At 69.0% G+C, this 115,343-nt stretch carries 93 protein-coding genes and 9 pseudogenes (1 of these 102 only partly in view); 51 read left to right on the top strand and 51 right to left on the bottom strand.

Annotation, left to right across the window (positions count from 1 at the left end):
• Positions 1 to 319 precede the first annotated feature (319 nt).
• Entirely contained in the window at positions 320 to 2,251 is a 1,932-nt protein-coding gene (locus ACQEVG_RS17725) for a SpoIIE family protein phosphatase (RefSeq protein WP_432984266.1), read from the top strand.
• A 263-nt stretch (positions 2,252 to 2,514) separates the two neighbouring features.
• On the opposite strand, the pseudogene ACQEVG_RS17720 reads toward ACQEVG_RS17725, so the two are convergent.
• Positions 2,515 to 2,716 (bottom strand): annotated as a pseudogene (locus tag ACQEVG_RS17720) (transposase); the annotation flags it as partial.
• A 178-nt stretch (positions 2,717 to 2,894) separates the two neighbouring features.
• Between ACQEVG_RS17720 and ACQEVG_RS17715 the strand changes: the two are divergent.
• Entirely contained in the window at positions 2,895 to 3,197 is a 303-nt protein-coding gene (locus ACQEVG_RS17715) for a hypothetical protein (protein ID WP_432984263.1), read from the top strand.
• A 50-nt stretch (positions 3,198 to 3,247) separates the two neighbouring features.
• Here ACQEVG_RS17715 and ACQEVG_RS17710 read toward each other — a convergent pair whose 3' ends face one another.
• Together ACQEVG_RS17710 and ACQEVG_RS17705 are read right to left on the bottom strand one after the other, a co-directional pair.
• Entirely contained in the window at positions 3,248 to 3,760 is a 513-nt protein-coding gene (locus ACQEVG_RS17710) for a hypothetical protein (protein ID WP_432984260.1), read from the bottom strand.
• Positions 3,761 to 3,932: 172 nt separating this feature from the next.
• Positions 3,933 to 4,679, bottom strand: coding sequence for a hypothetical protein (locus tag ACQEVG_RS17705; protein ID WP_432984257.1), 747 nt, complete (start codon positions 4,677 to 4,679; stop codon positions 3,933 to 3,935).
• A gap of 1,045 nt (positions 4,680 to 5,724) precedes the next feature.
• On the opposite strand from ACQEVG_RS17705, the gene ACQEVG_RS17700 reads away from it, so the two are divergent.
• Positions 5,725 to 6,567, top strand: coding sequence for a hypothetical protein (locus ACQEVG_RS17700; RefSeq protein WP_432984254.1), 843 nt, complete (start codon positions 5,725 to 5,727; stop codon positions 6,565 to 6,567).
• A 135-nt stretch (positions 6,568 to 6,702) separates the two neighbouring features.
• On the opposite strand, the pseudogene ACQEVG_RS17695 reads toward ACQEVG_RS17700, so the two are convergent.
• Positions 6,703 to 7,359: pseudogene (locus tag ACQEVG_RS17695) on the bottom strand (transposase); the annotation flags it as partial.
• Positions 7,360 to 7,428: 69 nt separating this feature from the next.
• Between ACQEVG_RS17695 and ACQEVG_RS17690 the strand changes: the two are divergent.
• The 3 genes and pseudogenes from ACQEVG_RS17690 to ACQEVG_RS17680 form a co-directional block, all read left to right on the top strand.
• Positions 7,429 to 7,719: pseudogene (locus ACQEVG_RS17690) on the top strand (integrase core domain-containing protein); the annotation flags it as partial.
• An 825-nt stretch (positions 7,720 to 8,544) separates the two neighbouring features.
• Entirely contained in the window at positions 8,545 to 8,916 is a 372-nt protein-coding gene (locus ACQEVG_RS17685; protein ID WP_432984251.1) for a peptidase inhibitor family I36 protein, read from the top strand.
• On the top strand, positions 8,913 to 9,869 hold the full coding sequence (locus ACQEVG_RS17680) for a hypothetical protein (protein ID WP_432984248.1): 957 nt from the start codon (positions 8,913 to 8,915) through the stop codon (positions 9,867 to 9,869). The genes ACQEVG_RS17685 and ACQEVG_RS17680 overlap by 4 nt, the downstream gene beginning before the upstream one ends.
• 415 nt (positions 9,870 to 10,284) lie before the next feature.
• Here ACQEVG_RS17680 and ACQEVG_RS17675 read toward each other — a convergent pair whose 3' ends face one another.
• From ACQEVG_RS17675 to ACQEVG_RS17665, 3 genes are all read right to left on the bottom strand, one after another.
• Entirely contained in the window at positions 10,285 to 10,695 is a 411-nt protein-coding gene (locus ACQEVG_RS17675; RefSeq protein ID WP_432984245.1) for a VOC family protein, read from the bottom strand.
• A gap of 10 nt (positions 10,696 to 10,705) precedes the next feature.
• Positions 10,706 to 11,149 carry a helix-turn-helix transcriptional regulator gene (locus tag ACQEVG_RS17670; RefSeq protein ID WP_432984242.1) on the bottom strand — a complete coding sequence of 148 codons (444 nt, stop codon included), beginning with the start codon at positions 11,147 to 11,149 and terminating at the stop codon, positions 10,706 to 10,708.
• A 185-nt stretch (positions 11,150 to 11,334) separates the two neighbouring features.
• Positions 11,335 to 11,481, bottom strand: a complete 147-nt coding sequence (locus tag ACQEVG_RS17665; protein ID WP_432984239.1) for a hypothetical protein — start codon at positions 11,479 to 11,481, stop codon at positions 11,335 to 11,337.
• 238 nt (positions 11,482 to 11,719) lie between these two features.
• On the opposite strand from ACQEVG_RS17665, the gene ACQEVG_RS17660 reads away from it, so the two are divergent.
• The gene (locus ACQEVG_RS17660) at positions 11,720 to 12,208 is read left to right on the top strand and encodes a DUF5959 family protein (protein ID WP_432984236.1); all 489 of its coding nucleotides are present in this window, start codon (positions 11,720 to 11,722) and stop codon (positions 12,206 to 12,208) included.
• On the opposite strand, the pseudogene ACQEVG_RS17655 reads toward ACQEVG_RS17660, so the two are convergent.
• The 5 genes and pseudogenes from ACQEVG_RS17655 to ACQEVG_RS17635 all read right to left on the bottom strand — a co-directional run.
• Positions 12,181 to 12,594: pseudogene (locus ACQEVG_RS17655) on the bottom strand (transposase); the annotation flags it as partial. The gene ACQEVG_RS17660 and the pseudogene ACQEVG_RS17655 sit on opposite strands and share 28 nt — an antisense overlap.
• A 504-nt stretch (positions 12,595 to 13,098) precedes the next feature.
• Entirely contained in the window at positions 13,099 to 13,773 is a 675-nt protein-coding gene (locus tag ACQEVG_RS17650; protein WP_432984233.1) for a DUF6766 family protein, read from the bottom strand.
• Between the two features lie 111 nt (positions 13,774 to 13,884).
• Positions 13,885 to 14,253 carry a hypothetical protein gene (locus tag ACQEVG_RS17645; protein ID WP_432984230.1) on the bottom strand — a complete coding sequence of 123 codons (369 nt, stop codon included), beginning with the start codon at positions 14,251 to 14,253 and terminating at the stop codon, positions 13,885 to 13,887.
• A 498-nt stretch (positions 14,254 to 14,751) separates the two neighbouring features.
• Positions 14,752 to 15,075, bottom strand: coding sequence for a plasmid stabilization protein (locus ACQEVG_RS17640; RefSeq protein WP_432984227.1), 324 nt, complete (start codon positions 15,073 to 15,075; stop codon positions 14,752 to 14,754).
• Between the two features lie 123 nt (positions 15,076 to 15,198).
• Positions 15,199 to 15,357 carry a hypothetical protein gene (locus ACQEVG_RS17635; RefSeq protein WP_432984224.1) on the bottom strand — a complete coding sequence of 53 codons (159 nt, stop codon included), beginning with the start codon at positions 15,355 to 15,357 and terminating at the stop codon, positions 15,199 to 15,201.
• A 257-nt stretch (positions 15,358 to 15,614) separates the two neighbouring features.
• Here ACQEVG_RS17635 and ACQEVG_RS17630 point away from each other — a divergent pair.
• From ACQEVG_RS17630 to ACQEVG_RS17590, 9 genes and pseudogenes are all read left to right on the top strand, one after another.
• Positions 15,615 to 16,101, top strand: a pseudogene (locus ACQEVG_RS17630) (hemerythrin domain-containing protein).
• Positions 16,102 to 16,303: 202 nt separating this feature from the next.
• On the top strand, positions 16,304 to 16,750 hold the full coding sequence (locus tag ACQEVG_RS17625) for a MerR family DNA-binding transcriptional regulator (protein WP_432984221.1): 447 nt from the start codon (positions 16,304 to 16,306) through the stop codon (positions 16,748 to 16,750).
• Positions 16,751 to 17,210: 460 nt separating this feature from the next.
• A complete protein-coding gene (locus ACQEVG_RS17620; RefSeq protein ID WP_432984218.1) occupies positions 17,211 to 17,627 on the top strand; it encodes a hypothetical protein in 417 nt (138 codons plus the stop codon).
• Positions 17,628 to 17,704: 77 nt separating this feature from the next.
• A complete protein-coding gene (locus tag ACQEVG_RS17615) occupies positions 17,705 to 18,592 on the top strand; it encodes a hypothetical protein (RefSeq protein WP_432984215.1) in 888 nt (295 codons plus the stop codon).
• Between the two features lie 382 nt (positions 18,593 to 18,974).
• Positions 18,975 to 19,430, top strand: coding sequence for an N-acetyltransferase family protein (locus ACQEVG_RS17610; protein ID WP_432985450.1), 456 nt, complete (start codon positions 18,975 to 18,977; stop codon positions 19,428 to 19,430).
• A 269-nt stretch (positions 19,431 to 19,699) separates the two neighbouring features.
• Positions 19,700 to 21,004: a sensor histidine kinase gene (locus ACQEVG_RS17605; RefSeq protein WP_432984212.1), complete on the top strand. Its 1,305-nt coding sequence runs from the start codon at positions 19,700 to 19,702 to the stop codon at positions 21,002 to 21,004.
• Between the two features lie 211 nt (positions 21,005 to 21,215).
• Entirely contained in the window at positions 21,216 to 22,127 is a 912-nt protein-coding gene (locus tag ACQEVG_RS17600) for an RNA polymerase sigma-70 factor (RefSeq protein ID WP_432984209.1), read from the top strand.
• A gap of 104 nt (positions 22,128 to 22,231) precedes the next feature.
• The gene (locus ACQEVG_RS17595; RefSeq protein ID WP_432984206.1) at positions 22,232 to 22,978 is read left to right on the top strand and encodes an SDR family oxidoreductase; all 747 of its coding nucleotides are present in this window, start codon (positions 22,232 to 22,234) and stop codon (positions 22,976 to 22,978) included.
• A gap of 440 nt (positions 22,979 to 23,418) precedes the next feature.
• The gene (locus tag ACQEVG_RS17590; RefSeq protein ID WP_432984203.1) at positions 23,419 to 23,556 is read left to right on the top strand and encodes a hypothetical protein; all 138 of its coding nucleotides are present in this window, start codon (positions 23,419 to 23,421) and stop codon (positions 23,554 to 23,556) included.
• A gap of 56 nt (positions 23,557 to 23,612) precedes the next feature.
• On the opposite strand, the gene ACQEVG_RS17585 is transcribed toward ACQEVG_RS17590, so the two are convergent.
• Together ACQEVG_RS17585 and ACQEVG_RS17580 are read right to left on the bottom strand one after the other, a co-directional pair.
• Positions 23,613 to 24,272, bottom strand: coding sequence for a hypothetical protein (locus ACQEVG_RS17585; RefSeq protein WP_432984200.1), 660 nt, complete (start codon positions 24,270 to 24,272; stop codon positions 23,613 to 23,615).
• Positions 24,273 to 24,813: 541 nt separating this feature from the next.
• Entirely contained in the window at positions 24,814 to 25,491 is a 678-nt protein-coding gene (locus tag ACQEVG_RS17580) for a type III effector protein (RefSeq protein ID WP_432984197.1), read from the bottom strand.
• A gap of 156 nt (positions 25,492 to 25,647) precedes the next feature.
• Here ACQEVG_RS17580 and ACQEVG_RS17575 point away from each other — a divergent pair, with 156 nt between their 5' ends.
• Both ACQEVG_RS17575 and ACQEVG_RS17570 read left to right on the top strand, forming a co-directional pair.
• The gene (locus ACQEVG_RS17575) at positions 25,648 to 26,085 is read left to right on the top strand and encodes an Hsp20/alpha crystallin family protein (RefSeq protein ID WP_432984194.1); all 438 of its coding nucleotides are present in this window, start codon (positions 25,648 to 25,650) and stop codon (positions 26,083 to 26,085) included.
• An 83-nt stretch (positions 26,086 to 26,168) separates the two neighbouring features.
• Positions 26,169 to 26,564: a DUF2267 domain-containing protein gene (locus ACQEVG_RS17570; protein WP_432984191.1), complete on the top strand. Its 396-nt coding sequence runs from the start codon at positions 26,169 to 26,171 to the stop codon at positions 26,562 to 26,564.
• 270 nt (positions 26,565 to 26,834) lie between these two features.
• Here ACQEVG_RS17570 and ACQEVG_RS17565 read toward each other — a convergent pair whose 3' ends face one another.
• Together ACQEVG_RS17565 and ACQEVG_RS17560 are read right to left on the bottom strand one after the other, a co-directional pair.
• On the bottom strand, positions 26,835 to 27,836 hold the full coding sequence (locus tag ACQEVG_RS17565) for a glutathione S-transferase family protein (RefSeq protein WP_432985447.1): 1,002 nt from the start codon (positions 27,834 to 27,836) through the stop codon (positions 26,835 to 26,837).
• Positions 27,837 to 28,171: 335 nt separating this feature from the next.
• The gene (locus ACQEVG_RS17560) at positions 28,172 to 28,873 is read right to left on the bottom strand and encodes an oxygenase MpaB family protein (RefSeq protein ID WP_432984188.1); all 702 of its coding nucleotides are present in this window, start codon (positions 28,871 to 28,873) and stop codon (positions 28,172 to 28,174) included.
• Between the two features lie 536 nt (positions 28,874 to 29,409).
• On the opposite strand from ACQEVG_RS17560, the gene ACQEVG_RS17555 reads away from it, so the two are divergent.
• The 4 genes from ACQEVG_RS17555 to ACQEVG_RS17540 all read left to right on the top strand — a co-directional run bounded on the left by ACQEVG_RS17555 (position 29,410) and on the right by ACQEVG_RS17540 (position 33,352).
• Entirely contained in the window at positions 29,410 to 30,108 is a 699-nt protein-coding gene (locus ACQEVG_RS17555) for an NADPH-dependent F420 reductase (RefSeq protein WP_432984185.1), read from the top strand.
• Between the two features lie 55 nt (positions 30,109 to 30,163).
• Positions 30,164 to 31,759 (top strand): DUF3533 domain-containing protein, encoded by a 1,596-nt coding sequence (locus ACQEVG_RS17550; RefSeq protein WP_432984182.1) that lies wholly within the window; start codon positions 30,164 to 30,166, stop codon positions 31,757 to 31,759.
• Positions 31,760 to 31,967: 208 nt separating this feature from the next.
• Positions 31,968 to 32,948: a GNAT family N-acetyltransferase gene (locus tag ACQEVG_RS17545; protein ID WP_432984179.1), complete on the top strand. Its 981-nt coding sequence runs from the start codon at positions 31,968 to 31,970 to the stop codon at positions 32,946 to 32,948.
• A gap of 200 nt (positions 32,949 to 33,148) precedes the next feature.
• Positions 33,149 to 33,352 carry a cold-shock protein gene (locus ACQEVG_RS17540; protein ID WP_432984176.1) on the top strand — a complete coding sequence of 68 codons (204 nt, stop codon included), beginning with the start codon at positions 33,149 to 33,151 and terminating at the stop codon, positions 33,350 to 33,352.
• Positions 33,353 to 33,572: 220 nt separating this feature from the next.
• Here ACQEVG_RS17540 and ACQEVG_RS17535 read toward each other — a convergent pair whose 3' ends face one another.
• From ACQEVG_RS17535 to ACQEVG_RS17505, 7 genes are all read right to left on the bottom strand, one after another.
• The gene (locus tag ACQEVG_RS17535) at positions 33,573 to 34,646 is read right to left on the bottom strand and encodes a DUF3533 domain-containing protein (protein ID WP_432984173.1); all 1,074 of its coding nucleotides are present in this window, start codon (positions 34,644 to 34,646) and stop codon (positions 33,573 to 33,575) included.
• 187 nt (positions 34,647 to 34,833) lie between these two features.
• Entirely contained in the window at positions 34,834 to 35,526 is a 693-nt protein-coding gene (locus ACQEVG_RS17530; protein ID WP_432985443.1) for a TetR/AcrR family transcriptional regulator, read from the bottom strand.
• Between the two features lie 251 nt (positions 35,527 to 35,777).
• Positions 35,778 to 37,061, bottom strand: coding sequence for a phosphatase PAP2 family protein (locus ACQEVG_RS17525; RefSeq protein ID WP_432985440.1), 1,284 nt, complete (start codon positions 37,059 to 37,061; stop codon positions 35,778 to 35,780).
• Between the two features lie 638 nt (positions 37,062 to 37,699).
• Positions 37,700 to 38,098 (bottom strand): nuclear transport factor 2 family protein, encoded by a 399-nt coding sequence (locus tag ACQEVG_RS17520; RefSeq protein WP_432984170.1) that lies wholly within the window; start codon positions 38,096 to 38,098, stop codon positions 37,700 to 37,702.
• Between the two features lie 76 nt (positions 38,099 to 38,174).
• Complete coding sequence (locus ACQEVG_RS17515) at positions 38,175 to 39,275, bottom strand: PP2C family protein-serine/threonine phosphatase (RefSeq protein WP_432984167.1); 1,101 nt, start codon at positions 39,273 to 39,275, stop codon at positions 38,175 to 38,177.
• A gap of 96 nt (positions 39,276 to 39,371) precedes the next feature.
• A complete protein-coding gene (locus ACQEVG_RS17510; protein ID WP_432984164.1) occupies positions 39,372 to 39,521 on the bottom strand; it encodes a hypothetical protein in 150 nt (49 codons plus the stop codon).
• A gap of 188 nt (positions 39,522 to 39,709) precedes the next feature.
• Positions 39,710 to 39,940 (bottom strand): hypothetical protein, encoded by a 231-nt coding sequence (locus ACQEVG_RS17505; protein ID WP_432984161.1) that lies wholly within the window; start codon positions 39,938 to 39,940, stop codon positions 39,710 to 39,712.
• Positions 39,941 to 40,348: 408 nt separating this feature from the next.
• Between ACQEVG_RS17505 and ACQEVG_RS17500 the strand changes: the two genes are divergently transcribed.
• Complete coding sequence (locus ACQEVG_RS17500) at positions 40,349 to 40,774, top strand: hypothetical protein (protein ID WP_432984158.1); 426 nt, start codon at positions 40,349 to 40,351, stop codon at positions 40,772 to 40,774.
• A 279-nt stretch (positions 40,775 to 41,053) separates the two neighbouring features.
• Here the strand turns inward: ACQEVG_RS17500 and ACQEVG_RS17495 are convergent, their stop codons facing one another.
• The 3 genes from ACQEVG_RS17495 to ACQEVG_RS17485 all read right to left on the bottom strand — a co-directional run bounded on the left by ACQEVG_RS17495 (position 41,054) and on the right by ACQEVG_RS17485 (position 46,116).
• Complete coding sequence (locus ACQEVG_RS17495) at positions 41,054 to 44,713, bottom strand: hypothetical protein (protein WP_432984154.1); 3,660 nt, start codon at positions 44,711 to 44,713, stop codon at positions 41,054 to 41,056.
• Positions 44,706 to 45,158 (bottom strand): hypothetical protein, encoded by a 453-nt coding sequence (locus ACQEVG_RS17490; RefSeq protein WP_432984151.1) that lies wholly within the window; start codon positions 45,156 to 45,158, stop codon positions 44,706 to 44,708. Before ACQEVG_RS17490 ends, ACQEVG_RS17495 begins: the two co-directional genes overlap by 8 nt.
• Positions 45,159 to 45,711: 553 nt before the next feature.
• Positions 45,712 to 46,116 (bottom strand): hypothetical protein, encoded by a 405-nt coding sequence (locus tag ACQEVG_RS17485; RefSeq protein ID WP_432984148.1) that lies wholly within the window; start codon positions 46,114 to 46,116, stop codon positions 45,712 to 45,714.
• Between the two features lie 1,509 nt (positions 46,117 to 47,625).
• Between ACQEVG_RS17485 and ACQEVG_RS17480 the strand changes: the two genes are divergently transcribed.
• From ACQEVG_RS17480 to ACQEVG_RS17455, 6 genes are all read left to right on the top strand, one after another.
• Positions 47,626 to 49,401, top strand: coding sequence for a hypothetical protein (locus ACQEVG_RS17480; protein ID WP_432984145.1), 1,776 nt, complete (start codon positions 47,626 to 47,628; stop codon positions 49,399 to 49,401).
• A gap of 90 nt (positions 49,402 to 49,491) precedes the next feature.
• Positions 49,492 to 50,442, top strand: coding sequence for an AAA family ATPase (locus ACQEVG_RS17475; protein ID WP_432984142.1), 951 nt, complete (start codon positions 49,492 to 49,494; stop codon positions 50,440 to 50,442).
• A complete protein-coding gene (locus ACQEVG_RS17470; protein ID WP_432984139.1) occupies positions 50,439 to 51,647 on the top strand; it encodes a DUF58 domain-containing protein in 1,209 nt (402 codons plus the stop codon). Before ACQEVG_RS17475 ends, ACQEVG_RS17470 begins: the two co-directional genes overlap by 4 nt.
• Positions 51,644 to 54,010 carry a transglutaminaseTgpA domain-containing protein gene (locus tag ACQEVG_RS17465; RefSeq protein ID WP_432984136.1) on the top strand — a complete coding sequence of 789 codons (2,367 nt, stop codon included), beginning with the start codon at positions 51,644 to 51,646 and terminating at the stop codon, positions 54,008 to 54,010. The genes ACQEVG_RS17470 and ACQEVG_RS17465 overlap by 4 nt, the downstream gene beginning before the upstream one ends.
• The gene (locus tag ACQEVG_RS17460) at positions 54,007 to 58,560 is read left to right on the top strand and encodes a hypothetical protein (RefSeq protein WP_432984133.1); all 4,554 of its coding nucleotides are present in this window, start codon (positions 54,007 to 54,009) and stop codon (positions 58,558 to 58,560) included. The genes ACQEVG_RS17465 and ACQEVG_RS17460 overlap by 4 nt, the downstream gene beginning before the upstream one ends.
• Before the next feature lie 86 nt (positions 58,561 to 58,646).
• Positions 58,647 to 59,072, top strand: coding sequence for an effector-associated constant component EACC1 (locus ACQEVG_RS17455; protein WP_432984130.1), 426 nt, complete (start codon positions 58,647 to 58,649; stop codon positions 59,070 to 59,072).
• A 69-nt stretch (positions 59,073 to 59,141) separates the two neighbouring features.
• Here ACQEVG_RS17455 and ACQEVG_RS17450 read toward each other — a convergent pair whose 3' ends face one another.
• The gene (locus ACQEVG_RS17450; protein ID WP_432984127.1) at positions 59,142 to 60,008 is read right to left on the bottom strand and encodes a UbiA family prenyltransferase; all 867 of its coding nucleotides are present in this window, start codon (positions 60,006 to 60,008) and stop codon (positions 59,142 to 59,144) included.
• Positions 60,009 to 60,126: 118 nt separating this feature from the next.
• On the opposite strand from ACQEVG_RS17450, the gene ACQEVG_RS17445 reads away from it, so the two are divergent.
• The 4 genes from ACQEVG_RS17445 (at position 60,127) to ACQEVG_RS17430 (ending at position 63,724) form a co-directional block, all read left to right on the top strand.
• Positions 60,127 to 61,182: a type III polyketide synthase gene (locus ACQEVG_RS17445; protein WP_432985437.1), complete on the top strand. Its 1,056-nt coding sequence runs from the start codon at positions 60,127 to 60,129 to the stop codon at positions 61,180 to 61,182.
• A 12-nt stretch (positions 61,183 to 61,194) separates the two neighbouring features.
• On the top strand, positions 61,195 to 61,722 hold the full coding sequence (locus ACQEVG_RS17440) for an isoprenylcysteine carboxyl methyltransferase family protein (RefSeq protein ID WP_432984124.1): 528 nt from the start codon (positions 61,195 to 61,197) through the stop codon (positions 61,720 to 61,722).
• The gene (locus ACQEVG_RS17435) at positions 61,719 to 62,732 is read left to right on the top strand and encodes an NAD(P)/FAD-dependent oxidoreductase (protein ID WP_432984121.1); all 1,014 of its coding nucleotides are present in this window, start codon (positions 61,719 to 61,721) and stop codon (positions 62,730 to 62,732) included. Before ACQEVG_RS17440 ends, ACQEVG_RS17435 begins: the two co-directional genes overlap by 4 nt.
• Before the next feature lie 296 nt (positions 62,733 to 63,028).
• A complete protein-coding gene (locus tag ACQEVG_RS17430; RefSeq protein ID WP_432985434.1) occupies positions 63,029 to 63,724 on the top strand; it encodes a YqjF family protein in 696 nt (231 codons plus the stop codon).
• A 125-nt stretch (positions 63,725 to 63,849) separates the two neighbouring features.
• On the opposite strand, the gene ACQEVG_RS17425 is transcribed toward ACQEVG_RS17430, so the two are convergent.
• The 3 genes from ACQEVG_RS17425 to ACQEVG_RS17415 form a co-directional block, all read right to left on the bottom strand.
• Positions 63,850 to 64,896: an NlpC/P60 family protein gene (locus ACQEVG_RS17425; protein ID WP_432984118.1), complete on the bottom strand. Its 1,047-nt coding sequence runs from the start codon at positions 64,894 to 64,896 to the stop codon at positions 63,850 to 63,852.
• Positions 64,897 to 65,071: 175 nt separating this feature from the next.
• Complete coding sequence (locus tag ACQEVG_RS17420; protein ID WP_432984115.1) at positions 65,072 to 68,014, bottom strand: AfsR/SARP family transcriptional regulator; 2,943 nt, start codon at positions 68,012 to 68,014, stop codon at positions 65,072 to 65,074.
• A gap of 236 nt (positions 68,015 to 68,250) precedes the next feature.
• On the bottom strand, positions 68,251 to 69,114 hold the full coding sequence (locus tag ACQEVG_RS17415) for a hypothetical protein (protein WP_432984112.1): 864 nt from the start codon (positions 69,112 to 69,114) through the stop codon (positions 68,251 to 68,253).
• 441 nt (positions 69,115 to 69,555) lie between these two features.
• On the opposite strand from ACQEVG_RS17415, the pseudogene ACQEVG_RS17410 reads away from it, so the two are divergent.
• The 3 genes and pseudogenes from ACQEVG_RS17410 to ACQEVG_RS17400 form a co-directional block, all read left to right on the top strand.
• Positions 69,556 to 69,780: pseudogene (locus ACQEVG_RS17410) on the top strand (AfsR/SARP family transcriptional regulator); the annotation flags it as partial.
• A gap of 6 nt (positions 69,781 to 69,786) precedes the next feature.
• Positions 69,787 to 70,350: pseudogene (locus tag ACQEVG_RS17405) on the top strand (AfsR/SARP family transcriptional regulator); the annotation flags it as partial.
• A 291-nt stretch (positions 70,351 to 70,641) separates the two neighbouring features.
• On the top strand, positions 70,642 to 72,924 hold the full coding sequence (locus ACQEVG_RS17400; RefSeq protein ID WP_432985431.1) for an ATP-binding protein: 2,283 nt from the start codon (positions 70,642 to 70,644) through the stop codon (positions 72,922 to 72,924).
• 44 nt (positions 72,925 to 72,968) lie between these two features.
• Here ACQEVG_RS17400 and ACQEVG_RS17395 read toward each other — a convergent pair whose 3' ends face one another.
• Both ACQEVG_RS17395 and ACQEVG_RS17390 read right to left on the bottom strand, forming a co-directional pair.
• Positions 72,969 to 73,547 (bottom strand): sigma-70 family RNA polymerase sigma factor, encoded by a 579-nt coding sequence (locus tag ACQEVG_RS17395; protein WP_432984109.1) that lies wholly within the window; start codon positions 73,545 to 73,547, stop codon positions 72,969 to 72,971.
• 339 nt (positions 73,548 to 73,886) lie between these two features.
• On the bottom strand, positions 73,887 to 74,693 hold the full coding sequence (locus ACQEVG_RS17390; protein ID WP_432984106.1) for a lytic transglycosylase domain-containing protein: 807 nt from the start codon (positions 74,691 to 74,693) through the stop codon (positions 73,887 to 73,889).
• A 194-nt stretch (positions 74,694 to 74,887) separates the two neighbouring features.
• Here ACQEVG_RS17390 and ACQEVG_RS17385 point away from each other — a divergent pair, with 194 nt between their 5' ends.
• From ACQEVG_RS17385 to ACQEVG_RS17350, 8 genes are all read left to right on the top strand, one after another.
• Positions 74,888 to 75,616 carry a DUF6668 family protein gene (locus ACQEVG_RS17385; protein ID WP_432984103.1) on the top strand — a complete coding sequence of 243 codons (729 nt, stop codon included), beginning with the start codon at positions 74,888 to 74,890 and terminating at the stop codon, positions 75,614 to 75,616.
• 5 nt (positions 75,617 to 75,621) lie between these two features.
• Positions 75,622 to 75,888: a hypothetical protein gene (locus ACQEVG_RS17380; protein WP_432984100.1), complete on the top strand. Its 267-nt coding sequence runs from the start codon at positions 75,622 to 75,624 to the stop codon at positions 75,886 to 75,888.
• A 208-nt stretch (positions 75,889 to 76,096) separates the two neighbouring features.
• On the top strand, positions 76,097 to 76,372 hold the full coding sequence (locus tag ACQEVG_RS17375) for a hypothetical protein (protein ID WP_432985428.1): 276 nt from the start codon (positions 76,097 to 76,099) through the stop codon (positions 76,370 to 76,372).
• Positions 76,373 to 76,390: 18 nt separating this feature from the next.
• Positions 76,391 to 77,149 carry a hypothetical protein gene (locus ACQEVG_RS17370; RefSeq protein WP_432984097.1) on the top strand — a complete coding sequence of 253 codons (759 nt, stop codon included), beginning with the start codon at positions 76,391 to 76,393 and terminating at the stop codon, positions 77,147 to 77,149.
• Position 77,150: 1 nt separating this feature from the next.
• Complete coding sequence (locus tag ACQEVG_RS17365) at positions 77,151 to 78,359, top strand: hypothetical protein (protein ID WP_432984094.1); 1,209 nt, start codon at positions 77,151 to 77,153, stop codon at positions 78,357 to 78,359.
• A 159-nt stretch (positions 78,360 to 78,518) separates the two neighbouring features.
• A complete protein-coding gene (locus tag ACQEVG_RS17360; protein WP_432984091.1) occupies positions 78,519 to 80,012 on the top strand; it encodes an SCO6880 family protein in 1,494 nt (497 codons plus the stop codon).
• 296 nt (positions 80,013 to 80,308) lie between these two features.
• Positions 80,309 to 81,838 carry an ATP/GTP-binding protein gene (locus ACQEVG_RS17355; RefSeq protein ID WP_432985425.1) on the top strand — a complete coding sequence of 510 codons (1,530 nt, stop codon included), beginning with the start codon at positions 80,309 to 80,311 and terminating at the stop codon, positions 81,836 to 81,838.
• Positions 81,835 to 83,625: a type IV secretory system conjugative DNA transfer family protein gene (locus tag ACQEVG_RS17350; protein ID WP_432984088.1), complete on the top strand. Its 1,791-nt coding sequence runs from the start codon at positions 81,835 to 81,837 to the stop codon at positions 83,623 to 83,625. Before ACQEVG_RS17355 ends, ACQEVG_RS17350 begins: the two co-directional genes overlap by 4 nt.
• 75 nt (positions 83,626 to 83,700) lie before the next feature.
• Here ACQEVG_RS17350 and ACQEVG_RS17345 read toward each other — a convergent pair whose 3' ends face one another.
• Positions 83,701 to 84,279 carry a hypothetical protein gene (locus ACQEVG_RS17345; RefSeq protein ID WP_432984085.1) on the bottom strand — a complete coding sequence of 193 codons (579 nt, stop codon included), beginning with the start codon at positions 84,277 to 84,279 and terminating at the stop codon, positions 83,701 to 83,703.
• 483 nt (positions 84,280 to 84,762) lie between these two features.
• Positions 84,763 to 85,818: an inositol polyphosphate kinase family protein gene (locus tag ACQEVG_RS17340; RefSeq protein ID WP_432984082.1), complete on the bottom strand. Its 1,056-nt coding sequence runs from the start codon at positions 85,816 to 85,818 to the stop codon at positions 84,763 to 84,765.
• 451 nt (positions 85,819 to 86,269) lie between these two features.
• On the opposite strand from ACQEVG_RS17340, the gene ACQEVG_RS17335 reads away from it, so the two are divergent.
• Both ACQEVG_RS17335 and ACQEVG_RS17330 read left to right on the top strand, forming a co-directional pair.
• Entirely contained in the window at positions 86,270 to 86,632 is a 363-nt protein-coding gene (locus tag ACQEVG_RS17335; RefSeq protein WP_432985422.1) for a DUF4913 domain-containing protein, read from the top strand.
• Between the two features lie 68 nt (positions 86,633 to 86,700).
• Positions 86,701 to 87,420 carry an NUDIX domain-containing protein gene (locus ACQEVG_RS17330; protein ID WP_432984079.1) on the top strand — a complete coding sequence of 240 codons (720 nt, stop codon included), beginning with the start codon at positions 86,701 to 86,703 and terminating at the stop codon, positions 87,418 to 87,420.
• A gap of 139 nt (positions 87,421 to 87,559) precedes the next feature.
• Here the strand turns inward: ACQEVG_RS17330 and ACQEVG_RS17325 are convergent, their stop codons facing one another.
• Positions 87,560 to 88,735: a DUF418 domain-containing protein gene (locus tag ACQEVG_RS17325; RefSeq protein WP_432984076.1), complete on the bottom strand. Its 1,176-nt coding sequence runs from the start codon at positions 88,733 to 88,735 to the stop codon at positions 87,560 to 87,562.
• 9 nt (positions 88,736 to 88,744) lie between these two features.
• Complete coding sequence (locus ACQEVG_RS17320) at positions 88,745 to 89,185, bottom strand: hypothetical protein (protein ID WP_432984073.1); 441 nt, start codon at positions 89,183 to 89,185, stop codon at positions 88,745 to 88,747.
• A 346-nt stretch (positions 89,186 to 89,531) separates the two neighbouring features.
• Between ACQEVG_RS17320 and ACQEVG_RS17315 the strand changes: the two genes are divergently transcribed.
• The gene (locus ACQEVG_RS17315; protein ID WP_432984070.1) at positions 89,532 to 90,266 is read left to right on the top strand and encodes a sterol desaturase family protein; all 735 of its coding nucleotides are present in this window, start codon (positions 89,532 to 89,534) and stop codon (positions 90,264 to 90,266) included.
• Positions 90,267 to 90,582: 316 nt separating this feature from the next.
• On the opposite strand, the gene ACQEVG_RS17310 is transcribed toward ACQEVG_RS17315, so the two are convergent.
• The 11 genes and pseudogenes from ACQEVG_RS17310 to ACQEVG_RS17260 form a co-directional block, all read right to left on the bottom strand.
• A complete protein-coding gene (locus tag ACQEVG_RS17310) occupies positions 90,583 to 90,792 on the bottom strand; it encodes a DUF5988 family protein (protein WP_432984067.1) in 210 nt (69 codons plus the stop codon).
• A gap of 95 nt (positions 90,793 to 90,887) precedes the next feature.
• Entirely contained in the window at positions 90,888 to 97,217 is a 6,330-nt protein-coding gene (locus ACQEVG_RS17305) for an SDR family NAD(P)-dependent oxidoreductase (protein WP_432984064.1), read from the bottom strand.
• A gap of 76 nt (positions 97,218 to 97,293) precedes the next feature.
• Positions 97,294 to 98,577, bottom strand: a complete 1,284-nt coding sequence (locus tag ACQEVG_RS17300) for a beta-ketoacyl synthase N-terminal-like domain-containing protein (RefSeq protein ID WP_432984061.1) — start codon at positions 98,575 to 98,577, stop codon at positions 97,294 to 97,296.
• A gap of 684 nt (positions 98,578 to 99,261) precedes the next feature.
• Positions 99,262 to 99,510 (bottom strand): annotated as a pseudogene (locus ACQEVG_RS17295) (DUF6924 domain-containing protein); the annotation flags it as partial.
• A gap of 589 nt (positions 99,511 to 100,099) precedes the next feature.
• Complete coding sequence (locus ACQEVG_RS17290; RefSeq protein ID WP_432984058.1) at positions 100,100 to 101,503, bottom strand: cytochrome P450; 1,404 nt, start codon at positions 101,501 to 101,503, stop codon at positions 100,100 to 100,102.
• Positions 101,500 to 102,099 (bottom strand): GTP-binding protein, encoded by a 600-nt coding sequence (locus ACQEVG_RS17285; RefSeq protein ID WP_432984055.1) that lies wholly within the window; start codon positions 102,097 to 102,099, stop codon positions 101,500 to 101,502. The genes ACQEVG_RS17290 and ACQEVG_RS17285 overlap by 4 nt, the downstream gene beginning before the upstream one ends.
• Positions 102,077 to 102,439, bottom strand: a complete 363-nt coding sequence (locus ACQEVG_RS17280; protein WP_432984052.1) for a DUF742 domain-containing protein — start codon at positions 102,437 to 102,439, stop codon at positions 102,077 to 102,079. The genes ACQEVG_RS17285 and ACQEVG_RS17280 overlap by 23 nt, the downstream gene beginning before the upstream one ends.
• Positions 102,436 to 102,870: a roadblock/LC7 domain-containing protein gene (locus tag ACQEVG_RS17275; protein ID WP_432984049.1), complete on the bottom strand. Its 435-nt coding sequence runs from the start codon at positions 102,868 to 102,870 to the stop codon at positions 102,436 to 102,438. Before ACQEVG_RS17275 ends, ACQEVG_RS17280 begins: the two co-directional genes overlap by 4 nt.
• Positions 102,867 to 104,255 (bottom strand): ATP-binding protein, encoded by a 1,389-nt coding sequence (locus tag ACQEVG_RS17270; RefSeq protein WP_432984046.1) that lies wholly within the window; start codon positions 104,253 to 104,255, stop codon positions 102,867 to 102,869. The genes ACQEVG_RS17275 and ACQEVG_RS17270 overlap by 4 nt, the downstream gene beginning before the upstream one ends.
• Positions 104,256 to 104,741: 486 nt before the next feature.
• Entirely contained in the window at positions 104,742 to 106,256 is a 1,515-nt protein-coding gene (gene glpK / locus ACQEVG_RS17265) for a glycerol kinase GlpK (protein WP_432984043.1), read from the bottom strand.
• A gap of 44 nt (positions 106,257 to 106,300) precedes the next feature.
• Complete coding sequence (locus ACQEVG_RS17260) at positions 106,301 to 107,068, bottom strand: IclR family transcriptional regulator (RefSeq protein WP_432984039.1); 768 nt, start codon at positions 107,066 to 107,068, stop codon at positions 106,301 to 106,303.
• 175 nt (positions 107,069 to 107,243) lie between these two features.
• Here ACQEVG_RS17260 and ACQEVG_RS17255 point away from each other — a divergent pair, with 175 nt between their 5' ends.
• The gene (locus ACQEVG_RS17255; protein ID WP_432984036.1) at positions 107,244 to 107,660 is read left to right on the top strand and encodes an ATP-binding protein; all 417 of its coding nucleotides are present in this window, start codon (positions 107,244 to 107,246) and stop codon (positions 107,658 to 107,660) included.
• Positions 107,661 to 107,745: 85 nt separating this feature from the next.
• A pseudogene (locus tag ACQEVG_RS17250) lies at positions 107,746 to 107,962 on the top strand (DUF664 domain-containing protein); the annotation flags it as partial.
• Between the two features lie 217 nt (positions 107,963 to 108,179).
• Here ACQEVG_RS17250 and ACQEVG_RS17245 read toward each other — a convergent pair.
• Positions 108,180 to 110,021 carry a diguanylate cyclase domain-containing protein gene (locus ACQEVG_RS17245; RefSeq protein ID WP_432984033.1) on the bottom strand — a complete coding sequence of 614 codons (1,842 nt, stop codon included), beginning with the start codon at positions 110,019 to 110,021 and terminating at the stop codon, positions 108,180 to 108,182.
• A 266-nt stretch (positions 110,022 to 110,287) separates the two neighbouring features.
• On the bottom strand, positions 110,288 to 111,238 hold the full coding sequence (locus ACQEVG_RS17240) for a LysR family transcriptional regulator (RefSeq protein WP_432984030.1): 951 nt from the start codon (positions 111,236 to 111,238) through the stop codon (positions 110,288 to 110,290).
• A 138-nt stretch (positions 111,239 to 111,376) separates the two neighbouring features.
• On the opposite strand from ACQEVG_RS17240, the gene ACQEVG_RS17235 reads away from it, so the two are divergent.
• Entirely contained in the window at positions 111,377 to 111,523 is a 147-nt protein-coding gene (locus tag ACQEVG_RS17235) for a hypothetical protein (protein ID WP_432984027.1), read from the top strand.
• Positions 111,524 to 111,627: 104 nt separating this feature from the next.
• On the top strand, positions 111,628 to 112,062 hold the full coding sequence (locus ACQEVG_RS17230; protein WP_432984025.1) for a nuclear transport factor 2 family protein: 435 nt from the start codon (positions 111,628 to 111,630) through the stop codon (positions 112,060 to 112,062).
• A 165-nt stretch (positions 112,063 to 112,227) separates the two neighbouring features.
• On the opposite strand, the gene ACQEVG_RS17225 is transcribed toward ACQEVG_RS17230, so the two are convergent.
• Positions 112,228 to 113,022 (bottom strand): hypothetical protein, encoded by a 795-nt coding sequence (locus tag ACQEVG_RS17225; protein WP_432984023.1) that lies wholly within the window; start codon positions 113,020 to 113,022, stop codon positions 112,228 to 112,230.
• A 140-nt stretch (positions 113,023 to 113,162) separates the two neighbouring features.
• Positions 113,163 to 115,343 carry the 3' portion of a S8 family serine peptidase gene (locus ACQEVG_RS17220; protein ID WP_432985419.1) on the bottom strand. 570 nt of this gene lie beyond the right edge of the window, so the window shows 2,181 of its 2,751 coding nt (coding positions 571–2,751); its start codon lies off the right edge, out of view — the gene reads right to left on this strand; it ends in the stop codon at positions 113,163 to 113,165.

The following is a 115,343-nucleotide window of genomic DNA, read 5'->3' as shown; positions in this document are numbered from 1 at the left end:
CTCCGACGGATCGGCTCGGTCATCACTGCTCACACCCTCGGAAGCAGGGGACATACGCTGGAATGCTGCGTTTTGTCCCTTTTGAAGAGCTTGGCGGGGCTACTTCATGACCGTGTCCGCCGACTGTCACAGGCCTGTCACAGGGGTCCGCAGGCACGCCACAGCGCGATCACAGCAAGAGCCGCATGGCTACGGAGATGACCTGCCACTGAGGGAGGCCCTTCGTGCCGGCGCTGGGTTGGTGCTCGGTGCCTGTGAGGATCATGCTGGTCAGGGGGGCCCGGGGCGTGCAGGTTCCCGAACGGCGAGATGAGCGGCGATGGAGCGACTTCCCACCCCTCCCGGTGAGCGGCCGGACGCGTCGGACGCCACCCCGGGGCCGGCCTGCACCGCGACGGCCACCGTCGATGAGCAGGGCACGGTGACGGGGTGGAGCGAGGGTGCCCGGCGGCTGCTGGGCTATCTGCCTTCGGAGGTGGTGGGGCGGGCCGCTGCCCGGCTGCTCGCCGATGACGCCGATGACGCCGGGGAGGGGGCGTGGCGGGATGCGGGCGGGCGGGAGCGGTTCAGCGGCACCGTGGCGTTGCGGCACCGGGACGGCCGCCGGCTCGAGCAGCACCTGCTCGCGCACCGCCGCACCCCGGGCGGCGGGTGGCTCGTGGTCTCGGCCGTGGCCGGCCAGGCCCGCCCGCCGGAGGGTGAGGCGCTGCAGGAGTGGGCGTTTCGCCAGTCCCCCGACCTCCTGGCCCTCTTCGATGCGGACCTGCGGCTGGTGGGGGCCAGTGCCGGCATGGAGCGTGCGCTGTTGCTCACGCAGGAGCAGATGCGCGGGCTGCGGCTGCCGGAAATCGTGCCGCATCCCGTCAGCGAGGAGGCGGAGACGACGATGCGCCGGGCACTGGAGAGCGGAAAGGTGCAGCACACGGAGGCCCGCCTCCACCCCACCGGTGCCGGCGCGGAGCGCGACCGACCCGCCTCCCTCGTTCCGCTGAAAGACCGCGACGGGCGGGTGCGGGCCGTGTGCCTGACGGCGAACCCCGGGTCCGGGGAGTACCTGGCGGCGCACTCGGGGTCCGGGGAGGATCTCCCTCCCGCTCCCGGCCGGTACCCCCGGGAGCACACCACCACCATGACCCTGCAGCGCAGCCTGCTCCCCCACACGCTGCCCGATCAGGCGGCCCTGGAGATCGCCTCCCGCTACCTGCCCGCCGGCACCCAGGCCGGCGTGGGCGGCGACTGGTTCGACGTCATCCCCCTGTCCGGCGCCCGAGTCGCCCTGGTCGTCGGCGACGTCGTCGGACACGGCATCCGTGCCTCCGCCACCATGGGCCGGCTACGCACCGCGGTACGCACCCTCGCCGACGTCGACCTGCCACCCGACGAACTGCTCACCCACCTCGACGACCTCGTCATCCACCTCTCCGCCGACGAAGCCGGCACCGAAGGCGCCGCCGAAACCGCCGGAGGCATCGGCACCACCTGCCTGTACGCCGTCTACGACCCCGTCTCCCGCCACTGCACCCTCGCCCGCGCCGGCCACCCCCCACCCGCCGTGGTCACCCCCGACGGCACCGTCCACTTCCTCGACGTCCCCGCCGGCCCCCCACTGGGCCTGGGCGGCCTGCCCTTCGAAACCTACGAAACCGAACTCCCCGAAGGCAGCCTCCTCGCCCTCTACACCGACGGACTCCTCCAAGCCCGCGACCACGACATCGACGACGCCCTGGACACCATGTTCGCCACCCTCGCCCGCCCCGCCCCCACCCTGGACACCCTCTGCGACACCATCCTCGCCACCATGCTCACCCACCACCCCGACGACGACATCGCCCTCCTCATCGCCCGCACCCGCGCCCTGCACACCGACAAAGTCGCCACCTGGAACCTCGACAGCAACCCCGCCATCGTCGCCCAGGCCCGCAAAAACGCCACCGACCAACTCACCACCTGGAACCTCGACCACGCCGCCTTCACCACCGAACTCACCGTCAGCGAACTCGTCACCAACGCCATCCGCTACGGCCACCCACCCATCCAACTCCGCCTCATCCACACCAACACCACCCTCATCTGCGAAGTCTTCGACTCCAGCAACACCGCCCCCCACATGCGACGCGCCCGCACCTTCGACGAAGGAGGACGAGGCCTCCTCCTCGTCGCCCAACTCGCCCACCGCTGGGGCACCCGCCACGCCCCCATCGGCAAAACCGTCTGGACCGAACAAACCCTCACCGGACATTCCGGAGACTGACAACCACCCGCACCTCCCCCGCATGCAGAGCCCCTCGCCGACCCGCACCCCAGGCCCCGCCGTGCACGGGCCTCCCCAACACACCGACCGTCACCTCAGCCCGAAGCCTTCCGCACCCCGGAACCTCGCGCCCCGGACCTGCAGTCTGCGCAGCACTACTGGACTCGTTTGTACTGCTCAGGCAGGTTGGTTGTGTTTGTGCGGCGACACTCTGACTTCGTGCTCCATGGGCTGGCTCGGTGCCGAGGTGTTCGACGGCGCAGGCGGATGTCGTCGCGGACCGTGTCGGCGTCCCAGCGGGCGCTTCGCAGCAGACGCTGTATTGGCCCACGACGTGCGTGACCGGCTTGTTCGGCCAGCCGCCGACATGTTCTTACGCTCGACGCCGGTGAGCAGCCCGAGTAGGTACGCACGCGCAGTCGTTCGGGGTTCCACTCGCCCGAACGGTCCCGCGATCCGGGCTATGACCTGGTCGAACATCGCCCGCCAGCGGGCAGGGTCCGCTATGGCCCACGACCACCGCACGATCTTCAGAAGTCCACACCCGATGATCGTGAGGTGGCCGCTGCCGCTCCAGGCAGGATCCCGGGCAGTGCCGAACGCCTCACTTCGGCCCGACGACCCTGATCGACAAGATGAGCACATGGACAGCGAACCTCTGCAGATCCCGCTTGATCAGCTCCGGCACGCCTTCGAGCTGGCACTGCAACACATCGAAGTGTCAGCCGGCAGCACAGTGACGCTCGAACACGCCTACTTCTGGTCTGTTCCGGGCGACGAACTCTACGACGTCCCCAACGAACCGAGGACGATCACAATCGGGCAGCTCTCCGAGTCGTGGCAGCACCTTGATGACCTCCTCGCCGACCCGGACCGGGCCGTGGGCCACCACCTGGTCTGGCTTGCCGATGTCCTCCGCGCGATCGGGCAGGACACCGCCTGGTAGCCCGCTTTACGCTCTGCCCCCCAGCGGCGGCGCATCAGAAGGGAAAGCCGTTATCCCATCAGCGCGGCCCAGTCGCCGGCGAGGTACTGCCGTTTCCAGGTGTCGATCTCGTGCGCCGGCATCTTGTATTTCCTGGCGGCCTCGGCGCTTGTCGTGGGTCCGTGCAGGACGACCATCACGATCCTGACCCGGTCCGCCAGCGTCAGCTTGTCCTTCGGCTTGTCCGGCAGGTCCTCGAACCGGGTACAGCCCTGCGTGCCGGGCTCGCCCGGCTCCCCCCACCGACCCGGGCCGCCACCCCTGCCACTGTCACCGCCCTTACCGCCCTCACCACCCGTGCCGCACTCACCGCCCGTGCCACCGACACCACCCCTACCGCCCGTGCCGGCGCTACCGGCGCTACCGGCGCTACCGGCGCTACCGGCGAGCCCAGCAGCCTCGGCCCGCTGTGCGGGGCCTGCCGCAGCGGTGTGCGGCGCCTGCGCGGCACAGGCGACACCAGCCGCGAAAACCAGCGAGACCGGCGCCAGGACAAAACGACGCTGCCAGAAACTTCCAGACATGAGATTCTCCGTATTCCTCACAAAGAGCGTGACCCCCGCAGACGCTGTACGTCCGGCCGCCGGACTTCAGCAGCCGCAGCCCGGCCAGACGGCCGGTAGGGGTGGGCCGGTACGGCCCGGACGGCATGAGCCGTCCGGGCCGCCGATGTGACCACAGGGTGAAACAGCCGCCTCAGACGGCGTCGCCGCCCGCACCGCCGGTGCCGCCCACGACACCACCGGTGCCGCCCGTGCCACCGGCACCGCCAGTGGTCCCACCAGCACCACCCGTGCCGCCGTTACCGCCCACGACACCACCCGCGCCGCCAGTACCACCAGCACCACCCGTGTCAGCACCCTTGCCGCCCGCGCCACCAGTACCGCCCGCGACACCACCAGCGCCACCGGTACCACCAGCACCACCCGTCTTCTTCGGCTCCTCCTTCTTGTTGTCCTTCGGGTCGACCTTCTTGTCGTCCTTCGGGTCCTTCTTGTTGTTGTCCTTCGGGTCGACCTTCGGGTCGTCCTTCTTGTTGTCCTTCGGGTCCTTCTTCGGGTCGTCCTTCTTCTTCGGGTCGCCCTTCTTGTTCTCGTCCTTCTTGTCGTGCTTCTTGTCGTGCTTGTCGTGCTTGTCGTCCTTCTTGTTGTCGTGCTTGACGACGACGATGACAACCTTCTTCTTGCCGTGCTTGTCCTTCTTGATCACGACCTTGATGACCACCTTCTTCTTGTCGTGCTTCTTGTCGTGCTTGGTGTCGTGCTTGTCCACATGGGTGGCCAGGCTCACCGCCGGCGAGGCCGGCATCGGGGCCGCCATCGCGGAGGAAGCCGGAATGATGGCGGCCCCCGCCACGAAAGTGCCCGAGGCGAAAAACGTCGCCAGACGCAGACCCCGACGCTTGGAACGGGCATCACTGTGGGTGTTAACGGTACGAGACATGACTTACTCCTACTGAAATAGATGGATTCATTGAATTTCCCGGGAAACCGGGATGACGTGTAAAAGGAGGAAAACCCTCGGAAAGGAATTCCCTTTCACCGTGCCGCCTCACTTTTTCTTCCGGTGAGGCCGCACTTCCAGTAGGCCCGAACCACGCCACCCGGTCACGTTCCGACAAGTCGTGGCTTGACACACCCATAAACGTCGCGTAAAAGCACGCGAAAAACACACCAACTGACAGCAGCACAGCCACACTCCCGACCACACAGCAGCCCCAACCCCAGCCGCCCGGACCCCCGCGGACCACGCCACCACAGCCCACCCCACCGCAGCAGGTCCGCCAGGAACCGCCCCTATGACGGCACACCCGCGCCCACCCCAGCCCGGCCTCCAAACGCCGCAGCCACAGCCCCGGTCCTGCCATGCCGCACCAAGCCACCACACACCGCTGCGAACACTGATCCGCAGCCGTCTCCTGAGGACGGTTCAGGCCGGGGTTGGGAAGGTGGTCGCTTGACGGGACCCGACCGGCACACGGGGACGCCGTCGCAGGGGCGACTGGTTGGTGAAGCCATGTCGTCAGCCCGGATGAGACACGTCAAAACTCGTCAGCGGCACCCACGACCGCCCCGCGACGCGGTGGTGCCGATCCGGCACACCACAGCCATGCCGGCCTCAACGAGTCAACGAACCGGCTTTACGCATATCCCCCGCAGCCCCCAAGAGCAAGGCGGGTAGGGGACACCGCTTGTGCCGGCCCGGGGACGGCTTACCAGGCTGCGGGGGCGTCGGTCTCCCACACACCAGCCCCCTTTACGGCGATTACCCGATGTCTTCGGCTGCGTCAAGCCACGACATGTCGGAACGTGACCAGGCCACGCCGCCCGGGCCTACTGGAAACGCGAGCCCACCGGAAAGAACAACGAGCAGCACATCCACGCCACATACCGGAATCCGGGGCCACGTCATCAATCCGCCCACAGACACCGAATTTTTGCTCATCCCCACCCCGTGGGAACGTGCGAAAGTAAGGACACCGATTTCAATGAATGACACCATCTGGACGCGTCGTCTGGCCGTTGCCGCCACCTCCGCCCTCCTGGGCGTCGGCGGTGTCCTGATACCGGCTTCCGCAGCGCTCGCGGCACCGACAGCACGGAACACAACGGAAACGGCAGTAACCACAGACCACAAGGACACCAAGACCCACAAGAACTCCAAGAGCTCCAAGAACCCCAAGCAGTCCAAGGACTCCAAGAGCCACGGCAGCAAGAGCCACAAGCACCCCAAGGGGCACGACAGCGACAAGAACCACAAACACCCCAAGAGGCATGGCCGTCACGACGATCTCTGCCGTCCTGGTGACGGCGGCAACGGAGGCAACGGAGGCAACGGCACCGGTACCGACGGCACCGTCTGCACCGCGCCGGGCGGTGCCGGCACCGGCGGCGCCGGCGGCCGCGGCGGGAACGGGCGCTGCGGCGGCAACAACGGCAAGAACGGCCGCGGCGGCACCGGCAGCGGCGGCAAGAACGGCCCCCCGTGCCCCGACACCCCCACCCCCACCCCACCCAAACCCCACAAGGACGACACCAACAACTCCCCCGCACCCGACGCACCCGCCCCGCCCAAACCCGCGGAGGACGACACCAACAACTCCCCCGCACCCGACGCACCCGCCCCGCCCAAACCCGCGGAGGACGACACCAACAACTCCCCCGCACCCGACGCACCCGCCCCGCCCAAACCCGCGGAGGACGACACCAACAACTCCCCCGCACCCGACGCACCCGCCCCGCCCAAACCCGCGGAGGACGACACCAACAACTCCCCCGCACCCGACGCACCCGCCCCGCCCAAACCCGCGGAGGACGTCATCGTCAAGTGAACGCCCCCGGGAAAACACCCGAGGCAGACCGCCTAACAAGGCCTGCGAAAATCCCCGGTCCGTGCCCCACCGCGCCTGCGGCGGGGCACACCCCTGAATCGTGCGTGCATTCCTTGCAATCATCGCGTGCACTCAGATCGCCTCGTGGCTGATGCGAATGGACTCGTCCTCAGGAAAGTCGATCTTCAGTCGGGCTGAAATCTGCTCCGGGCTCCAGGCGTTCGCCCACCGACGATCGTTGCGATGTGGCTTGTTGCGCCCCTTCCACTCAGGAACCTGTGGCCCGGGAAACACCGTGCCGTCCGGGGCTCGTATCACGCCCAACAAGCGGTCCTGGACGTACTCCCGCAGCCGCTCGTTCCCGGCCAGCTTCGTCTCCTTCGGCCGCTGGGCCACCAGGTCGGCCTTCCACTGCGCGACCGAGGCCCGGTACTCCAGACGACCCCCACGTGTGGCCGCGTTGCGCCGGAGTTCCCGGGAAATCGTCGAGGGTGCCCGACCCAGCTCTTTGGCGATCTCCCGTACCCCGGCGCCCTGCGCGCGCAGCAGAGCGATCTCCTCCCGCTCAGCGAACGAGAGGTAGCGGCCCGAGACAACAAGATCGATCTGCGGCATCCCGCCAGCATGCCGGAACCACCGCGTTCCTACTGCCGGCGCAGCTCCGACGGCAACCGCCGCATCCTCACTGGTCAGGCCCTTGGCGATCTCGCCCCAGAACAGCCGCTCGACCTCGCGCCGAGTCGAGGGCCGCCCCGGCGACTTCATCGGCGATCGGCCCGTCAACTGCATCATCCAACCCGCTGGCCGTCCCACAACACACCCCTCTGATCAGGAGTGTTGCTACGACTGGTTGAGCCCGGTCAGTTCCGGTCGCGGAAGTTCGTCCGGGCGCTCGACCGGCACCGGATCGTCGGCTCGATAGGGAGAGTCGGGGCGGCAGGCGACAACGCGGCCATGGAGTCCTTCTTCAGCCTGCTGCAGAAGAATGTCCTCGACCGTCGGGCGTGGGCCACCCGCGAGGAACTGCGGATCGCGATCGTGACCTGGATCGAGAGGACCTACCACCGGCGCCGCAGACAAGCCTCGCTCGGCCGGCTGACCCCCGTCGAATTCGAAACCGTCATGACCACACCGGCCCTCCAGGTCGCGTGATCGCACCTGTCACCCAAACCTGCACCAGACCCCCACGTGCTGAACGCGGCCTGCTGCACGGCTACTGGCTCATTTCCGGCTACGGTCTTCGCTCCTCCCGCGCCATGGCGTGGCTGCTTACCGCCGTAACCCTGACTGTCCTCCTCCTCATGATCTTCGGCGTGCCCACCCGCGACCCCGATCCCGCCACCCGCGGCACCCTCACCCATGGTGAGATCACCCTCGCCACCAACACCCCCAATCCCACTCTCCACGGCGGCTGGACCCAACGCATGACCTGGACACGCGCCGAGAAAGCCACCCGCATCGCCGTGAACTCCGCGGTCTTCCGCTCCTCCGCCAGAACCTCACTGCTGCCGGCACCTACATCGAGATGGCCTCCCGCCTCCTGGAACCCACCCTCCTCGCCCTGGCTGCCCTCGCCGTACGCGGACGCATCAAACGCTGACCACCCGCCATCACATGGCCGGCGAACTGCGCATCTCATTTTCCACAGCATCCCGCGCCCAAAACGGGCGATCGAGACCCCGGGACCCTAACCGCTTGATCTCCAGAGGTGGCCGAAACACAAGAGGAAGAATGTTACGCCTGTGGCCCGTGAAGTGCGGATTCTCCATAAGCGCAGGTGGCCAGCCGTACCAATCAGAGCACCGTATTACGGAAAAGCGGTGACCCAGCTAGGAAGCGCCAACCTCGCACAGGTTCATTGACGTGCCCATGAAGGTCAGCGATACACTCAGTGAGTTGCATTCACGACGGAGTTAATTGCACTGCCCCGCTTGATCAGGACAGGCAGATCTTCTCCGTCCGACCACTGGGGGACAAATGAAGTTACGCCTCAGGCTTGCCTCATTAACAGGGGCCGTGGCACTCGCCGCTACGACGCTCATGGCTTCCGGAGGACAGGCGAACGCCGCATGGTCCGACTGCCCGGCAGGGGCATTGTGCGCTTACCTGGGCGCCAATGGCTCCGGGGATCCGGGGACGGTGTACTACGACAACACCAATCTCGCGCAGTACAACAAGTTCGCGAATGTGGTGTCGCTCTACAATCATGGCAACAACTGCAACGTCCGTATTTACTACGGGCTGAACTACACGGGCAGCAGCTATGTGCTGAACCGAGGGACTGCCAACGCGGACCTCACAGGATATGTGTGGTACCACCACGTCTACTCCAACGACTGGTGCGTGTGACCCGGATCGGCCCCGAAGGGCGGTGGCTGTGCACCATCATGGCCACCGCCCTACTGAGCGCCGGGTGCGCCTGGGGCGGCGGCTCCACCGCCAGACTGTCGCAGGCACCACCGCTGCCCAGACCGATCAACGGTGTCACACAATTCACCGCCGATGAAGCGGTGGCGTTCCATGAAGCCACGGAGCAGTTGATCGTCGCCTGCATGCGCGAACGGCAGCATACGTACCGGCCGGCTCCGGCCGTCGCGAACAAACGGCTCGCGGCGGCAAACCCGTACGGCCTGTTGACCGAAGAACAGGCTCGGACAGACGGCTACGGAACGGTGGGTCAAGCCTTCGAGACCAGCGGAAACAGACACGGTGCTCCGTCGGATTCCAACCGTGCTGCCCTGGAAAAGCTCACGAAGGATGAGCGCAAAGCATGGGAAGAGGATCTCGCCGGATCTGAAGACCATTACACGAAACTGACCGCGCCAAGTGGGGCAAGTCTGCGGGTGCCGAAGAGTGGATGCGTGCGCCACGCTCACGCGGAATTCTACGGCGAGAAGTGGGACGCGCTGTTCTTCCTGGCCCAAGATCTGGCGAATCAGGTCCTGACGAAGACGGAGGCGAGCGGGACCGTCCGGGCCGCCGTGCGGAAATGGTCGCAGTGCATGGGCGCGCACGGTTACGCGGGGCTTTCCTCGCTCCAGGACCCGCGCCGTCGGATCGACGAGGGCCTCAAAGCGGCGGGCGACGACAAGACCAGATGGAAATCTCTCGGCCGCGAGGACATCAGCCTTGCCCGGCACGACTACCAATGTGAGCGGGAGAGCATGATGCACGAAGCGGTGAACCGCGCCCAGCGCGTCGCCGAACGTCAGATTCTCACGCCGCGCTGGGCCGCTGCGGTCGCAGAACTGCGGGAGTTGAAGCAGCGGGCGAAGCGGAAAATATCGCCAAGCGGCGCCTGACCGGCGCCCCGGAATACCTGACGGAGTGCCGGTCAGGCCCGGACCTCGATCGCCCGTTTCGGTTACGGAATGCTGTGGAGGGTGAGAGCTGTCCCGGCGCAGGTGTGGGTGTGCGTCGTCCGCTGCCGGTGTTGGCCCATCCGGCGAGGCGGAGAGTGCTGCGGACGAGGTCGCCCTGCTGCTCGTGGTGCTCGGCACCGCTGTAAGCCATGACGTGCACCTGCGGGTGGGGCGCCAGGCTCACGAGCTCACTAGTTCCTGCGCCGGGCCAGCAGCAGGACGCACGCGCCGAGCGCCACGAGCAGCGGCCGGTAGGCGGAGCGGACGAGGCGCCGGGAACCAAGGGCCCCTCGAGAAGATGCACCTGAGATCGATCTCGTCTCAGCTGTCAGTCGGCCCCCGGTTGCCGGACGGCTCAGCGCACCTCCTGGATGCGGATCAGGTTGCCCGCGGGATCGCGGAAGGCGCAGTCGCGAACGCCGTACGGCTGCTCGGTCGGCTCCTGGACGACGTCGGCGTCGCTGGCCTGCAGCCGCTCGAAGGTGCCGTTGAGATCCTTGGTGGCCAGCAGGATCCAGCCGTAGGTGCCCTTGGCCATCATCTCGGCGATGGTGCGGCGCTCGTCGTCGGTGATGCCGGGATCGGCGGCCGGCGGCGCCAGGAGGATGGACGTGCCGGGCTGGTCGGCGGGGCCGACCGTGATCCAGCGCATCTTTCCGTTTCCGACGTCGTTGCGGACCTCGAAGCCGAGGGTGTCGCGATAGAAGGCCAGGGAGGCATCCGGGTCGTCGTGCGGGAGGAAGCTCGCGTGAATGGTGATGTCCATGGCCATCACGCTAGCTGCGGCTCGAGGCCGGCGCTTCTCGATTCCTGATCGGTCGGGTCACCTGTTTCGCCACGCACGACGGCATCCCCGCCGTCGCGCGCTCCGCGTGGCGCCGATAGACGCTGGGCGGCACACCGACCAGTTCGGTGAAGCGAGTGCTGAAGGTACCCAGCGACGAGCAGCCGACCGCGAAACAGACCTCGGTGACGCTGAGGTCGCCACGAAGCAGCAGCGCCATCGCGCGCTCGATGCGCCGCGTCATCAGATAGGCGTACGGCGACTCGCCGTACGCGAGCCGGAACTGGCGGCTGAGGTGCCCGGCCGACATGTTCACGCCGCGGGCGAGCGCCTCGACGTCCAGCGGCTGCGCGTACTCCCGGTCGATCCGGTCGCGGACGCGGCGCAGCCGCACGAGGTCGCTCAGGTGCTGCGCTGCGGCGGGTCTGCTGGTCACCTACGCGATCGTGCCACGTCGCCCCGGAGTTGCCCAGCGCCGCCGGCGTCCCACCTCACTCCGCCTCGGTACGGCTGCCACGCTTGATCAGCCACTGCTGCCCGGCGATGGCGCGCGTCCGGGCGGCGGGCGGCACGGGCGTGCCGGCCGGAGCCGGGAACCGGCCCGGTACCGGAGGGTTTCCATCACGACCACCTGGACCGGCGCGGGGCCCAGGTCACGGCGGGCGAGGAGGCGGTCACCATCGCGTATGCCGGTTCCATGCCCGCCCCGCGCACGAGCACCGCGACCGGCTTGCGCGCCAGCAGTGCCGAGAGGACGATGCCGCCCATGCCAGAACACTGCCGGTGCTCCGCAGAGCAGCGCGACCCTGGTGGCTCCAGGAACCCGACGCGGGCGGGCGCGCGGGCGCGGTGGTCATCGGGCTCCTCCAGTGAAGGCTCGTTCGGCCTCCGACTCGGCCTGGTAGCCGGAGGCCTGCAGTGTGAACAGCCGGGTGTACTCCCCACCGGATGCCATCAGGGCGGCGTGGTCGCCCCCTGCTCGACTAAGAACCGCTAACAAAAATGGATGGCGGAGGCACCCCTGCCGGGCGAGGATCTCGCGGTACTCGCCGATGAAGGGATCGCTATGGGAGACATCGTTCCGAGGGAGCTCATCTCCCTTGCCGATGACGAGGGAAACAGCGTTACGGTCAACGTTCTGGGACGGAGCTCCGGGTGGGCCGCCGGCCTCGATGCCGAGATCGTCGTCAGGACGCCCTTCGTATCCGGCAGCTGTTACCTGGCGCTGTACATTGCGAAGTTGGAGAGCTGGTCCGACGCGCTGAACAGGCTCGACGCCGGCGAGGATGTCGCCTGGATGGAGATGAGCAGGGGTGCGTCCATTTTTATCCAGCTCGTCGGTGAGCGCGACTGCCCGGAGGTGGTCGTAGAGGACGAGTCGGGATCAATGGTCACCGTGCGCGTGCCGATCGCCTTGCCAGACGACTGGATCGCTGACCACCGACAGCGCCTGCACCAGGTGATGAATCACTGGGTTCCGATACTGTCAGCGTAGGGAGGCAAGCGTCGCCAGCAGATGGCCGCGCATCCGAGGGCAAGGAAGGCTTCGTGGCTGTCGTCGCGGATCTCCCAGCGGATCCGCAGTCGACGGAACCAATGCAAGTGGGCGAACGTGCGCTCCACAAACCAGCGTTGGGCGCCGCGCCCGGAGCCGCGCTCGGTGCCCCGGCGAGCGATCAGCGGCTTCGCACCGAGGCCCCAGACGAGGCGCCGGTACTTTCGTTGGTTGTAGCCGTGGTCGCCCAACACCATGTCCGGGCGGCGCCGGGGGCGGCCGCGCTTGCCCCGCACGGCTTGGAGCAATGGGATCAGCTAGGTGACGTCGTTGCGGTTGCCGCCGGTCAGAGTGGCGGCGAGCGGGATGCCGGTGGCGTCGGTGACACCGAGCCGGGCGCCGCCTGCCCCCAGACCGGCCTCATCCCGCCGGTCGGGCCCAAGTCCAACGAAGCCCGAGTTCAAGGTCGGAGACGCGCACACCTTTGAACTCCCATACCTATTCGAGCTCAACGCCTACGAATCGCTCACCCCGGGGCAGCAGGGCCTCTCCAAAGAGATGATCCGCATCTGGACGGACTTCGCCCGCACGCGCAAGGCGGACTGGAAGCCCACCACTGGCGGCACCGAACGCGCAGTCCCTCGCCTCCGGGCCGGGCGGCATCCACCCGGTGGGCTTCGCCAAGGACCACCGATTCGACTTCTGGAAATCCCTGCACTGACCGCGGCGGCCGGGCGTCCTGTCCTCCGCCATGCCGGCCGTCGACCGCGGCGCCGCCACCGTGCATCGCCCGACCGGAACCTGGCCCGGCTGACCCCGGACCCATCAGCCGACTTGGACAGTGAACACGGGGGCTCCGGCAACAGAACGAGCTTGCGCAGCATCCCGCCTCAGCCTTCGATGCCGGTGGAGCTGTGAGCGGCGCCGACCGGTTTGGATTCGGGTGAGCCACGCTGGCGGAGATAGACGGACAAAATCGCCATGGACGCAACGGCGAGGAGTTCCGACTGCCAGTTCTGGAGGGACCGGCTCCAGAAATCGGCCGAGATCCAATACTCGCCCCAGCCGATCGGCGCCTGGAGCTGCCGGAGGCGCTGCTCGTCGTAGGCAGCGACCCCGGCGATCGACTGCGCCAGCCAGGACAGGAAGAACAGGGTCGCCATGACCAGGCCGAGCGAGCGCGAGAACACCGTCTGGCGCCAGTCCTGGGTGCGTGCCCAGCGCGGTGAGTCGGGGCCGGCGTGGTCGCCCATACGCTGGTCCTTCTCTGACTCCACGCCTGCCTTGTGCATTTCCTTCGACTCGGGCGAGCCGCGTTGCAGCAGGTAGACGGTGCCGAAGATGTACAGGAAGAACTGGAGGTACTCCGACTGCCAGTTCTCCGTGACGTCCACGGCGAAGTCCGACGACATGAGGTAGTCGCCGAATCCGATCGGGGCGAGCCCCTCGACGGCCAGCTGCTGGTTGAATTCGGAGTGGCCTGCGAGAGCCTGACCGAACAGCACCAGCAGGAAGGCGATGCCGAATACCAGGGTCAGCGAATTGTCACGTACGAACCTGCGCATGTCGTGCCGCCCTCCCCGCGCTCATCGGTGCAGAAGTCCCAGCGTGATGAAGTAGGCCAGGCCACCGAGCACCGTGACCAGGCAGAGCGTGAACATGACCCGCACCGCGGCTCATCCTCCCTTGATCTGGCATTGATACGGCTTGCCTGCCTCGGGCACACAGCCGGCGGCGACAACCCGCCAGCCACCCGGAAAGAGTGACAGGAACAGCGTGTCGCCATGCAGCTTGACCATCGCCTGTTGCCCATAGACCGCCGTGTCCCGGACCGCACCTCCAACAGGAAGCTGCTCCTCTTCGAGCGCCGCGGCGCACTTCATATGCCCGGAGTCCTCGAGTTCGCTGCGTGTCTGCGGCGCGAGGAGAGCGCACGCAGCAATAAGGCTCCCGCCGTGGACGGTGCGTTCGAATTCCTCGGCACGCGCGGAGGCGTCCGCCGCGCGAGTCCCCGCGCCACCGCACCCGCTCACCGTGATCAGCACGACCAGCAGCGGCAGGGCCCTATGGAGTGTTCGCGCGTACATAGCTTCCGTCCGGCGTATCAGGTGTTCGGAAGGCTATTGCGCCCTGCAAGGCCGTGGAGCTGGGGACAGTGAACCAATAGTGGCCGATCGCGATGAAGTGAACGTCGCCATGCACGTCAGAGGCGTTCTCGCTTCCCATGGGTCCACAGGAGGACGTCTCCGTCGTGGTGCGACGCTCCCACTCAGCTTCCCCGCTATGGGTACTGCTCGCCCGCGCGGTTGGTCCAATAGTGGCGGCGCGTCGGCCATGCCGTGAAGGGAACGCAGCGTGCGCGTCCTGCAGCCCTGAGCAGGGCGCTCAGCTCGGTTTCTGCACCAGGGCAGAGATCCATCCCCTGGTTCTTGCCCAGGCCAGCAATACCGCACCCGCCGATCATTCTGGCGCTGACTCGTCGGCCACCCCCGCGGACCGCCCGGACCCGTCGCGGCTGGACCGCTTCCCTCAGGCGGGCTTGATCAACGGCCGAGCGACTTCTTGAGTTCGGTCTTGTTCATGGAGGAACGGCCGTGAATGTTGCGGCGCTGCGCCTCCGCATACAGCTGATCGTACGTAGGCCCCTCCGATCCGGTGTGCGAACGCTGACCGCCCCGCTTCGACGACGACTTGTCCTGCGTCGAGGACTTGCTCGCGGTCCGCGACTCACCGGAACGGGCGCGCTCCTTGTTGACGGTGCGGGCAGCGATCTCCTTCGCCCGCTTACCGCTCTCCCCGCGCCGCTCGGCGCTCTCCTTGATGTGCTCGTACTGACGTTCCCGCTTCGGACGCGAACCGCGAGGCATAGCGACTCCCTGATTTGTCTTGTCCCCCTGGTTCCGATACATGCCGCTCAACCCTGCGGTCCGACTGGCATCACCGCAATCGGAGCTTCTCGCCCCAGGCCATGAGGTGGCCGTAGCAACGCTTCAGTCCTCGCCCCGAACGATGTTCCAGTCCGGGTCGCTCCTTCCCGGACCCATATCCTCTGTGCTCCTTCCGCCCTCCACCGCGGCGCGGCAGGTACGGATGCCCTGCTCGATGGGTATCTCTTGGCTGGACGGTTCGTCGTCGGTCAGCGTATTCACGGCTGACATCTCCTCAGGCACTTGCGCCGTCAGGCTGTCGGGTCACGTCCTCGTGGTGGCCGCGATTTCCTCACCTGACGTCTTGTATGGACTGCGAGTACCCGCAGCGAAGCAGCTCACTCGTCGCGTCACGGGGTGTGCGGGGGCAGCTTCCGCCGGCTTTCGACTCGGACGTAAACCTCGTGTTTGCGGGATCACACTTTCCCGATGGTCCAGAATTTCGGCTGTCGTCACCTGTGCGAAAGGGAGTGACTCCAATGGCGCCCAAGGACGTGGTCGAGCTGATTCTCAAGGATCACCGGACAATGGAGGAGCTGTTCCGTCGCATGCGCAGCGTGGACGCGGATCGTGCTACGGCCGTGAAGGAATTGGCCCGGCTGCTCATCGCTCACGGCGAAGCCGAAGAGACCGAGGTCTATCCGGCCTTGAAGCGTTACCAGAAGATCGATAGCGACGAGGTGGCACGGTGCGGAGGAGCACGCCGAGGGCAACAGGGCGTTGCTCAGACTGCTGGAGGTGGACGAGATCGGCGACGAGAAGTGGGACGAGAGGCTGGAGCAGCTCGTCGAGGCGGTCACTCACCATCTCGAAGAGGAAGAACGCACTCTCCTCAACGAAGCGCGCCGGAACGTGGCGGAGGAGCGCCGTGCCGAGCTCGGCAGCGCCTTCGAGCGGGCACGAGCCGACCAGATCGCGGCCGACTGCGGCAACATCGAGAACGTACGGCGCATCGTGGCGCGATGAACCACGGATGCGGCAGAAAGCACGCTCGTGCGGCTGGCGGGTGCCCGAGCAACGGTGGCCGAGGTACTGGCTGAGGGACTACGCGGCTGGACAGACCAGTACCGCTGTGAGCTGCCGGGGCGAGGTATCCGGTTGTCCCCTCGCCTGTTCAGCCGGTGATTCGGACGCTAAGAGCTCCCGCGCACTGGAGGTTCCAGCGGTTGTGAGTCGGATCACGTGGACCATTGGGGATCTGGCGGCCCACACCGGACTGCCGGTGAAGACGATCCGGTACTACGCCGACATCGGGCTGCTGCCCGCGGCCCAGCGCAGCGCCGGCGGCCACCGCCGCTATGCGCCAGAGGCGCTGAAACGGCTGCAATTGGTGCTGCGGCTGCCCGCGCTGGACACCCCGATTGCCACCCTCACGCAGCTGGCCGCCGGGGAACGCACCCTGAGTGAACTCCTGACCGGCGAGCTCGACCCGGTACCGAGCCGACTGGGCCGGACTCCGCTGGCGCCAGGCCACCCTGCGGGCCCTGGGCAGCTGCTCAGGTCCGGAGCGGCTGCGCCGCCTGGAGGTGGGGGCAGGCGGTCACCCAGTCCCGGCAACATGGCCACACCAGAGTTTGTCGAGCGGCCTGTTGAAGGAGTCGGGCCTCGAGACTGATCACCTATGCGCGCTTTCACGCCAGCCCGGCCACGCTGCCCAGTCGGCGCCACATGCCTGGTGGCACAGGAGTACTTCCACCGTGGCGGCTCATCTATCCCGCCTTGCCCCGCGTCCTGTTCATCCTCACGGGGGCCGGGCCGCGGTGGCTCGGCCAGCGGATAGACCTGGCCGTACGCCACCGGGCACGTCTCCGAAGCGGTAGAACACGGCGAGTTTCTCGTCACCCACCACAGTCCCGCGCCGATCGCGGCGATAGGTGGTTCCTCCCAACAGTCCCACGAGCATTGCGAATACCGCTGGAACACCGCCGTTCGCCTCCTGACCCTGGACTTTAGATCCTGTTCGAAGGTCGTAGTACGGGCGTGGTCCGGTCTGCGAGGGTCTGCGGCGAAGCAGATGAAGCGGCTACGGGCACGGCCGACAGCGCCCGCCCTCAGCCCGAACTGAAGGGGGATCCATGAAGAGAAGCATCGTCGCCGGCACGCTCGCGCTGGTCTCCGTCGCGACCTGCGTGGCGCTCGCTCCTACGGCGTCCGCCGCCCCGCAGGCCTGTGTGACGCAGGGGCTGACCACCGGCGGCTACGAGGGCGTTGGCGACCCCATTCGCTACAAGTCGCCCACCAGTACCTGCAATGACCTCAACCTCACCTACACCTACAACACGAACTCCCGCAATTACGACTACTACGCGGGCCGCCTCCGGCGCTCCAACGGCACCTGGTTCACGTGCTCGAAGGGATACGTTCTCGCCTACGACGGATACCACAGCGTCAACGACGCCGCCTACACGCTGTGCACCGACGTCAACGACAACACCCCCTTCACGGTGGCCAGCTACCTCGACGGCAGCGACAACGTCCAGGTCACCCACTGACCCGGCCCTGCGTCTCGTCGGGGGTGCCGCCGTGCACCGGCGGCACCCCCGGCCATCGGAGGAGAGGAGTGATCCGGATGATCCGCCCGGCAATCTGGCGCAAGCTCGTGACGCGTACCGCAACCGCGGCGGCTGCCGCCCTGCTCGCCGTCGCCTGCTCGACCGACCTGGGCCCGTCGAGCAACCCTTCGAGCGGCACGTCGTCCCCGCCCGTGCCCCCCGCCCGCCTCACCTACGCCCTGCCGGACGACCCGGTCCGCATGCTCTTCCCCGCGACCGGCGCCGAAACCCGCTGGACCCAGGGGCTGAGCGTCTTCGGGCAGCAGGTGGCGCGCACCGTCGAGGCCGCCTGTGCGCGCAACGGTGGGATCGGTCTGCCCGAGCAGACCCCACTCGCCTTCATCCCCTTCTCCGAGATTCCCGACCTGGACTTCCTCGCCCAGCACGGTTTCGGCCAAAGCGCCGAAGTTCCCTCGCCCGCGGCGAGCCCCGCCCCGCCCCGTTCCGGCAGTCCCACCGCGACACGCCCCTGCCGCGCCCAAGGAGCGGCGGCCGCCCGCACGGTGCGCGACGCCTACGCCCCGCTCCAGAACCGATGGTTCCGCGAACTCGCCTCTCTGCGCCGCGATCCGGCCACGGTCCGGGCCTCTCGCACCCTGCCCGACTGCCTCGCCGGGCACGGCTTCAACGTCCGTGACGAGGACGGCTTCTTCGGACTTGTCGACTCCCGCCTGCTCACCGCCGCTCCCGCCGACTTCCCGTACGTGGACCGCGAGCTCGGCCACGCCTACGCCGCCTGCATGCGCCCGGTCGAGGCCGTCCGTGAACCAGCGCGCCTGCGACTGCGCACACGCTTCCTCGCCGCCCACGCCGACCAGGCCCATGAACTGCGAAAGACCCTCATCCCCTCGCTCCGCCGCGCCGAGCAACGACACAGCCTGCGCCTCTGCTTCCCCGCGCCCTGACTTCGCCCCCGCGGCGGGCACGGCGTGCCCGCGCGGGCGCTGTACGCGACCCCGTCGACGACGGGCACCGCCAGGCGGACCTGACCCGCTCCGCAGGGCGGAGAGGAAGGCGGGCGTCCGGTCAGCCCGCGTCCGCCTGGCGGGCCACGTGACGCCCGTGACGGCTGCACACCGCTGTTGTCGCCTAGAACGCCTACCACGGGGCCACAAGTGCTTACGACGTAGTGCGCGATAGGGCTGTTGCGCGCCCGGCCCGTAAACGATCTTGCTGCATGTGTGGTACTCCGGGGCCCTTGAGATACTTCCGGCCATGGATACGCGCGCGAGGGCGGACGGGATACGGCCGGGCCGGGCGGCGCCGGGGGTCGGGGCGGGCCGGCCCATGGAATGGTCACTGCGTGCCGCAGAGCCGGCGGACGTCGAGGCGATCGCGGAGCTGCGGGCGACGGTGATGCGCCCGGACCTGGAGCGGTTGGGACGGTTCGACGAGCATCGGGTCCGGCAGCGGGTGCGGGAATCCTTCTCCTCGCAGCACACGTCGATCATCGTGGCCGATGGCGCCTTCGCGGGCTGCGTCACTGTGCGCCCGGCCGAGGACGGGCGGTGGCTGGAGCATTTCTATCTCGCTCCGGGCATGCAGGGCCGGGGGCTCGGATCGGCTGTCCTGCGAACACTGCTGGAGCGGATCGATGCCGACGGCGTGCTCGTCCGCCTGAATGTTCTGCAGGGCAGCGCCGCCCGGCGGCTGTACGAGCGCCACGGGTTCACCGTGGAGGCTCAGGACCCGGTCGACGTCTATATGGTGCGACGGCCCGGTGCGGGCGCCCTCGGAACGTGAGGAGGATTGCGGGTGTTCGTGGCGATCAGCCCGAGCCACTGGCGGGCGCCAACTCGCCCGAATTCACGCAGAAGCGAGCCACATCCGCCGTCAGAAACCTGATGCTCGCTGCAGAGCGCGGCGTACACAGCCCCCGCTTGAGCAGATGTGGCTCGGGTCCAGTGCTGCGGTGGCCCGGGCGGGTCGCGGCAGAGGCCCTACGGATGACAGGTCGGCAGGCGAACGTGTCGGTGAGCAGGAATGGTTCCTGGTGACCGGACGATGGGCGAATGTTCGCTGGTGAAGAGGTGCGCCGGGTGCTGAATGGGAACGCGGCCGCTGAACCCGCTGTGCTGTTTGGTGCCGGAGTGCTGGTGGCCGGACTGCTGATGGTGTTGGTGTATGTGCTGGCCACCACTCGGGCTCGGGCGCGTCGTCAGGTCGAGCGGGCCACAGCGGAGCTGCGCGCCGCCGAGGCCGCCTCCCGTCGGCACGCTGAGCTGCTGGACGCGGTCATGGACAGCATCTGCGACGGGGTGACGGTCGCCGATGAGAACGGCGAGTTCCTGGTGCACAATCCCAGCGCCAAGCGGATCCTTGGCATCGGGGAGGCTCATGGCGGACCGGACAGCTGGCAGGGCCACTACGGTGTCTTCCTTCCCGACGGCAGCACCCCGTTTCCCACCGAACGGCTGCCGCTGGTGCGTGCCCTGGCCGGTGAGTCCACCGACGAGGTGCAGATGGTGATCCGCAACCCGGGCCGGCCCGACGGGGTCCACATCGCCGTCTCCACACGGCCGCTGGCGAACAGCGCCGACCGCCCCGGGGCCGTTGCCGTGTTCCGCGACATCACCGCACAGCGAGCGCGCGAGGCAGAACTCAAAGCGTTTGCCGGGGTGGTCGCCCACGATCTCAAATCCCCCCTGACCGCCATCATCGGCTACGCCGAAGTCCTCCAGGACGAACTGACCAACCGCCTGAACACCCAAGAGGGCAGCAACGCACAGTGGGTCCTGGACCACCTGAGTACCACCAGCGTTCGGATGCGGCAGCTCATCCATGATCTCCTCAACGACGCCACCGCCCAGAGCCGCCCCCTGCACTTCACAGATCTTGACCTGACCGCCCTTGTGAAGGCCACGGCGACGGCCCGGACCGAACAGCACCGCGCCAGCACCGACGGGCCGACGCCCTGCATCACGGTGGACACGCTGCCTGCCGTGCACGCCGACCCGGCCCTGGTCCACCAGCTCGTCGACAACTTGATCGGCAACGCCGTGAAATACACCCACCCCGGCGTAGCGGCTCGCATCGACATCAGCGGCGAGACCGTCGACTCCGGCCAGGCCAGAATCGAGATCGCAGACCAGGGCATCGGCATCCCGGCCGGACAACGCGAGGAGATCTTCACCAGTTTTCACCGCGCGCACACCGGCGACGGATACGCGGGCCCGGGACTGGGCCTGTCGATTTGCCGCCACATCATCGAACGCCACGGCGGCATCATCGCCGCCACCGACAACCCCGGCGGCGGGGCCCGCTTCTCCTTCACCCTCCCCCTCGCCCCCCAGCCCTCGGGCCGCACCAACGAGTGATCACCACATAAGTGCCCAATCAAAGCCGGCAAAATCTGACCCTACAGCTCGGCCGCCAAGGTCCAGGACCGAGTTAAAGCGGGAGGCCATCTGCGGCCTGCCCCAGGCTCGAAGGACAGCGGGCGGCAGCGCCGCTCGGCGGCGGTCGATGTTCCCACCCGGGGCAACTGCCTGCCGCTGGAGGCCTCCGCGCCTCTGGCAGGCTGGGCGCATGATGTCAGGGAACGCCGAGGAGTTCACAGCCCACCGCCCCAGGATGTTCGGTCTGGCCTACAGGCTGCTCGGCTCCGCGGAGGAGGCGGAGGACGCGGTGCAGGACGCGTATCTGCGCTGGAGCAGCGCCGACCGTGCGGCGATCGAGCACCCATGGGCTTGGCTCGCCAAAGTGGTCACCAACCTCTGTCTCAACCGGCTCACCTCGGCTCGTGTGCAGCGCGATCGCTACGTGGGGCCGTGGCTGCCGGAACCGGTGTTCACGCAGGACGGTGCGCTCGGCCCCATGGAGTCCGCCGAGCAGCGCGACGCCGTGTCGACGGCGCTGCTGGTACTGCTGGAGCGGCTCACGCCGAAGGAGCGGGCGGTCTACGTTCTGCGCGTGGCGTTCGGCTATCGCCATCTGGACATCGCCGGGGTGCTTGACCTGAGCGAGGCCAACTGCCGCCAGCTGTACCGCAGGGCGGTCCAGCGGGTGGCGACGCCCGAGGCCCGCTTCACACCGGCAGCCGAGCGGCAGCACGAACTCGTCGAGTCCTTCGTCATGGCAGCACGCGAGGGCGATCTGGCAGGACTGGAGAAGTTGCTCGCCAAGGATGTCACCTGGTGGAGCGACGGCGGCGGCAAGGTCACCGCAGCCCGACGGCCCATCGTCGGCCGGGAGACGGTTGTGCGCTTCCTCGTGGGCAGTGCGCAGCGGTTCGCCGGCAGGTGGGACATCACGGTTGCCGAGGTCAACGGGGCGCCGGCGGTGGTGACGCACACGGCGGAGCAGCTCATCGCCGTTGCCTCCTTCGAACTGCGCGACGGCGTCATCGCCCAGGCGCAGGTCGTCGTGAACCCGGACAAACTCGCGTTCGCGGGCGGACAGTTCGCCGCAATGGCCTCCGGGGGCGTGACCCCTGGGTGAGTGCGGTCACGGGGAGGCTGTCACATCTTTGGGTGCTCGTCGGTTCTGAGCGATGACGTGCGCTCCACGGGGAGCACACGCCCACCGAAGGGATGAGAACTGCGATGACCACGATCCTGGTGACCGGCGGCACCGGAACGCTTGGCCGGCTCGTCACCGAGCGGCTGCGCACGGACGACCACGAGGTGCGCGTGCTGAGCCGACACTCGCGGCCGTACGCAGTGGACCTGCGCGAGGGCACGGGACTGGCCGCGGCCCTCGCGGGCGTGGACACCGTCGTGCACTGCGCGACCAGCCCACGCGGCGGTGACGAGCAGGCGGCCCGCCACCTGATCGAAGCGGCCCGCCGGGCCGGGGTGCGGCATCTGGCGTACGTCTCGATCGTCGGCGTCGACCAGGTGCCGCTCGGCTACTACCGGACCAAGCTCACTGTCGAGAGGCTGATCGAGGAGTCGGGGCTCGACTGGACCCTGCTGCGCGCGACACAGTTCCACGACCTGGTGCTGCAACTCCTGCAAGGCTCGGCGAAGCTGCCGGTCATGCTGCTCCCGGCGGGGGTCGCTGACCAGCCGATCGACGTGGCGGAGGTCGCTGCCCGGCTGGCCGAGCTCGCGACCGGGGCGCCCGCGGGGCGGGTGCCGGACATGGGCGGCCCCGAGGTCCTGACGTTTCCGGAGCTGGCGCGGGCCTATCTGCGCGCGAGCGGACGACGCCGTCCCAGGCTGAACGTGCGTCTGGCAGGCAAGGCCTACCGCGGGTTCCGGGCGGGCGGGCATCTGACGCCGGAGCGGGCCGTGGGCAAGGTCACGTTCGAGCAGTTCCTGGCGGGGCGTTTCCCTGCGCGAGGCTGACGCCTGGGTGGGGGGCGCGTGCCGGGCGGCGTGGGGGCTTGCCTGAAATGGATGCCATAGGCCCCGGACCGTGATCGGTCCGGGGCCATTGCGCTGGTGCCCCCGGCTGGATTCGAGCCTGCGACACCCGCTCTTGGAGCGGTGGCGCCGGGGCCTGGCGTGATCGCCCCGGCCAGAACAGTAAGGACGGCGGCACAGCGCCGTCCCTATGCGTACACTCCGGACTGCGACGAGTTCACCTTCAACGCCTCGTACAACAGCGGCGGCATGCCCGCCAACCTAGGCGGCCTGAACCTGGTGTCGTCCGGATCGAAGTGCGCCCAGTCCTACGCGACCAGGGTCGACGGAGCGATCCACCTGCGCAACCTGCCCGGCGCCCTGACAACCTTCAAGGAAGTCTGCGGCCGGTCCGCTATGTCCGGCAGCCAGAACCGGGATCCATGGGCGCGTTCTCCGCCGGCTTCGTGCACAACATGCGGCTGATGGACAAGGATGCCTACTGGCTGGAGACCAACATCACCGGCAGCTGCACCAGCGCGAACAGTGACGCCTGGCGCTGCACGATGACCCTCAAGTAACCCGCACACCCACGACTGCGGGGCGGCACGGAACCCATCCGCGCCGCCTCGCAGTGTTACGTATAGGGTCCGGTCAGCCTGGCTGCGGGCAAGCGGCCCTGTTCCACGTCTGCCCGGGGGATGCGGATACCCAGGATGTCGCCGACGGCCTGCCACACCACGCCGCGCAGACCACCCTCCTGCGCGTCGAGAAGGTCATGCCATTGTGGGACGGTGCACCCCTCCGGGCAGGTCGCCCCGGCGGCTTTCAGACCCTCGCCCAAGGCGGCCAGCTTGCTGCCTTCTACCGCATGCGGGCGATCCGTCAGATCGTCACCGAAGTTGTTCAGGTATACGTTCCCGTCGCCGGGAGCGTATACGAGATAGCTCGGGTTGACCGCTACGTTCGCGTTCAGGCAGATCAGCTCCTGCCCGGCCGCGGGGGTCATCTTGTCCTCGTCCTCGAAGAACCATTCGCACCAGGTGCACGCCCCTCGGTCTTCCAGAACGTATGCCCACTCACCGCACGTGCCGTACATGCAGGGTGCGTCCCAGGTCGGGCGGAAGTCCCGGTACGGCATACCGCTCGACATCTCCTCCTCATCCGCGCCCAGCCTGAGCAGCAGATCCCGGACGGGGACCCCGCGCATCGCGGTCATGGAGATCCCGCCGAGCATCCCATCAGCCGCCGGTTTATCGAATGTGTGCTGCCCAATCCACTGCAAGCCTTCCGTCACTGCGCTGCACCTCCTCGGTGTCGTCGGGAGCCGATCGCGGGGCTGGTGTGGGGTCAGGCTGGGGCACTCGGCCGTGGTGGTGATCGGTAGCAGGTAGTCGTCTGCCGTGCCACCGGGTCTGGTGTGGGCGGGAGTTGGGGACTCGCTGCCGGTCGGGCCTTGATCGCTTCGTGCCCGCAGCAGTGCGGTGGCGTGACGGGCGTTCAGGCGGAGCTTGGTGAGTACGCGCCAGTTCTTGAGGTCGGCCAAACCGTGCTCGTTTGCCGCGCGTTCGCGGGCGACGAGTTTGTTCGCTCCTTCTGTGCGGTGGTCAGGCGCCGGCCGCGGGCGACCCGGTAGCCGGTGCTGACCACGGGGTTGTCCAGGTCGTCGTCCAGGCCGAGGTCGGCGATCGCGCCGAGCCCGGCTTGGCGCAGGTGGCACGGTTGCCCCCGACGCCGCCGCCTCCCGAACCTGAGACCTTGGACGCGATCCGCCATGTGATGGCCGGCTGCAAAGGGCGGGCATTGCCTGCGGACTTCCACCCGGCCTTACCTGCCCCTCAGGTTCCGCTCCGGCGCTGCTTGTTGCTGTTCTGGCGCAGCTGGTCGGCCTCGTGGGTGAGGTGGTCGACGCGGGCTGCCAGGTCGGGGTGGCCGTCTCGCAGATGCAGGCGGGTGTCGGCCAGGGGGCCGACCAGGTGGGCGGCGTCGTTGTCGGCGAGGGCCCGGGTCAGCCGGCTGATCGGGGTGCGCGCCTCGGTGGGCAGGTTGGTCAGGGCGGTGATCTGGCCGGCGAGTTGACGGAGATCCGCCGCGTTGTCCCGGGCCCAGGCCGTGACGGTGCGGTCGGCGGCCCTGCGGTCGCGGGTGGCTTTCACCCGCTGCTCGCCGGTGCTGCCGTCGGCACCCGGCAGCAGGCGTAGATAGCGGCGCTCGGCGGCCTGCCGACTGGTGACGCCCAGCGGATGGGCGAGGTCGGCCCAGCTGGCACCGGCGTCGCGAGCGGCCTCGATGAGACTCGTTTCCCATCCGGCGAGCTGGTGGCACACCTCGCGTAGGAGCAGGAGCGCGGCAAGGGCCTGCTCTGGGCTACACGCATCGAGGGCGGGAGGCTCACCAGTCTGCGGTATGTGGGCGGCGCGAACGGCCTGGTCGATGGCGTCCAGGGCGGAAGCGGCAGCAGGAAACGAAGTGGGGGATCGCCTCGCGGGCCGGGTTGGCCTCTCGGCTTCGGTCACGTTGGTCTCCTCGTGGCACGGTGGTCTCTTCCAGCGGGCAGCGTCACCCTTTCGACGACACACCCTACTTGTCATCACTTGGATGACATGTTACAACCGGAGACAGGTGAAGCGCATTGGCAGGTACTGCCCTGAACCGACTGGAGGTGTTTCGCGATGTTGATGCGCACCGACCCGTTCCGCGAACTCGACCGGCTGACCCAGCAGCTCCTCGGTACGTCCGGAACCTGGTCGCGTCCGTCTGCGATGGCGATGGACGCCTACCGCGAGGGCGACGAGTATGTGATCGCCTTCGATCTGCCCGGTGTCTCCCCGGACGCGATCGACGTCGACGTGGAACGGAACATGCTGACTGTAAAGGCGGAGCGGCGACCGCTCCCGAAGACCAACGAAGTGCAGATGGAGCTGTCGGAGCGACCCCTGGGCGTCTTCTCCCGCCAGGTCATGCTGGCCGACAGTCTCGACACCGAGAACATCCAGGCCGACTATGACGCGGGTGTCCTGACCCTGCGCATCCCGATCGCCGAGCGCGCCAAGCCGCGCAAGATCACCATCGGCGCCGGGGAGACCACCCACAAGCAGATCAGAGGCTGAGCGGACCTCCGCTCGCACGGTGCGCGGAGGGCGGAAGTCTCTCCCCTTGGACCCGCCCTCCGCCTGCCTGAAGGGGGAACGCGATGCACATGACATGGGAGGCGTTCCTGGCAGCGGTCCGGGAGCGAGGGGAGTACTCCTCGCGACAGGAAGCAGAACGTGCGGCCCGAGTGGTCCTCGGACTGCTGGGCGCCCATCTCGTCGGCGAGGAAAGAGCCCAGCTGGCCGCCCGGCTGCCGGAAACATACGCCCTGATCCTGCTCAACCCGCTCCAGGCTGCCGAGCCGCTGGACCCCGAGCGGTTCGTCAGGGCAACCGCGGCATGGATCGATGGGGCCACCGAGGAGACCGCCAAGTGGGACATCGGAGCCGTACTCAGCGTGGTCGCCGACGCCGCCGGGGACGACCTCATGGGCCGCGTCCTGCTCCAGCTCCCGCCGGGCTACGACCTCCTCTTCGGCCGCCCCCAGCCGACCTGACCTCTCGCGAAGACCGCGGAGCTCTCGCCGTCCCTGCAACTGGGTATCCCCCACCGTCGCCTGGAGCGACCCGGACAACGAAGGGCACAGACAGCCATGAGATGGCACGAACTCGTGGATGGTGTCCGTACTTCGGGCCGGTACAGCACCCTGGTGACCACCTCACCTGCCGGATCCTCGCCGGCCTGCCCCGTGGCTACGCGCTCCTGTTCGGCCGCGCGGAACTTTCCCCGGCCGCCTGAGCGCAAGCTCGGCCCGGATCTGCCGGTGTCAGGCAGCCAGCGGCGTGTGACTGGCCGGCACTGCCTCCTCGCGGGCGACAGGCTTGGGCGGCGTACCGTCGCCGAACGGCCGTCCGCCCAGGTCTGCGCGGTCGTGCGGCTCGAGCCAGGCAGACAGGTCTGGGCCTACCGGCACGATCATGGTCGGGTTGATGTCGCGGTGCACCGTGTAGTAGTGCCGCTTGATGTGGTCGAAGTCGACCGTGTCGCCGAAACCGGGCGTCTGGAACAGGTCGCGCGCGTACGCCCACAGAACCGGTATCTCGGACAGCTTCTGCCGATTGCATTTGAAGTGGCCGTGGTAAACGGTGTCGAAGCGCACGAGCGTGGTGAACAGCCGCACATCCGCCTCAGTGATCGTGCCGCCGACGAGGTAGCGGGACACTTCGAGCCGCTTGGAGAGCCAGTCGAGCCGACTGAACAGGCGCTCGTAGGCCTCGGCGTACGCCTCCTGCGACCCGGCGAACCCGGCCCGGTAGACGCCGTTGTTCACATCCTTGTAGACCACCTCGTTCACCGCGTCGATCTCCGCCCGCAGCGCGGGCGGGTAGAGCGCAGGCGCCCCGTCGCGGTGATGTGGCATCCACTCCAGCGACATGTCGATCGTGAGCTGCGCGAAGTCGTTGGTCACCACCTTTCCGGTCCGCACGTCGACGATCGCCGGTACCGTGATGCCCCCGTCGTAGCCGGGGTCGCGAGCGACGTAGGCCTCCTGGAGCCGCTCGATGCCGAGCACCGGGTCGCGCCCGCCCGGGTCGAGGTCGAACGTCCAGCTGCGCTCGTCGTGCGTGGGTCCGGCGATGGCCATCGGCAGCGCTCTCTCCAGCCCGAGGAGCCGCCGTACGATCACCGCCCGGCTTGCCCACGGACAAGCGCGGCTGACCACCAGACGGTAGCGGCCGGGCTGCACGGGGAAGCCGTCGTGGCCGTCAGCGGTGATCCGGGTGGTGATGTACCGGCTGTCGCGCGAGTACTCTCCGCCGGGCTTCACATAGCTCACACCGTCGCCCTACCCAGGAACCATGACACTGAACGCGACACAGATCCTCGAATGCGGGCATCGCCGCCGGCGATCGAGAACAACCCGACCGAAGATGTTCGCCGACTCATCAAGGCGGGGCTCCTGCCGCCACGGGAAGGGGTGCGGCACTTCCCGGGCGATGCCTGTTCCGCATGCTGTTGGGGCGGGCGGGGAACGTAACGCCAGTGGTACGCCCAGGAGAAGTTCGGTGCATCCTGGGATGCCTCACCACTCCCCCGGTTCCGACCTCGCGACGGCACGGCCCGCGGTTCCATGGCCGATGGGTACTTCGAACTTCCCTCTTCTCATGGTGGAGAAGGGCGGGAAGGCGCCATGGCCCATCGGATCGTTCGGGTCAGGGCGTGTCCGGCCGGGCGTACGCAGGTTTCCTCGATACCTGGCAGGTGGGGCAGTCTGAGCGGCTTGCGGGCCCAAAGAGGGAGCGTGGATACCGCGTTCGCGGCGAGGACGACGTACGGGGCTCGGGCGATCCAGGGCAGGGGTGGGTGGCGGAGAATGAAGTGCGCGGCTTCCCTCGCTTCTTGTGTGGAGCGCAGCTCGGGTCGGTAGGCGGCCAGCCGGTCGGCCAGCTCGGCCTGGTCACGTGGAGGATCGATGACCCCGAGGGCGGCCGCTACCCGTGCCATGTCGGCGATGTACGCGTCGCAGCCGGCGGCATCCAGTGGGTGGGCGCCATAGCGCTGGTGTGCGCACAGGAAGCTGTCGACCTCGGCGACATGTACCCACCCAAGAAGGCGCGGGTCGACGGCGTGGTATCTCTCTCCGGCGGCAGTGGTCCCTTGCACCTGCTCATGCACTGCCCGAACGTGTTCCACGGCCTGCTGCGCGTCGTCCGCAGTGCCGTAGGTCGTCACGGCGAGGAAGGTGCTGGTGCGCTGGAGCCGGCCCCACGGGTCGCCGCGGTATCCGGAGTGAGCCGCCACGGCGGCCATGGCAAGCGGGTGCAGCGACTGCAGCAGCAGGGCTCTCAGCCCGCCGATGAACATAGAAGCGTCGCCGTGGACGGTACGGATGGGCCGGTCCGGACCGAACCAGCGAGGCCCCGGCCTGGCATGGATGCGGGCACGCCTCTCTGGGCCCGATGGACCCGCAACCCGGGTGAACAGATGGCTGCCCAGTCGATCCTGCAGGTCGCAGACCCTGGGTGCGAACAAGTCCACCCGACAAGTATCTGCCGGGAAACGCTGCACGTCAGTGGCAGGAATCCTCCGTGGTCATGAGTGGGAGGAGAGCTGATCGCTTCAAGAACGCGCGGGCCCTGCGCAGGACGATGATCGCCGACGAGGTGGGGGCCAGCTCCTGTCCCCGGCGTACCGGTACATCGAGCAGACCGAGGAAGGCCGGGTGAAGGTGGAGGGTGACCGGACCGGAACCGGCCCCTGGTCCCGGAGCCCGCGCACAGCCTGCAGCACTGGAGGGCCGCCCACCCCTTCCGTAGTAGCCCTCGACTCTCATCGCTCGTTGAGCTGATCGGGGCAGCGCCAGGCGGGATTTCCCCGCCGCCCAGGAAAGGACCCGCGCCATGCGTTACGCCGTTCTCGGCACCGGAATCGTCGGCAGGACCATCGCCGGCAAGCTCTCCTCCCTCGGCCACGAGGTCGTCATCGGCACCCGTGACCCTGAGGTCACTCTCGTCCGCACCGATCCCGACCCCATGGGAAATCCGCCCTTCGCCGTCTGGCATGCCGACCACGGCGACGTGCGCCTGCTCACCTTCGCCGAGGCGGCCGGCTCCGGTGACACCGTCCTCAACGCCACCGCCGGCACCGTCACCCTGGCCGCGCTCGAAGCCGCGGGAGCCGCCAACCTGACCGGCAAGGTGGTCATCGATGTTGCCAACGCGCTCGACTTCTCCCAGGGCACGCCCCCCTTGCTGAACCCGGTCAATACGGACAGCCTCGGCGAGCAGGTCCAGCGCGCCTTTCCGGATGCGAAGGTCGTCAAGACCCTCAACACCATGAACTGCTTCGTCATGGTCGACCCAGCCCGTGTCCCCGGCGAGCACACGGTCTTCGTCTGCGGCGACGACGCCGATGCCAAGGAAGCCGTTACCGAGCTGTTGACGTCTTTCGGCTGGCCGGAGTCGAGCGTCATCGACCTCGGCGACATCTCGGCCGCCCGCGGCACCGAGATGCTCCTGCCGGTGTGGCTGCGCCTGCTCGGCGTCCTCGGGCACGCCGACTTCAACTTCCATATTCAGGTCGCCCGCACCAGCACCTGACAACCGGCGCTCGGGTTTCACAGGCGAACCCGAACGTTCGTAAAGGCGGCCCGGCGTGGCGATCGCGCGGGACCGGCTGGAGCGATACGGCTCAGGGCCCAGCCGACGGGCCGGCCAGGCCCTCGACGAGCGGCTCCGGCGCGCCCACGTGGTCGGACCCGATCACCCGGCCACCACTGTCGCGCGTTCATGGAATGCCCTGCAATCTAATACCTCTAGCACTAGAGGTATGCTGTGGAGCATGCCTGTTCCTCATTGCCCTGGCACTGCCACGCCGCTCACCGCTGCGCGCTTCCTGCGGCGCCCCAGATCCTGGCTTCTGCCCAGCATCCTGCTGTCCGTCGTCATCTTCGCCCTCACGATCGTCTTCGCGGGAAGCGTCGCGAACCCACAAGCTGATCTTCATGACGCCCCCATCGGCCTTGTGTCCCTCGACCAGGGGACCGAGGCAGGCGGAACGCGCCAGAACCTCGGCACCCAGGTCGTGGAGGGGATCAAGAAGCAGAAGCAGGACCCCCAAGGAGCCGTGCAATGGAAGCAATACGACTCGCTCGCCGACGTGAGGAGTGAGATCGGCGGGAACAAGCTCTTCGCGGCGGTAGTACTGCCCAAGGACTACTCGGGCAAGATCATCTCGCTGACCGGGCAGAACCCGCAGCGTCCCGTGGTGACCGTACTGACCAACCACGGCGCAGGAAGCATGGCTTCCTCCATCGGCAACGAAATCGCCGAAACCGCGGCCCGCAACAGTTCCGCGTACGCGGGCAGCCAGGTACTTCAGCACGCCCAGCAAACGGGCGCAAAAATACCCTCCGCCAACGCCGCCCTGCTGTCCGATCCCATCACCGTCACCCAGGAGCAGGGAGTGCCCCTCGGGGACCGCACCGGGAGGGGCATGACGGCCTTCTTCTATGCCGTGCTCCTGATGATGATCGGCTTCCTCGGCGCCAATGTGATCAACGGCCTGGTCGACGCCGACCTCGGATTCAACGCCTCCGAGGTCGGGCCCGTGCGCCAAGTCAACCCACCGCAGCTCATCAGCCGGCGCGAGACGCTGCTCGCCAAGTGCCTGACCCTGTTCATCGCGTCAGTCCCGACTGCTACGGCCATCCTCGCCGCCGGCACCCTGGTACTTGATCTCGATCTGCCGCATGCCGCACTGCTGTGGGTCTTCAGCATCGCGGGAATCACCACGATCGGCATCGGCACCTTGGTCGTGCTGTCCCTGTTCGGCGCGATCGGCACCGTGGCCGCGATGGTGTTCTTCGTGGCAGGCGCCATTCCGGTCTCCAGCGGCGCGGTTCCCCTCCAAGCCATGCCGTCCTTCTGGCAGTTCCTTGGAGAGTTCGCACCGATGCGTGCCCTGGTCGACGGCGTACGGGCCATCATCTACTTCGATGCCCAGGGCTCAGCCGGCCTGACAAGAGGCGTTCTGCTGCTCGGCACAGGACTGTTGGTCAGTCTCCTTCTCGGCTTCACGGTGTCAACGCTGTACGACCGCAAGGGCCTGCACCGCATCCACCCCCACGCGATCCCCCGCATCCGGGACTTCCTCCACAACGGGCACCACCTCCACCAGCCCACCGCTGAGACGGCGGAAGCGACAACGCCCCGCAACGGAGGCCAGGCGACGTCGGGCGTGAGCGGATAGCGCCCGCCGCTTCATCGGTGGCGCCCGAAGTCGCCACGGTGCCGCGCGCCCGTCGGCTGACTGCTGCACCGGGCCGTCGAGGCGCGGTTCTCGGTGGGGAGGCGAGTAACTGGCCCGGTCCTCGGTCGTCCAGTATCGGCGGACCTTCGCTTCGCCGCCGGCGCGCCCCCGTGATGGGATGAAACGGGGGACCGGGAAGGAGAGAGCGATGACCCCACTCGCAGGGAAGCGCAAGAGCGGCATGGGTCCCGTGTCAGTCCGCCCGCTGGGTGAGGCCGACCTGGATCAGGCCGACGAAATCTTCAGGGTCGCCTTCGGGACGTTCCTCGGAGCCCCCGAGCCGAGGACATTCTTCGGGACCGCCGACTACGTCCGCACCCGCTGGGCGGCCGATCCACAGGCGGCCTTCGCAGCGACGATCGAGGGCGAAGTCGTCGGATCGAACTTCGCCGCAAACTGGGGCAGCGTCGGATACTTCGGCCCGCTGACCGTACGTCCGGACCTGTGGGACCAGGGCATCGGCAGGCGCCTCATGGAACCGGTCATGGACTGCTTCGGCACCTGGGAGAACCGCCACCTCGGCCTGTTCACCTTCTCGCACAGCCCCAAGCACCTTGAGCTCTACCGTCGGTACGGTTTCTGGCCCCGATTCCTCACAGCCATCATGAAGAAGGAGGTCTCAGAGAGTGCCGCGGTCCCCGGCCGCGTGCTGTACGGCGAGCTGCCCGCCGCCGAGCGGCCCAACGCCCTGAACCTCTGTCGCGCACTGACCGAGGCCGTGTACGAGGGCCTGAACCTGGAACGCGAGATCGTGGCCACGCAGGCGCAGGAACTCGGCGACACCGTCCTGCTCCAGGGCGCCGGCTCCGAGCTCGACGGTCTGGCCGTCTGCCACTGCGGAACCGGATCGGAAGCCGGCGAGGACGTGTGCTTCGTCAAATTCGGTGCGGTACGCCCTGGCCCGGAGGCCGCCGACCGGTTCGAACGACTGCTCAACGCGTGCGAGCGACTGGCCGCCGAGCGCGGACTGGGGCAACTGGACGCCGGAATGAACCTGGGCCGCCCGGATGCCTACCGGCGAATGGTCGACCGCGGGTTCCGTACCTGGTTGCAGGGCGTGACGATGCACAGGCCCAACGAACCTGGCTACAGCCACCCCGACGCCTACGTGATCGACGACTGGCGCTGAGACCCGCCCCTCGGCCCGCGAGCTCGCGGCTGCGCTGTACGCCCCCCCGGAGAGACCCCGGTGAGGACCGGGATTCTGAGGCGGATAGGTGAGCTCGTTGGCAGATGCGTGGCGTGGAGCGTTGTCACCCGAGTCGGAGACGCAAAATGGGCTGCGCTCGGTGTCGACGAGGCATCTGGCATGAACAAGGGATTGGTTCGATGGCAACTGGCACTGTGAAGTGGTTCAACGCCGACAAGGGCTTCGGCTTCATTCAGCAGGACGATGGCGGGCCGGACGTGTTCGTCCACTTCTCCGCGATTCAGAGCACCGGCTTCAAGGAGCTGCTGGAGGGTGACAAGGTCGAGTACGAAGTCACCCAGGGGCCCAAGGGGCTGCAGGCGGAGCAGGTTTACCGCCAGTAGGTGCCGGAGCTATCCAGCGACCGCCGACAGGCAGCGTGGCGGCCTGACCAGCAGCATCGCTACGGCATAGCCGGTCCGGGCCGCCCGGCCGCTGCCTCAAGGACCTGCCCCCGAACGCGGCTGTGGGTCACCGCCGACGCCCTGCTCGTCCGTGGCCCGGCCTGGCGCGCCCAGTCGCGGTAGCGCCGGACGGCCCGTCAGGGCGCCCGGCGCCGCTCTGTCAGACGGCGACGTCGGTCTGCCGGGCGCGCCGGATGTGGAGCGCGGACGCGACGACGGCGAGCAGTGCGCCGAGGGCGGCGTACAGCCCGAGGACCCACAACGGCTGGGTGAGGGCGTGGCCGGAGAAGTAGATCGTGTTGCGCACCGCCGTAGTGCCGGCCCCCGGCGGCAGCCAGTCGCCGATCGCCCGCCAGAACGGCGGCAGGAGCGCGGCAGGGTAGGCGCCGCCCGCGCTGGGGTTGCCGAGGACGACGAACAGGACGATGGTCACGCCGATGCCAAGGATGCCCCACAGCACCTGGAAGGCGACGGTGGTCGCGGCCGCTGCGAAGACGACGAGCGAACCGAGCGCCCACAGCGCGGCGAAGTGACCGGTCAGCGCGCCCAGTACCGGATCGGCGATGATCGCGCCACCCAGGCCGGAGAGGACGGCGTACACGGCGAGGGTGCCCAGGCGGATGAGGGTGCGGTGCAGGTTCGCGGGGCGAGCGCCGCCGGCCATGCCGAGGATGGCGGCGGCCAGGTAGCCGCCGACGATCCAGCCCAGCACCAGGTAGAAGGACGACATGCCCCGGCCGTCGCTGGCGTCCGGCGGCCGGATGTCGCTCACCGTGATATGCCTCTTCTGGGCCTGTTCGACGCTCTGGGCGATCTGGGCGGCGGTGGAGGAGACCGCGGGGCCGCCCGCGGAGGCGACGAGCAGGGTGTCGGTGGTGCCCTTGGGGTTGACGATGACGGCCGCGTCGACGGTGCGGTCGAGGATCTGGGCGCGGGCCTGCTCTTCGCTGCCGACCGTGTGGGCCTCGACGGTATCGCCCTTCATGGTGTTGAGCTGGTCGACGACCCGGTCGGCCGCCTGGGCGGGCGCGACGACCGCGACCGGTATGCGGTGGGGAGTCGGTGCGTGGAAAGCGCCGATGTAGGAGAGGACGAACCCCAGTTGGAGGGCGAGCACCCCGACGACGAGCAGCACTCCGCGCATGCTGACGGCGTCGCGCAGCTCGGCCGTGAATCCGTGGGGCTTGGCGGCTCGCGGCGTTTCGGAAGCGGCGGCGGGAGGTCCGGAGGTCATCCTGTGGTGTCCTTAGGGGTTCGGTGTTCTGGGGCTCGGTCGTTCGGTGTCCGGCGCTCGTGGCCGGTGCCGGGTGTTCGGGCAACGGATGCGGGAACGGGGCGGCGGGATCTCCGCCCGACCGCCGGCATCGCCTTGGGGTCGTCCGCCGCAAGCGGTGCGGTGTCTCGCGCTTGGGGGCGTTCGCTCACCCCGCCGCGTCGTCGGGTGCGGGTCTCGCGGGAGCCCTGCCGGCCGTGAGCAGCCCGGTCAGCAACCGCCTGAGCCACGCGCGGGCGCCTTCCAGGTCCTCGTCGAGGAGCAGTTGCGCCGTGACGCCTTCATACGCCGTCATCACCGCTCTCGCGGCCCCGTCCGCGTCGCCGAGGACCGGCGGCAGGACCCCTTCCGCGGCCGGCCGGGCCAGCTGGTCCGCGATGGTCTGCCGAATGCGCGCCCGGTGCTGCGAGAGTGTCTGCGCCACAATCGGGTCCCTGGCCGCGTGGCTCAGGAAATCGGTCTTGACCAGCAGCCAGTCGCGGTCCAGCGGCAGCGCCTCGGTTACGCGGTCCACCGCGGCGGACACGTCGAGGCCGACGTCGACGGACAGCGCCTCGGCGACCTGATCGGCGATCAGGTCGGCGCGCTGCTGATAGAGGGCGAAGAACAGCCCCTCCAGGCTGTCGAAGTTCGAGTAGAAGGCACCCCTGCTGTAGCCGGCGGCCTCACACACCTCTTCGATCGACACCCCGCGGAATCCCTTGGCCGCGAACACCTTGAAGGCGGCGTCCAGCAGGTTCGCCCGGGTCCGGACGCGGCGCTTGGTCACGCGCCCGGTCGTTCCGACCGGGGCCGCTCCCGCACCCCGGCGCCGCCGTGCGGCCGTCCCCTCGGCGTCCATGGTCACGCCCCATTCCTCGTTCAATACACGAGTGCATCCGATACATCAATGTATCAAACGTAGCGCGGGCCCCCGACCGAGCCACCGCTCGCGCAACGACTCGCCCAGGTCGGCACGCTGGACGCGTTCGCCGCCAACCGCAGGATCTGCAACCGCACCTGACGGAGTTTCACCGGGACTCGCGCGGCGCCAGCGACCACACTGCCGGCCCCACCCGGGAGGCGCTCAGCCCACGACCCGCTGCAACATACTCAAACCAGTTCGGGCTGCGTTTCGCGTCGCGGTTCCGGCACATGCGCCGACGCGGCTTTCCGTTCCCACAGCTTGGTGGTCCGTACGTAGCCGTAGACCACTGAGGTCATCGCCAGAATGAGCAACGGCCCGAACACCCACGGATGTTCGGCCATCTCCATCGACAGATAGCGATACGACGCCAAGAGCGCAACGAAGACCGCGGCGCCGTGGACGACCAGTTGGATTCCCGGCCGGTCCCAGCCGCGGTCGAGCGAGCGCAGCGCCATCTCGATCGTGAGCGTGAACACCACACCGGCGACGATGTCCGCGCCGTAGTGGTAGCCGAAGCCCAGCGTTGCGCCGAGCGTGGCGATCAGCCAGAACGCGCCTGCGAATCGCAGAGCCCACGGGCCCTTGAGGGAATGAATGAAGATCGCGGTAGCCCACGCCGTGTGCAGACTGGGCATGCAATTGCGCGGGGTGATCTCGTCGAACGGCATCGGGTGCGGGGTACTGACCGGCGGCGGCGTGTCCGGCCACAGGTTGGCCACCGCCCACTGCCCCCCGTCGGCACCGTAGGCGAAGATCGGTCCGACCACCGGGAAGATCATGTAGATGCCCGGCCCGAGCAGGCCGATGACCAGGAAGGTGCGCACCAGATGATGGCCCGGGAAGCGGCGCTCGACCGCCACGTTGCGCAGCTGGTACAGCGCGACGACGACCGCGCCCACCGCGAGCTGAACGTAGACCCAGTCGAGAACGTGGGCGCCGACCGTGCCGGTGGCCGCGACAATCCGGCCTACCACCCACGACGGGTTGCCCAACGCGTGATCGGCGGTTGCCACGTACTGGTCGAGCACCGCCGGGCGGGTCTTCGACGTGATCAGCAGCCAGGTGTAGCCGGTCTTGCGGCCGGCCACCAGCAGCAGGGCCAGTCCGACGCCTTTCAGCAGCAGGACGCGATCCCGGCCGGTGCGACGCGTGACGGCGATGACGGCACAGGCCAAGGTCACCCACAACGCGCCGTTGCCGAACCTCATCTCGGCGTCGACAGCCCACCGCACGAACCAGAAGACGACGTCGATGCCCATCGCGGCGCCGACCGCGATGAACCGCTGCCGCCAGGTGAGCACCACCATCGTCAACGCCATACTGACGTACAGCACCGTCCCCGATTTGGGGGCGAATATCACCTCTCGCGCCTGCTCGGTGATCGGCCCCGGCTCGCCGTACCGACGCGCGGCGATCTCCAGTGCAATGAGGAAGCCGAGGCCCACCACACTCACCGCGACCCACAGCATGACGCGTGGTTGACGCCATGCAGCCAACCGAAGGCTGCCGTCTATTCGCGAAAGCCCTCGCGTTACCTTAGATATCAATTTTTCAGCCGACTTGTCGTATTTCAGCGTGATCATTGCGAGCTCGAACATGCTAGCGGAGCCGGTGGGTTCCGCTGATCACGGGTGCGTCGAATACAGCGATCGGTTCCCCTTTGCCCGCGGCCACGGCGGACATGAAAGCCGCGCGGCCTCGGATTGGGGCGGCTCGGTGGACAGGAGTGCGCGTGCCGGGGCGGGGCTTGACGGCGACAGTGGCGACGTAGAGGGCAGCGCGAGCGACGCCGACAGGAGACAGTCGCCAACGAGAGTGCTCAGACTGGCCCACTGCGGGGTTCTGGCCACGCTGGTCAACTACCGCGCTCAGACTGTGTGTGCGTTCCCACCGTTGGCAGGAGGGTTCGAATGTCCACGATGCGCGAGCCGTCGCCCGTGCAGTGGCTGTAGCACGCGTCGCTGCCAGTGTCGTATGACCCGCAGGGGCCGGCCACCGCGGTCTCCGTGCTCGACGATCCACTCCGTGCTGCAGCGCAGGATTCTCTATGGAGCGAGGGGCTGGTCCCGCCGCCGGAACGCACTGCCATGCCGCACATCGGGCACCTTCACTCGGTCACGGTGTCGCCATGACGGTGGACCACCCTCCACTCGCCGTCCTCTCGGCGGTACACCTGAGTGGCCCGCAACGTGTAGGTGCGCGGCTGCCCGTCGACGGAGGCGGAGGTGTGCTCGAGGCCGGCCGTATAGGCCATGTCGCCCAGAACGTCATACGCCTGCAGTTCGAACCCGTACGACGTGCAGTCGGAGAAGCTCTTGCCGAGGGCGGCAAAGAGCTTGTCGAGCTCCTGCTGGCCGTTGGCGTTGCGCCACGCCCCCAGGACGCTAACGGGCTCATTGCGTGACCAGAGCGCCCGGCGGGGGGCCGCGTTGCCGTTGTGCAGCGCAAGCTCCGCCTCGTACAGGGCGGTCCTGACCCACGCCAGGAAGTCGTCGCGGTCGCTCATGCCTTCATCATGCACCCGTCGATCGAGCGCTGAGCGCAGCACCGCGGCCGCCGGCGAAACCGCCGCCGTTGCCTGATCAGGCAGCGCGGGGAGAGCGGCGCCGAGTGACCACCAGGATGGCCATATCGTCCTCGCGTTCGCCCTCGGTCCAGCGGCCGACGTCTTTGGTGAGGGCATCCACCAGTGCATCGGGGTCTCTGAACCGCCTGCGCATGCGCCCTGAGGAGACCGGATCATAGAAAGTCCCCCGCCTGTCCCGCGCCTCGGTGACACCGTCAGTCACCAGCAGCAGCGAGGCGCCCGGGGGCAGCCGCACCACATCGACAGGCACGGAGCCAGCCGGAGTGATATCGCCCAGCCCCACCCCGAGGGGCAGCTGTGGGACGGTCGGGTCGAGCCGTACGAACCGGCCGTCGTGAACGAGGTACGGGGGCGGATGCCCGCGGTTCACCAGGCTCAGCACCTCCCCGTCGGCGGAGACCTCGGCCAGCACAGCGGTGGTGAAGCCCTCCGTGGAGATCACCGGGCCGCTCCGGGCCGCTGCCCTGGCCAGCGCCTCGTCCATCCGCTGTCCCAGCGTGACCAACGTGGGAGAGTATTCGGCCTCCTGACGGAACGCCCCGATCGCGACCGACACGGCGGCGACAGCCGCAATACCCTTGCCCCGCACATCCCCGATGATCATCCGTACCCCGAACGGCGTCTCCTGCACCGCGAAGAGATCACCGCCGATCCGCGCCTCGGCCTGCGCCGCCGTGTACCCCGCAGCCACGGCCAGCGGCCCGACCTCCCTCGGTGGGTCCGGTAGCACCGCTCGCTGGACTGCCTCCGCGACATCCCTGGCCAGCGCCAGATCGCGCCCTTGCCGCACAATGAGCCGGTTGACCGCGAGAGCCAGCACGCCGATCAAGCCGACCACGGCAAGATCGACAAGCAAGGGCGTCGCCGGACGTCCGCGTTCGATATCCACCGCCACCGAGACCACGCAGGTGACACACACGACGGCGAGCGCGGAGCGGAAGGAGAGCGTGGCGCCCGCGACGAGCGGTGCGGCGGCCAGCAGCGGCAGTCCCGTGTACGGCTGGGGCGCGAAAAGGTCCAGCAGGACGCCAGCCAGGAGGGCCAGCGTCGCGAGCATCCACGGCACCTTCGCCAGCGTGGGTTGCAGGACTTTCACACTGCATCTCCTGCTGCCGGGCCACGCTCACGACCCGGAAGGAACGGAGCGCCGCACGGATTGCCTTACCGCCCAATGTGTGTGCTTCCAATGGCTTCACATATACGCCTTGTGGGCCAGATGTGCCAGGCGCTCCCGCCTGCGCGCCGGGCCTGCACCCCAGTACCCCCAGCTCAGAGCGTCAAACGGGAAGGTCTTCCGCAGCCCGGCGCGCAGGCGGGTGTCGTGCAGGAGCGTGTGGTGCATGAGCGTGTGGTGCGGCGAGCAGCCCGCACAGCATCACATCGCGGACTGCCGCCGGCCGACTGCGAAGTTCCCGAGACTCCGCCGTGCGGACCCCCCGCTGCTGCCACCGGTTGAGCCGTCCCAGCGGCCGGGCGGTGTCACGCGAGCGGCAGGATGGCGACCTACCGCGAGGAGGAGCGTCGTGCGGTTCACAACGTGTGGTCGGCTGCCTCCCGGTCCTGTTGACCGGCGAGCTGGCCTTGCACAAACGCGTCACTCGCGGGGTCGTAGGGCCCGTCGTGGTCCGCCAGTGTTTCCACGATGCGCTGCCATTCCTCTGCCTCGATTTCCCTTTGCTCACGCTGCTCGTCTGCTGCGCGGTTCTCCTTCAAAGAGTGCTGTGCGGCTCTGAGTGCGGCTTTGGCCTCGTGGTGTTTCATCCCAGTGGCCCGTTCACGAACGGAAGACCACACGGCTCTGGTCGTGGGGAGGGGCTCGTCTACCTCTGATGTGCCCCGGTCGGCGATGACACGGGAGCGAGAAGGATTGGTCATGTTGTTCCCAGAGTTGTCGAGTTGCGGAGTGCGGGCCTGTCCTGTGACCGGCGAAGGGGTACGTAGTGGCTGTTGTCCGCTGACTCGGGCGGCTATTCCTGTGGTCCCCGCCGTGCATGTCTTCGCGCGTATCAAGTGGGACGATCCTGCGCGGCCGACGCGGCGAATGAGTTCCACGCGTGCTCGGACGTCCCCTTCTGATTGGCGGGTGCCCGCTCAGGTAGGGTCCGCGTGCGACGTGGCCGCTCCGGCCGGACGTACGCCGAGGCTGATATCTCAACTACGGGGACTTTAATGGATTTTGTCTTCCATGTACTCTTTCCGCTGATCATCGTCATGCTGATCTGGGCCGGGTACGCCCTCATACGCAGAACCCAGGAGCGGCGCGCTGCCTGGGAGAGCGGGCTGACCGCTCGGGCGCGTGTCGTGCGCGCCTACGTCAGGGTCCAGATGGTCAACAACGTGACCCGGCGCATCCAGTACCACGAGTACGACTTCACCACGGCGGACGGGCGGACGGTCCGGTTCGACGAGGCCGGCGGGCCGGCGAGCAGGGGCGTGGGCGATGAGACCCTCGTGTACTACACGCGTGAGCAGCCCGACAAGGCAACGGCGTCGGAGCCCGTGCCCGGCAAGGACGCTGCGGGGACGGTCCTCGGGGTCGGCATTCTCGGTGTGGGTGTCATCATCCTCGTCAACGTGATGATCAAGTACGGGTGAAGAAGCGGACGTTGAGCGCGGCACCGGTGTCACAGACGTGGACGTCCTGCGCCGGCTGAGACAACTTCTCGACGACTACGCGACCAGCTTGGCCGCCCCGGTCGATCACCTTGCCAGCCCGTTACCGACTCAGAGATCAGCCCAGCAGTTCACGTTCCGGGCGCGCCTGGTCCGGCCTGCCGCCGGGCTCACCGGTCTGTGCGTCGCTGTCGAGGACGAGGAAGAACCCGCCCCGCTCCCCACGCGCCGCTGCGACGCGGCACGGCCGGCACGTCACGGTCAGCACAGAGATGGCAGTTCAACCCCTGGCGCGTAGTGTTGCCATTCCGCAGAGGTCAGCCGACGCGATGCGAAGGCGCATGCGCGCTGCTCCCAGGCGCGCGGAGCGAGAGGCCACCGGACCACCACAGGACCGTTTGCGGCCATCAGCTCCAGCCCATCGGGCGCCGCGGACAACGCCGGAACGAAAGCGTCGGCAAAGCGCAATGGGCGACCAATCTGCGCTCGGTCGCGTACGCTCCACAGCCGCACCGTCCCGTCCTGGCCGCTTGAGGCGAGAAGTCGGCCCTGATCGGCCCAGACGAGTGCCTGAACCATGTCCGAGTGCCCCGAGAAGGTGGCGATCGATATGCCGGACGGCACCTCCCACAGCCTGATGTCGCTGTCATCGCTGCCGGACGCGAGCGTCCGCCCATCGGGAGCGAACGCAAGGGAGTTCACCTGCAGAGCGTGTCCACGCAGCACCTGCTGCGGGCCGGTGGTGGACCGACCCGGCCGCCACAGCTCGACTGCGGCCGCGCGCCCCTGCCCCGTTCCGACTGCGAGCAGCCCGCGCGGGCCGAGCGCAATCGAGGTCACAGGGACCCCTGCTGCCGAGAAGTCGAGCACCCTGCCGTCGGGGGACCGCATCACTATCTTCCCTGCGGACCACGCGGCGGCAACGGCCCCGTCGGCGGCCGCCACGCCGACCAGCGGTCCCCGTCCGGTGACCACCATGGCACTGCGGCGCTTGCTCGGTATCAGGCCACGCACCACGCCGTCCCGGCCCGCGATGACCAGGGCGTCGGGACCCGTCCAGGCAAGGCCGTCGATCGCGGTGCCCAGACGTGCGACGACGGCCACTGGCCGGCCCGGCCGCACGAGCCGGACGGTGCCTGCCCCGTCCGCCACGGCCAGCTCGCCGTGGGGGCCGTGAGCCACGGCCGTGACGGCGCTCTTCATCTCGACCACCGGACTGCTGGCCGGCGACCGGCGGCCTGCCAGATCCCAAGCGGCGAGCCTGCCGTCCCGGTCCAACCCCACCAGGCTGCGTCCATCGGTGGCAAGCCCGACCACAGCGGTCCCCAATCCCGAACGCGGCGTGCCCTGAGGAGAGATACCCGCACGCACCGACCAGGTGGTCACCCGTCCATCGTTGCCTCCGACATACACCGCAGCCGACCGCGGGTCGATGACGACCGCGCCGGAGTCGGGTACCTGTGCGCTCATGGGCGGCAAAGACCGCTTGCCTTCCTGCCAAACGGTCAGCCGGCTCCCGTCGGCCGCGGCCAGGGTGCCGTCGCCGCTCACGGCGACCCGGCCACCAATCGGCCCCGGGCCGGAAAGCTCGGTGGCTTTGGGAGGGCCGGCGTCCCGCTTCGCCGTGGACAGCATGAGCAGCCGTCCGTTCGCCGTCGAAGCGAACGCCAGATGCCGCTTGTGGTCAACCGCGAGTGAGATGAAGCTGTCCTTCACGCGCAGCGTCGGCAGCCGGACCAGCTGCGGGCGCAGAGCCCATCGCTCAAGCGCTCCGTCAACGGTGGCGGCCACCACGATGCCGGTCTCGGGGTCCATGCCCACGGCCCGTACCTCCGAGGCCTGCGACACCCCCAGCTCGGCGAGCGGATATGAGCGTCCGGGGTGTTGTACCAGGACGGTCCCGGTTGCGTCGCCGGAGATGATGTCGCCCGATCCGGTCACCGCGACCGCGGCCACCGCGTCACGGTGCGCCGACAAGCGGGGACCCGTGTCACCGCCGGAGGCGGGGTCGATCATGCGCACGGTGCCGTCGGCGCTCCCGACCACCGCACGGCCCTGCTGGGTCAGGGCCGCTGCGAGCACGTTGAGGTGCGCCCCGGGCGGAATGGAGACCGCGTACGGCCCGACCGTTCCCGACAGAACATCGACGAGTGCGCTGCGAGTGGTCTGGTTGTCACGGGTACGGACCGCGGCCAGGGCGAGCAGGGCCGCGGTGTCGCGCCGGTCCCCGGCGGTGGCGCGGGCCTGAGCGGCGAGTTGCAAGGCGTCCGCGCCTGTTTTCGCGTGCTGCGTCGACATCTGCTGCAACACCAGGGCGCCGGCAACGACGATCGTCAGGACGAGCGCCCATGGAAGGGTCATCAGCAACCGGGCTCTGCGACGTTGCTGGTCGGCGCCCCGCCGGGACGCGTCGACGTACGCCCGCTCTCGCTCTGTCAAGGCCCAGCCCGTCCGCGACAGTGAGGCATCGACCGTGGCCAGCCTTCCGGCCGGCAGCAGATACTCCGGGTCGCGGGTGTGGGCGAGCCACTCGGTCGTCTGCCCGTGGAGCGCGTCCTGCAGGCGCTTGGCCTCCACGTCCGCCTCCAGCCACCGGCGCAGCCGCGTCCAGGCGTGCAGTAACGCCTCATGCCCGATCTCCACTGTGGGCGTGCGCGTGGCCTCATCGAAGTCGACGGTGAGGAAACGGGCTTCTGCGAAGGCCTGGACCACCCGCACGACGGCTGTCTCTCCGTCAGCCTCGGTCACCAGGTCGTGGGCCAGCATCCGCCGCCTGGTGGGCCGTTCGCCGGGCCCCAGGTGGGCGAGCCGGGTGAGCACACGCCTGGCGGTGTCTCGGTGGTGTCCGACGAGACGTTCCCAGACGTCCTGAGCGGCAGCGTCTACTGCGGCTGCCATCCCTCCGGCGCTTTCGTAGGCGGCCAGCGTGAGCCGGTTCCCCGTGCGGGCGTTCCATGTCCGCTCCAGTGAGTAGGCCACCAGCGGCAGACTGCCCGCTCCCGATGCTGCGTCATCGATGATCCGGTCGATGAGCTCGGGTTCCACATGCAGGCCCACCTGCTTGGCCGGGCGCTCCACCGCCTCTCGAAGACCCGCTGTCCCAAGGGGCGAAAGCCAGTATTGGAACTCGGCCACCACACGGGCGAGCCGATCGTCGATTTGCAGAAGGTGGTAGAAATCCGAGCGCAGTGCGAGCAGGACCCGGACCGTCTCGGGGCTGTGTTCCGCGACAGACAGCAAGGCCTGTACGAAGCGCTCGCGGTCTTCCGAGGGAAGCTCGGGATCCAGCGCCTCCTCGAACTGGTCGATGATCCACAGTACGGGAGCGCCAGTGTGCTCGGCGATCCGGGCCGACAGGCGCCCGAACAGAGCCGGGTCACGGCGCAGAGCCTTGACCGTGCCGGGTATGTCCGGCTCTCCCAGCCTGCCGGCGGTGAGCGCGGCGAGTTGCGCCAAGGGTTGTGGCAGCGGCTGCGCCCGGCCAATGGTCCACCGCCCGCTCCCGGGCAGGGCGCCCTCCCGAAGCCCTGCCCACACGCCGGCGTTCACCAGGGAGGACTTGCCACTTCCCGACGCGCCGACCACCGCGCAGATCTGCGCGCCCGCCACCAGATCCAGGACCGCGGCGGTATCGGCTGCACGACCGTGGAAGTGCTCCCCCTGCCCTTCGCTGAAAGCCCTGAATCCGGGGTACGGGCACCGCGCGGTGCCACTGGGGTCGGTGGTGGACTGCTGTTCCGCCGCGATTACCGTCAGTTGATCGATGCGTTCGATGCGTAGATACGCATCCCGTCCCGCGCCCGCAAGGCCACCTGTGACGGTGACGCTTCCTCCGATCGCGACTGCTCCCGCATTGGTGATGGAGACCGAGGGGTCCGACGAAGCTGATCCCTCCGCCTGATGGGGTTCCTCCTCAGCCATTGGCCACGGCTTCAACCGGGTATGCGCGGTTGAGGAGGGTGCTTCCACCGCTGGCGGGCGACGCGATGTTCTGAGACATCAGCGTGGCGGTCAGGTTGCAGAAGGCGCCCGGCCCGGGGGGCCGCAAGGCTGTCACGGTGATCTCCACGCGTGTCTCACCATGCAAGGTCATCGACTCCGGGGTGGCGGTACAGAACGTGGGGTCGCCGCTGTCGGTGGTGGTACTCATCCGGAAGATGACGTCATCCACCGGATCTTGGCTGATCACACGTACCTTGACCACGACGGGATCGGAGGGACGCAGCGTCTGTATCTCATCCGCCCAGGCAAGCGAGACCTCTTGGGAGAGGACATCGAACCATCCGGAGACCTGCGGGGCAGCGGCCCAAGCGGAGTCTCCGGGTTGCGACGCGAGGATCAGACACCTGGAGTTGGTCGCGTCCACTGAGATGTACGTCCTGCCGTTCTCCGAGGACAGATGGCATCGCCACGACGACTCTCCCAGCGCGTAGCGAACTCGCAGGCCTGAGGTGGCACATGCGCGCAGCTCGAGCTTTCTGTGCGGCCAGCGGTGGTTGGTCCCTGGTGGCGGGAAGATCACCCTCTGCGCCAACTTCCCGTCCACGCGAGCCGTTCCCACCCGGACACCGCAACGCTTCGCGGAACCCTTGTGGCCTGCCGAGCTCCCGTCGCTGCCCGGCGCCGTTGAATGCGCCGAGCTCTCGTCGCCGCCCGGCACCGTGGAATGTGCCGAGCGCGACTCGCGGGGCGCGGTATGTCCCGAATCGGTCGGGCTACGGCCACCCGAAGACGTAGGCCAGGGCTGCAGCGGATCGTGGGTGTGGCCTGTCCCGTCTGTCGCCGTACTGGGCGATCCATGCGGCGCGGGCGGGGACTTCTCCGGGTCGGCTCCGCAACCAGCGAGCGCCAGTATCACGACGAACAAAAGAGCCAGGGCGGCCCTAGGCGCGGCCATCGAAGACCCCTCCGATTCCATCTCAGGAGTTCGGGCCGCCGGTACCGACATCGCGTCCTGCGGTCGAGCCACCGCTGCCGTGGATACGCAAACTTCCCCCGATCGCGACGGCGCCCGCGTTGGTGACGGTGATCTGTGTCGCCGCCTTGGTCAAGCCGGGGGTCGCGTTGACCAGCTCGGCGAGCGCACGGGCGAACGACTCGTCCTCCCTGAGCAGGTCGTCGAGATGGCCTTCCACAGCGGCCTGACGCCGAGTATCGCCAGGCGCCACGCCCAGACGATTCAGCGCACCCTCCGCCTGGGAGTCACTGCGGAACCGGTTGGCGACGGCGCTCCAAACGGCACGGAGCCGGCCGGTAATTGCTTCGTCGGCGACGTTGCCCACCAACCCAGCGAGGTGCTCCGCATATCTGACCAGCAGAGGCATGACCGCGGCGACAGTAATCGGATCCATCCTGAGCCCTCCCCCTCCGCGCGGTTGCACGCGGATGGACATAGCTTGCCAGTCCGGACAACTCCCCCTCGGGCATTCACGGCAAGTGACAGACTCGCTGCCGTTTGTGCTCACGCGCTTCCAGGCAATCTTCCGTGGTGCCCACGGGCTGCAGCGCCGGATCATCGCTCGCACGCCGCACGGTGAGAGCCACGGCGCGAGGCCGAACCTGGCCTCGGCTGCCCGTCTTTGGGAGCATTGCCCCTCACGGCGGCGACCAGGACAACAGGGATCGAAGGGGACGTTCATGGTGGCGGCGGAGTTGGCTGCGCTGGCTGCGGCCGGTGGCACGGCGGGTGGCGGCTGCAGGGACGGACGCGTGGGCCGCGTTGCGGCGGGCCGTGGCCCGGTGGTTCGGCCGCGGGGACGATGGGCGGGAGCAGGCCGAGTTGGAGCGCCTCGACCGGACGGCGGCCGCGCTTCAGGCGGGCGGCTCCGGTGAGGTGGAGCGGGTGAGGATCCATGCTCGCCACGCACGGGGCCCTAATCCGCTGGCGGGCGGCGGCCGGCACCCAGGCCGGCAGGCCGGAAGACTGACGGAGCAAAGAGCCCCCGGCGCGCCTCGCACCCGGCGCAGGAGGATCCGGTCTCCACCGTCCGTCGTATCGAACATTCGCTTGATGAAGTCACTCGATCGAGTGCACTGACATGAAAGGCAACCTGTCGGCGAACCGCCGCTTGTTAGCTGGGAAATGCTCCCGCCGGTCACCTCAGGGCCCCGGTGACGGGCGACTTGCCCCAAACCGCCGACGAGAATCGGAGTGTGCGCAACGGATGGCAGGGGGTCAGCTACTTCGTCGGCGTGGTGCGCATGGATGGCGTCGGCGCCGTCCCGTCGTCGTCCTGGTCCTGGCCGGTGTCGTGGTCACGTCCTCGGCCATTGTCTTCGGCCGACCGGAGGACAGAGTGCTGCCGCGGCTGGACGGTGGTGCCGTGTGGCTCGCGAGCACCGGACCGGGTCTGCTGACGCAGGTGAACGGGATCGCGGCGCTTCCTCAGTACCAGCTGCCCGTACGGTCGTTGCGGGGGCAGCGGAATGTGTCCGTTGTCGAGTCGGGCGACCCCGTCGGCAGCGGTGAACCGTCCGGATCCGGTGTCCACGCGTCAACCGCATCGGCTCCGGGGCGCAGGGTCGTCGTCACCGATCCCGGACACAACGCGTACTCCGTCGTGGACCCTGTCAGTCTTCGAGTGAACGGACCGTTCGCCACCAGTCACAACTGCACTCAGTGGCCAGTGGGTACAGGGCTGTACTGCGTGAATTCCAGGAGCGGCGAGCTCACCCGGTTACACACCGAAACCCCCTCCCGGCATGGCGACGTCCTACGCCTCGGCGCGCCCATCGGACAGCTGGCAGCGGATGGAGAAGGGATCCTGTGGGCCGCCGTCCCCTCGGCCGGTGCGGTAGTGGCGGTAAGAGACCGCTCGGCCAAGGAACGCACCTTGGTCGGCGACGCCGGGGACCACATCCTGCTCAGCACCGTGAGGGGACAGGTGCTGGCCGTCGACGCCGAGAGGGGCTATTTCGTCCCGGTGTCCGGAAGCGGAGCCGGCTCGCGCATCCCTCTCCCCGACGTCGTGTCACGGGAGGATCCGGTCATCGGCGTGGGCGCGTCCTCCTCGTCCGCCCGACACCTGGTGGTACTGCTGTCGTCCGGCACGGTGCTGGCCATCGACCCGCACACCGGCCATCAGGTCGCCGGCGTCAAGGCGGCGGCAGGGGGCAAGGGCGGATTCCACGGCCCGCTCGTGGAGTCGGGCGACCGGGTCTATCTCCCCGACAGCGGCCGCGTCCATGTCGTCGACATCTCCTCAGGCACTCGCCTCGCGCCGATCGTCGTGACCCGCGACCCCGCCGAACTCCAGTTGTTCGAGCGCGAGGGGTCGGTCTGGATCCATGACCCCCAGGGCCCTGAAGGAGTGGTCGTCCGGCAGGGAAAGACACGGTTTTTCCGCAAGTACGATCCGGCCGTGCCGCCCTCGGCGAGCCCCGGTCCCGCCGTGCCCGCGCACACCCCGCATCCGAAGCCGACGGATGCGACCAGCCCCCCGCCTTCCACACGTCCGTCGTCGGCCGGCTCCACCGCGCCAGGAGAGTCCCCGGCCTCCGACGGGACCAGCAGGTCTCCGGCCCCTGGCAGCAGCGGACACGCCCCGGCGCCCGGCAGCACCGGACCGGGCCGAACCGGGGGGCCGGGCCCGAGCCACAGTGGGCCCGGCACGGGCTCCGGGAAGCCCTCGCCATCGGCGAGCAGCGGCCCGTCGCAGCCGGTGGTGCCGTCCGGCGAGCCCCCGGGGCAGGGCAAGCCCGAACTGCTGGCCACCATCCCCGCCGTCGGCCTGCCCCGGTTCCGCCCGGGCGGCACCATTCTGGCGCTGAGTGACGAACTCTGGGACGTGACCGACCCGGCTCGGCACAGGCGGATCGCCACGCTGCCGCTCCCCGAGCAGCAGCAGTTCCACAGCGCTGTGTTCACACCGGACGGGGCGGTCGCTCTCGTACTCAGCGCCTTCCACCTCATGTCGTTCGACGTTCACGATCCCTCGTCTCCACAGCTGTTGGTCGACCACAGCTCGACGCGCCACAGCAGCGATCTCGCCATATCCCCCGACGGGCGGATGATGGCGTCCGGCTTCGCCAACATCCTGGGGACGGGCGGCTCCATCCTGCTGTGGGACATCACCGACCCCACCGCTCCCCGGTTCATCACCGCCAACGGCCTCCAGGAGACCAGCGTCGTATGGAAGACGTCCTTCAGCGCGGACAGCACCCTCCTCGCCGCCCAGGTGGGCACCGGTACAGCGATCATCGACGTCTCCGATCCCCAACATCCCCGCCAGGTCAGCCTGCTTCAGGGCCTCAAGGGCGCCACGTTCGCACCCCGCGACCGGATCCTCGTCGGCAACGACCCGGCCAAGGGCGCGGTACTGATCGACCTCACCGACCCGGGGAACCCGGAGACGGTCGCACCACTGCCAGGCGTGACGAACTCCCACTGGGCCGCCTTCAGCCAGGACGGCGGGCTGCTGGCCCTCGTGGGTGACCACGGCAGCACCGGCTCGCCCGCAGTGACACTGTGGAACGTCACACGGCCCGACCGCCCCAGACTGCTGCACCGCATCCCCGCCGGCCAACAGACCACGCTCGCGTTCAGTCCGACCGGAACGATCCTCGCCGTGACCGGCGAGAGCACCACCGCACTGTGGCGCATCCCCTGAGAACGAAACCGCACCACCATTGCCCTGACCGAACGACCCAGCGGAAAGCACGTGACCGTGTCTCAGTTCCCCATGGAACCCCAAAGCGGCGTGAGCCACCTCGCGGAGGGATTCCACAGCCTGCTGAAAAACGTCGAGCAGGTACTCACCGGCAAGACGCACGCCGTCCGCCTTGCCCTCACAGCGCTGCTCTCCGAGGGCCATTTGCTGATCGAGGACGTCCCGGGCGTGGGCAAGACCTCACTCGCCCGTGCCATCGCGGCCTCGATCGGAGGCGAGTGCAGCCGCATCCAGTTCACGCCGGACCTGCTGCCCTCGGACATCACCGGGGTGAGCTTTCCTCCCGGGCTGGAAGCCGCCCGGCAGGGGGACTTTCAATTCTTCGCCGGCCCGGTCTTCGCCAATGTCGTCATCTGCGACGAAGTGAACCGGGCATCTCCCAAGACGCAGTCGGCACTACTGGAGGTCATGGAGGAAGGACAGGTGACCGTGGCCGGAAAATCACATCCGGTTCCGCGCCCCTTCATGGTGATGGCGACCCAGAACCCCGTGGATTTCGACGGCACTTACGCGCTGCCCGAGGCTCAACTCGACCGTTTCATGATGAGAATGCGCATCGGGTACCCCAGTGAGGAAACGGAGCTGGGGCTGCTCAGGAACGAAGGCCGCACCGTCGCGCCCGAAGCCCTCAGCCCGGTCATGGATGTCAGGCAGGTCCGGCGCCTCGCCGACTTGGGTCGCCGGGTCGTCGTGAGCGACCATGTGCACCGCTACATCGTCTCCATCGTGGCCGCCACCCGAGTCCCCAACGGGGATATCCGGCTCGGCGCCAGCCCCCGCGCCGCGCTCGCGCTACTGCGCGCCGCACGCGTATGGGCGGCCTCCGACCAGCGCCACTTCGTCGTACCCGAGGACGTGAAGGCGCTGGCCGGCCCCGTGCTGGCGCACCGACTGCTGCTCAACGAGGAGACGGACAGCGCCCCGTCCGGCCCCGACACCATGGTCGCCGAAGTCCTCGACCGGGTGAAGGTACCCCGTTGATCACGCGGACCGGCATCGCCGTCCTCATCACCTCGGGCCTGCTGCTGGTGGCGTCCGCGCTGCTGGCGTCCCCCGCTCTCGCCCTGCCCGCCGCCGCCGGATTCCTGGCCCTCGGCGCCGGCCGGGCCGGGGTCGCCCGCCGAGTCCGGCTGGGGGCGACGGTGCGGGTGCGCACGCGGTCGGTGGTGCGTGGACAGAACGTGGGTCTCACCATCGGCATCGAGCGGGAGGGGCGGCTGCCGCTGTTCGCCGAGTTGCACCTGATCTCCCAGAACCCGGACCGGCCGGCCGAGTCGCACGTACTGCCACGCCCGGCAGCGGGATCCATCACGCTGACGGCCGAACTGTCCGTGCACCGGCGCGGGGTGTTCCGTGCGGGGCCCCTGATCGTGCGACAACAGGACCCCCTCGGCCTCTTCCGGAAGGACACGAGGGTGGCCGACGGCCGGACCGTCCAGGTGAACCCCGCGCTCGTATCGGTGGCGGTACGGGCCGCTTCCCGCACGGCCACCGCAACCGGCACCGGACGGCGGGCCACGCCCACACTCGCCGGCGATTTCTTCGCCCTGCGCGAGTACACCCCTGGCGACGATCCACGCCACATTCACTGGCTCAGCAGCGTCCGCACCGGACAGCTGCTGATCCGCAGGTCGAGCGAACCTGCTCTGCCCAGCCTGCACGTACTGCTCGACCTGGATGCCTCGGCGTACGACGGGGAGGAGTCCTTCGAGCACGCCGTCGACCTGACGGCCTCCCTGCTCGTCGGCGCACTCCGCGCAGGGGCGGCCGGACACCTGTGGCAGCGCGAGGCAGGTGCCCGCCTTCGGCGAGTGGAGCACACCGGCGTACCGCAGGTGCTGACCGCCCTGTCCCGGGTCCGGCCCCGAACAGACCCGGACGGTGGTTCCGGTGACGTAGCGACCGCCACCCGCGCCGAAGCAGGACGGGCGTGCGTCCTCTCCAAGGACTCGTGCTTCACCGTGGTCACCGGTGCGGCCCGGCCCGCTCCCCCGGCATTGCCCCGTCACCTTCTCGGCCCCGGTTCACGGGTCGTCGTCATACGCCTGTCTCCCCACGGCGCCGGAAGGTACCCGGCTGGCCCGCCCGCCGGGCGGGCCAGCGTTCACCAGGCCGCCGACGCCGTTCACGCGGCGGCCTTGTGGGCCACGGCCGCACAACGGGCGAGCAGGGGAGGGCGCCCATGACGGGGGTCCTCGCGCCGGTGACACAGCGGCCTGCGGCGGGCAGGGCGAAGACGCGGGACGGGCACCAGATCGCCGCGCCACTGTTCGCCGGGGCCGCGGCCTGGAGTGCCGGACTGGCCTTCCACCGGGCGTTCGGCCTCCAGCCCCTCCTGCTGCCGCTCACCGTCGCCGCGCTGACACCGGCGTTGTGCACCGCGGCCCTGGCATGGCGGCGCAGCAGACCGCCGGTGGAACGGACGCTGTCGGCTTCGGTCGCGCTGGGCGTGTTTGGCTGCGCGATCGTCCTCTTCGGTGGTGCCGAGGATCTCACCGCCCTGTGGCCGGCCCTGCGTGCCACGGGCGGAGCGGCCCTGGACGGATGGGCACGACTGCTGAGCACCGGACTGCCGGCACCCGACGATCCGGTCCTGCTCACGTTTCCCTTTCTGACCACATGGCTGGCATCGGCGGTGGGTTCGGAGGCCGCCCTACGCGTACGGGTGCGAGCCGTCGCCTGCCTCCCCGCGACGGTCTTGATGGTCACCGCCGTGGCCTGCTGCGTGCCGGGCGAGGCGTCGGTCCTGCCACAGGCCCTCGCCTTCACCGCGTCCCTGGGGCTCCTGCTCGGACAGCGTCCGGCGGTGCGGCGACTGCCGGTCCGTGCCGGGAACCTGCTCCAACGGCCGACCGCCATCCGCCTGAGCGGCGCCACCGCAGCGGCCTGGATCGCGGTACTGGCCGCCGTCGCCGCGGGCGTGACGCAGTCGATGCCATGGCTACACGGAGACAACGGATATGACGTCCGGGACCGGTTCAGGGCTCCTGTGCACGCCGCTCCCGCCGTCGACCCGCTCGCACAGCTTCCACGCTGGCAGCGATCGCCCCGTCAACACCTCTTCACCGTGACCGGCGGCGCGCCCGACCGCTGGCGTCTGTGCACGCTGACTCTCTTCAACGGCGAACGCTGGTCGCTTGACGGCGCCTTCGTCCCCACGGGCGGCAGCATCCCCTCCGGCGGGCCATCCCTCGCCCCGTCCCACCGGACATGGCACAACCGCGTCGTGGTGAACGGACTCGACGGGAGCTTCCTGCCGGTCCCGGCGCGACCCTTCCGCGTCACCGGCCCGGCCCTGGCCGCCAACCCGCAGGACGGCACCGTGATGACCGTGGATCACCTCGGACCAGGCACCGCCTACACGGTCGATTCGACGCCCCCGGCCCGCCCGCCGCAGTTCCGGCTCCCGGCGCTGCGCGCCGGATCCACCCGTCCCGCGGCGCTCGACGTACCGCCCGGATCACCCACGGCACTCCAGGAGTTCACCCGCGGCGTCACCACCGGCACGCATGCCCCGTACGCTCGTGCGACCGCGATCGCCACCCGGCTGCGCACCTCGTACACGCACCTTCCCGGTTCCCCGGGCCTGCCCTCGTACGGCGGAATCGCACGATTCCTTCAGGACAAGCAGGGACCGCCGGCGCTGTTCGCCACCGTCTTCGCCCTTGCCGCACGCTCTTCAGGACTGCCCGCGCGACTCGTGGTCGGCTTCACACCGCGCGCAGCCGGAACCGACGCCCCTCATCAGGTCAGGGGCGGCGACGCGAGGGTCTGGAACGAGGTGTACTTCGCGGACGCGGGCTGGGTGCCCTTCGACCCCGTACCGCCTGCCGGCCGCGCCCGGAACTCCGCTGCGGAGCCGCCTCCTTCCTCGGCAAAACCCCGGCCGTCGCAGGCATCGCAGAACGCCTCCCCAAGCCCCGCCAACCCGCCGAAGTCCGTACGGCCCGTCCCGCGAGCCCTGCCGAGCACGCACCTCCGTGATGTCGGTGCACTGATCGCGGTGCTGTGCAGCCTGCTAGCGGCGGCGCTGTACGGAGCACGGGCCCTGCGGCTGGTCGTGCTGCCCGCGGTGCGCTCCCGGCGTGCCCGGCGGGTCGGCCCACCCGCCGAACGGGCGCGCGGCGCCTGGCGGTCCGCCGTGGATTGCCTCGGTGACACCGGCGTCCGTATCGGGCCATCGGCGGACGTCACCCAGATATCCCGGCTCATGGCAGAAACCGCGGGGCCCGACGCCGTGGTTTCGACCGTCGCCCTCGCGCGTACCGCCAACCGGGCGCTGTACGACGAGCCGGATTCCGGGGAAAACGACGGCGGCCGACCGTACCTGGCGGAGGAGGACGCCGACCGTGCCTGGGACCGCAGCGACCAGGTCTGCGCCGCGTTGAGGCGCCGGGCCGGACGGCTCGGTGGCCGGATGTGGCTTCTCGTACTCCCCCGGCCGCTGCTCGTGCGATGGCGGCGGTCCCGTATCGGCCGACTGTCGGCCCCTGCGTTGAGCGACGACGCGACTCTCCGGCAGACACCGGCCGGAAGGGCAACGGGATGACAACGCCAGTGGTGTTCCCTCCCGCCGCACTCGCCGCGCCCGGCGCCGCCGCGGTCCTGGTGGCGACCGGCCACACCAGCGACCCCGAACGGTTTCCCCCGGTGCCTGCGGCCAGGCACTCCGCCGAGGATCTCGCCGGGCTGCTGGCCGATCGATGTGCCATGCCCCCCGAGCGCATCACGACCGTGGTGGACCCGCCGGGGCCCGAGGACATCATCGGCGCCGTGCGGGCAGGCCTGAACAGCTCCCCCGACCTGTTGTTCCTCTACTTCGTCGGCCACGCGGACGTCGGTGTGGACAACGAACTGCGGCTGACCACCGGCAGGACCGGGCTGCAGGGAGCAGCCGCGAAGTACGCCTCCCTCGACTTCCGTGACCTTCTCGAGGAGATCTCCTCCGCCTCCCCCCGGCCACGCTCTCTGGTGGCGATTCTCGACTGCTGCTACTCCGGTCGTGCCCTCTCCGCGGACCTCGGCCCCCTGCGCCACAACTGCCTGCTGGTTTCCGCCGCCCATGACGAGCAGGCGCTCGCGCCGGTGGGCGACCGGCACACCGCGATGACGGGCGGCCTCATCCGGTTGCTGCAACACGGTGCGGCCGACCTGCCCGCCGAACTCACCCTGCAGGTCGTCGCATCCCACCTCGCCCGGAACCTGACGCCGGTGCCGATGATGCAGTCGCGGGGCAGCGCCGGACTGCTGGTGCTGGCCCGCAACGCCCACCCGGACGCTGCCGAGGTGAGCACGGCCGTAGAGACACAGCACGGCCGGGACACCGGCGAATGCCCCTATCCCGGGCTGTCGCCCTTCGACGAACACAACGCCCGCTGGTTCCACGGCCGCGCCCGGCTGACCAGCCGTCTGGCGGTCTCGCTGACCGCTCCTTTCGGGCCGCCGCTGCCGTTGATGCTGGTCGGGGCATCGGGCTCCGGGAAGTCGTCGCTCATCCACGCGGGCGTGCTGGCCGATCTGGCGCAGGGACGCACAGTGGCCGAGAGCCGGCGACGGCAACGGATCGTGCTCACGCCGACGGACCGGCCGGTCGACGCACTGGCCCGAGCCCTCGCCGACTTCGCCGGCCGGCCCCCCGAAGACCTCCGTACCGAAATCGCCAAAGACCCGGCGGCCATCACCGCTCTCGTGCGGCAGATGGCCGCGGCCGGTGGCAGGGAAGCCGCAAAGGGCACGACCACCGGACCGGTGATCGTGGTCGACCAGTTCGAGGAGGCCTTCGCCCTGTGCGAAGACCCCTTGGAGCGTTCGGCGTTCATCGACGCTCTGTGCGCGGCGGCCCGCGCCACAGTCCCCCGGCCCGGGGGCGAATCGGAACCTCTCGCGGCACACGTGCTCCTGGCGGTGCGCGCCGACTTCTTCGGGGCCCTGGCCGCCCACGGGCAACTCCTGAAGGCTCTGCAGGACCATCAGATCGTCGTCGGGCCGCTCGCGCACGACGAGGTGCGGGAGGCGGTCCTCGGCCCGGCGCACGCCGAGGGCCTGGCGGTCGAGGACGGATTGCCCGAACTCATCCTGAGCGAGCTCGGAGCGCAGGTGCCGGCCACCTCGAGCGGTGCGGCGGCCGAACCGGGCTACGAGGCCAGTGTTCTGCCGCACCTGGCGCAGGCGCTCCGGGCGAGTTGGGAGCGGCGTACGGGTGGCGTTCTCACCCGGGCCGCCTACGAGACGTCCGGAGGAATCCGGTGGGCCATCGCCGCAGCGGCGGACGATGCCTATCACCAACTGGACCTCGCCGACCGGCGAACCGCCAGGCTGCTGCTGACCCGGCTGATCCAGTCGGTCGAGGGCCGTCCCCCGACACGCCGCCGCATCGCACGCGACCAGCTCCTCAGGGAGCTCGGCGCGCCGCGGGACGCCGAGAGGATCCTGGACCTGCTCCACCATGCCCGTTTGGTGGCCGTCGACGTCGATCCGGCCCGCGGCCGGGAGACGGTCCAGCTCATCCACGAGGCGCTGTTGCTGGCCTGGCCCTCCATGCGCGAGTGGCTGGAGGAGGACCGTGAGTGGATCGCCCGCCGCCACCAGATCATCCAGGCCGCCCATGCCTGGCACGACTCCGGGAACGACCCCCAGAGGCTCTACGCGGGGCGCGCCCTCGACGACGCCTGCGCGGAGGCCGAGGCCCGGCCCGAGGACGATCTCGGCGGCCTGGGATGGCGCTTCCTGCGCGCCTCCCAGCAGCAGGAACGGACATCGCTCCTGGCCCGTGTCCGTACCGACCGTGTGCAGCGGCTGCTCGGCGCGGCGCTGGCATTGCTGCTCCTCGCGGCGATGCCGGCCGGGTTGCTTCTCTACCGGCAGGAACGTGCGGCGGACACGCACCACGACGAAGACCTGTCCCGCCGCTTGGCGGCGCGGTCGGACGCCGTCCGGAGCAACGATCCGGTACTCGCGGGCCGGCTCGCCGTGGCCGCCTTCCGCAGCGCCCCGACCGACCAGGCCCTGGCAGGTCTCTACGCGAGTGTGTCCGCCCCCGCCCCTGCACCCGAGTCCGACGGTGACACGACCGTCCTGCCCATCAGCAGAACCCTGGCCTTCCACCCCCGCAGGCCCGAACTGGCCGTGCAGGGACGGCACGACGAACTGTGGCTGTGGGACACCGCGCGGCACCGGCTCGGCGCGACACTCGACGTCCCTCGAGGAGACTGGCTCGACTCGCTGGCCTACAGCCCCGACGGTGACCTGCTCGTGGGCGTGGGAGAGGAGGGCGTCATGCTGGCGTGGCGGACAGGGCCCGGCCCGCCACGGCGGACCCCGGTGGTCATCTCCGGTGCGGTGGGGGCCGATGTGGTCGAGGCTGATCTCACGTTCCGCCCGGACGGGAGGACGCTCGCGGCCGCCACCGTCGTCAGCGGATCCTTCCCCTCCACGCCCGCGTCGAGCAGCACGCGCCTGTGGAACATCTCCGCGGAGGGCTCACTCACACCGGGCAGCACCCTCACAGGGGCGTACGCCGTTTTCAGCCCCGTCGGATCCGTCATGGCGTCGCGCCACGACGACGGCGGCCTGATCCTCGGCGGGCAGACCACCGGCGGGAGTACGACCTTGCGCAAGCCGCTGTCCGCCGCCCACCGGCCGGAGCCGTCGGGACTGCCCCTGGCATTCAGCCGGGACGGCCGGTTGCTGGCCGAGGGCAGGGCCGGAGGCCGAGTGGCCCTGTGGGACGTGGACCCCGGCAACCCCGCCCCCCGAGCGATCTCCCCCGCAGCCGGATTTCCCCTCGCGACAGGCACCGTGCAGGCTGTGGACTTCTCCCCGGACGGCGGAACCCTCGCGGTGGCGGCCGACACGGTGGGGCTGTGGGGCATCCGCCGGCCCGAACGGCCGGAGCCGGTCGGCACACTGCCGCAGGAGGTCATGCCCCCGCCGGTGGCTCTCCCGGTCCCGGCCCGCACGGCCGTCTTCAGCCGGACCACCGGTCTGCTGGCCATCACGGGCAAGTCCACCCGGCTGTGGGACGTCCACGGCCTGCTCCGTCCCGGGCTGGCAGCCACGGTGCTCATGCCCGGATCCGCTCCGTCCGTCCTGGCCCTGGCGCCCGACGCGCAGTCACTGGCCGTCGGGTTACGGGACGGCAGGATCCGCCGGTACTCCCTCCCCCCGAGCGAGAGGCGCATCCGAGGGGAGGGAGAACTGCCGGCCGGCTCCGGCGGACAGGCCGTCAGCTTCCTGGCGTATCGCCAGGACGGCCACGCACTGGTGGCCGGACGCGGTCACACCACCGAGCTCTGGCAGCCTTCCGGCTCGGGTGCCCTTCCCCGCCGTCCCGCGTCGTTCGTGGAGGGAACCGCCGCGGCCTACGCCCCACTGTCCGACATGCTGCTGTCGACCGACGACAAAGGGCCTGCGCTGTGGGACTTGACCCGTCAGCCGAAGCCGCGTCGACTGCCGGGTCTGGAGCTCGAACAGGGCCCGGCCGCCGGGGCACAGGCGCTCAGCGCCAAGGGCAACCGAGTCTTCGTGCAGAATGCCGATTCCGCCGCCCTGTACGGAATCACCAAGGCCGAAGGCGCGAAGAAAACTGCCCTTCCCGTTCCCGCATGGGAGTCGTCGACCCCGTACCAACGGTTCGACGCCCTGCCACGCGCCGCACTCAACGCCGAGGGGAGCCTGCTCGCCACGGCGGCCGGACGCTCGCTCACGACGTACCGCCTCGGCGGGGACGACGGTCCCTCCAGCAGCACGGCACTGCCGGACACGGTCAGGGCCCTGGCCTTCAACCCGGACGGGACCTTGCTGGCGACGGGGGACGACAACGGTCGTGTATGGCTGTGGCGAACCGACCATGACGGCGTGCTGTTTCCGTTGATCGACTTCCCCGGGGGCGGCAGCCCCGTCACCACCCTGGAACTCGGTGCCAAGGACACGCTCGTAGCCGGCTTCGAGGACGGAACGGTCATCGTCTCGCGGCTCGATCCCGCTGTCGTCATCCAGCGCCTGTGCTCGGCGCCGAGCACCGAGGCAGTGGCGGCCGCCTGGCCCCGGTACTCGGACGACGTACCGCTCGAGGAGGTCTGTCCGTCCGGCGACGAATGACCCCCCGCAGTGCTCTCAGCCGTTCCCCGCCTCAACCACCAGCCACACCCGGCCGTTTCGGGCCGCCGACCGACCACGGAGTCGTCATGGAGAACATCACACTGGCCCTCACGGGGGCCGGCTCGCAGCCGACCGGAGACGACGAGCTGCGCGACCTCTTTCGCCGTCTGAGGGCGAATCCTGAGATGGAGACCGTACGCCTCGAACAGGCCGCGGCGGTGCCGGGAACACTCGGCGGAGGCATCACGGCGGTGGAAGTCGTCGTGACCAGCGGCGCGCTGACCGCTCTGGCGTCCGTACTGAGGGTGTGGCTGCGTACCCGGGCATCACGGGTGAAGATCTCCGTGCGCCGGCCGGACGGCTCCCGGGAACCCCTGGTGGAACTGGATGCCGGCAGCGTTCCCGGATTCGACGCCGCCGCCTTTCAGAGCCTCTTCACCCAGGCCATGGACGTGGTCGCGCAGACGCCGGAAGGCTCTGGCACACCGGAGCCGACGCAAGGGAGTGACTGAGCAGCTCGGCCGGCAGCCGCTCGGCAACGGCCCAGCGCCCGGGCGGCTGGTGCTGGATTCCTGGCCCGGTCACGCAAGGCTGGTACCACGCACCAGAAGCAGTGCCAGATCCGACGTCGCGACGGCGACCGCCCCGGCGAACGCTGCCTTGCGCCAGTACCGGCCCAGTGCGAGACCCGCGATCGCTGTCAGGGGTGCCGCGGCGAGCGCGGCCACTCCCCACGTGCCGGCCGGCCCCGCAGGTCCGAGTACCAGCACCGCCGTTGCTGCCAGCAACGGGACCGGCAGCAGCAGCCGGGTGCCGGCGATGCCGAGCCGGTGCGGCAGACCGCGCACTCCGGTCTCCAGGTCGTCGGCGATGTCCGGGAGTACGTCGCCCAGGTGGGCCGCGATGCCGAGCAGTGCTCCGGCTGTCATGGCCCACCACGCAGGCCGGGGATGGCCCGGCAGGCTCAGGGCGACAACCGCGGGCAGACTGCCGAATGCGACCACGTACGGAAGCCAGGACAGCGCCGTAGCCTTCAGCCTCAGGTTGTACAGCCATGCCGATGCCACCGCGGTCAGGTGCACCGTACCGGCGAGCACACCGCAGGCCAGCGACAGTGCCACACACAGCGCGAGTGCGGCGTGCGCCGCCGCCCACACCGCGCTCCGGCTCACCGCACCGTCGGCCACCGGCTTGCCACGGCGGCCGGCCGCGGCATCGCGTCGGGCGTCGAAGGCGTCGTTGCACCAGCCGATCGAGAGCTGTCCGGCCAGCACGGCCGAGCCCAGCAGCGCACAACGGGCGCTGGTGAGGCCCGCACTGACGGACAGTCCGACAGCGAGGACGGTCACAGCGATCACCGGCCCCGGATGACACGACAGAGCGAGCCCCACCGCGCGGCGGAACGACCAGGCGGCCGCGGCGGACAAGTGCTGGTCCGTAGTGCCCACGGGGCGAGCGTAGGCAGTCCGTCCCGGATCCGTGTGACCGCCGCACGGGTTATTTACGGTGTTTCGTTCCTACGCGCGGGCACAGATGGGCCATGACGCCTCCGAAGCGATCACCGGGATGACCCGGATCGCAGCCGTTCACGGCTCCCTCGCAGCGCATCGCCACACCCAACGCGAGGTCACCGACATGGTGGCTCGTATCTGCCTGCCCCCGGGTGCCGACCGCCGTGTCCTTGACCGGCTCCACGAGAACGCACAGGTGCGCACGCGGCACGCGGTGCTGCCGCTGGAACGCTATCCCGAGCTCGACGGTCTCGGCGCCGCCAACGACGTCTTCATCCGCGCGGCCGCCGATCTGGGCACCGAGGCAGTACGCGGTGCACTACGGACCGCGGGGCTGCGGCCGGCCGATGTGGATCTGCTGATGTTCACCTCCGTCACCGGCATGGCCGCACCCTCCATCGACGCCCGCCTCGTCGGGCGGCTCGGCCTCCGACCCGACGTGAAACGACTGCCCGTCTTCGGCCTCGGCTGTGTCGCGGGTGCCGCCGGCCTGGCTCGCCTGCACGACTACCTGCTCGGCTGGCCGGACCATGTGGCCGTGCTGCTCTCGGTCGAACTCTGCTCCCTCACCTTCCAGCGCAATGACGCGACGCCCGCCAACCTGGTGGCGACCGGGCTGTTCGGCGACGGGGCAGCCGCCCTGGTCGCCGTCGGCGAGCGACGGGCAACGAAGGCCGGACCCGAAGTGGTGGCGACCCGCAGCCGTATGTACCCGGACACCGAATGCGTGATGGGCTGGGACATTCAGAGCTCCGGCTTCAAGGTGGTGCTCGACGCGGCCATCCCCGACGTCGTCCGGCAGTATCTCGCCGACGACGTCCACGGGTTCCTGGAGGAACACGGCCTCAAGCCCAAGGATGTGGCCCACTGGGTGTGCCATCCCGGCGGCCCCAAGGTGCTGGAGGCTGTCGAGGAAGTCCTCTCGCTGCCCGAAGGTGCCCTTGACGTCACCTGGCGCTCGCTCGCCGAGGTGGGGAACCTGTCGTCGGCCTCCGTCCTGTACGTCCTTCGGGACACGCTGGAGCAGCGACGGCCCGAACCGGGAACGCCCGGCCTGCTGATGGCGATGGGCCCCGGATTCTGCTGCGAACTCGTGCTGCTGCGCTGGTAGATCGGAGGACCCGTGATCTGGTACACCGCGCTGGTGCTTGCCGTCGCGGGCGAGCGTTGCGCCGAAATCGCCGTGGCGCTGCGCAACACGCGTTGGAGCCTGGCCCGCGGCGGCAAGGAGAGCGGCAGCGCCCACTACCCGGCGATGGTCGCCCTGCACACCGCCCTGCTGGCGGGCTGCCTGGCCGAAGTCTGGCTGGCCGGCCGCCCGTTCCAGCCGCTGCTCGGATGGACCATGCTGGTCTTCGTCGCCGCCGCGCAGACGCTGCGCTGGTGGTGCATCCGTACGCTCGGACACCGGTGGAACACCCGCGTCATCGTCGTACCGGGCCTTCCCCTGGTCACCGGCGGGCCCTACACCTGGCTGCGCCACCCCAACTATGTCGCGGTCGCCGCGGAGGGCCTGGCGCTGCCGCTGTGCCATGGCGCCTGGGTGACGGCCGTCCTCTTCACCCTGCTGAACGCGACGCTGATGGCCGTACGCATTCGGTGCGAGGACGAGGCGCTGACCGCCGCGGCGGCAGCGGAGGCACGGACGTGATCGACCTCCTGGTGGCGGGCGGCGGCCCGGCAGGCCTGGCGGCGGCGATCCATGCCGCACGGGCGGGAATGGAAGCCGTCGTCGTCGAACCCCGCGCCGCTCCCGTGGACAAGGCCTGCGGCGAGGGCATCATGCCCAGTGGTGTGGCGGCGCTGGGTTCGCTGGGTGTCGAGGTGCCCGGCCACGACCTGCGCGGCATCCGCTACATCGAGGGGGCGCGTCTTGCGGAGGCGGAATTCAGGGACGGCCCCGGGCTCGGCGTGCGACGGACCGAGCTGCACGCCGCCCTGCACGAACGGGCCGCAGAACTCGGAGTGCGGATCCTGCCGGGCAAGGTGCGGGAGATCCGCCAGGGCCACGACCGGGTCCGCGCGGCCGGGCTGACGGCGCGTTGGCTCATTGCCGCCGACGGCCTGCACTCCCCGCTTCGCCGCGAGCTCGGCCTTGCCCTTCCCCGGGGTGTACCGCGCCGCTACGGCGTCCGCCGCCACTTTCGCATCACCCCATGGACGGACTTCGTCGAAGTCCACTGGTCGCGACACGGAGAGGCGTACGTGACTCCGGTAGGGGACAGCCTGCTGGGGGTCGCCGTACTCAGCCGCGACCGGCGCTCGCACGATGAGCACCTGACGGCGTTTCCCGCCCTTGCCGCGCTGCTCCAGGGCCGGGGGATCGGTGCGGTACGCGGCGCCGGTCCACTGCGCCAGCGGGCGCGGACCCCACGGGCCGGGCGAGTCCTGCTGATCGGTGACGCGGCGGGCTACATCGACGCGCTGACGGGCGAAGGCATCGCCCTGGCCATGGCGACGGCCGCGGCGGCGATCACATGCCTGGCGGCCGACCGCCCGCAGGACTACCCCGCGCGCTGGGCCCGGCTGACAAGACGCCACCGGGTGCTCACCGCGGGCCTTGTGCGAGCGGCCCGGCACTCCGGGACGGCCCGCCTGATCGTTCCGGCGGCACACCGCGCACCGGCGCTCTTCAGAGCGGCGGTACACGCGTTGCAGTAGGGGCCGACCACCGCATCTCGCCCCGGAACGGCGGAGGGGCCATTCCCATGCCGACGGCGGACTCTCCGGGGCGCCGGGGTCCGTTCGCCGAGGACGCCCCGAGGGGCGCCGGCCGTCCCGGACCGCACACCGGTGATGCCCGTACTGCGGTCCCGGCACCCGCCTCGCTGTCCTTGATGCGAACCCTCCCCCGCCGACCGCCGAGCGGAATCTGCGATGCTGAAAGGGTGACGTACACGCCCCGTGTTCCGCAGTCCATTACGGCCGACTCGCCCCACCCCTACGTCAGCCCGCTGATGACCCAGTCCTGGCTGGACCTGGCCTTCCTGCACTGGGCGGCCGATCCGGCCGAGGTAGCACCCCTGCTGCCGACCGGGACCGTTCCCGACTCCCTCCACGGAGTCACCTACGTCGGGCTCGTCGCCTTCCGGATGCACCGGGTGGGGTGGTTCCGGCTCCCCGGCGTCCCCTACCTGGGCACTTTCCCCGAGACCAATGTCCGTCTCTACTCACGGGACGATCACGGGCGGCGCGGGGTGGTCTTCCGATCGCTCGATGCCTCCCGGCTGATCCCGGTGGCGGTCGCACGAACGGTGTTCCGGCTGCCGTACCTCTGGTCCCGCATGGCGATTCGGCGCGACGGTGACACACTCACGTACACCAGCAAGCGACGATGGCCGGGTCCGCGCGGCGCACACAGCCGGATCGTTCTTCGGGTCGGTGAGCGGGTCGAGGCTCCCAGCGAGCTCGAACACTTCCTGACCGCCCGCTGGGGCATGCACAACACCTTCTTCGGGCGCGCGGTGTATCTGCCGAACACGCATCCGCGCTGGCCCCTGCACCGTGCCGATCTCCTCGAGTGCGACGAGAACCTGGTGGCGGTGGCGGGACTGCCCGAACCAACGGGAGAGCCGGTCAGTGTGCTCTATTCACCGGGCGTCCCGGTCCGCTTCGGCCGCCCGGCCCGCCCCGGCGGCATCCCGACGCCCTGAGCGTCCCGAAGGACGGCCGGCGGCTTGACCCGCAGAGCCGGACGGATGGCGGCCCGGCCGGTCCGGTTCATGGAAAGTCTCGGTCCGGGCGGCTGATTCCGGCAGGCGGTGACAGCGCGAATCCGTCATATGTCGGGACGTACCACTCCGAGGATGACCATCGAGCCGGCATCGGCGACGGTGACGTTCCGCCCGGGCCGGGGTGCGTGCACGATCTTGCCGTGGCCGACGTACATGCCCACGTGGCTGGCGTCCTTGTGGTAAATGATCAGATCGCCGGGGCGCATGTCCTTGATGTCGATGCGTGCAAGCTGCCGCCATTGTTCCTGCGACGTGCGCGGGATGGGGCGTTTCGCGGCGGCCCAGGCCTGTGACGTGAGTCCGGAGCAGTCGTACGAATTCGGTCCCTCGGCGCCCCACTCGTAAGGCTTGCCGATCTGCAGGATCGCGTATGCGAGGGCTTTCTCACCCTGCGCGCTCGCCTTTGACTTGATGTCCTTGAGGACACCGGAGCTCAACCACGCCGATTGTGCTTCGGCCCCGGCTTTCTGTTCCATCGCCAGGAGCCGGTCCAGCTCATCCTTCTTCAGCTTCGATTCGAGTTTTTCCGCAGCGGAGATACGTTCTTCGATCTTCGCCTGGGCATTCGCCCTGGCCTTGCGGCTGGCCTCCAGCTTCTGCAACTGGTCCGAGGCCTCCTTCGCCTTTTCCCGCAGGTCTTTCTGTGTTGTCGTCAGCGCGACCAGCAGGTTCTTCGTACCCTGCTGGACCTGGTGGGCCAGACTGACGTTGTTCAGATCCTGCGTGGGATCGTCGCTCAGGAACAGATTGACCTCGGGCGGCAGACCGCCGTCGCGGTACTGGAGGCGAGCCGCCGCGCCCGCGTGTAACTTCAGCGTCTCCAGCTTCTTCTTGCCCTCCGCGACATCCCTGGCGAGCGCGGTCACGCGCGTGGACTGTTCGTCTGCCTTCTCCTTCGCGGCGTTGTACGCATCCGTGGCGACCTCCGCGTCGTGGTAGAGACGGTCCAGTTCCTCGCGCACCTCGGCCAGGGACGCGGGCCGGTCCGGGTGCGGTTCCGTGGGAAACGCGAATGCCGCCCCCTGCGCGGTCAAGGTCACCACACAGACCAGGGCCGCGGCCGCTGTCGTCCGGGTTCGGTTTCCGGGCATGCTCCGCCTCATCTTGACTGATGCTCTGTCATGCATTCGGGGTCACGGATGCCGTGCCGCCAGGCGGCACCGCAGACAGAGGCAGGAGAGCCAATCGCCTGCCGCCCCTACAACGGGCGCATCGCTACAGATGGTTCAGAAAGGCGGACACCATCGCCGAACGGCGGCGAGAGGTTCAGGCCGAGCGAGCGGGCTCCGTGAGGAGCCTGTGCCGGAGCCGTTCGGCCTCGTCCTCGTCGGCCATGTCCAGTCGGATACAGATGTCGTGTGCCTGTTGCCAGCAGGCACGCGCCCAGGACTGATGTCCCATCCGGATCAGCGCGTCGCCGAGCGTCCGCGCGCCGATGACCTCAAGACGGTAGTACGACAGCTCCCGGCTCAGCGCGATACCCCGCTCGGCAAAACGGGCGGCCGACTCGGGCTGGCCCAGGTCCAGGTAGGTTTCAGCGCCCCTGATCAAGGTGGCGGCCTGTATGAAGCGCTGTCCGTCGGCGCCGAGGTTCTCAAGAATTTCCTGGTGTCTGCGCAGAGCCTCCTCCGGCCAGCCCAGCCTGCGCACTACCTGCGCGAGCCGGTACAGAGCCAGTACTCTGCCGTGCTGATCGTCGAGGCTCTCGTACAAGCCCAACTGCCGTTTGGCGTCCCCGAGCAGCGACCTGTCCGATTCTCCGAGCTCCAGTCGTGCCTGGATGATGTTGCCCAGCGCGAGTGCCTCGACCGATCGGTCTCCTATGGCGCGGGCGATGGTGACGGCGCGACCGCCCAGCTCCACGGCTTCGCGTCCGCGTCCGGCATGGCCGTGCAGGATCGCGTAGACGTTCAGAGCCATGGCGTGAACCGTGTGGTCGCTGGTGCCGACCGAAAGGTCGACTGCGCGGCTGGTCACGTCCCGTGCGCCTGCGCTGTCGTCCACCCAGATCAGCGCGCCCCCGAGCATGTACGAGACGCGCCTCTCGGCGCGACGGTCACCCGTACGGCGGGCCACGGCCGCCACTGTGCGTGCGACGGGGATGACATCCCCCCAACGGTGCTCGGCCATCAGCACTGGATCGAGCGCCAGTATCAGATCGGCCGCGCCCGCCGTGTCCGTGTGGGCAACCTGCTCCACCACTTCCAGCGCCGCGGTCAGTTCCCGGGCACCCCAGGCGCATGCCTCCTCCGCATCGGCAAAGGTCACCCCCCGGTGCTCGGTGGGCACGAGCGACACAGGGATGGTGTGTCCCGGGCGGATCAGGCAGTACGCGTTGCGGGCCGTGGCCACCAGCAGGTCCAGCAGACGCGTGAGCGCCGCGGCGCGAGTGGCCGCCGACTCCTCCTCCTGGGCGCGCTGCCGGGCGAACAGCCGCAGCAGATCGTGGTACCGGTAGCGTCTTCGGGTCGGTGATTCCAGCATGCCGACATCGACCAGCGATTCGAGCAGGGGCTCGGTCCGCTCCGGGGGCAGATCGAGAACGGCCGCCGCGTCGACCAGGCCGAAGGTGTTCGGCGCAGGCAAGGCCAACAGGCGGAACGCTCGCGCCTGTTCCTCGTCGAGTTGGCCGTAGCCGTGCCGGAAGCAGGCTTCGACGGCCAGGCCCTCGATCCGCAGCTCGCCCAGGCGCTGCCGCTCGTCCTTGAGCTGGTCGAGCGTTTCCGTGATGCTCCACTCCGGCCTGACCGCGAGCCGGGAGGCGACGATCCGTACGGCCAGCGGAAGCCCGCCGCACAGGTCGACAACGCGCAGGATCGCCAGGCGCTCGGCCGCGGTCCGGGGCCCGCTCACGATACGGGCGAACAGGGCCGCTGCCACCCGCGGCCGGAGGACTTCCACTGATACACGTCCGGTGGCCGGAAGCGCGGCGAGCCTGGACCGGCTCGTCACGATGGCGGCGCAGCTGCCCGAGCCGGGGACGAGCGGGCGGACCTGCTCCGTGTCGTGGGCGTTGTCGATCACCACCAGAACCCGCCGCCCGGCCAGGATCGAGCGGTAGAGTGCCGCCCGTTCCACCAGGCTCTCCGGCATTCCCTGGTCCTTCTCCCCCAGGGCTCGCAGGAATCCCCCCAGCACGGCTGCCGGGTCGGCCGGTGTTCCGTCGACGCCGCGGAGGTCCGCATACAGCTGCCCGTCGGGGAAGTCGTCGCTCAACTTGTGGGCCACGTGCACGGCCAGTGTGGTCTTGCCTGCTCCGCCCATGCCGGTGAGGACGGCGACCGGGACGGCCGTCCCGGGGTCTTCCAGCAGGACCGCGCTCAGTCTGGCCGTCTCCACCTCACGGCCGGTGAAGTCGGCAAGGTCGGAGGGCAGTTGGGCGGGCCTCACCGCCGATGTCCGAGGCGTGGGCTCGGCCGGTGGCGCCGAGAGGGACGGGTCTGCCGCCAGCACGAGTCCGTGCAACTCCCGTAGTGCGGGACCCGGTTCGATGCCGAGCTGCTCGATCAGCGTGTGTCTCGTGTCGTGGTAGACCCCGAGTGCTTCCGCCTGTCTGTCGCAGCGGTACAGCGCAAGCATCAGCAGCAGACGTAACCGCTCTCTCAGCGGATGCGCCGCGGTGAGTGTGATCAGCTCGGATACGACGTCCCGGTGACCCCCGAGTTCCAGATCCAGGTCCACTCGGGTCTCCGTCGCGCTCAACCGCAGCTCGGCCAGCCGGGATCGTTGTGCGTCGGCGAAGGGACCGGGAACTCCGGCCAGTGGGACGCCTTTCCAGCGGTCCAGGGCCGTACGCAGCAGGTCTCTGGCCGCAGGGGTGGCACCGTTGGCGCTCAGCTCTCGGGCTTCGTGCAGGTGGTGCTCGAATTCGGTGAGATCCATTGACCCGTCGTGCAGGCGGATGGCATATCCGTTTGCGACCGACACCAGAACACGGGGAGCTTGGTTCTTCTCCCGGTCCGGTTCGAGTACACCACGCAACCGCGAGATGTAGGTCCGCAGCACCGAGACGGCTCCGGACGGCGGATCCTCGTCCCAGACGGCGTCGACGAGTTCTTCGACGGTGGCGGGCCGTCCCTGCTTGAGCAGCAGTGTCGCCAGTACGGCCCGCTGCTGCGGCGACCCGAGCGGCACTTCCCTGTCGCCGCGCCACGCCTGTATCGGCCCCAGAACCGTGAACCGCAGCTCGGCAACGCCCGTTGATCTCATCGGTGTTCCCGCCCCTCAAGAAGCGTTTCTACCGGTCGACCGTATAGGCCTGGACCAGAGAGTGCGGAGGGTTACGTTCGGCGATTCGGGTATCCGGCCAATAGAGCGAGCCTCTCCAGCGACATATATCAGGATATTCAAGGCGGTTGTCTGGACATGATGAGTCAAGCCTCACAGGGCGCAGGGCGTCCCCATGGGAGGACCACTCGTTCGTCCCGGGCCCTGCGGCACAGTACTCAGAGGCGCTCCTGACCGCCCGCCCACTGATACGTGGAATGCGTGGAAGCGGGGGCGTCCACCTCCTGTGCCACTACCGCGCCCAACGTCACGAGGCGGCGTTGCACCTGCTGCATAGCCTCGGTGTACGCGGGCGTCATCAGGCCTCTGTCCTCGATGTAGGTCCACAGGTGCAGTAGTTCGCGGCCGTGCGCCGCGGCGGCCCGGTCGTCGTGCAGCCGCTGCCACGCGGCCGTAGCCCTCATCACATCGTCCCGGGCGCGCGTGTCGCCCAGTCCGCAGCGGATCCGTGCGACTCCCATGGACAGCACGGTGGCCAGCCGGTGGTCGCCGCCGAGGTGCGCGACGTACGCCTCCATCGCCCGGGCCTCCACAGAGTGGGGATGATCGGCGCCATGACTGCTGGTGAGGTGCTCGCGCAGCGCGGCGGCGAGGACTGACGCGTGGTCCGTTTCCCCCTCCGCGACGGCTTCTTCGATGCGACGCAGCCGGTCGGCGAGCGAGGCAGGTACAGGGGTTTCCACGGCGGTGTCCAGCGCGGCACCCGCGTCGGCGTGGTGGCGATCCGCCCGGTCGCCGGCCCCGGTGGTTGCGGCCTCGTCCTCGGCCGGTCCGGGAATGCGGCTGGATCCGTCGGGCGCCACCTCGATACGGAAGGTGCGGGCATCCGGGCGGTCGAAGACCGTCGCCTGCACCGGCCCCTGCCGGGTGCGCGCATGACTCTGCAGGAGATCGAGAATCGCTTCGTGGACGCTCTGCCCCTCGGTCACCGCGACTCGTTCGCCGTTGACGACGGCTGAGCCCTCATCGGAGACGTACACGTCGAAGGGGGAAAGAGCAACGGCGGGATCGGAAAGTGTCATGACTGTCCCTTCGCAAGGCGTGAACCGGGGGTGCCTTCATGCCCTCGACGGATTCGCGGCGGCGTCGGTTCACCGGCGAAGAGGTTCGGCGCGCCGCGCAGTTGTCCGGTCGCGACCGACAGAGGGTGTTGCTGCCGGGACCGTGTCAGACAGAGGTCGCGCACATCGCCGGGTCTGCCACCGGTGGCCTTCCGGTCGTTTTCGGTCGCCTTCCGGTCGCTTTCGGTCGCCTTCCAGCCGTCCCCGCGTTCGCAGCTCCCCGCAGGCCGCCCGGCCCGACCTCGGCGGCTGCGCCGATCAGCGCTCCGGAATTCCGCAACTGCCTGGCCCGGTGCTGTTATTGGGGCCTGTTGGAGGTCGTGCCCGATTCCTGTCGGTAAGGCCTGCGGTTATGGACGACCCGCTAGGGTCCGACACGTGAACCTATGTTCCCCTGATGATATGAGGTTCTCCGTCCTCGGTCCCGTGCGGGCGTGGCGCGGCACGGCGGAGCTGGGCCTCGGTTCGCCCCAGCAGAAGGCGGTGCTTGTCACGCTGTTGCTGCGGCGAGGGCACCCTGCCGCGGCCGGAGAACTGGTCGACGCGCTGTGGGGCGAGGACTCGCCGCCGGGCGCGGTCTCGGTCCTGCGTACGTACGTCTCACGCCTGCGCAAGGTCCTGGAACCGGACCGCGTGCCGGGCCAGAGCCCGGGACTGGTGGTCTCGGTCGCCGACGGCTACGCGCTGCGCGTTGCACAGACCGCCGTTGACCTGGGTGTCTTCGAGCAGCGAATGGCGCGGGCCAGGCAGCTGAGGGCCGCGGGCGATCTGCCGGAGGCCGGGGAACTGCTGCACATCGCTCTCGACGTCTGGTCGGGCACACCGCTGGCCGGGATACCCGGGCCGCTCGCCGAGGCCGAACGGTCCCGGCTGGCCGAACGGCGGCTGAACGCGCTGGAGACCAGGATCGAGGTGGACCTCCAACTGGGGCACCACTCCGAACTGGTGCCGGAACTGAAGGCGCTCTGCGGCGATCATCCGCTGCGGGAGCGGCTGTGTGAGCTGCTGATGCTTGCCCTGTACCGCTGCGGACGGCAGGCGGAGGCACTGGAGGCGTACCGGACCACCCGGCGGAAACTGGTGGCGGAGCTCGGCATCGAACCCGGTCCCGCGCTGCGCGAGACGCATGCGCGACTGCTGGCCGCGGACCCGGTGCTGACCGCGTCCGGCCGCCCGGCCGCCGACCTGGTCACATCGGCTGGGCCGGTACCTGTCGGGCACGGGGGCCGGGATCCTGCCGTGGGCCCCCGTGCGCCCGAGGAGGCGACCGCCGGTGCTGGTTTGGATGCCGGTCCCGGCACGGCTGCGGGGGCGGACGGATGGCGGAACCGACATTCCGGAGATGCCCGAGCCGGGTCTCCGGTCCCGGCTGACGCTGCAGCCGGCCCCGAAGCCGCCGACGCGGACCGTGCGAGTACCGGACCGGGCGGGGTGGTGGCGCCTGGTGCCGGTAACTCCACTGCGGCGGTCGTGTCCGATGCGGCGGGGATGATGGCACCGGCTGGTGACGATCGCGGGACCGGCGAGGACGGGGGCGAAACGGGACACGCGGACCGGGCTACATCCGGTGCGGCTCCCGACACCGGCCCGTCCCCTGCTTCCGGTGCGGCTCCCGACACCGGGGCGGCCCCTTCCCCCGCCTTCGCGCCGCTGCCCTGCCAACTGCCCGCCGATCTGCCTGCGTTCACCGGGCGCGTCGCCGAACTGACCAGGACCCGTGCCCTCCTCCCGGAAGGCGAATTCCCGTCCACCGTGGTCATCAGCGCCATCGGCGGGATGGCCGGGATCGGCAAGACGACACTGGCCGTGCACTGGGCCCACGAGATCGCTCCCCGCTTCCCCGACGGCCAGCTCTACGTCAACCTCCGCGGCTTCGATCCCGGCGGCGCCGCCATGGACCCCGCCGAGGCCATCCGTGCCTTCCTCAACGCCCTCGGCATCCCTCCGCAGCGCATTCCGGACGGACTCGACGCGCAGGCAGCGCTCTACCGCAGTCTGTTGGCCGGCCGCCGCGTGCTGATCGTCCTGGACAACGCGCGCGACACCGAGCAGGTCCGGCCGCTGCTGCCCGGCACAGCCGGTTGTCTGGTCATCGTCACCAGCCGTAATCAGCTTTCCGGCGTGGTCGCCACCGGAGGCGCACACCCCGTGACCCTCGATCTGCTCTCCCCCGCGGAGGCCAGGGAACTCCTGACCCGGCGGATCGGGCAGGTCAGGGCGGCGGCCGAGCCGGAAGCCGTGGACGAGATCGTCGCGCTCTGCGGGCGGCTGCCGCTGGCGCTGGCCATCGTGGCTGCCAGGGCCGTCACCTACCCCGACTTCCCGCTGTACGCCATCGCCGACGAACTGCGCGAGAGCCACGGCAGTCTGGACGCATTCACCGGTACCGACGCGGCCACCGACGCCCGCGCCATCTTCTCCTGGTCGTACCACGCCCTGGCGCCCTCGGCGGCCAGGATGTTCCGGCTGCTCGCGCTGCACCCAGGACCGGACATCTCCACACGCGCCGCGGCCGCGCTCGCCGGACTGCCGCCACGTGAGACCCGCTCGCTCCTCGCCGACCTGACACGCGCTCACCTCCTCACCCAACGCGCCCCCGGTCGCTACACCTTCCACGACTTGCTGCGTGCCTACGCCGCCGAAATCGCCGACACCCTCGACACCGAGGCCGAGCGGCACGCGTCTCTGCAGCGGATGCTCGACCACTACCTCCACACCGCGCACGGCGTCTCCGCGCTGGTCACTCCCTACCGCGAGACGATCTCCCTGCCCAAGGCCGAACCCGGTTCCGGTGCCGAGACGTTCCCCGACCGCCAACGGGCGATGGCATGGCTGGGCACCGAGCGGCGAGTGCTGCGCGCCGTCGTCGAGCGGGCCGCCGAGGCCGGTTTCGCCGCACACGCCTGGCAGCTCGGCTTCGCCCTGGACCTGTTCTTCGACCGGCTGGGCCATTGGCACGACCAGTTCCTGATCCAGCGGGCCGCGCTGGCCGCAGCCCGGAGCGTTCAGGACCGGGTCGGACAGGCGCACGCGGAACGTGCCCTCGGCTTTGCCTGCCTCCGGCTGGACCGCGCCCAGGACGCCACCCGTCACATGTGGAACGCGCTGGACCTGTACGGCGCGCTCGGCGATCCCTTCGGGGAGGCCCGGACGCACCGCTGCCTCGCCTTCCAGGCCAACCGGGCCGAGCGCCACCACGACGCGCTGGACCACTACCGGCAGGCCCGCGCGCTGTACCGCAAAGTCGGCCACCGCAGCGGGGAGGCCAGCGTCCTGAACGAGGTCGGCTGGACGTACATCCTGCTCGGGGACCACAAGGAGGCGCTCACCCAGTGCGCGCAGGCCATCGCGCTGCACGTGGAACTCGGCGACCTCCACGGGGAGGCCGCAGCGCAGGACAGCCTCGGTTACGCCCTGCACCATCTCGGGGAGTACAACGAGGCCATCGACTGCTTCCTGACTGCGATTGAGCTCTACCAGCTGCTCGGAGACCGCTATCTGGAGGCGGAAACGCTGGCGCATCTTGGCGGCACCCGGCATGCGGCGGGAGACCGGGATGGGGCCCGCGCGGCATGGCGGCAGGCCGTGGCCATCCTGGACGCATTGGACCACCTCGAAGCCGAGCGGGTCCGCGACTCCCTCCGCCGACTCGACGAGGAGGGGACGATGGCCGGCCCGGGCCCCGAGGCGGAGCCCTCGGTGGCCGGGGCGGATTCCGGGCGATCCCCCGCAACGGAGCCGCCGCGGCCCGTCGGCGGACCGGAGCGGTAGGGACGCGGCGGTACACCCGACCTGTGGCGGGCTCGCCGGTCCGCTCAGGCCCGTGCCGCGCGTGCCGGCCTCGACCCGCCCACCGCGACTCCGCGTTCCTCCAGGGCCAGCCGCAGGGCCCGGAGGGCGTAGAAGACACGGGATTTCACGGTGCCTTGCGGGACGCCGAGAGCGACGGCCGCCTCCTGGGTCGTCCTGCCGACGAAGTACGTCTCGTACAGCACCTCGCGGTGTGCGGGGGCCAGCGCCTTCAAGGCTTCGCCGACCACGACGGAGGAGAGCAGTTCCTCGATCTCGTCCGCCTCGTCGGACAGTTCGGCCAGCCAGTTGCCGCCGTCGATCTCGTGCGGACGTGCCAGCCGCCTGCGGTGCCCGTCGATGACCAGATTGCGGGCCACCCGGAACAGCCACGGTCTCAGCAACTGCCCACCGACACCCAGGTCCTGCCTTCTCCAGCATCGCAGCAGGGTCTCCTGGACGATGTCCTCGGCCCGGTAACGGTCCCCACCGAGCAGACGCACCACATACGTGTACAGCGGGTCCGCCTGCTCCTCGTACAGCGCGCGCAGCGCTCGTTCCTGTTCGTCCCCCGCGCCGGCAGATCCCATGACGGACCACTTCACTGCGCACTCCCTCGGTCATCCGACCCCCCTGGGCCGAGAGCGGAGAGGGCGGCCGACTCGGCTGCCCTCGCTTGCCGGGAGTCTTGCGGGGGCGGTTCCACATCGCGTTGACAGCCGATTGACGCCTCATACATCGCCCGGTGCACAGTGCTTCCAAGTGCCGTTCGACCAGGCGGAACAGCTCGATGTCCGCCGGCGTGGTCCCGCCCCGCTCGATGAGCCGCTTCCACAGGGCGAGCACTCGCAGGCCCTGCTCGACGGCCTCTCCGGCGTCGGGCGGCCGCTCTCCATGACGCGGAAGGGGCCGGTGGTGCGGTCCGCTTCGTCGGAGGCTCACGGCTACTGCCCTCCGTCTCCGGTCGGAGTGGCGGCGGCGCTGCCGGTGGGGCTGAAGGACGGCGAAGGGGCGCCGAGACCCTGGTACTTCGCGAACAGCGCCCTGATGCCCACGACATAGCCCTGGGACTGGTTGGTGGCCGGGATACCTCCCGCCTGGCGTACGGCGTCCACGCCCGCGTCGTACGCCACGAGCGTCAGGTCGAGAACGCTGCCGATCGCCTTGCCGCTGTTCACGAGCCCTTGGACCTCCGTGGCCAGGGAGCACAGATAACGGCCCTGGGCCATGATCGAGTCGGGTGCGTCGAAGGCCGACACCTTGTCGTTGTCGTCGTCGTCCTTACCGAACTGTGTGAACACGGCCGGGGGCAGCTGGGAGATCCCCTGGGAGCCGTCCGGGCCGACCAGCGTCGGGTTGAAGTTGGACTCTTTCTCGATCTGGGCGGCGATCACGATCGGACCGATCACGTCGCAGATCGCGCCCGCGTTCTTAATGGGCTCCACCAGATCCGACGGCACCTGGGCGGGGTCCAGTTCACCCTTTCCGTCCCCCTGGAGCACCTCGATGACCTCGTCGGCGTCGTCCGCCGGGTTCTCGCCGCCGCCCCCGCCCCCGAACAGCAGGATGAGAGCGATGAGCGGGGCGAGGAGCACGCCGAAACCGCCGATGATGATGATCACGATGACCCCGCCGAGCAGCACGGCGGGCGACATCAGACAGCCGAGACCGCCCGCCGCCCCCAGTGCGATCTTGGCCGCGTTTCCCGAGGAGCCGTCGGGCTGACCGCTGGCTCCTTCACCACTGCTCATGAGCGCATCACGCTCTCCCCTTTCTTCTCGCTTGTCGCCGCTTGTTCGAAATGAGTCGCCGAAGTCGTGAACCGGTGCGGGGTGGGCTCCCGTTGTGGCGTCTGACGGATCACGACGGACTCGAAGAACGCAACGGGTCTCGGAGCGAACCAGTTCAAACACATGTATCGATCAGGAGAGGGGGTGGGACGCGCATGAGCGTCCCCTCAGCGGCGCCTTCCGGCCCGCAGATGTGGGTGCGGGGACCGACCGCCCAGCAGCCCGCCGGGCAGCAGATAGCTCCGGCGCCGACAGGCGCACCGCAGGAGGTGGCGGGACAGGCTCCCCACACACAGCCGCCGGATGGCCTGGACCGGCCGACGATGGTGATGAAGCCCGTCCCCGCCGAGGAGCAGAGGGAGGCCCACTGGGGGCACCCGCACCCTCAGCAGCAACAGCCACGGCAGCCGCAGGGCACGGGCCGGATCCGGCAACCAGGGGCGCTGTCCGGCCAGGGCGTTGCCTGGGTCGCGGCGCACGGCGGTGCCGGCGCCAGCAGCCTCGCGAGGGTACTCGGCGGCACCGACATCGGATGCCGGTGGCCCGACGCGTCCCGCGGCGAGCCCGCCAAGGTGGTGCTCGTGGCGCGGACGCACGCCGAGGGGATGCGGGCGGCGTCCCGGGCCCTGGGGGCTCTCCGTGAGGGCCGACACCCCCAGGGCATGGAACTGGTGGCCCTGGTACTCGTCGCAGACGCCCCCGGACGCCTTCCCTTCCCGCTCGCGCGTCGGATCCGGATACTGCGCTCCGTCGCACCGGTGCGACGCGTCCCGTGGATCCCCGCCTGGCGGATGGGCAAGCGGACGAAGAACTTGCCCAAGGAGGTTTTCCGGCTGGGTGCCCTGGCCGGGATCCGGCCTTCCGAGGCGGGTGAGCGGCGGTGACGGACATGGCAGACACGGCGGTAACGCTCGCCGCGACCTTCGCGCCCGGCGCCGAAGCGGATCAGCTGCTCGGCATCCTCGCCTGGTGCGCCTCGGCGGCCGGGGTCGGCGGTGTGATCACGGTCGGCATGTTGATGGCGCTCCAGCTCCGCCGCGGTGACCCGGGCGAGGGCGGAGAGCACTTCCGAGGCTTTTTCTTCGTCCTGCTCGCGTGCGTCCTGGCCACCACCGCGGGACCGATCGTGAACTTTCTCGGCCCGCTCGGGCTCTGAGCAACGGCCGGTCCCGCCGGACATTCCAGGGGCAGGCACGCCGGAACCGTCCGGTTCGTAGTGCCCGTACCACCCGCACCGCGCTTCCGGTCGCCGCGGATCCACCGGGCCGCGCCGGTCTCCCGGAGCTTGCGGAACCCCTTTCCTTCCCTTTCCTTCCTCAGCCACGCGTCAGTGGCGTACGACCTCGCAGGAGATTCCCATGAACATGATCACGCCTTTGCTGGTCAAGGCTGCCGCAGTGCCCAATCCGGGGCGCAATGCACCCGGCGAGCTCACCGGCAAGGTGAACACGGTCCTCGGCATAGCGGCATGGGCAGGCACCGCCGCCGGTGTGGCGGGCGTTCTGATCACCGGCGCGATGATGGCCATCTCCCTGAAACGCGGCGAGAGTTCCGAGCACATGGGCCGCCTCGGCATGGTGCTGGGCGGCTGCGTGCTGGTCGCCACCGCGGGCCCGCTGATCACCTTCGTCTTCGCCTGACCAGAGAGGTCGGACATCGTGTTCGGACGCAATCGGAGGAATGCCGGGGCGGACTCACCGTTCTGGAAGCAGCAGGGATGGATCCTGTCCGCGGCCTTTCTCGCCGTCGCTCTCGTCATGGCGGGGGTCACCTGGCTGACGACCGGCGAGGACCAACCGGCCGACCGGGCCAGGGCCGCCGCAAGGAACGGGCCGCTGTCCTCCTCCTCGAAGGGTGGAAAGCGCGGTGACGGGCGGCCGGACAACTGCCGCACCGACGACAGCAACGACGCGAAGCCGACGGTGTCACCAGACGACATCGAGTGGCGGCCGCTCGGCGCCGCGAAGGTTCCTGCATCCCGCTCCGCGGGCCCGCTACAGACGAGCGGTCCGCTCATGTGGTGCTTCGCCCACACACCCATGGGCGCAGTGATGGCCGCGCACATCATTCCCACCCATATGAGCGGACGGGACTGGCGCACCGTCACGGAGCAGCAGGTGGTGGCCGGGGCCGGGCGGGACATTTTCGTTGCGCAGCGGTCCACCGTCCCGGAGTCGGCACAGAACGGGAATGCCGTCAGCTCCTACGCGGGCTTCGCGGTGGACTCGTACTCCCCGGACGCCGCCAAGGTGCAGATCCTCATCAAAAGCGGTTCGGGGAGCGGCTACGCATCGACCTTCATCGCCATGAAGTGGGACGGCGGCGACTGGAAGGTGCAGCCCGGGTCGAACGGATCCCTCTACACGTCGATGACGACGGTGACGGGAAACGCCGGATTCATCATGTGGAAGGCGTGACATGGACTGCCCTACAGGAAACCCTGTCATCGACACCATCGTGGGCTTCTTCTCGTTCCTCGGCGACCCGATCGGCACCATCGTCAATGGCATCGCCAACGCCGTGCTCGCGGGCGCGATCGCGGTCTTCGGTGCGCTGACCGTCGCCATCCCCACGCTCGCCGGGACCGATACCTCTCAGCAGGTCAACGCCCAGACTCAGTGGGTCGTCGTCTACACGGCGGTCGGTTCGCTGATCTTTGCCGCCATCCGGATGGCTCTCGAACGGCGCGGGGAGGCAGGGGCCACCGCGCTCAAGGGACTGCTCCGGGTGATCCTGGTGGCAGGCGCCGCGACCACGGTGGTGACTCTTCTCGCGAACCTCTCCGACCGGTACGCCGACCACCTCTTCCAAGCGGGTGCCTTCAAGCAGCTGACCACCCAGATCGGCTGTCAGAAGGGCGACGGCATCACGTCGTTCCTGCTGCTCATCCTCGCCTTCCTCCTGCTCATCGCCGCCATCCTGCACACCATCCTGCTCTACATCCGCCTCGGCGTGATGATCGTGCTGCTGGGCACGCTGCCGCTGGCAGCGGCGGCGTCCATGACGGACTGGGGCAACGGCTGGTGGCGCAAGCACATCGGCTGGATGATCGCCTGGCTGCTCTACAAACCCGCGGCCGGCCTTGTCATGTACGCCGGCTCGGCGATGATCTCGAACGGTGCCAACAACAACATCCACCAACGCATCGCCGGCATCGGCGTGATGCTTCTGTCGGCGGTCTCCCTGCCCGCCCTGCTCAAGCTCGTCGTGCCCGCGACCGCAGGGCTCGGCAGCGGAGGTGTGGGGAAGGGGATGGCGACCATCGGCGGCGCGGTCGCTTCCGGAGCCAAATCGGTCGGCTCCTCGGGCGGCGCCCAGGGCGGAGCCGCCGGGCCTTCGGGTGCTGCGGGTGCTTCCGGTTCCTCCGGTTCCTCCGGCGGGTCCGGCGGGTCCGGTGCCGCAGGCGGAGCCGGAGCGGCCGGTCAACAAGGCGGTGCGGCAGCCGGCGCAGCCGGCGGCGGTGCGGCAGGGGGCGCAGCCGGTGGTGCCGGCGCTGCGGGAGCGGCGGCAGCCGCGGGTCCCGCCGGTGCCGCGATCGGCGTGGCGGTCGGAGTCGCCAAGGGAGTGGGACAGATCGCCACCGGCGCCGTGGAAGGCGCCGACGGGAACGCGGGCCACAACAGGTAGCGGCGGCTGCGCCGGCGCGTACTGCCGCTGGGCCGGGGGTCGGGTCTCTCCAGCTGTCCCGACCCCCCGTCCGGCCCCGGCGCGTTGCCGCAGTTCGGCAACGCCCGCGCTCCAGCAGCGAATCCACAAACCAAACAGAGAAAGGAAGGAAGCAGAACCATGTCTACGGAAGCCGTTACGCATCCCACCTACGGGAACTGGCGCCGGCCCAGGAGACCAGGGCTCGGCCCGCTCGGTCTGGTCGGCACCGTCGGAGTGTTCGGCGGGCTGGTCCTGGTGCTGCTCGCGTCACTGGCCTCGCTGGTCGCCGCCGCGGTGGTGCTCGCCCCGCTCGTCCTCCTGCTCACCCCGCTGGCCATACGGACCCAGGACGGGCGCAACGTCTACCAGCTGATCACCCTTCGCATCGGCTGGAGGCGCCGCAAGGCCAAGGGCGCGCACCTTTACGTCTCGGGGCCGTTGTCACAGCGCCCCGGCGGCCGGTTCCGGCCGCCCGGTCTGCTGAACCGGGTGGCCGCCAGCGAAGGCCGCGACGCGTACGACCGTCCCTTCGGCGTGCTGCACCACCCCAACCGCAATCTCTACACCGTCGTCCTCGGCTGCGAACCCGACGGTGGCTCCCTGGTGGATCCCGACCAGGTGGACGTATGGGTGGCGATGTGGGGCGAGTGGCTGGCCCGGCTGTCCCACGAACCGGGACTGCGCGGCGCCTCCATCATCATCGAGACCGCTCCCGATCCGGGCACCCGGCTGGCAACCGAAGTGCTGCCCCGGATCACGCCTGGTGCCCCGCCCGCGGCGCGCGCCGTGATGGAGGAAGTCGTCCAGCGCTACCCCTCGGCCTCCTCCGAGATGCACACCTACATCACCCTCACCTACGGCATCCCGCCCGGCCAGAAGCGCAAGCACGAGGACGTGATCACCGACCTGGCGATCCGTATTCCGGGGCTCCTCAGCGGACTTGTCGGGGCCGGCGGAGGCTCGGCGTACCCGCTGTCCGCAGAACGGATCGCCGAAGTCGTACGGGTGGCCTACGACCCGGCTGTCGCGCCGGACGTCCTCAGCGCGCGGGCCCAGCACGGCGGCACCGGACTGGAATGGGAGGACGCGGGACCGGCCTCATGCGTCGAAACGGTCGACGCGTACCACCACGACTCCGGGGTCTCCCGGACCTGGATGCTCACCCTCGCCCCGCGGGGGACGGTGCGCTCCAGTGTGCTGCGCGGCATGCTGGAGGCCGCCCCGGGGACCCGCCGCAAGCGGGTCGCTCTCCTCTACCGGCCCATCGACCCCGCGACTTCGGCGCGCATCGTCGAGGCGGACCGCCGCAACGCCCAGTTCATGGCCACCTCCGGTCGCGGCATGGTGCAGGCGCGAGCGGCTTCCGAAGTGCGGGCCGCCGAGCAGACAGCCGCTGAGGAGGCGTCGGGCGCGGGGCTCGTGGAGTTCTCACTGATGCTCACCGTCACAGTCGACGAGGCCAACCAACTCGGCGACGCGGGCGTGACCGTACGCAACCTCCTCGCGGCCTCGCGCGTTTCGATGCGTCCGGCCGACCGGATGCAGGCCGCGGCGTTCACCTGCACCCTGCCCGCAGGAATCCTCCCGTGGGAGCAGACGCTGGTCCCGCACGAGCTCCAGGAGGCGCTGTGAGCGAGAACCGTTCCCAGGTGCGCGAACTGGACCTCGGCGCGGGCTGGCCGGTGGGAGCGTCCGGCAGCACCAACGCCCTGAGCGGTATCACCCTCACAGAGGCGCACACGGAGGGCGACACCGGGAAGAAGACCCGGAAGAGCAGCAAGAAGGAGAACAGGAAAGAGACCAGGAAGGAGAACGGCAAGAAAACCCCGAAGGGCAGCAAGGGCGGGGGCAAGGACAGTTCCCCGGTGCGCGAACCGTTTGTACCCTCACGCGGCTGGCCTGGCGTCGGCGGCGGCCGGGTCGGCTATATGGATCCGCCGACCATGTGGCGCGCCACCACCGTGCAGGCGTGCGGGCTGTGGCCGTTCGCGGCCGGCTCCGGGGCGCCCATGACCGGTGTACCGCTGGGGCAGCATCTGTTCACCGGCGCCACGGTGTGCGGTGACCCGCTGTCGTGGTTCACCCGGGCCCGTTACATCTCCAACCCGTCCCTTTTCATGCTGGGCATGCCCGGTCTGGGGAAGTCGACCCTGGTCAACCGGATGCTCATCGGACTGGCCGCCACGGATGTGGTGCCACTGGTGCTGGGCGACCTCAAGCCGGACTACGCGGACACCGTGCGGGCCCTGGGCGGCCAGGTGATCTCCATCGGACGCGGGCTCGGCGGCATCAACGTCCTGGACCCCGGCGCCATGGGAGCCGCCGCCGCACGCATCGGCGGCGAGGCGGGCCGCATGCTGGCGGCCGAGACCCACGGCCGCGTGCTCAACATGGTGGCGGCGCTGATCACGATCGTGCGCGGGCGGCCGATGGACGACCACGAACAGTCCGTGCTCTCCGCCTGTCTGCACCATCTGCGCGAGCGCACCCCGCAGGGCCGCACCATATTGCTGCCCGATCTGCTCAGGGTGATCGACGAGGGGCCCGACCGGGTGCGCGCGGTCACCCTGGACCGGGGCGACGACACCCGGTACCGGGACGCGGTCGATCCGCTGCACCGCTCGCTGCTGGGCATCCTCGACGGTCCGCTGGGCGGCACTTTCGCCTCCGAGACCTCGACGCGTATCAATCCCGATGCCCCTGCCGTGTGCATCGACATCTCCCGTATCGGCGAGGCCGACACCCAGCTGACGGCGGCCGCGATGCTCGCGGCCTGGTCGGACGGGCTCGGTACGGTCGCCGCCTCGCATGCGCTTGCGGACGCCGGACTCGCGCCGCGGCGCTGGTTCTTCACCGTCCTCGACGAGCTGTGGCGGCCACTGCGTGCCGCCTCCGGCATCGTCGACCGCATCGACGCCCTGACCCGCTTGAACCGCTCCCTCGGCCTGGGCGACGCCAAGATCACTCACACCCTGAAGGACGCCGAGGCGCTGGGCAGCGACTCGGACCGGGCCAAGGCCCGGGGCTTCGTCGAGCGCGCCGGCATGGTGGTGTGCGCGGGCCTGCCGAAGGCCGAGATGGAGGACCTGGGCAGGGTCGTGGGGCTGTCCCGGCGGGAGATCGAACTGGTCTCGTCCTGGTCCTCGCCGCCCGGCTGGGCGAGCGCCGGGGAGAACGAGGAGCCGCCGGGGCGCGGCCGGTTCCTGATCAAGGTCGGCGGGCGGCCCGGTATCCCGATCAAGGTCGCCATCACCGAGACCGAACAGGAGCTGCACAACACCAACACCCGCTGGACCTCCAACGGATACGCCGAGGAACGGGCGGCCGAGCATGCCGCAGCCCAGGCGGCCGCGTTCGCCGCCGGTCCCGGTCCCGCCCTTGAAGACCTCGGCCCCGCCGTCGACCTGTCCCGTCCCGTCGTGGACCTGTCCGATCCCTCCAGGAGGTGGACCGCGTGAGCGGGAAGTCCGGCGGTGTGAACGGCAGCGATCTCGCCCCCTGGGCGATCGTTGCCGTCGCCGCGGTGAACCTGGTGCTGTTCGGTGCGACCTGGCTGGGCGGCACCCTGGGCGCGGCGGCGACGGGTGCGGGCTGGAATCCGCCGCCGTTCGCGCTGTCGACCTTCACGACCCTGATCACCGACGGCACCGGCCGAATCTGGCCGGGCGCCTCTCCGTACGGGGTGTACGGGGGCGTGATCGCCCTGTTCGCGGTGGTCGCGCTTCTGTTGGCCCTGGTCGTGACGAAGATACGGGGAGTGCGCTCCCGGCCCAAGGGCCTGGCCGGGCGACGGGAACTGGCGGCCATGGCGCCCAAGGGCATCGCTGCCCGCGCCCGTGAACTGCGCCCCTCGCTCAAGGGAGTCGAGGAGCTGGACCCGGACGAGACGGGCAATCTTCTCGGCGATCTGGAGCCGTCCGGGCCCGAACTGCGTTCCTCGTACGAGGACGTGGAGCTGGACCTCATGGCGCCGCGCGCCGGAAAGTCCACCGGTATCGCCATCCCGCGCGTGCTGCGGGCACGCGGGGCGGTGCTCCTGACCTCCAACAAGTCCGATGTGTACGCCGTCACGCGCGCCGAACGGGCAAAGATCGGCACGGTGTGGACGTTCGACCCCCAGGGGATCGCCCACACCCCGCGCGGCATGTGGTGGGACATGCTCGCCGAGTGCGTCACCATCGAGGGCGCCCGCAGACTGGCCGGACACTTCGTGGCCTCCGTCAACGACGACGCCTCGCAGAAGGACTTCTGGATCTCGGCCGCGCAGAACACCCTGACCGCGCTCTTCCTCGCCGCGGCACGCGGCAAGGCGTCCGTGATCGACCTGCTCGCGTGGCTCGCCGACCCCGCGGACCGTACGCCGATCGACCTGTTGAGGGACGCCGGGATGGCGGCAATGGCCGACCAGTTGCAGGGCACGGTCCGCGGTGCGGTCGAGACGCGCGACGGCATCTACGAGACCGCGCGCCAGTGCGTCGCCTGTCTCCTTGCCCCGGAGATCGTCGCCTGGGTGACCCGCGACCCCGACCTCCCCCAGTTCCGTCCGGAGCAGCACGTACTCGGCCGCGACACGCTCTACCTGCTGTCCAAGGACGGCGGCGGCTCGGCGGCCGGGGTGATCGCCGGAATCGCCGACGCCACGATGCGGGCGGGAGTGGTCGCCGCCGAGCGCATGGGTGGCCGGCTGGACCCGCCGATGACGGCGGTCCTCGACGAGGCCGCGAACGTCTGCCGCATCTCCGATCTGCCCGACCTCTACAGCCACTTCGGCTCCCGGGGCATCAACGTCGTGACGCTCCTTCAGAGTTACCGGCAGGGCGCGCGCGTCTGGGGCGACGCGGGCATGGACGCACTGTGGAGCGCCGCCACGGTCAAGCTGCTGGGCGCGGGGCTGGACGACGCCGACTTCGTGGAGAAGATCTCCAAACTGGTCGGCCAGCACGACGTGAGCACCGTCAGCGTCTCCAGGAGCAAGGACGGCTCCTCCCGCTCCGTCTCCTACCGGCAGGAACAGGTGCTGCCGCCCGACAAGATCCGCGCGCTTCCCAAGGGCACCGCGCTCCTGCTCGCCACCGGTGTACGGCCCGCACTGATCCGGCTCCGCCCCTGGTACAAGGAGCCGAACGCGGGCCCCATCTCGGCGGCGGCCAAGGCAGAAGTGGAGGCGATCACCGAGCGGGCCGCGCTGGCGTGGTCGGGGGTGACCCTGACGAAAGGGGCGGGCGACCCGGTGGAATCGGCCTGAGAGGGACCGGCGGAGTCGGCCTGAGAGAAGTGCGCGTGGCGGCCCGGGGGCGGGTCCGCCACGGCGCATGATCCCCTAGCTCCTGCCGAGCGAGTCCTGGCGTTGGGGCACGGCAGGCATGGACGCCGGCCGCGAAGAATTCTGGCTCCTCGAGCTGTTGGCCGGCACACCGGGGCTCCTCAGAGCAGCCGCCTCAACCAGCTCCGTACGGTTCCCGGCGGGCGGGCGCCCACCAGTGGAGCGCCGGTCGTAGAGGGGCTCGTCGACGTCGAGATCGAAGCTGCGCATCTGTGCGACCGAGGCCATGTTCCTCGTAGCGTTCCCGACGCCTTCCGCACTCGTGGGAGCCCGGTTGGTCGATTCCGCGTACTGGATCAGCTCGCGGGTCCTGCCCAGCTGCCCCCGCTCGTACATCTCCCGGAGCAGACTGTTGCCGGACAGAGCCATCTCCATCGCCTGGGCCATGGTTGCGGCATGGCTGTCGAATTCGTCCTCGTACCGGCCCACAAACCTGTCCTGCGGGCGCTCGGGCGCATTCCGCTCTTCGGACGCATGTGGCGCGGGCTCTCTGAAGAACTCCCGGATCAGGCGGGCGACAAGCTCCTGGATCGCGGCCAGCGACGACGTGTCGTCCTGCCCCTGCCCCATGCCCATGCCAGCACCGTCACCAGGGCCGGCACCAGACCGACCTTGTGTCGCGGCGGCCTCCTCGTGCGCCGAGCGCGGAGGGCTCCCTGTGGGTCCCATCTGCGATGGTACGGCCCGAACACCCGGTTCGGCAGACGGTGAGTCCAGCCGGGTGACATAGTCCCGTACTCCTTCGATGGCCTCCGGAGACAGACCCGAGCCGTTCGGCGCCCGCTGCAGGTCGTCGAGGTCCTGCAGGATCACTTGCTTCGCGCGTGTGACAAGTTCCTGATTGAGCAAGGCGATGTCCTCGCTCCTGCCAGGCTGTTCTCCCGGCCGACTGATCGCAGGCATGACGGCATTCCTTCCTGTCGTGTATGTGAATGTCCGCGGAGGCAGTTACGGGTGCGGGCTCCGTACGGTTCCGCGCGCCCGCGTGCGGCGCGCACAGCGGTTGGGGGCCCGGCACCATGCTCGCCGGGCCCCCTGTAAGCCACCGGCCGTGCCGGCTCACCTGCGCGGTACGACCTGCTGACTGGAGGTACTGGCGACCGCGACGGGCGTCGCCGACGCGGAGGTGCCTGCAGTGACGGTGGCCCCGACACCCCTCATGTTCGCCGCACCGGCGACATTCGCCTGCTCTTTCTCCGCACGCACCGTTTCCGCGGCTTTGATGAGATTGTCCATGCCCGCAAGGAACTTGTCCCGGTACTTGTCCTTCAGATCGACGGCCTTCTGGGAGGGCTCCCGGCCTGCCGTAGCACCCTCAGTCCCCGCGTTGGGCCGACTCGTGCTCGTGCTCTGCTCGGGACTGTTCTGCCGGCTGTCGACCGCGGTCACGTCCGTGGTCTGCGTGAGGGGATGGTTGGCATCGATGACATGAGCGAAGTCGATGAGCTTGGCATCCACAACCTGGTTGCCGTCGCGGGTCCCTTGAACGGAGAAGACGCTTGACGCAATGAATCCGAGGTCGGACTGCTCAGCGGCGTTCCTGATCCCCTCCATCTTGCCGATCACCTCCTTCCACACCTGGGGATCGTCGGAGAATTGCCGAAGGGTCTCCATGGATTCTCTGCCCGCCTTCAGACGGCTGTCGGGCGCGTCGTCTCCGCCGACGACACGCCATCCGCGCTCGGCACTTTTGGTGGCCCAGTCGACGACCGAGAGTTTCATCTCCTTCCATGCTGCCGCCGCGCTGCTCATACCGTGCTGCTCCGTCAGCTCACGGCGACTCGACGTTTTGTCCCCGACCTTCGCGTCGAGTTTCTTCATGTCCCCCTGCGCCATGTTCTCGAAGTACACATGTGTCTGGTCGTTCAGGCTCGCCGCCTGTTCGGCGGTGAGCCGCGGCTGCAAATCCCTCACCTGCTGCGCCGTGTACGACGTGGGCACAACGGGCGTCATGAGCGGGTATTCACCCTGCCGAATCCTGGCGTAGAACTCGCTCTCGATGGAGTCCCGCGGGGTGCTCTTCGCAAGGATGCTCCCGTCGCCGATCGGCTTGATGGCGCCGTGTCCTCCTTGGTTCACCGCTGCATGCTGAGTTTCGCCCGGTGGCGTGGTCATGGCTGCTCCTCTCGTGGTGCGCGAACCCGAACGGTGCGGGGGTTCATCGCCTGTTACCACAACGCGTTCGGGCTCCCAGGAGCTCAACGGACAGCATTGTGTGCGTCTTCGGGATCACCGCCCCAGTCGGGCGGCGGGCCGCCGACCCGGATCGTGTGGCTTTCAAGCCTTGAACTCCCTTTCGTCTGCGCTATGGAGCCGTTTCCCACGCCCACGACGGATACCGGACCTGCTCAGTTCAAAGGCCTGCCTGGAACGGCGCCCGCGAGCACTGAACCCTCGTCGTCGCGGTGTGCGTAGTACGAGTACCGACCAGAAGAACACCGACCAGAACTACGCAGACCAGACGGGAGCGGACGCGTACATGACCAGCGCCGCCGAGGCCATCGAGCCGACGGGAACATCCGAACCGGTCGCATCCCCTCAGCAGCAGGACCCGCACCAGGAGGGCATGTCGGCGCCGTTCATCCTCTACCTGGAGGGCTCCCGGCGCGAGGAGGCCCTGCGGGGTCTCACGGTCTGGGTCCACCATCTGCTGCTGCCGGTCTACGCCAGGGAGGTCACGTCGAACGCCCCCTGGTGTCAGCGCTGGTGGGAGCACCCCGAGGCGGTGGCCCAGCTGTACGGCCTGTGGATGGCCTGGCAGGAACTGACCGACTCACGCGCCGGGATGACGGGCCCGGCGGTCTGGCACCGCGACTACCTGGGCCACGTCATGAACGCGCTACGCGATCCGTCGGGGCCGTTCGCGGGCTGCAAACCGGGCGGCCACCGGCCGAAGGAGCCGCCCAAGACCGAACCCCGTCCGGCCTGACCCGGCCGACGCGGTGGGTCGCGTGACACCACTGCGTTCCACAGGAACCTTCAGAAAGGACCACCATCATGCCGCCGAGGACAAAGCGGTACGTCGTTCTCTGGGACGAGAACAACCCGAATGTCGCTCTGATCGGAGTGAAGGACCGATCGAATCCCTACACCGGGCAGCAGGACAGCGGGTATGGGGCGGGCTACCCGGCCGTCCCGGGCGGAAATGCGGAAGGGATGGAGTCCCCGCAGCAGACGCTGGCGAGGGAGATCAAGGAGGAACTCCTCGACCGGTATGAATTGACGAGCCTTCAAGCCGATGTCGTCACCAACACGTACCGCAACACGACCTACGAGACCTACACGGGAACAGGCCGTGAAAACCCCAACCCGCAACCGGATCTCAACGATCCGGCGTACCGTGAGAACATCACTGCCGGAGCAGTTGATGTGACCCAGCTCGGCTTGCCCGCTGATGCCACCCAATACCAGATCCTCACGGGGCTGGCCGAGCATGTGGGGAGTGAAACCAAGCCCTGGAGGCTCGAGCCGGCGCAGCAGCAGCAGTTCCAGATGTACACGGCCGCGGACAACTACCCTCTGCAGGAATTCGCGAGCCAGGTACAGCAAAGGCTGCAGGCACAGCAACAGCAGGGCAATATGCTGGCCCAGGTGGCGGCCATGGGCGCTCCCGGTATGACGGGGGCGCCGAATCCGAACGTCACGCAGAACGCAGCGGCGCCGCAGCAGCCCGGTAACCAGCACCAGCAGCAGAACAACGCCGGTCAGGGTCTGTGAAAGGATCATCCTGTGATCGCCCGGCGGCCGAGCGCTATTGCGCCGGCAGCACAGCCGACCTGTAAGCGAGGACAGCGGGCGCTCTGACCTCGATCCCGCATGAGGGGCCCGTCAGCAAGCTGACGGGCCCCTCAACTTTTCAACAGCCGCCCCGAGTGGCCCGGCGCAGCAGGAATTCCACGGGCCCGTAGCGGGCGTGGCGCAGCAGCAGAGCACTGAGCGCCAGTTGGGCGGAGTAGAGCACGAGACAGCCCGCCAACACGACTGCGGTGCCGACGCGGTCGTACAGACCGAGACCGTAGCCCGTGAAGACCAGTGCCAGTACGAGCGACTGTGTGAGGTAGTTGGTGAGCGACATCCGCCCGGAGGGCGCAAGCGCGTCACCGATCCTGCCCCCCGCGCGTGTCCGTACGAGCAGCAGCAGGGCACAGGCGTACGCGGCGGTGAGGGCGGGCGCGGTGATGATCCCCACTGCCCTGCCGACGTAGAACCACCGGCTGTCCAGCGGGCCGTCGGAGCACACCGCCATGAACACCCCGCCGGCCAGCCCGACGGGCAGCCCGCGGCGGATGATCCGCTTCATTCGTTCGATGTGGCGGTCCGGCTCGGCCAGAGCCCGCCACCTGCCCGCGGCGAGGCCGGCAAGGAAGGCCGCCAACATGTCGGCGGCGAAGAGCAGATCCCCGGCGAGGGCATCGGGCAGCAGCCGCGTGTTCGCCGTGACCACCGAGCCGGGGCCGCCTCGGTACGCGGCCACGGTTTCGGATGCCGTGGCGGCAAAGGCCTCGGGCCGGATCGGCTCGGTCATGGTGACGAGGAGCAGCCCGTAGGCGAGGAACAGGACGGCGACCGCGCACAGAAGACCTGCCGCGACACGCAGCAGAATCCGGGGCGACACCTCGCGGAACGCGAACAGCACGAGCCCGAGGGCCGCGTACGTCATCAGGATGTCGCCCGGGAAAAGCAGTGCGGCATGGGCAAGGCCGAGCAGGAACAGCACGGCCGACCGCCGCAGATGCCGCGGCGCAAAGGCGGCCGCGGTGCTTTCGGCCGAACGCTGCTGGAGGGTGAAGCTGTAGCCGAAGAGGAACGAGAAGAGCAGATAGAACTTGGTGGCGACCAAGGCGGTCACGAGCCAAGCGGCGGCACGGTCGAGGGCCGAGGCGGCCGGCCCACCGCCGAGGCCGGCGTAAGGGCCCGCCATGATCTGCGCGTTGATGAGCAGGATGCCGAGCAGGGCGAAGCCACGCAGTACGTCGATGTCGCCGATCCGTGCCGGCGGTGCGCCGCCATCGGGGTGCGAGGTAGCGGACACGCGCGACGCTCAGGAGGCGAAGGGAGCCGCGGTCCGGGTCTCGGAACCACGTGCGGGGGCCGGGGCCAGGGGCTGGGTTCCCGCGCGAGCGGAGTCGGCGGCGGACCTGCGGGCGGCCATGGCCCCGACCGCCCCGTCCACCGCGAAGAAGCACAGGGCGGCCGCCGCGAACAGGACGCCGGCCAGGGCCGAAATACCCGCCAGGACCGCGCCGGTCGGGGTGCCGGGCCACAGTGCCGCCGTCCCGCCACCGAGCAGATGGGTCAGGGAGGCAAGGGAGACCGGCGGCGGGTTCCATCCCCCGCCGGCCAGCACGACGCCCAGGCTTCCGCCCATCCAGACCGCTGTGAGGGCGAGCGGGGTCAGCACCAAGAGAGTCATCAGCCACTTGACGAAGTCGGCGGCACCCGGCCGGTCCACTCGTTCAGCTCGGTCATGCAGGGGCCTCACGATGCCTCCATGTCTCGGTGTGTCCAGGGCCGTGCGGCCTCTGTCGGCACCCACCACGGGGTGGCCCGGGAATCAGTTCAACCGGGGCTGGGGATCACGGCGGGCGCCCAGCTCCCAGGCGGTCGTGTCGCATGGCAATGGGGTCTACGCCTCTGCACGCAGCGGACTGGTCCGCTGCGGCAACTGCATACTGACGTCCGCCCAGCCCCCGACCGCGAGGGCTGGACCTGGCCACACTCACGTCGTCTGGGACACTGCCGTCACCGGTTCGTGCGCAATGGGGGGTGCCCCGATGGAGGGGATGGCAAGGTGGGCGCAGCAGCTGACCTGGCAGGAGGCCGCCGCGATGGCGCTGGCCCAGAACGGCTTGGTGCTACTGCTCGCCTTGGCGCTCGGCGTTCTGCTGCGGTGGTGGGCGGCCGGTGAAGGGAGACCGGGTGACGAGGCCAGGCGGCTGTCGCCGTTGGAAGCCGCGCTGATCGCGACAGCCGTCATACTCAACGCCGCTGTTACGGTGGCCGGTTGGTGGCTCTGGCAGCATGACTGGCTGGTGCTGCGGCCCGGCGCGGATCTCTGGGCGGTCCTCGATCTGGTCGGATTCATCCTGATCATGGATATGGCCATGTACCTGGGGCACGCAGCCGCGCATCATCCTCGGCTGTACCCGCTCGTTCACCAGCTGCACCACCGCTGGGTCGATCCACGCCCCTCGACACTGTTCGTCCTGCACCCTTTGGAGGTCGTCGGCTTCGGCAGCACATGGCTGGTGGTGCTGTGTCTGTATCCGCTTCACGCCTGGGCCTTGGTCGGCTATGCGGTGATCAACCTCGTCATGGGGACGCTCGGGCATCTGGGTGTGGAACCGTGGCCGCCACGCCTGCGGCGGCTCGAGGTCTTCCGTTGGTTCCCCCTGTCGAGCTTTCATGGCGCCCACCACGCCAACCCCGCCGTCAATCTGGGTTTCTACACCACCACGTGGGACCGGATCTTCGGCACCCTGGACCCCACGTACGACCGGGAGCGGATGGGCCTCACGAACAGAGCCGACCGTGGAGCCTCGGAGGTGGCCGACCCGCGGTAGCCGACTGGCCCGTCCTACCGCGCGACCAGATGCCGCAGCCGCCAGGGCGGCTGAGCCCCGAAGCTGAACAGCGCCTGATGGACCTGTTCCGGCGTCCATCAGACAAGCCGCCAGATCCCGACTCAGGCGGCTGACCTTGTAAGAGTCGTGCCTCAAGGAGACAGCGACGCAGAGGCCCCTGCCGCAGCCCGGCGGCGGGGCTGGTTGTGCCGCCGATCTGCGGAGGGTCGCTGGCCATGAGCACCATCCTGGCGTCGCCACTGCGGTTACGGCCCAGAAGTGGGCCCGCCCGCGCGGCAGCGCCAAGCGCCTACGATCACTCGGCGATGTAGGTGCGGTAGACCCAGCGGTAGACCGGCATCGTTTCACCGTGCAGGGTCCGGTGCTCGTGCGTGAACTCGAAGTGTTCATAGGCGTTGTGACGCAATATCTTGACTGGCTCTCCACACCCTCCGGGGGGCATTGCCCAGACTTGAGGAAGGTCGTCCGGGCCTCCCTGTAGGAGTACTAGACTTGATTGCTGCATGGCTCATACCTCCAATGGATTGGGATGAGCACGGATGGGAGAGCTTTGAAGGCCGCCCCTGGCGGAGGAGCCGTCAGCGCCGCTCGCCTGCGGATTTATGAACCAGCACCGTCCTGGAGGTTGAGGCCCATGTGGTCGGCGAGACCTGAGGCAAGTGCCGCCAGCGTCGGATGCTGATAGATGAAGTTGGCGGCGATCTTGATGCCTAGGCCCGTGTCCAGGCGGGTTCGCAGTTCCAGAGACAGCAGCGAGTCGAACCCCAGTGACTTCAACGGGGTCTGCGGGTCGAGGGTGGTGTTTCCCAGCCGGAGCACCGCACGGATCTGGTCGGCGATGTAGGCCTCCAGGGCGGTGCGTCGGGCAAGACCAGCAGGTATGGAGCTCAGCTCAGCCCGAATGTCGATGCTGTTGTTCTGCCCAGTGGTTTCGGGCCGATCGCCGGCGAGGAGGCTGAACAGCGACGAATGCCGGACCGCCGGGAGAATCCAGGTATCTGGATGCCCGGGGATCACTCCGGTGCGTGTGCGCCGGTGGACGATGAGCGCGTTCAGCGCCTGGAGTCCCTTTTTCGTGGGGATGGTCTGGTAGCCGCGTTCGGCGAAGTCGACGGCAGCTCCTGTCTCACCCCATGGGCCCCAGTTCACGGAGAGAGTCGGCATGCCGCGGCTCGTCCGCCACATGGCGAATCCGTCGAGCCAGGAGTTGGCCGATGCGTAGGCGCCCTGGCCGGGATTGCCCAGGAGAGAGGCCATGGACGAGAACACGACGAACCAGTCGGGGGCGTGAACGGCAGCGGCTTCGTGCAGTCTCCACGCGCCGGTCGCCTTGGGTTGCCACACCCGTAGGAGTTGCTCCTCGGAGATGTTGGTGACAGCGGCGTCGTCGAGGACCATGGCGGCGTGTACGAGGCCGCGCAGGGGCAAGCCGTTCGCGGTGGCTGCGGTCACGAGGCGTTCGGCGGTCCCCGGCTCGGCGATGTCGCCGAGAGCGACCGTGATTTGGGTCCCGCCGGCGCGCAGCTGCTCCAGGGTCCGCTCGGTGGTCTCCGAGCCGGGCGAGCGGCCATTGAGCACGATGTGACCGGCTCCCTCTTCGGCGAGCCAGCAAGCCGTCGCAAGGCCGACACCCCGCAGACCGCCGGTGACGATGTAGGCGCCATCCGGCTGCACGGCCGAGGGTTCGGGGATCACGGCGGTGGTCTCGCCCCGTTCGGGGACGGTCAGGACCAGCTTGCCGATGTGGCTCGCACCAGCCATCGAGCGGAACGCCTCCGAGGCTTTGGCCAGTGGGAAGCTCTGGTGGGGCAGAGGCTTCAGCTGTCCCGAAGCGATCTCGCCGAGTACCTCACGGAGCATGGTCGCGAACACCTCTGGCCGCCTGTGCTGTACCTCGATGAGGTCGACGGTGCTGAGGGTGATGTTGTGCCGGAAGGGCGACAACCCGACGGACGCGTCGGAGAGGATGTCGCGCACCCCCAGTTCGACGAAACGGCCGAACGGGCGCAAGGTTTCGAGCCCGGCGCGGATCGCCGCCCCGGACAAGGAGTTGAGGACGACATCGACGCCCGCGCCCCCAGTGACGGCACGCGTCTGCTCGGTGAATTGCAAGGACCGGGAATCCATGACGTGCTCAATTCCCATACGGCGCAGATAGCCGCGCTTCTCCGGATTACCGGCTGTGGCCAGTACTACGGCCCCCAGCATCCGGGCCACGCCGATGGCGGCGAGACCGGTCCCGCCGGTCGCGGAGTGAATCAGGACCCGTTCACCTGCGGTGAGCCGCGCCACGTGGCGCAGGGCGTACCACGCAGTGACATACGCCGCGGGGAGCCCTGCCGCTGCGGTGAGTCCGATTCCGGCCGGTACGGGCGCGACGGCGTGGACGGGCACAGTGACGAACGAGCCGAAGGCCCCGCCTCCCAGGTCGACGGCAAGCACCTGGTCGCCCACGGAGACGGCCTTGACATCCGGCCCCACCGCGGTGACCGTCCCCGCGCACTCGAAGCCGATGCGGTGCCTCACATCCTCGTCGGCCGGGAGAAGGCCCATGGCGGTGAGTACGTCCCGGAAGTTCAAGGCTGCGGCACAGACACGGAGTTCGACCTCCACAGGCCCCGGGGCAGGCCTGTTGGTCACAGCGAGTTCGAGCGCGCCCAGGTCGCCGAATCGGCCGACTCGGAGCCGGAAGCGGTCGGTACCGTAATGCACGGTGCGTGTAGTGGCCGTGGCGCGCTCGGTCTCCGTCAGTGGGGCGTAGTCCAGCCGCGCGAGGTGGCGGGTGCCGCCACGCAGGGCGACCTCGTCCTCGGGACCTGCGTTCAGCAGTTCGGCCGCCACGTCGTGCAGTGCCGCGTCGGCCGGGTCGGCGTCGAGAAGGGTGGCGCGGACTTCCGGGTGCTCATAGGCGAGGACACGTACCACTCCGCGCAGTGCGCTCTGACCGGGCTCGGCCGACTCTCCGGGTTCAACGCTCTGGGCGCCACGTGTGACCACGAACAGGCGAGGAGGTTCTGGACAGCCGGAGAGGACGGCTTGGACGATGTCGAGCAGCCGCCGGGTGCGTCGCAGTGCATCCGCTGCAGGATCCCCGCCCTCGGCCTGTGGCGCGCAGAGCAGTACCACCGCGTTCGGAGGCGCGGGGTGGGCGGCCCAACGGTTGACGAGTTTCTCTTTCAGCAACCCGAGCGGCTCGTCGCCAACCGGGGCGTCGAGCACGTCGGTGGTCGCCGCTGTAGCACGCAGCATGGCCGCCAGAGCCTCGGCGGAACCATCCGCCTCCCCGATGACCAGCCACCTCTCCTTGGGGGCCGTCCCCTGTGTCTTCGGGCGTACAGCCGGTCGCCAACGCGTCTCGAAGAACCAGCCGTCGACACCGTCGACACCGGGCGCGCCATGGCATACGAGCTGCAGGCCGTCGACAGTGAGCACAGGCTTGCCCGCTTGGTCCAGCAGAAGGGCGTGTCCGGTGACGCCGCCGGCCTCCTCCTCTTCGATGCGCGCGTGACAGTACACGGCTGTCGTGGGGTCGCCAAGGATGCGTACGGCCTTGACTGCGACCGGCAGGACCAGCCCCTGGCCGGGCGCCCGGATCAGCCCCGCCACCAGCGCTTGCGCGCAGGAATCGATAAGGACCGGGTGAATACGCAGGTCGTTCGGCGCCGATGCCGCCGCTGCCGGTAGGTGGATGCGGGCCCACGTGCTCTCACCGTCGCGTGAGACCCGCAGGTTCGTGATGCCCGTGAAGGCAGGTCCGTGTTCGATGGCGCGGGCGCGCATGCTCGCGTAGAGCCAGGCCGGGTCGAGGGCGACGGGGTGCTGTGCCGACCGCACCGTCACCTTCGCCGTCGGCGCCAGCGGTGGTACGCCGGCGTGGTGCAGCTCGGCAGTGGCCTGCCGAACCCAGTTTCCGTCGCCATCGCGACCGAAGATCTCGCACTCGGCACGGTCCGGAGCGGTCATGGTCACGCTGGTGGTCACCTCAGTGTGCTCACCCAGCTGCAGGAGCTCGAGGAACCGGACGTCGGTGACCTCAATTTCCTGCTCAGGCACACCGAACACCTCGCAGGCCGCGGTCAGGGCAAGGGCGCAATAGCCGGCGCCTGGAAATACCGGATCCGAGTGCACCCGGTGGTCGGCCAGCCATGGCACCACCGTGGTCCCCGCGTCTCCCCGCCAGTAGTGGCGGACCTGTTCACCAGGGACTTCGGTGTGTGTGCCGGGCAGCCCGCCGCCCCTGCCCACAGGCGCGCCCGGAAACGGGGCGGCACCCGCCCAATGACGTTGCCGGTCGAAGGTGAGGGAGGGAACGTCGGTGAGCTCCGCGTCCGCGTAGAGCCTGGACCAGTCGACATTGACCCCCACGCAGTGCAGGGCCGCCAACTGGGCACGAAATGTGAGCAGTTCCTCTGCATCACGGCGCAGGGTGGGCAGGACAACCGGGTTGTCGACGAGAGAGGGCAAGCTGTCCGTGACGGAGCGGGTGACGACTGGGTGGGGAGAGACTTCGACGTAGACGTGGTGCCGGTCCGCGGCAGCGGCGGCGATCGCGGAGGCGAACCGGACGGGGTGGCGCAGGTTGGCGCACCAGTAGAGGGCGTCGAAGTCGGGAGTCCGCCGTGGGTCACTCAGAACTGTCGAGTAGAACGGGACTCGGGGCTGCTCGGGCGTCACGGCCGCCAGGGCATGGCGGAGGTCGGAGAGCAAGGGATCCACCTGGGGAGAGTGCGAAGCGACGTCCACGGCGATCAGGTGCGCGGGAATGTCCCGCGCATCCCAGGCGGCAACCAGACGTTCCACCTCACGGGTCTCACCGGCGACGACGGTTGAGCCGGGGGAAGCGAGGACGGCAACGGAGACCGCTCCCGTTGCCCCGGCGGTGTTGAGTTCCTCTTCCACCGCCGCCTGGTCCATGCTCACCGTCGCCATGGCGCCGTCCCCCGCAATCCGGGTCAGCAACGCGGACCGGCGGCAGATGACCCGCACACCGTCGCCGAGAGTCAGCGCTCCGGCCACGACGGCAGCCGCGACCTCACCCATGGAATGGCCCACGACCGCGGCCGGTTCGACCCCATGCGCCCGCCACAGAGCGGCAAGCGAGATCTGCAGCGCGAACAGCAAGGGCTGCACGCGCGAGCATTCAGTCACCGGCACCCGGGTGTACACCAGGTCGAGTACGGAGAACCCCGCCTCGGACCTGATCAGTGCATCGACCTCGGTCATGGCCTCCGCGAAGGCCGGTTCCTCGTCCAGCAGGGCGCGTCCCATGCCCGGCCACTGCGAGCCCTGCCCGGAGAACACCCACACCGGGCGCCGGGAAACTCCGGCGGCCACCGCGCCGGAGACAAGGCCCGGGCGGGCCACTCCGGCCGCGAAGGACCTCAAGGCGTCCACCAGGTCGTGACGGGAGGCGGCCACCACACCGAGGCGGCCACGGCCCGGCGCGCGCCTCAGCGCGAGTGTGTGGGCGACGTCGCGCAGCGGCACACGCGATCCATCTCCCTCGATCCAGTCGGCGAGCCGTTGCGCCGCCAACGGGAGCACCCCGGCGGACCCCCCGGGCACGAGAAAGACCTCCGGTGTCGCGCACTCCGGCCGGCGCGGGGCAGGCGGGTGGCTGGGGACGGCAGCAGGTGCCTGCTCGAGGACGACGTGGGCATTGGTACCGGAATACCCGAACGACGAGACCGCCGCGAGCCGGGGGCACGAGCGAGTGGGCCACTCGGTCAACCGGGTGGGCACGAAGAAGCGGGTTCCTTCCGGCTCGATAGCCGGGTTCCACTCCGTGAAATGCAGATTCGGCGGTACAAGTCCGCGCTGAAGACACAGCACGGCTTTGATCAAGCCGCTGATTCCGGAGGCTGGTTCGAGATGTCCCAGATTCGTCTTGAGCGATCCGAGCGCGCACCGGTCACGGCCCGCGCCGTAGACCTGCGCCAGGCTTGAGAACTCGATCGGATCCCCGACCGGCGTGCCCGTGCCGTGCGTCTCGATCATCCCCACGTCCCGCGGGTCGGTCCCGGCACGTTCCAGTGCCTCCCGGAACAGGGCCTGTTGGGCCGCCCCCGAGGGGGCGGCCAGCCCGTCGGACCGACCGTCCTGATTCACCGCCGAGCCGCGTACCACGGCGAGTACCCGGTCACCGTCCCGCAGGGCATCGGCCAGGCGTTTAAGCACGACGACACCGCATCCCTCGCCGCGGACGAAGCCGTCCGCCGCGGCGTCGAACGTGTGGCAGCGTCCCGTCGGCGACAGCATTCCCATCCGGGCGAAAGACCTCATTGTCCGGGCGCCGAGGATGAGCGTGACACCGCCGGCCAGGGCGAGGTCGCACTCACCGGACTCCAGCGCCCTGCAGGCCAGGTGGAATGCCACGAGCGATGAGGAACACGCCGTGTCCAATGCGACACACGGACCGTGCAGCCCCAGGAGATAGGAGATACGGCCCGCGGCGACGCAGTGACCGTTCGTCAGAAGCGAGCCCTCCAGCTCCAGCGGCTGCCCGGCGAGACCCTCGTAGAAGTCGTTGTAGCTGATGCCCAGGTACATCCCTGTCGAGCTGCCGGCCAGCCGATCGGGTGGCAGCCCCGCGTGTTCCAGTGCCTCCCAGGCGACCTCCAGCAGCAGCCGGTGCTGCGGGTCGAGCACGTCCGCCTCGCGACCGGAGACTCCGAAGAAATCCGCGTCGAAGCCCGACACGTCCCGCAGATAGCCGCCCTGTCGAGCCATCGGATTCCCAGAACCGACGCTGTTGTGATGACCGCCTGATGCCTCACGACCGGCGGGAGGGTCCCCGACGGCATCCAGCCCCTCAGCCAGCAATCGCCACAGCGAGGCAGCGGAATCGACATCACCGGGAAGCCGGCACCCAAGTCCGACAACGGCGATACGCTCGTCCTCTCCGCTCGCAGGGTACTCACGCTGGATCATGGGATACCTCCCCCTCCCGTTTGTCGGACGGGCCCGGATCGAAACAGACTGTGGATGGTTGTACGCGCTCGGACTCTCAGCGCCGGGGACCGGCGTCCAGGCTTCCCAGCAGGACAGCGCTCTTCACGCCGCCGATCTGGTAGGTGAAATTCAGCGCATGGTGGAAGTCGAGGGAACGGGTCCGCACACCGGGGACCGGATCGAATACGAGACCGTCGGCCGGCTGCTCACAATTCGCCGTAGGACATACCTCGCCACGCTCCATCATGAGCAGGGTCAGCGCCACTCCGAGGCATCCCGCAGGGGCTCCGTTGTGACCGAAACAGCCTTCCTGGGACGTCATGAGAACCCCGGCCGCGGCCGAGCCGTACAGGCGTCTGACCGCATTGACCTCAAAAGCGGTGACGACGGCGTCGCCGTCGCTGCCGCCGTGGATGTAGGGCACCTGCTCAATGGACCACCGCTCCCCCAGGCATGCACGGACGGCGTTCACGAGTCCCGTTCCACTCTCGTCACTCGCCAGTGGGTTGGCGAGCCCGTCACGGGTCGTGGCCTGTGCGAGAATCTGGCCGTATGCGTGAGCGCCACGCCGACGTGCGTGGTCCCGGCTTTCCAGGATCAATGTCGCAGATCCCTCGCCGTAGTTCACGCTGTCCGCACGCCGGTCATACGGTCGCATGAGGCGGTCGAATGACGGCAGGAGCGCGGGCTTGCCGACCGATCGGATGGACGCGTTCGCTTGCTGAGCGACACGCAACAGCCGTTGCGCTTTCCGGACCAGGCCGACATTGAAAACATCGACGCCGGTCACCACCGCGATGTCCACGACGCCATCGACAATCAGGTAACGGGCATTCCCGAGCTGGACGGCCGACGACGCACAACCGCAGGACACCGTGTAGCAAGGACCGGTGGAACGGGTCACCGCCCCCTGCACCAGGGCGACATCCGAAGGAGAAACAGCCAATTCGGTGCCGATGAAGAGATCCATCGCCTCCAGGGCGCTGATCGTTTCAGGGTCGGCCCGGAGCACCGCCTGGTAGCTGGCGATTTGGGCATCCACCCCGCCCCGCCCGGCCAGAATTGCCGCGGCTGCCAGGTCCCCCGCATGCAGGTTCAACTCGGCATCCGCGCACGCCTCCGCCAATGAGACCAGCCCGAACCGATGCGCAGCGGTGAAGTGCCGGGCGAAGACCCCCGGAAATTCAGGCAGACGTTCCTCGAACATTTCATCCAACAGGTGCACCGGGCCGTGATAGACGCCGTCACGCAAGAGACACGAACGCCCCTGCGAAGCGATGTCCCAGACTTCCTCCGCGGTGAAAACGGGCCGGTCCTCACCCGGCAGACAGAACCCCATACCAGTAACCACTACATCCCGTTCGCTCGCTCCTGAGCCCCCTCGGGTTACCGCAGCCCCACCGCTCATGTCACACCTCCGAATGCTGGGACGGCATGGCAAAGCACCACACCAGTGCCCGGAATGGATCGGGCCGGGACCCGGAATGAAGGAACGCACAGCCGTGAGCAACCCAGCCCGCCTTCAAGGTTTACTGGGGCACAACTGGCGCCTTGTCGCGGCGTGATGAAGGGCACGGGGGGCACCTGCCGCCCGCCGGCGACCCGAACAAAACCGCCTCGAGTGATTTACTTCTGTAAGCTGTTCATACCTTAAGGCGTGACGGGCAGTTACTGACGAGTCGGTATCACGGCGCTCGAAGCACTGAATATCCCAAGTGTGCGCCTGAACTCCACCGGCGTATTCAGATTTCCCAACGATCTGGGCGCGTTCGGAGTTTCCCGGTCACTCCGAACGCAAGTGCCAGGCACACATGCGCGGGAACAGCAGATGGGGTAGAGGTCTAGCTGCCATGCAATCAGAGGCGGCGGTAACGCGAAAGGTTTTTGAAGGAACCTTCAAACGCCGATGCCGACCCTATGGCGCTCCAGCCGCAAGATGTCTGCCCTTCACAAGCGCTCTGCCGGGCTCGACTCGCGGGTGTTGAAATGACGTCTGAACGCTGATCCAGGCCGTGAGAGGACGTCAGTCCTCACCGAAGCCGCGGTACGTGCCTGATTCCTCTGCGGCATCGGCGAAGTCGTCGAAGTCGTCGAAGTCCACGTTGGCGATGGTCAGATTGACGGAGATCCCGGCGTACCGGCGGGGCGGAACCCGGAAGCTCCGGCCGGGTTCGTCGTACAGATCGACGGCCAGGAGCGAGTGCTCTGAATCGGTCATGGTGGTCGTGTCTGCGAGGAACAGGTAGCCCAACTTGTCGTCCTCGGCAGCAGTGCCAACGACCCTGACGTATTGGCAGGGCCATCGCGCACACCGCCGAGCGCAGCCTGTGCGAGGTGGCCGTACGCCTGGCCACGAGGGGCGGCCGAGGGGTTCACCGAGGCGGGTCCGACGCGGCTGCTGACGACTACACCACGGAGGCGGGGGACCTCACGTGACGCGCGAGTCCCCGCCGGCCATCCCGACGGACTGAGCACGACACCTGGTCTCAAGCAGCTCGCGGTCAACAGGACCCTGCCTGCCCCGGTTGAAGGCGAAACACAGGCAACACCTGAGGCAGCAACGCTCCTCACCTCTCGGGGTGCCGCCGGTGCCACCTGCGGCACCCCGAAACTCTGTCAGCGGCCCGACAGCGAGACGCCCGCCTCGGTCCAGTCCCCCAGTCGGCGCCGGCCCGTCACCGCGGAGCAGCCTGCGACCTGAGGGAGTACTTCACGCCCCCCGGCAACTCCTTTGCGCAGCACCTGGACGATGCCGCAGTGCCCCCGCCTGGGCGTCTGATGCGCACTGCTGACCGTCCGCCTTGTTCGCCACCACCCGGCGCCGGCCATCACCTGTTCGCGCACCCGGGCGAGGTGGGTCATCACCCATGCCACCACGTTGCCAAAGAGCTCCACCAGCGACGCCGGACCACGTTCGCGGATCCTGGTTCCCTCGCCGGGGATATCGGCGCCGGAGGGATCGACAACGACAGGCCCGGGTTCGTGTTTCCTTCGCTGCTTCCCGAAGGCCCATCGGCGGGGATGATCGGCGTGAAGCGGACGGGCAGGGCGGTCAGAGCGCGGTGGAAGGGTCCCTGCCGCCACTCCAACTCCTCGACAGGGGCTGCCAGTTCCATGTCGGGGAGCCGGTCGAGGAGCTTCTCCAAGGCGACCTCGGCGATCAACCGGGCAGAGGATTTCGCCGGACAGGTGTGCGGGCCCGCGCTCCATGCAAGGTGCGCGCGGTTGCCGGTCCGGCGGTCGCCGGCGAGGCCGGGGTCGGTGTTCGCGGCTGCCAGGCTGATCAGAATGGGCTCGCCCTCGCGCACCAGGGTTCCGTCGAGCTCCAGGTCGACGAGTGGATAGTGGATGGCGTAGTTCGCCAACGGCGGGTCCGTCCACAGCACCTCGTCGATGGCGTCCTCGACGGGCATGCTGCCGCCCGCGAGATCACCGGCAAACCGGTCGTCGGACAGCAACAGCCGCAGCCCATTGCAGATCAGGTTCTGCTGGGGCTCGGTGCCGGCGCCCATCAGGAGCACCAGCTGATGCATCATCTCCTCGTCGGTGAGCTGCGTGGGATGGGCCATCAGCCACGACGTCACGTCCGGACCCGGGTGTCTGCGCTTCAGCGCGACCAGTTCGGCGACCCCTTCGGTCAGCAACGCGTTCGCCTTCTCGGAGTCGGCGTTGGCGTCGAAGATCCCGGACATGCCCTCCATCAGTTTGTCCCCGGTGTCGGGCGGGCAGCCGAAGAGCTGGTTGAAGACCAGCAGTGGCAGGACCGCACCGTACTCGTTGAGCAGATCCGCGCGCCCCCTGGGCCCGATCCGGTCGATGAGGGAGTCGGCGCTCTGCTCGACGTAGCCCCTGAGCGCGTTGGGGTCGAGGCGCCCGAGGCTGTTGGTGATGGCCCCGCGCAGCCGACTGTGCTCCTCCCCGTCGGCCCACAGGGCGTTCGGCCGGTACATCATCATCGGCACGACCGGGCTGTCCGCCGGTACCGTCCCGTCGGCGAGAGCCTCCCATCGGCGTGGGTCCTTGGAGAAGCGCTCCGGACTGCGCAGCACCTCCAGAGCGGTCTCGTAGCCGGTGACCAGCCAGGCGCGTACACCGGGTGATATCTCCACGGGCGCAACGGAACCGTGGGCGCGCAGCCGGGTGTACGAGGCCATGGGGTCGGCGGCGAACCCCGGGCCGTACAGCCGCTCGGCCGTACGCGGCCCGGCATGCGCGGGGCAGCCGGGAGGAGGTACCGCGTCGCGCGTGGGCCGGGGTGTCGTCATCCTTGCTCCTGAGGGGTGCGGGTCTGGAGGTACTCGATGAGGGAGATCAGCGCTTTGGCGGAAGACGTGGCTTCCCGTGCGTCGCAGGTGACCAAGGGGGTTTCCGGGAGCAGGTCGAGGGCCTCGCGGATCTCCGCCTCGGGGAAGACCGGCGCGCCGTCGAACTGGTTGACGGCGACCGCGTACGGCATGCCGTGCTCTTCCAGCAGACCCATGATGTCGAAGGACTGGTCGAGCCTTCGGGTGTCCGTCAGCACCAGTGCGCCGAGCGTTCCGACAAGCATGTCCTTCCACAACTGAGTGAAGCGCTTCTGGCCGGGGGCACCGAAGAGGTACAGCACCAGGGACTCACTGAGCGTGAGGCGGCCGAAGTCCATGGCCACGGTCGTCGTGGTCTTGTCGGGGATCCCCGCAAGGTCGTCGACCAGTTCACCGGCTTGCGTCATCGTTTCTTCGGTGCGCAGCGGCCGGATCTCGGAGAGGGTGCCGACGAACGTGGTCTTGCCGACGGCGAAGTGGCCGACGACGAGAATCTTGACCGCAGTCGTGACCGTGTCCGCGACGTAGACCGGGTCAGAAACGGGAGCGGAGCCCATCCAGAACCTCCTGCAGGAGTTGGGCGTCGGGCAGTTGTGCCTTGGGGACGGGAGGCCGGACGGTGATATGGCCGCTGTCGATGAGGTCACTGAGCAGAACCTTGGTGACGCTCATCGCGAGAGAGAGGTGTCCGGCCACTTCGGCGACCGACAGCGCTCCTCCCCGGCACAGTTCCGTGACGCGCCGCTTCTCGGGACTCAGTCCGTTCACGGGACGGTTGTTCACAGCCGTCACCAGCGTCACCAGGTCCAGTGTGTTGCGCGTCGGATGGGCACGGCCGTCCGTGACGACGTACGGCCGTACGAGTCCTCTGTCACGCCGGGAGCGTGGCGGGGTCATGCCGTACCGGAGTCGTCTGACCCACGGGATACGGAGTTCCGCCGCGGCGGACTGGTCAGCTCCTTGCCCAGCCGGTCGACCAGCTTGTGCATGCTGTAGGTGACGGCTTCCATGTCGACGTCCTGGCCGGCCGAGACCGCAAGATAGGCTCCCGCGCCGGCGGCCACCAGGAAGACGTACCCGTCGACGAACTCGACCAGCGTCTGCTGCCACGGCGAGGTCTCCTTTCCGCAGAACTCGGCGGTACTACGGCTGATCGACTGCAGTCCGGACAACGCCGCTGCCTGCCGTTCGGCCTCGTCGCGCTCGATGCCCTGGGAGTGGGCGCGGAGCATGCCGTCCGCGGAGAGCAGGATCGCGTGGCGGGCTTCCGGGACCTTCAGGCCCTCGTCGAGCATCCATCCGAGTTCGTTGGTCATATGGCCGGTCATTCCTGAGAGTTCCCTTCGCTGTCGGGGGAGGTGTCGCGGCCGGAGCGGGTGCCGCGGGCGAACGCGCTCATGCGGGAGGCGGACTCGGCGGCGGGGCGGACGAGCGCGGGATCGGAGAGCGCCGGGGCCGTTGGCTCGGCGGCCGCCGTGTGCTGCGGCGTGCGTCGCCGCCGCTTGGGCAGGCCTCCCTCGGTGGACGATGGTGCTGCCTCCACTTCGGGCAAGGGGGAGGATTCGGCGGGGGGTTGGGAGTGGCCATGTGTCTCGGCGGAAACCGCTTGCGCTGCCGCGCCCCCGACAGCTTCGGCCTCGGGTGCACCGGCGGAGGCCGACTCGGCGGCGGGCGGCGTCTGGGGCTCCTGCAGGGGGATCTGCGGGCCCCTGAAACGCACCCGGTTGAGGAGCGCGTTGGGGAGAAAGAGGACGGCCCGCACGCCGCCGTACGGGGACTGCGAATCGACGGAGACGCTGAATCCGTACCGGGCGGCGAGTACGCCGATGACGGCGAAGCCGAACTGCGGCGAGTCGCCGAGCCGGTTGATGTCGATGTCCTCCCGGCCGGACAGGCGCCGCGCGGCTTCCTCGGTTTCGCGCGCCTCCATTCCAACGCCTGCGTCGTCGACGACGATGCTGACGCCGTTGTGGGCGGGCCGGATGCCGACTTCGACAGTGGTGTTTGGCCGGGAGTGCCGCGCCGCGTTGTCCAGCAGCTCGGCAACCGCGAGGACGACCGGCTCGACGGCTCGGCTCACCACGTCCATGTCGACCTGGGAATGCAACTTGACGCGTCGGTAGTCCCGGATCCTCGACGTCGCACCGCGTACGACGTCGAGCAGCGGTGACGCGGCCCGCTGCCGTCCGGGCCATGAGCCGCAGAGCACAGAGATGGCCTGTGCCCTCCGGCCGAACTGCGAGTTGGCGTGGTCGATCTCCAGGAGGTTCTGGAGCACATCCGGGTCGTCGTGCCGGTCCTGCATGTCCGAGATCGACAGCTGCTGCTCGTTGGCCAGGGCTTGCAGAGCGCGCATCGCCGCCTTCAGCGTTGCCTTCGCCGACCTGTCCGCCCGGGACTGCGCGGCCTCGGCGGCCCCGGTGAACTGCTCGACGATCGTCTGCAGGCTCTTTCCGTACGGTGTTCCTGCGAGATCCGCGTCGAGCGGTCCGGGCACGGGTGCGGTACCGCGTGATGCCTCGACCAGAGCAGGGAGCCGAACCTCGGCGAGGTGCCGGGCCTCCTCCTCACGGGCGAACAGGCCGGCCTCGAGGCCCGTCAGTCGACGGCGCAGGGTGGCGGTGATCCGGTGCTGGCGTACCAGCAGCAACAGTCCGGCGAGCGTGACCGCGGCGAGGCACCAGAACACCGCCTCCGGTATGTGTTGTGTCATCAGGTCCTCATGAAGGGGGAGTACGGCAGGCCCGGAGGGGGCGGGACAGGCACACCGGCTCTGAGGACCCATCGGATTTCGATCGGCCGGGCCGGACGCGGAACCGTGGCCTTGGTGATGCCAGGGATCAGCCATGTCCATCAGGCGCTGGAGTGCCCGATCATCCTCGGTCCGAGGGGAGGCTTCAAGCGCGTCACGGGAACAAATGGAGTTCAACAAGGTGCTACCTCGTGGTAGCTATCCGTTACGTCCGGTATGACGGCAACTTGGGCGGCTCCGCCGCGAGTCCGAGCGCCGCACCGACGACACGGCCAGGTGGAGCCGGCCAACTCTCCACTCCGCGCAGTACCCCCGAACCACACAGCCCCCGGGGCCGCGACCAGCAACAGCCGGTCCCCCACCTGCACCTGCAGTGCTCCGCGCGAGCCATCGGAGCGGGGTCGCCGCACGGGCGACCCTCGGACACAATGCGTAATGGCTTACCCATCAAGGGCGCTTCGATGGTTTGATCCACCCCAACGATCGCTCGACGGCCCGCTGCCAGTTGTCGTATTCGGATTCGCGCCGTGCGGAGTCCATGTCGGGCAGCCATTGCGCCGCCCGGTGCCAGTTGCGGCGCAAGACTTCCAGGTCCGACCAGTAGCCGACGGCCAGCCCGGCGGCGTAGGCGGCGCCCAGCGAGACGGTCTCGGCGACCATGGGCCGCACCACGGGCACGTCGAGGACGTCGGCCAGGATCTGCATGAGCAGGTTGTCCGATGTCATACCGCCGTCGACCTTGAGCTCATTCAGGGTCAGCGAGGAGTCCGCGTTCATGGCGTCGACGACCTCACGCGTCTGCCAGCCGGTGGCTTCCAGCACTGCTCGGGCCAGGTGCCCCTTGGTGATGTACGAGGTGAGGCCGACGATGACGCCGCGTGCGTCGCTGCGCCAGTGGGGCGCGAAGAGACCGGAGAACGCCGGGACGATGTAGCAGCCTCCGTTGTCCTCGACCGTGCGCGCGAGGGTCTCGATCTCCGGCGCGCTGCTGATCAGTCCCAGACGGTCACGGAACCACTGGACCAGCGAGCCCGTGACGGCGATCGGGCCTTCCAGCGCGTAGACCGCGGGCTGATCGGCGATCTTGTACGCAACGGTGGTGAGAAGCCCGTTCCGGGACCGTACGACGTCGGTGCCGGTGTTGAGCAGCAGGAAGCTGCCGGTCCCGTAGGTGCACTTCGCTTCGCCCGGGGAGAAGCAGGTCTGACCGAACAGTGCGGCCTGCTGATCGCCGAGCGCGGCCGTGATGGGCATGCCCGGGAGGACCGAGCGGTCCTCACCGTAGCTTTCCGCCGAGGACCGGATCTCGGGCAGCATGGCGCGGGGGACCCCGAAGAACCCCAGCAGTTCCTCGTCCCAGGTGAGCGTGCGCATGTTCATGAGCATCGTGCGACTGGCGTTGGTGACATCAGTGATGTGCTTACCGTCGGCAGGCCCGCCTGTGAGGTTCCAGATCAGCCAGGATTCCATCGTGCCGAACAGCACCTCGCCGTCCTGGGCTCGCTGCTCCAGCCCTGCGACGTGGTCGAACAGCCAGCGGATCCGTGGCGCGGAAAAGTAGGTCGAGGGCGGCAGGCAGCAGCGTTCCTGGAAGAACTCGTCGCCGGGGTTGTTTCTCAGGTCCTCGACGAGCGGAGCGGTGCGGGTGTCCTGCCAAACGATCGCTCTCCCCAGCGGAGTGCCTGTCCGCCGGTCCCAGAGCACCGTCGTCTCGCGCTGGTTCGTGATGCCCAGGGCAGAGACATCTTTGGCGGAGACGCCGACGCCGGACAGGGCCTCGGGCACGACGCGCCGCAGATTGCGCCAGATCTCGAGGGCGTCGTGCTCGACCCAGCCGGGCATCGGGAAATACTGCTGGTGCTCGCGCTGGGCCACCGACACCAATCGCCCACGGTGGTCGAAAAGGATGCAACGGGTGGAGGTGGTGCCCTGGTCTATGGACATCACATACCGTTCAACCATGATCCGGACCGCCTTCCGATGCGTCCACGATGCGGTGGTGGGACTTACCAGCGGGCCGCCCCCAGGTCTCTGGAGATCGCCCGTGCGGCCTCACGGAGCAGGGTGATCAGGGTCGGCTGAGGCCCGCCCTTGGCATCACAGATCCGCTCGACCGGGCCGGATACGCCCATGGCTCCCACCACGAGGCCGCCGTGCCCCCGGATGGGCGCGGCGACGCCTGCCTCACCCATGCTCATCTCCTGGACCTCGGCTGCCCATCCGTTCTCCCGGATGTCGGCGAGTGCTCGGGTGAGCTCCTCGGGGTCGACCAGGGTGTGGCGGGTGTACGCATCCAGCCCGGCGTCCAGCGCCGACTCCACGGTCGCGGTGCCGAAGGCCAGCAGAACCTTGCCGAGCGAGGAGGCGTGCAGCGGCAGCAGCGCGCCCACGTCCAGGGTCTGGAGCGTGTCGTCCGGCCGGAAAACGTGGTGGACGATGAGCACCCTGCCCTCCAGGGGGGTGCCCAGGCGCACTGCCTCCCCGCTGCGGGCGGCCAGAGCGTCGGCCCAGTTGATGGAACGCGACCGCAGCTCGTTGACGTCGAGGTAACTGGTGCCGAGGTGGAGCAGCGCCGCCCCGAGCTGGTACTTGCCCGTCGCCGCGTCCTGCTCCACGAAATCCACGTGCTGCAGGGTGCGCAGAATGCCGTGGGCAGTGCCCTTCGCGAGCCCGAGCGACGCGGCCACCTCGCCCAGTCCGAGCCGACGAGGGCCGCCGGCGAGCAGGCGCAGGATTGCCGCCGCCCGTTCGATGGACTGGACTGGGCCGGCCATAAGGCGATTCTAGGTCCGTCCCTGCCGATCTCGGTGCCACACAATACAACTATTTGTCCGAATTTTGACTCTCCCGTTCGATAATGCCGACCCCTGTTCATTGACCCGCCTCAAATCACTCTTTAGCGTGCGTTGAGTCGGCGTCCCGCCGGCAGCACCCGGCCGAGGAGGGCAGATGACGGCTCAGCTCAATACAGTGGCCCACTTGGCAGTCGATCATGTCTCTCCCGTGCCGCATTCCCCGGGGGCGGTCGCGGTCGTGCGCAGACGTGTCCGCGCGGTGCTCGCCGAGTGGGGCCTTTCCGGGGACGTCACCATGGATGCGCTCCTGGTGGTCTCTGAGCTGCTGACCAATGCGCTCGTCCATGCCCTGCCACCGGCGACGCTCCGGTTGTCGCGGGTCCACGTCGATGGACGCCGGGCCTTGCGCGTCGAAGTCACCGACGCGGGACGCGCCCTCCCAGTCAGGCAGCCGGCTTGCCCGGAGGAGCACGGCCGGGGAATCGCCATCGTCACCGCCCTGTCGGCCCGCTGCGGCATACACGTCCACACCGGCGGGATCACCCACTGGGCTGATCTCTTCATAGCGTAGGGAGACGCCCGGACTCCCGGAAACCGGCCGCTGGGAAGGGCCACGGCCACGACTCTGTCTTCGACGGCGGCACCTCCCATCCCGGGTCATCGCGGCGTCGTGGGAGGCTTGGCGGGCCGAGGTCACGTTCGCCCGAGCAGTTCGTCGCCAGTGCACCCGACCTCGACATCGCAGGCGACGACTCGTGGCGCGGAAGGGTGTCGCGGCGCTGGGTGCTCATCCACATGATCGAGGAGTAGGCCCGCCACAACAGCCATGCCGACCTGCTCCGCGAGCGGATCGATGGAGAGATCGGCGTGTGAAGCCGAGCGACCGTGCCTTCTCAGCAAAAGTCGGAGAAGTCCCCGACAACGTCGCAGAGCCGTCACGTGGGTGGGACTTCCTGAACACCCTCCTCTCGTCGCGTCGTCGGCGGCGGGATCGCGCAGGGCCTGCACTCGATCGTCAGGGACGCCGGACCTGGCGGAGCTGGTCGCCGCGGCCGTGGACGACTCGGAGTTGCCCCAGCGATGCGCCAGGTCAGTTGCCGTCACCGGCCGGACGGCTTGAGGGGCTCTGCCGAGGATTTTCGGAGGCTCTGATGCAGCCCTTTCCGGCTGCCTTGGCGCTGTACATTGCGAGGTCGGCGTTACGTATCAATTCTTCCGCTTCGGTGTGGGAATCTGCGACGGCCATGCCGATCGAGGCGGCGAGCGCGACCTTGATTCCGGCTATCTCGTAGGGCTGGGACAGCGTGTGGAGGAGCCGTTCCGCCACCTCCCGTGCGTGTCCCTCGCTTCCGGCTCCTCCCGTGAGCAGCGCGGCGAACTCGTCTCCGCCCAGCCGGGCCACGGTGTCTTCGGCCCGTACCGTGCTTCGCAGCCGACGCGCTGTCTGGACCAGCAGTTCATCGCCTGCTGCGTGTCCTGCCGAGTCGTTGACCCCCTTGAAGCCGTCCAGGTCCACGAAGAGCACCGTCGGCGGTTCGGTGGCAGCTGACCGCATTGTCAGCGCGTGGCGGACCCGGTCGTGGAACAGAGCACGGTTGGGCAGCCCGGTCAGGGCATCGTGGAAGGCAAGATGTTCCAGCCGGGCGTGCAGCGCGGCCCGCGAGCTCACATCCCGGCTACTGAGCAGGGCTCCCTCGCAATGGCTGCTGATCGCGGACTCGATGTGGCGCCACCGCCCGTCCGCCGCCAGCAGACGGTATGACACGTGGTCCGCAGCCCCTTCCGCGGACATGCCAGGGACCTGCGGTCTCCCAATGATGCTCATCAACTTGATCCGGTCATCGGGGTGGACGAGAAGCGTGAGAGAGGTGCCGAGAAGATCCTCGGGCCGGTGTCCCAGGACCGGGTATACGGCTGGACTGAGGTAGCGCAGGATGCCGTCGGGACCGGCGATCATGATGACGTCGCTCGATTCCTGCACCAGTAGCCGGAAGTAACGTTCACGGGCGGCGATTTGCCTGTTCAGCCGCTGGTTGTCCGCCTGCACGGCGGCCTGCCGCACGCCCAGTCCGACGACCACGAAGCTGCTGACCGCCACTGTCGTGACATCCAGGCGTCGCAGTGCCAGTGCCTGAAGGGTCATGCTGACCATGCACACGATGAGCGGGATGAGCGCCGCGACTGTCTCTCGCGCCGTCGGTTCGCTAGGACCGCCACGCAGAAGGGTGCCGCCCCCGCGCATCCAGGGCGACGCTGCGACGATGAGCAGACCGGCGACGCGGCATTCCAGAGCCCCGGAACATGTCCACCAGGCAGCCGACCCGGCACACCGCAGGAACAGCATGTCACCGGCCAGCATGATCGAGAGTCCGGCGGCGGCGACTGTCACGGTGGCTCGCTCCTCACGGCGCACGGCGAACCACAGACCCGCGAGGAGACCCAGCACCAGGATCTGCACGACCGTGCGGCCGGCCACCGAGACGCCTGCCGAGAGGCTGTCGCCCGCTTCGGTCCGCCGCAATACGACCGTCCAGCCCACGGTGAACAGGGATCCAGCGGTCATCCACCCGTCAAGCAGCCGCCGCAGCAGCCCTCCGCCGTCGGCCGCGAGCACCAGACCGGCCACGGCCATGCCCGCCGCGATCGCCAGCGATGCCATGACGAACAGCGGGGCCGGCGTAGGCGGGTTGCTGCCCGCCAATCCCGCCGATACCCCGGACAGGCCTCTGGACACCTCGTACACAGCACCGCCGACCGCCGAGGTGCCCAGCAGTGTCAGGCGAAGCCGCACCCGTCCCGAGGTCAGATACGCGCGCGTGAACAGTGAGAAGGCCACCACTCCCTGGGCGGCGGGTGTGCTCACGGGCGCCGTGAGCGGCAGATCGCCCGGCCCCGCCACCAGCCCGCCGAGAGCACACGCCGTAAGCGCCACCGAAACAGCACCCGCTGCGTACAGGGGCCAACCGTGGCTCCTCCACGCTGGACATTCCTGAGCAAGACTGTCCCGACCCAGCAACTCAGTCCCCTCACCGGCTCACCGGGCTCTGAAGACCGGCGCGCATCTGGAACGAACAGCATGCCGGTCATACTTGTTCGCAGTGCCTGACGACTGACTCGTTCACCTGAAACGGTGACCACCGGCATCGAATTGACCGGACGAAGGGTTGCCGGGAACGCCACGAGCAAGCGGCCGCACCCCTAGCGACCGGCGAGTTTCGCGTGGTCAGCGTCAGGGAGCCAGTCTTGCTGTGGTGTGTAGTCCAGCCACCGCCGGGTGCGGCCAGTTTCGGTGAAGCCGCGCAGCAGGGTGTCGAGCAGCGGGTGGCGGTTGGACGCGCGCCAGGCCAGCGACCACGCGTACAGAGGGGTCGGCTCGACGAGTGGGATGGAGCGCAGACCCGCGTGGCCGGGCAGCGGCGCGTCGGCGGGGAGCAGGGTGAAGCACGCGGTGTCGGTGCGGATATGTTGAACGAGGTGGTCCAGGCCCAGATTGGGGCCGTCTTCCCGCCGCGTGATCTCGAATTCGTCGGCGAAGCGGCGTAGGAAGTCCAGGCGGGTCAGTTCGGCCGGGCACCACAGGGTGCTGTCGCGCAGGTCTGCCGGACGCAATGCGTCGGCGTCGGCCAGCGGGTGGGACGGACTGACCACCGCGTCGACGGGTTCCAGCCGCACCAGCCGCTGGGTGAGTCCCGCGTCGCGGCCGCCGGGCAGCGGGTGCACCCGGCCGAAGCCCAGGTCGGTGTTGCCGCGCAGCAACGCTTGCGCGACTGACGGCCAGTCACGCCCCGGCCCCGGCTCCAACCGCACCGGGCCGAGCGCCTGCACCGCTTGGGCGACGGTGCGCATCGGCGCGTAGAGATGGCCCCAGGTGTCGATGCGTACGGCTGGCACGGCGCCCGTCACCGCCGCGATCGCGCGCTCGCCCGCCGCAAGCGCCTGACGCGCAGCCTCCAGAAACCGCTCCCCCGCCTCGGTCAGTCGCGTGCCGCCCTCGCGTTCGAACAGCCGGACGGCCAGCAACTCCTCCAGCCGTGCGATGCGCCTGGACAGCGCTTGCTGGCTGATGTTCAGCTCTTCGGCGGCCCGACCGAAGTGCAGTGTCCCGGCGGTCGCGGCGAACGCGCGGACCAGGGCGAGGTCGAGATCCATTCCGCTGACCCTATGCGACAACCCTGCCTTGTCGCCCCGGCGGCTTTGTTGTTGGCCGAGCCACCACCCCACCCTCTCAGATGGCCCCAGGCGCCCACCAAAGGACGACCCCGGAGGCCACCACGGAGGATGACAACGATGAAGGCCCTCATACCGACCGGAGATCCCGCCGAGCCCGTCGTGCTCGCCGACGTCCCCGAGCCGACACCGCGCCCCAACGAGGCGCTGGTGAAGGCCGCCTGCACCCCGAGATCGGCCGCCTCGGGGACTGGGCCGACACCGTGACCACTCTCACCGACCTGCGCGACCGCTTCATCCAGGGCAACGCCGTCTTCACCCTCTCCTGAACCACATCCGAACGACCGGAAAACAACCGAAGGAGCACGACCATGACCACCACCGACCCCAGGGCCGTCGTCATCCGCTACGTCGAGGCCGTCCGCGACGGCGACGCCGACGTCATCCACGACAGCTTCGCCGCGGACGCGACCTGGCACTACCCTGGCGACCTGCCCATCTCCAAGGTGTGGCACGGCCGCGACGCGATCATCAACGACTTCCTCGGCAGCATGGGACCGATCCTTGTCCCCGGCACCATGAAGATCGAACTGGTCAGCACGATCGCCGAAGGCGACCGCGTGGTCGCCGAATGGACCTCCAGGGCCAAGACCGTCCACGGCAGCACCTACGACAACCGCTGCATCGGCATCTACACCGTCCGCGACGGCAAGATCACCTCCGTCATCGAATACGCCGACACCCGCCACGCGGCAGCGACTCTCTTCCCGGACGACAGCACCCGCCGGCCCGCCGGTACCGAGTGAGCCGCACCCCGGCCGCAGTCGGCCCGTGAAGTGGAGAGCAGGGCATCAGCCTGCTGGAGCTGATGGCCGGGCCGAGGCACTGCGAGTTGGGGTCCGGAGCGGACCGTACGGAGCGAGGTGCTGCGCGCAATGTCAACCAGTGCTTCCCGCTGTGCCTTTCGGGGGTCAAGACGATTCATCCAGGCTCGGAAACACCACGTTCCAGGCCCTGGTCAGCACCGCGAGGGCGTGACGGTCCACCAGGTGCGGCGCGCCAAACGCCATCGCTGCATCGAGTAGGGCACCACCGGCCGTCTGCCATGGATCCAACACCACCTCGTCGCCGTCCTCGTCGACGGCGAACGACTCCGCGCGACCGCGGAGTTGAGCGCTCTTCCTGAGCATGTGCCAGACCACGGCGAACCCGTCTCCGATTGGTGATCCCGAGGTCCCGGCCCCGGGGATCAACAGGGTCGACGCGTGATCCTGATGCCGGTTGTGCGCGGCATTCGGCTGCTCGGCGAGCCACCGGTCCCATGCCTTGCTGTACTCCCGATCGGCTGCGGGATGACGTGCGGCAGCGAGTGTCCGCGCGCCTTCCTCGTCCAGGGCGATCGCGGCCTCGATGACGCGGATCACTGCGTCACCCTGCGGGCCGAAGAGAACCGACGGGGATATCTCCTCCAGCAGATCGACAGCGATGGCGCGGGTGTAACCGGCGTCAGACCGCAGGTTATCGGCGGCTCGTGCCATGGCGGCACGCTCCTCATCCGTTGTCGGAGAGACCACGTGCGCGCGGAACAGCCGCCCTGGCCATCGGGCTACCAGCACTCGCTCCGGCGTGTGACCGACCACGATCCACGGCGGCTTGAACAGCGGCAGCGTCACCCGCTCCCCCACCGCCGCCTTCAGATAGACAGGAGATTCATCCGTGACGAAGACGAAGCCTGCCACCGCGCGCGTTTCTGCGAGCTCCTTCACCGCCCCCTCACCCCCTGCGTTCCTCAGTCCACAATCTTCGGTGACACGAACGTAGTGGTCATCACGCTACGGCGCCAATGATCAATGTGGTGAGCGCGGCCGGAGACGGGCGAGTTGTCACCGGCCGCGCGGGAGTTGCCCTACTCCAGTCCGTACGCCCGGATCGTGGTCTGCTCGACCGCGTCACCGTTCGACGCCTCGGCCCTGACCCGTACCGAGACAAACTTCGTGTCCCCCTGCGGATGAGTGAGCAGCGCGTACCACTTGCTGTTGGCCCAGTACACGCGGGCCGGCTTCCATGTCGTGCCGTCGTCGGCGGACTGATGCACCGTGACCTTGTCCACCTCACCGGCTCCCGAGGACTCCTTCTGCGCTCCGACGCTGATCTCCAGCGGGAACAGAGGAAGGTCCGGAGCCCGGTTGTACTCGTCGAACGGGCCCCGCACGTGGAGCGTGAGCAAGGGCAGATACGTGCTCTCGGCCGTGGTCGCAGTCTCGAACGACCAGCGGGTGCTCACCTGCGGCGCCAGCGCCGACCAGGTCGGCGTGCGGGAAGACTTCACCTCCAGGGTGTAGCGGCCCTTGTCGGGCGGTGTGCGCCAGAAACCCCACGGCTGGGAACTGCTCCCGATCACCGTGCCGTCCGCCGCGGACAGGGTGGTCGTGGAGGTGGCGTACTGCGCGTTGAAGGCGGAGGCGGCGGATTGCCCGGGCTCGCTGGGTGCGTAGGGCCATGTCTGGGCGAGGAGGGTGTCGCCGTACCTGAGCACCCGGTTCCACGGGTGCATGGAGATGTCGGAGCCGTGGACGGCCGAGTTCCAGGTCTGCGTGCGCCGCTCCCCCGGCTGGTAGCCGTAGTAGCCGCCCTCGATCTCGCCGTCGAAGTTGTACTGCGTGGGCTCGTCGATACCGCGCTGCCACAGGTAGTGGCTGAAGGAGATGTCCTCGCCCACCGAATAGAACTCGTTGCGCCGCACCGGGAGCGTGACCTCGTTGAAGGCGGCCACGACCACGCTCTGGCCGGGCAGGTAGAACGGCGTGGAGGAGCGGGTGCCGTGCGCGGCGATGCCCTGTGCCCGGATCAGGGCGCGCTCCAGGGCGAGTTCGTTGTCCCTGACCCGGTAGTCGAGCGAATCCGGGATCCGGCCCTTGTCGGGCCTGGCGAAGAAGTACGCGTACTTCTCTCTGCTGTCCTGCGGGTTCACCAGGGTCTGGTAGACGCCGAAGGCGAACGAGGCGGGATCGGCCTTCACGGGTACGGCGTACAGCTCCTCGGCGCTGTCGTAGGTCCGATAGCCGATCAGCAGGGAGACGTTCGCCGACGACTGGGTCTGGTCGATGTCCGCGACATCACGGACGGCGGCCCGCTGGTCGGTCCGTACCCGGATCTGCTTGCCGGCGCGGGCGTCCAGCGTGACGGTCATGTCCTTGTCGACGACGATGCTCGGCACTGCCGTCCAGGTCCTGCTCGCCCGCTGTGCCGGCCGGCCGGGCATCGGGGTGTCCACGAAGGCATTGAGGGCGTACGTGCCTGTGGGGACACGCACGGTCAGCGAGCCGCCGGTGAGCGGAGGCAGCTTGGGGGTGACGCCGGTGTCGAGGCCGAGAAGGTGGAAGAAGTGCGTCAGAGCGGAACTCGCCGGGTTGCCCGCCCGGTCGACCGCCCGGATCGTGAGTTCTTTGGACTCCGGCTCGGTGGTGGCGCCGAACGCGGTGGTGACGGTGATGCCGGCCGGCGCGGTCGCGGTGACCCGGCCGCCGTAGGAGCCGATATCGGCGCTCAGCGCCTTGGGGTTCACGGTGAGGCCGACCTCGGCCGTGCCGTGCGCAGGCACGGTGACATCGTTGCCATCGAGCGCGAACGCGCCTTCGGGGAGCGCCGATCCACCCGGTCCGGAGCCGGCGACCTGGAGGGTGAGGGTGACCGGGGCGTTGCCGCCGTTCGCGTATGTCACGGCCCTGGTGACGGGCGGCAGATCCGCCTGCGGGTACGTCAGCAGCCCGAAGTTCACCGTGGACGAAGCGGCCGTGACGGACTGCCGTACGGCGCGGGCGATGTCGAGGCGGCCGTTGCCCTGGTCGTACACGCCCGCACGGTCCAGCGTCGTGGCGGTGCTGGACAGCGCGGCCTTGAGCCGGCCGGCGCTCCAGTCGGGGTGCTGCTGCGCGAGGATCGCGGCGCTCGCGGCCACGTGCGGGGTGGCCATCGACGTGCCATTGGCGCTGGTGTAGTTGGCGTCGAGCGGTGAGCCCATCGACGTGCCGGCGGCGCGTGCCGCGACGATCGACTGACCTGGCGCGACGATCTCCGGCTTCACCGC

It is taken from the genome of Streptomyces sp. CA-135486 (assembly GCF_050936555.1).
In the GTDB taxonomy this organism is placed as follows: Bacteria; Actinomycetota; Actinomycetes; order Streptomycetales; family Streptomycetaceae; genus Streptomyces.
The sequence above is the reverse complement of the archived record's forward strand: the minus strand, read 5'-3'. Positions and strand labels throughout refer to the sequence as shown.

Coding starts and splice junctions, on each gene's coding strand:
- ACQEVG_RS17725 (WP_432984266.1), top strand. CDS start 320: ATGGAGCGACTTCCCACCCCTCCCGGTGAGCGGCCGGACGCGTCGGAC.
- ACQEVG_RS17715 (WP_432984263.1), top strand. CDS start 2,895: ATGGACAGCGAACCTCTGCAGATCCCGCTTGATCAGCTCCGGCACGCC.
- ACQEVG_RS17710 (WP_432984260.1), bottom strand. CDS start 3,760: ATGTCTGGAAGTTTCTGGCAGCGTCGTTTTGTCCTGGCGCCGGTCTCG.
- ACQEVG_RS17705 (WP_432984257.1), bottom strand. CDS start 4,679: ATGTCTCGTACCGTTAACACCCACAGTGATGCCCGTTCCAAGCGTCGG.
- ACQEVG_RS17700 (WP_432984254.1), top strand. CDS start 5,725: ATGAATGACACCATCTGGACGCGTCGTCTGGCCGTTGCCGCCACCTCC.
- ACQEVG_RS17685 (WP_432984251.1), top strand. CDS start 8,545: ATGAAGTTACGCCTCAGGCTTGCCTCATTAACAGGGGCCGTGGCACTC.
- ACQEVG_RS17675 (WP_432984245.1), bottom strand. CDS start 10,695: ATGGACATCACCATTCACGCGAGCTTCCTCCCGCACGACGACCCGGAT.
- ACQEVG_RS17665 (WP_432984239.1), bottom strand. CDS start 11,481: ATGGGCGGCATCGTCCTCTCGGCACTGCTGGCGCGCAAGCCGGTCGCG.
- ACQEVG_RS17660 (WP_432984236.1), top strand. CDS start 11,720: ATGGCGGAGGCACCCCTGCCGGGCGAGGATCTCGCGGTACTCGCCGAT.
- ACQEVG_RS17650 (WP_432984233.1), bottom strand. CDS start 13,773: ATGCGCAGGTTCGTACGTGACAATTCGCTGACCCTGGTATTCGGCATC.
- ACQEVG_RS17640 (WP_432984227.1), bottom strand. CDS start 15,075: ATGCCTCGCGGTTCGCGTCCGAAGCGGGAACGTCAGTACGAGCACATC.
- ACQEVG_RS17620 (WP_432984218.1), top strand. CDS start 17,211: ATGAAGAGAAGCATCGTCGCCGGCACGCTCGCGCTGGTCTCCGTCGCG.
- ACQEVG_RS17615 (WP_432984215.1), top strand. CDS start 17,705: ATGATCCGCCCGGCAATCTGGCGCAAGCTCGTGACGCGTACCGCAACC.
- ACQEVG_RS17610 (WP_432985450.1), top strand. CDS start 18,975: ATGGAATGGTCACTGCGTGCCGCAGAGCCGGCGGACGTCGAGGCGATC.
- ACQEVG_RS17605 (WP_432984212.1), top strand. CDS start 19,700: ATGTTCGCTGGTGAAGAGGTGCGCCGGGTGCTGAATGGGAACGCGGCC.
- ACQEVG_RS17600 (WP_432984209.1), top strand. CDS start 21,216: ATGATGTCAGGGAACGCCGAGGAGTTCACAGCCCACCGCCCCAGGATG.
- ACQEVG_RS17595 (WP_432984206.1), top strand. CDS start 22,232: ATGACCACGATCCTGGTGACCGGCGGCACCGGAACGCTTGGCCGGCTC.
- ACQEVG_RS17590 (WP_432984203.1), top strand. CDS start 23,419: ATGGGCGCGTTCTCCGCCGGCTTCGTGCACAACATGCGGCTGATGGAC.
- ACQEVG_RS17575 (WP_432984194.1), top strand. CDS start 25,648: ATGTTGATGCGCACCGACCCGTTCCGCGAACTCGACCGGCTGACCCAG.
- ACQEVG_RS17570 (WP_432984191.1), top strand. CDS start 26,169: ATGCACATGACATGGGAGGCGTTCCTGGCAGCGGTCCGGGAGCGAGGG.
- ACQEVG_RS17560 (WP_432984188.1), bottom strand. CDS start 28,873: ATGTTCATCGGCGGGCTGAGAGCCCTGCTGCTGCAGTCGCTGCACCCG.
- ACQEVG_RS17555 (WP_432984185.1), top strand. CDS start 29,410: ATGCGTTACGCCGTTCTCGGCACCGGAATCGTCGGCAGGACCATCGCC.
- ACQEVG_RS17545 (WP_432984179.1), top strand. CDS start 31,968: ATGACCCCACTCGCAGGGAAGCGCAAGAGCGGCATGGGTCCCGTGTCA.
- ACQEVG_RS17540 (WP_432984176.1), top strand. CDS start 33,149: ATGGCAACTGGCACTGTGAAGTGGTTCAACGCCGACAAGGGCTTCGGC.
- ACQEVG_RS17535 (WP_432984173.1), bottom strand. CDS start 34,646: ATGACCTCCGGACCTCCCGCCGCCGCTTCCGAAACGCCGCGAGCCGCC.
- ACQEVG_RS17530 (WP_432985443.1), bottom strand. CDS start 35,526: ATGGACGCCGAGGGGACGGCCGCACGGCGGCGCCGGGGTGCGGGAGCG.
- ACQEVG_RS17525 (WP_432985440.1), bottom strand. CDS start 37,061: ATGCTGTGGGTCGCGGTGAGTGTGGTGGGCCTCGGCTTCCTCATTGCA.
- ACQEVG_RS17520 (WP_432984170.1), bottom strand. CDS start 38,098: ATGAGCGACCGCGACGACTTCCTGGCGTGGGTCAGGACCGCCCTGTAC.
- ACQEVG_RS17510 (WP_432984164.1), bottom strand. CDS start 39,521: ATGCACCACACGCTCCTGCACGACACCCGCCTGCGCGCCGGGCTGCGG.
- ACQEVG_RS17505 (WP_432984161.1), bottom strand. CDS start 39,940: ATGAAACACCACGAGGCCAAAGCCGCACTCAGAGCCGCACAGCACTCT.
- ACQEVG_RS17500 (WP_432984158.1), top strand. CDS start 40,349: ATGGATTTTGTCTTCCATGTACTCTTTCCGCTGATCATCGTCATGCTG.
- ACQEVG_RS17495 (WP_432984154.1), bottom strand. CDS start 44,713: ATGGCTGAGGAGGAACCCCATCAGGCGGAGGGATCAGCTTCGTCGGAC.
- ACQEVG_RS17485 (WP_432984148.1), bottom strand. CDS start 46,116: ATGCCTCTGCTGGTCAGATATGCGGAGCACCTCGCTGGGTTGGTGGGC.
- ACQEVG_RS17465 (WP_432984136.1), top strand. CDS start 51,644: ATGACGGGGGTCCTCGCGCCGGTGACACAGCGGCCTGCGGCGGGCAGG.
- ACQEVG_RS17460 (WP_432984133.1), top strand. CDS start 54,007: ATGACAACGCCAGTGGTGTTCCCTCCCGCCGCACTCGCCGCGCCCGGC.
- ACQEVG_RS17455 (WP_432984130.1), top strand. CDS start 58,647: ATGGAGAACATCACACTGGCCCTCACGGGGGCCGGCTCGCAGCCGACC.
- ACQEVG_RS17445 (WP_432985437.1), top strand. CDS start 60,127: ATGACCCGGATCGCAGCCGTTCACGGCTCCCTCGCAGCGCATCGCCAC.
- ACQEVG_RS17430 (WP_432985434.1), top strand. CDS start 63,029: ATGACCCAGTCCTGGCTGGACCTGGCCTTCCTGCACTGGGCGGCCGAT.
- ACQEVG_RS17425 (WP_432984118.1), bottom strand. CDS start 64,896: ATGCCCGGAAACCGAACCCGGACGACAGCGGCCGCGGCCCTGGTCTGT.
- ACQEVG_RS17420 (WP_432984115.1), bottom strand. CDS start 68,014: ATGAGATCAACGGGCGTTGCCGAGCTGCGGTTCACGGTTCTGGGGCCG.
- ACQEVG_RS17415 (WP_432984112.1), bottom strand. CDS start 69,114: ATGACACTTTCCGATCCCGCCGTTGCTCTTTCCCCCTTCGACGTGTAC.
- ACQEVG_RS17400 (WP_432985431.1), top strand. CDS start 70,642: ATGATGGCACCGGCTGGTGACGATCGCGGGACCGGCGAGGACGGGGGC.
- ACQEVG_RS17390 (WP_432984106.1), bottom strand. CDS start 74,693: ATGAGCAGTGGTGAAGGAGCCAGCGGTCAGCCCGACGGCTCCTCGGGA.
- ACQEVG_RS17385 (WP_432984103.1), top strand. CDS start 74,888: ATGAGCGTCCCCTCAGCGGCGCCTTCCGGCCCGCAGATGTGGGTGCGG.
- ACQEVG_RS17380 (WP_432984100.1), top strand. CDS start 75,622: ATGGCAGACACGGCGGTAACGCTCGCCGCGACCTTCGCGCCCGGCGCC.
- ACQEVG_RS17375 (WP_432985428.1), top strand. CDS start 76,097: ATGATCACGCCTTTGCTGGTCAAGGCTGCCGCAGTGCCCAATCCGGGG.
- ACQEVG_RS17365 (WP_432984094.1), top strand. CDS start 77,151: ATGGACTGCCCTACAGGAAACCCTGTCATCGACACCATCGTGGGCTTC.
- ACQEVG_RS17360 (WP_432984091.1), top strand. CDS start 78,519: ATGTCTACGGAAGCCGTTACGCATCCCACCTACGGGAACTGGCGCCGG.
- ACQEVG_RS17355 (WP_432985425.1), top strand. CDS start 80,309: ATGGATCCGCCGACCATGTGGCGCGCCACCACCGTGCAGGCGTGCGGG.
- ACQEVG_RS17345 (WP_432984085.1), bottom strand. CDS start 84,279: ATGGGCATGGGGCAGGGGCAGGACGACACGTCGTCGCTGGCCGCGATC.
- ACQEVG_RS17340 (WP_432984082.1), bottom strand. CDS start 85,818: ATGACCACGCCACCGGGCGAAACTCAGCATGCAGCGGTGAACCAAGGA.
- ACQEVG_RS17335 (WP_432985422.1), top strand. CDS start 86,270: ATGTCGGCGCCGTTCATCCTCTACCTGGAGGGCTCCCGGCGCGAGGAG.
- ACQEVG_RS17330 (WP_432984079.1), top strand. CDS start 86,701: ATGCCGCCGAGGACAAAGCGGTACGTCGTTCTCTGGGACGAGAACAAC.
- ACQEVG_RS17315 (WP_432984070.1), top strand. CDS start 89,532: ATGGCGCTGGCCCAGAACGGCTTGGTGCTACTGCTCGCCTTGGCGCTC.
- ACQEVG_RS17310 (WP_432984067.1), bottom strand. CDS start 90,792: ATGCAGCAATCAAGTCTAGTACTCCTACAGGGAGGCCCGGACGACCTT.
- ACQEVG_RS17305 (WP_432984064.1), bottom strand. CDS start 97,217: ATGATCCAGCGTGAGTACCCTGCGAGCGGAGAGGACGAGCGTATCGCC.
- ACQEVG_RS17300 (WP_432984061.1), bottom strand. CDS start 98,577: ATGGGGTTCTGTCTGCCGGGTGAGGACCGGCCCGTTTTCACCGCGGAG.
- ACQEVG_RS17290 (WP_432984058.1), bottom strand. CDS start 101,503: ATGACGACACCCCGGCCCACGCGCGACGCGGTACCTCCTCCCGGCTGC.
- ACQEVG_RS17285 (WP_432984055.1), bottom strand. CDS start 102,099: ATGGGCTCCGCTCCCGTTTCTGACCCGGTCTACGTCGCGGACACGGTC.
- ACQEVG_RS17280 (WP_432984052.1), bottom strand. CDS start 102,439: ATGACCCCGCCACGCTCCCGGCGTGACAGAGGACTCGTACGGCCGTAC.
- ACQEVG_RS17275 (WP_432984049.1), bottom strand. CDS start 102,870: ATGACCGGCCATATGACCAACGAACTCGGATGGATGCTCGACGAGGGC.
- ACQEVG_RS17270 (WP_432984046.1), bottom strand. CDS start 104,255: ATGACACAACACATACCGGAGGCGGTGTTCTGGTGCCTCGCCGCGGTC.
- glpK (WP_432984043.1), bottom strand. CDS start 106,256: ATGGTTGAACGGTATGTGATGTCCATAGACCAGGGCACCACCTCCACC.
- ACQEVG_RS17260 (WP_432984039.1), bottom strand. CDS start 107,068: ATGGCCGGCCCAGTCCAGTCCATCGAACGGGCGGCGGCAATCCTGCGC.
- ACQEVG_RS17255 (WP_432984036.1), top strand. CDS start 107,244: ATGACGGCTCAGCTCAATACAGTGGCCCACTTGGCAGTCGATCATGTC.
- ACQEVG_RS17240 (WP_432984030.1), bottom strand. CDS start 111,238: ATGGATCTCGACCTCGCCCTGGTCCGCGCGTTCGCCGCGACCGCCGGG.
- ACQEVG_RS17235 (WP_432984027.1), top strand. CDS start 111,377: ATGAAGGCCCTCATACCGACCGGAGATCCCGCCGAGCCCGTCGTGCTC.
- ACQEVG_RS17230 (WP_432984025.1), top strand. CDS start 111,628: ATGACCACCACCGACCCCAGGGCCGTCGTCATCCGCTACGTCGAGGCC.